The sequence below is a fragment of the Nocardioides marmorisolisilvae genome, assembly GCF_003725775.1.
In the GTDB taxonomy this organism is placed as follows: Bacteria; Actinomycetota; Actinomycetes; order Propionibacteriales; family Nocardioidaceae; genus Marmoricola; species Marmoricola marmorisolisilvae.
The window spans coordinates 221,845-337,187 of sequence record NZ_RJSG01000001.1 but is presented as its reverse complement, the minus strand read 5'-3'; the positions used below and the strand labels follow the sequence as shown (position 1 = coordinate 337,187).

Sequence of the window (115,343 nt, the reverse complement as noted above, 5' to 3'; positions counted from 1 at the left end):
GGTCGCCGCGTGGGCCGCCTTCGCCGAGTCGGTCAGCCCGGGCTTCGGTGACTACCTGCGCAAGAACGCGATCTAGGTTTCGACAGGCTCAACCGGCACATCGTCGCTCAACCAGCACCTGGTCGCTCAGCCAGCGACGATGTGGAACTCGTCGTCGCGTGGTTGGGCGAGCATGACCTTGTGCTGCTCGGGCGCCCACGGGAACAGCTCGGGCTTGCCGTTCTGGCCGAGGTACCAGCTGTCGCAGCCGGTCGCCCAGACCGTGTCCGGCAGCGCGGCGTCGACCTCGCGGTAGTAGCGGTCGGTGGCCTCGGCGGTCGGCTCGGCGGTCGTGAACTCACCGCGGCGCCAGCGCTGCACCCAGTCGAGGACGTAGTTGGCCTGCGTCTCCGCGATCGCGGTCAGCGCGTAGTTGCCGACCGGTGAGTTCGGGCCCATCAGCATGAAGAAGTTCGGGAAGCCCGGGACGGCGACGGTGCGGTAAGCCCGCGGTCCGTCTGCCCAGGCGTGCTCCAGGGTGAGGCCGCCCGGGCCCACCAGGCGCATCGGCCGGACGTAGGCGTGCGCGTCGAACCCGGTCGCCAGCACGAGCACGTCGACGGGATGCTCGACGCCATCGGTGACGACTCCGGTCGGCGTGATCCGCTCGATCCGATCGGTGACCAGCTCCACGGTCGGGTCCTGGATCGCGTCGTAGTAGCCGGGCGAGATGATCAGCCGCCGGCACATCGGCTGGCTGTCCGGGGTCAGCTTCGCGCGCAGCTCGGGGTCGACGATCTTGTTCAGCTGCCGGCGGCACAGCCAGGTCAGGAACCGGCGCGTCTTGCCGGGGTGCAGCAGTGCCGGCGAGAGCGACTCGATCTGCTTGCGGGCTGCGTGGTAGCTGAACCGGTCGTACGCCGGGAAGCGGCGGTGCAGCCGACGGGTGATCGGCCTGAACTCCGGGTTGGCCAGCTGCATCACCCAGTGGGGAGTCCGCTGGAACAGGAGCAGCCGGTCCACGTTGCCGGCCAGCGCGGACAGGATCTGCACGCCGGTGGAACCGGTCCCGATCAGCCCCACGCGCTTGTCGGACAGGTCGACCGAGTGGTCCCAGCGCGCGGAGTGGAAGGCCGGCCCGGCGAACGAGTCCAGCCCCTCGATGTTCGGGTAGCGAGGGTGGTGCAGGATCCCGGTCGCCGAGACCACGAAGTCGTACTCGGCGCTCACGCCGTCGTCGGTGGTCACCGACCAGGCCGCGCCGGTCCAGCGCGTCTCGACGACCGTGGTCCCGAAGCGGACCCGGTCGGCCACGCCGGTGTCGCGGGCGACCTTCTCGAAGTAGGCGTGGATCTCCGCGCCGGGTGAGTAGCGGTGGGTCCAGTCCGGGTTCAGCGCGAACGTGAACTGGTAGAACCGCGACGGCACATCACAGGCGATCCCCGGGTAGCTGTTGTCCCGCCAGGTACCGCCGAGGTCCTGGTTCTTCTCCAGGAGCACCACGTCCCGGATCCCGGCGCGCAGCAGCAGTGCGCCCAGGCAGATCCCGGACATGCCCGCGCCGATGATCGCGATGCGGGGCTCTCTCAACGGATCACTCATCCATGGTCGGCTGGCAGGTGCTCGGCAGCGTGCGGGTGAACGGCAGCGTCTCGGTGAACGTACAGCCGTTCGTGCTGAGCGTCACCGTTCCGGTGCCGGTCGCCGAGAGCGTGTTCCCGGTGCGGGTGAAGGTGTCGAAGCCGGGCCAGTCGGTGAAGGCGAAGGTGAACTGCCACATCCGGCCGTGCTGCATCCCGGTCGTGTAGGTCCAGCTCGCCGGGTTCTCCGGGACCGCGCCGAAGAAGCCCCAGTTCGCGAGTATGTCGGCGAAGTCGCGGGTCCACACCGGGTCGGTGTGCACCCCGCAGGTGCGGCGCTCGTAGACGTCCACACCGGCGTTGCGGGCCCTGTTGGCGAACGCGTTGCTGACCATGCGGATGCCGGTCTCGGTGATCGAGTCCAGGGCGATGGACTGCTGGTTGATCGGGTCGCCGAAGCAGTTCACGCCGTTGCCCGAGGCCAGGTAGACGCGGGTGTCGGCGAGGTTGTCAACGAGGTCGGAGGTGTTGCTGGCCTTGGCGAACGTGCCGGTCGGCGAGCCCCAGATGTCCTGGTAGGTGATCAGCGGCGGAGCGTCCCCGTGGGTGACCGCGCTGCGGTCGTACCCGGCGTACGGGCCTGCCAGGACGGGCAGGCCGAAGAAGCCGATCGGGTTGCGCATGTCCGGCAGCGCCGGGGACAGGCCGGCGGCCGAGCCGAAGTAGCCGGGCAGCATCGCGGCGTACCGGAGCGTGCCCTGGCCGCCCATCGAGATGCCGGCGATCGCGTGCCAGCGGCGCCCCGGGCGCACCCGGAAGTCCTGCTCGATCAGGGTGCGCACGGTGTCGAGGTGGTAGTCGATCCAGTCCGGGCCGGGGAAGGTGCCGTTGCGGTACCAGTTCGAGTACATCCCGTAGATGCCTCCGTCGGGCATCACGATGATCGCCGGCACGTCGACCAGCGCCGTTTCGACGTGGGTCCGGGTGAGGTAGCTGGTGTAGTCGCCGTTGGCCCCGTGCAGCAGGTACAGGACGGGGTAGTCGGCGTCCGGGTGGTCGTCGTACCCGGCCGGCAGCAGCACGTTGACCTTGAGGTCGCGGGGCGAGCCGTGCACGACCCCACCGAGCTGCTGGGTGTCGACCAGCGGGCTCGGCACGTCGAGGGTGACCAGGCGGCGTACCGGTCCGTCGGCGCTCGCCGGCGCGGCGACAGGTGCGGCGACGAGCGCCGCGACGAGCAGGACGAGGGCGGCCAGGACTCTTCTCATGGGCCGACGCTAGGTCCGGCGGTCCGGCCGACGGCATGACCGGGACGAGCGGAGATGGTGACCGCGGCGGTCAACGCAGACGTGCGGCTCGGTCATGGAGCGTGGCCCGGCGGCTTCCTAGCCTGGGGTCATGAGCGGACCACTTGCCGGCGTACGGGTCCTGGAGATCGCCAGTCTCGCGCCGGCCCCCTTCGGGACGATGCTGCTGGCCGACCTCGGTGCGGACGTGCTCCGCGTCGACCGGGCTGGGTCGAGCGCGGCGATCACCCCGCCGCCCGGTCCGCTGGACCGAGGCAAGCGCTCGCTGGCACTTGACCTGAAGTCGCCCGAGGGACTGGCCTCGGTCAAGGAGCTGGCGGCAGATGCGGACGTCTTCGTCGAGGGGTTCCGGCCGGGGGTCGCCGAGCGGATCGGGATCGGCCCGGACGAGCTGTGCGTCCTTAACCCGCGCCTGATCTACGCGCGGATGACCGGCTGGGGCCAGGAGGGACCGCTCGCGCCCACCGCGGGCCACGACATCAACTACATCGCGCTGGCCGGGCTGCTCGAGCCGATCGCGCGCCGTGGCGAGCGGCCGTTGCCCCCGTCGAACCTGCTCGGTGACTTCGCCGGCGGCGGCATGCTGATGGCGCTCGGCATCCTCGCCGCGCTGGTCGAGCGGAACACCTCCGGCCAGGGGCAGGTGATCGACGCCGCGATGGTCGACGGCGCCAGCACCTTCTCCGCGTTCATGCGCGGCATGCACGCGGTCGGCCTGTGGAACGAGGAGCCGGGGACCAACGCTCTCGACGGCGCCGCCGCCTTCTACGACACCTACCCGTGCGCCGACGGCAAGTACGTCGCGGTCGGGTGCGTCGAGCCGCAGTTCTTCGCCGAGCTGGTCGAGAAGCTCGGCCTCGACGAGCCTGACCTTCCGTTCCAGCTCGACCCGACCGGGTGGGACGACTGGCGGGCCGTGATCGGCAAGGCCTTCCTGGCACGGAGCCGCGACGAGTGGACCGCGCACTTCGACGGGTCCGACGCCTGCGTCACCCCGGTGCTGACGCCCTGGGAGGCGCACCTGCACCCGCACGCGGTGGCCCGGGCCTCGTTCGTCGAGGTCGACGGGGTCGTGCAGCCGGCTCCGGCCCCGAGGTTCAGCCGGACCCCGGCCGGTACGCCCCGGGCGCACTCCCCGTCCACCGGCGGAACGCCCGGTGGAACGCACTGGGTTCGCTGAACCCGAGCCGCTCGGCGAGCTGGGCGACGGTCTCGTCGCCCCGGACCAGGCTGGTCACCGCCGCGTCCCGGAGCAGCTCCTCCTTGATCCGGGTGACCGAGGTGCCCTCCTCGCGCAGCAGCCGGCGCATGTTCTGGGTGCTCATCGAGAGCTGGGCCGCGGCCTCGTCGGGGGTCGGCCACGGTCCGCGCAGTCCGCGCTCGAGGATCCTGCGGACCTGGTCGGAGATCGCGGTGCCGTAGTCGCGCAGCATCAGCAGGTCCGAGGGGGAGTTGCGCAGCCACTCCTCGAGCTCGGCCTCGCTGCGGACCAGCGGCAGGGTCAGCATCTCGTTGCTGAACTCGATGGCCGGCACGGGCGAGCCGAAGGTGACGTGGCTGCCGAAGACCAGGTCATAGTCCTCGGCGTCGTCGGGAAGCGCGTGCGGCAGCTCCACCGACTCGATCGGCAGGCGGCGTCCGGCCAGCCAGCTGAACAGCCGCACCGAGAGCGACATCATCATGTCGGTCAGGAAACCGGTCGGGTCGTCCTGGTTGTCGATCACGTACACGACCCGCGTCGTCTCCGGCCCGGACTCGATGCTGAACGTCGGCATGCTCGGCACGATCCGGCAGAAGTCCTGGAACCGGCCCATGGCGGTGCCGAGGTCCGGTGAGCTGATCACGCCCAGGCAGATCATCCGGAACGTTCCGAGCGGGGCGGGTTCGGCGCCGAGGCCGGCGAGCTCGTCGCCGGTCAGCTTCCAGACCGCACGCACCAGCCGGGCAGCCTGCTCGATGGTGATCCGGGACCGGTCGTCGAAGAGCAGCACCGGGTCGATGCCGAGCTCGTCCATCCACTCCTGCAGGTCCACGCCCCGCAGCGTCGCGGTACTGGTGGCCGCGCGCAGGAAGCGGACCGGGATGGTGCGCACTACGGTCACCTTTCTCGCGAGGTGAGGTCATTCGACCACGCCGGGAAAATTCATAGCGTCCTGTCCATGAGCGAACACGAGTTCAACACCGACGTCATCGGCGCCTGGAGCGAGTCGATGACCTTCGACGTCACCCAGGACCGGTTGATCGCGTACGCCGCAGCGACCAACGACGACCTCGCGCCGCACGCGGCCGGCGAGTACGGCGTCCCGGTCTTCGCGGTGGTGCCGCCGTTCCCGATCCTGGCCTCCTCGACGATGGCCGCCGTCCCCGACGAGCTGATGATGCGGGTGCTGCACGGTGAGCAGGACATCCGGATCCACCGGCCGATTCGTCCCGGGGAGACGCTGTCGTGCCGGGCCAAGGTGACCGGCGTGCACGGCCGGTCCTCGGGCGTGGTCGTGACCGCGCTAGTGGAGACGACCAGCGACGGCGAGCCGGTCAACGACCAGTACTTCACCGCGTTCTTCCGCGGAGGACAGCTCGACGGCGGCTTCGGCGAGGAGCCCCCGGCCCACGGCTTCGACGAGGCGCTGCGATCCCGCGAGCCGGATGCGGTCGTCGTGCAGAAGTACGACGAGGACCAGACCTGGCGCTACGCGGAGGCCAGCGGCGACCCGATGCCGATCCACACCGACGAGGAGTTCGCCAAGGCGATGGGCCTGCCCGGGATCATCATCCACGGGCTCTGCACGATGGCCTTCACCTCGCGCGCGGTGATCGAGACCGCCTGCCCCGAGGACCCGAGCCGGCTCAAGCGGATCGCCGTGCGGTTCAGCTCGACGGCGTTCCCGCGCAACACCATCAGCACCTCGATCTGGAACACGGGCGAGGGCACCTATGCCTTCGAGACCACCAGCGACGAGGGCGCTTCGATCATCAAGGACGGTCTCGCCGAGATCGCAGAGAAGGGAATCTGATGAGCAACAAGGTCTACGTCATCGGCGTCGGCATGACGAAGTTCGAGAAGCCGGGTCGCAAGGAGGGCTGGGACTACCCGGCCATGGCCAAGGAGTCCGGCAACAAGGCGCTGGACGACGCCGGCATTCCTTTCGACCAGATCGAGCAGGCCCACGTCGGCTTCATGTACGGCGAGTCGACCTCGGGCCAGCGTGCGATCTACGAGCTCGGCATGACCGGCATCCCGATCACCAACGTCAACAACAACTGCTCGACCGGGTCGACCGCGCTCTACCTCGCCGCCTCGGCGATCCGCGGCGGCCTGGCCGACTGCACCTTGGCGCTGGGCTTCGAGAAGATGCAGCCGGGTTCGCTGACCACCTCCTACGAGGACCGCGAGCAGCCGCTCATGAACCACATCCAGGCCCTGGCCGAGATGCGTGAGTTCGCGTTCCCGCCGGCCCCGTGGATGTTCGGCGCGGCCGGCCTCGAGCACAACGAGCGCTACGGCTCGACGCCGGAGCACTTCGCCAAGATCGCCGAGAAGAACCACCGGCACTCGGCGAACAACCCGTACGCGCAGTTCCAGGACGTCTACTCCCTCGAGGAGGTCAAGGACGCCAAGATGGTCTACGCCGAGGCGGGGCTGACCCGGCTGATGTGCTCGCCGACCTCGGACGGCTCCGGCGCCGCGGTGCTGGCCAGCGAGAAGTTCGTCGAGGACAACAATCTCGGTGACCGCGCCGTCGAGATCGTCGGCCAGGCGATGGTCACCGACATGCGCTCGACGTTCGACACCAACTCGGCGATCAACCTGGTCGGTGCGGACATGAGTCGCAAGGCCGCCGACAAGGTCTACGCCTCGACCGGGCTGACCCCGGACGACGTCGACGTGATCGAGCTGCACGACTGCTTCGCCCCCAACGAGCTGATCACCTACGAGGCGCTCGGTCTGGCCGGTGAGGGCGAGGCGCACAAGCTCGTCGACAACGGCGACACGACGTACGGCGGCCGCTGGGTGGTGAACCCCTCCGGCGGGCTCATCTCCAAGGGCCACCCGCTCGGCGCGACAGGCCTGGCCCAGTGCGCCGAGATGACCTGGCAGCTGCGCGGTGACGCCGACGCCCGCCAGGTCGACGGGGCCAAGGTCGCCCTCCAGCACAACATCGGGCTCGGCGGCGCCGTCGTCGTGACCGCCTACCAGCCCGCCAACCGCTGACCATCCAGAAGGAGAACAACCATGGCTGAAGTACACGTTTCCCAGGAGATCGCTGCGAGCCAGGAGGACACCTGGAAGGTCTTCTCCGACCTCAACCAGTTCGACAAGTGGCTGACCATCCACGACAAGTTCTACGGCGAGCCGCCGACCGAGATCAGCGTCGGCACCACGTTCACCGAGCAGGCCACGATCATGGGCATGTCCAACAAGATCGACTGGACGGTCGAGGGCTACGACGCCCCGAAGTCGCTGACGATCTCCGGCAAGGGCCTCGCGGGTGCGCAGATCACCTTCGTGCTCGGCCTCGAGGCGGCCGGCGACAACGCCTGCGTCGCGAAGATCGACGCCGAGTTCGTCGGCACGATGGTCGTCGGCGCGATCGGCGCCGCCGTCGAGCGCGCCGCCAACAAGGAGGTCGTGGCCTCCCTCGAGAAGCTCGCCGAGGTGCTGGCGTGAGTGCGGCGCTGGACGGTCGCGTCGCGATCATCACCGGTGCCGGTCGCGGCATCGGCCGGGAGCACGCGTTGCTGATGGCCAACGAGGGTGCCGCCGTCGTGGTCAACGACCTCGGTGGCGGCAACGACGGGTCCGGCTCGGACGCCGGTCCGGCCCAGGAGGTCGTCGAGGAGATCCTCGCCTTCGGTGGTCGCGCGGTCGCGAACACGGACTCGTGCGCGACCTGGGAAGGCGCGAAGGCGATGGTGCAGCAGGCCGTCGACGAGTTCGGCCAGCTCGACATCTTGGTCAACAACGCCGGCATCCTCCGCGACACCTTCATCGCGAGCATGACCGAGGACCAGTACGACGCCGTCATCGACGTGCACCTCAAGGGGCACTTCGCGATGCTGCACCACGCGGCGGCGTACTGGAAGGACAAGTCGAAGGCCGGCGAGCAGGTCGCGGCGTCGGTGATCAACACCGCGAGCGCGTCCGGCACGTTCATGCCGAACGCCGGGCAGACCAACTACGGCGCGGCCAAGGCCGGCATCGCCGCGCTCACCCAGGTGGCGGCCGACGAGCTCGGTCGCTACGGCGTCCGGGTCAACGCGATCGCCCCGGTCGCCCGCACCCGCCTCACCCTGGCCACTCCCGGCATGGGCGCGCTGTTCGCGGCCGAGGTGCCCGAGGGCGAGTTCGACATGTTCGGCCCGCAGAACATCGCGCCGATCGTGGCCTACCTGGCCACCGAGAAGTGCCCGCTGACCGGTCAGGTCTTCGGGGTCCAGGGCGGCGCGATCCAGCGGCTGCACGGGTGGTCGATCGGCGAGACGATCGAGAACAGCGGTCCGTGGACGCTGGAGGAGCTTCCCGATCAGCTGGCGGCGTGGGCGTGAGCTCGCTCGCTAACCAGCTCTCGGGCAAGGTCGCCGTCGTCACCGGCGGCGCGCGCGGGATCGGCAGGGCGACCGCCGAAGCCCTTCGCGCCGCCGGGGCGACGGTCGTGGTCGGGGACCTGCCCGACCTCGACGTCACCGACGCGGGCGGCTACCGGAACTTCCTCGACAAGGTCGAGGCCGAGCACGGTCCGCTCGACATCCTGGTGAACAACGCCGGGATCATGCCGGTCGGACACCTCGTCGAGGAGTCCGAGGAGGTCGCCCGGCGGATGTTCGAGATCAACGTCTTCGGCGTGATCACCGGCACCAAGCGCGCACTGGAGTCGATGCTGCCGCGGCGTACCGGGCACATCGTCAACGTGGCCTCGATGGCGGGCGTCCTCTACGCCCCGGGTGCGGCGACCTACGTCGGCACCAAGCACGCGGTGCTCGGCTTCACCGAGACCGCCCGCCTGGAGTACGCGAAGTCAGGCGTCGAGCTCACCGCGGTGCTGCCGGCGTTCGTGAACACCGAGCTCACCGCGGGGACCAAGGGCGTTCCCGGGATGAAGACCGTGGAGCCCGAGGACGTCGCAGCCGGCATCCTCGAGGCTCTGGTGAAGCCGCGTCCGAGGGTCTACGTTCCGAAGATGGCCGGTCGTCTGGCCGGGGTGCAGAAGTTCGCGCCGCGCCGGGTCGCCGAAGCGCTGTCCAGCCGCCTCGGTGGTGACACGGTGTTCCTCGACGACGTCGACCAGGCGAAGCGACGCGAGTACGAGGAGCGTGCCCGGCACTCATGATCAGTGACTTGTTGACCCGCGCGGCGGGTGAAGCACTGTCCTTCAAGACCCTCATCGACAGCGGGATCCTGCGTGCCGACCCGCCGTGGGTGCTCGCCAAGGCCGGAGGCGCGGTGGCGCGCTACGGCGCCGTCGGCGCTGCGCTGAGCATCGCCGCGGCGCGCTACCCCGATCGGGTGGGGATCCGCGACGAGCTCGGGGACCTGACGTACGCCGACCTCGAGCGGCGCTCGAACGCGCTCGCGAACGAGTGGCGTGCGCGTGGCCTGGAGCCGGGGTCCGGCGTCGCGCTGCTGATCCGCAACCACCGCGGGTTCGTCGACGCGTTCTACGCCGCCGCGAAGTGCGGTGCGCGGACGGTGCTGCTCAACACCGACTTCGCCGGTCCGCAGATCCGCGAGGTGTGCGCCCGCGAGGGAGTCGACCTGCTGGTCCACGACGAGGAGTACACCGCGATGGTCGGCGACGTGCCGGCTCCCCTCGGGCGCTTCCTCGCCTGGACCGATGCGCCAGGCCCGGGAACGATCGAGTCGCTGATCCGGTCCGGCGACGACGCGCCACCGCCGCGGGTCTCGGTGCACGCCAAGATCGTGATCCTCACCAGCGGCACCACCGGTACGCCGAAGGGTGCCCAGCGCGAGGAGCCGAAATCGCTGCTCCCGTTCGGCGGACTGTTCGGCAAGGTGCCGTTCCGCAGCCAGGAGGTGATGGAGGGCTGCGCGCCGATGTTCCACGCGCTCGGCCTGACCACCGCGATGCTGGGCGTCACGCTCGGCCACACCCTGGTGCTGCGCCGTCGCTTCGACGCCGTCGCCACCTTGGAGAGCATCGAGCAGAACCGGGTCACCACGGTGGTCGCGGTGCCGGCGATGCTGAGCCGGATGGTCGAGGCCGCTCCCGAGCATCCGCGGGACACCTCGTCCCTGCGGATCGTCTTCATGGCCGGCTCCCAGCTCGGGGCCGACCTCTGCCTGCGGGCGACCGAGACGTTCGGACCGGTGCTCTACAACCTGTACGGGTCGACCGAGGTCGCCTACGCCACCATCGGCACCCCCGAGGAGCTGGCCATCGAGCCCGGGTCGGTCGGCAGCCCGTGCCCGGGCGTGGTCGTCCGCCTCTTCGACGACGAGGGCCGTGAGGTCCCGCGCGGAGTCACGGGCCGGATCTTCGTGCGCAACGTGATGCCGTTCTCCGGCTACACCGGCGGTGGCGGCAAGGAGGTCATCGACGGTCTGATGTCCACCGGCGACGTCGGCCACTTCGACGGCCACGGCTTCCTGCACATCGACGGCCGCGACGACGACATGATCGTCAGCGGCGGCGAGAACCTCTTCCCCGGCGAGGTCGAGGAGCTGATCGCGACCCACCCCGACGTCGTCGAGGCGTCCTGCATCGGTGTCGACGATGAGAAGTTCGGCAAGCGCCTGCACGCCTTCGTGGTCCAGCGCGAGAGCGGCCTGACCGAGGACGCAGTGAAGGACTACGTCAAGGACAACCTGGCCCGGTTCAAGGTGCCGCGTGCGGTCACCTTCCTCGACGAGCTGCCCCGCAACCCCACCGGAAAAGTTCTCAAACGCAAGCTTCAGGAGCTGACATGATCGAGTGGTCCGAGGCCGACCTGGCCGTCCGCGACGCGGTGCGCGACTTCATCGAGAAGGAGATCCGGCCGCACGTCGACCTCCTCGAGACCGGCCAGATGCCGCCGTACGACATCGTGCGCAAGCTGTTCGCCGCTTTCGGTATCGACGCGATGGCCGCCGAGGCGCTGAAGAAGCAGCTCGAGCGGGAGCGCGAGCCGCGGGATCCGGAGCAGAAGTCCTCAGGTGGCGTCGGCGGTCTCGCCGGTGGCGGGATGGAGTCGATGGTCCCGGTCGTGGTCAGCGAGATCGCGGGCGTCAGCCTCGGCGTCGTCGGCGCGGTCGGGGTCTCGCTCGGCCTGGGCGCCGGCACGATCATGGCCAAGGGCACCCTCGCCCAGAAGGAGCGCTGGCTGCCGAAGCTGGTCACCTTCGAGCACGTCGCGGCCTGGGCGATCACCGAGCCCGAGTCCGGGTCGGACGCGTTCGGCGGCATGAAGACCACGGTCAAGCGCGACGGCGACGACTACATCCTCAAGGGCCGCAAGACCTTCATCACCAACGGCCCCGACGCCGACGTGATCGTCGTCTACGCCAAGCTCGACGAGGGCGACCCTTCGACAAGCTCAGGACAAGCGACGGATTTACGAGACAAGAAGGTGCTCACCTTCGTCCTCGAGCGCGGGATGCCCGGGCTGATCCAGTCCAAACCGTTCAAGAAGATGGGCATGATGAGCTCGCCCACCGGCGAGCTGACCTTCGACGGCATCCGGCTGACCAAGGACCACCTGCTCGGCGAGACCGAGGACACCGCCGCCACCGGGGACGGCCGCGAGAGCGCGCGCTCGAACTTCGTCGTCGAGCGCATCGGCGTCGCCGCGATCTCGCTCGGCATCATCAACGAGTGCCTGCGGCTGTGCACCGAGTACGCGAAGAGCCGTGAGCTGTGGGGCAAGCCGATCGGCGACTTCCAGCTCATCCAGCTCAAGCTGGCCAAGATGGAGGTGGCCCGGATCAACGTCCAGAACATGGTGTTCCGCACGCTGGAGATGGCCCGTGCCGGGAAGACCCCGACCCTGGGCGAGGCCAGCGCGATGAAGTGGTACTCCTCCGAGGCCGCCACCGAGGTTGCCATGGAGGCAGTCCAGCTCTTCGGCGGCAACGGCTACATGGCGGAATACCGCGTCGAGCAGCTCGCGCGCGATGCCAAGTCGATGATGATCTACGCCGGCTCGAACGAAATCCAGATCACCCACGTCGCCAAGGAGATGCTCCGCGGGTAGTTCTCCACAGATCTGTTAGGCCCCCTAGATGTTGCGTGTCTAGGGGGCCTAATTTACGCTCATGGTGAGGCCGATGACGTATCGAGCGGTGACGGCGGCGATGCGTGCTCACGGTTGTACGGCGCAGCAGGGCAAAGGGGACCACGAGAAGTGGACCTGTCCGTGCGGGAGCCACATGACGGTGATCACCCAGACCCGTGAACTCTCGCCCGGCTTGATTCGCCAGGCGATCGCCCGGCTTGAGTGCTTACCGAAGGGGTGGTTGTTGTGAAGGTGACTGCCAAGCAGTGGAAGCACGGGTGGGAGCTGCACGTCGACGGGGTCGGCGTCACCCAGGTCCGCACGCTCGTGGACGCTCCCCAGCAGGCAGCCGACCTGATCGAGACGATGACCGGAGACGTCATCGACCCCGACTCGCTCGAGGTCGAGGTGAAGATCAAGGGCAACCTCGCCGAGCGGGTCGCACGCGCTCGTGCTCTGGTCAAGGAAGCCGAGATCGCGAGCGCAGAAGCAGCCAAGGAGTCACGATCTGTCGTCTCCGCGTTGCGGAGCAACGGGGTCAGCGTGACGGATGCTGCCGTGGTGATGGGAGTTTCCCGGGGGCGCATTTCTCAGCTCAGCGCGCCTCGGCCGAAAGAGGACTGAGTCGTTGTCCGCGCGATCCTTTCAGTCCAGTCTTAGTGGCGGGTACCCGATCCCCAGCACTCATCAGGCTTCGGCGGATCGCGCAGCATGCTCGGCGTGATGTCCGTGTGAGCGGTCTTCAACGTTACACATCCGAGCATTCCCTTCATGCTTCCGTCCCCGTCGTCGACCCGGCACTGGGCGCCGAGGTAGAAGTCGTTGGAGGACTCTCCCGGATCGAGCTCGTACGCATCATCTTGGATGCAGTTGCCGGAAAGCCGGATCGTCTGTCCGGTCTTGTTCGTCACCGTCACGTTCGGGCTGGGCTCTGAACAACCGCTCATCCCGATCGCGAGAGCAGCGATCCACATCCACGCGACCCGAGTCACAGGCAGATTCTTTCACCTCCAGGTTTCGAGGCTCGCGCTAGGGCGCTCGCACCTCAACCAACGGGGCTAGCTGGCGTGGGTGTCCAGGAAGTCGTCGATCAGCGCCCACGTCGTACCGCGGGCCGAGCCGCCGGCCAGCACGCCGAGGTGACCGCCGGGGGCGGTGTGCAGGCGCACGTCGGGGGAGTTCGGGAGCAGCTCGCCGACCTGGTGCGCGACCGCGACCGGGACCAGCACGTCGCCCGTGCCGGCGATGTTCATCACCGGCACCTTCACGTCGGCGAGTCGGACCTCCTTGTTCGGGCCCTGGATGATGCCGGACGCGAGCTCGTTCTTCACCGCCATCCGCTGGTAGGCCTGCAAGGTGGCCTTCCCGGGGTAGGCGAGCATGTTGTTCATCAGGCTGTCGACGGCCTCGATGTGGCCGAGGAACTCGCGGTCGTCGCGGTACTTCCACAGCGTCAGCGGCTTCTTCAGGTACGTCGTCACGGAGGTCGCCTTGAACGCCGGGCCGACCACCTTCGCCGGGATGGTGCCGACGGCCTTGAGCACCGAACCGATCAGGTGGCCGTCGGTGTACTTGCCGATCAGCTGCACCGGTGCCAGCACCGGGTTCTTGCTCATGTCGAACGGGCTGGCGACCATCGCGACCGCGTTGACGGGGATGTCGCGGTCCTCGTGGGCGGCGGTGGTCACCAGCGAGATCAGTCCGCCCATGCACCAGCCGACGAGGTCGACCTTGGCGCCGCCGTTGTCCTCGGAACCTTCCGGATCGCCGGTGCGACGACGTCGTTGATGAAGAACTCCAGGCCGAGGTCCCGGTCGTCGCGCCCCATCTCGCCGTAGTCGACCAGGTACGTCGGGCGCCCGGCGTCCACGAAGTGCTCGGTCATCGAGCAGCCGCGGCGCAGGTCGAAGCAGGTCGACTGCGAGCCCAGCGGCGGGACCATCAGGACCGGGTTGCCCTGCTGCTCGGTGGTGGGGTGGTAGCGGTGCAGGGTCGCCTTGTGGCCGTCGTCGATGACGTCCGAGGGCATCCGGCTGGTGTCGGCGATCCCGCCCTTGACCAGCAGGTCGTAGAGGTTGGCGACGGCCTGGCGGCGCTGCTCGAGGGTGCGGCTCGGGCTGAAGAACGACGTGCTCATGCCAGCAACAACCAGCAGATCTCTCCCAGGTCACGCCTGAAACCGGGCCGACTTCGCAGGTAGAGGGTGCGACTGACCGAATTCGCCATCATCTGGGCGGACTGGACCTTGATGCGGGACTCGACTGCGTCCTCGTCGGGTCGCAGCTCGTGGATCAACGAGACCCACTGGCCGATGTAGCCGAGCTGGGCCTTCTGGGCCGTCTCCTGGTACTCGTCGCCGAGGTTGCGCGACTCCGCGATCAGGTTGGTGACCAGGTCGCTGTGGTCGTAGGTCATGTCGACGTACGAGTCGAGCACCCGGTGCAGGACCTCGGCCGTCGGCGCGCTGGTCTCGAGGGCGTCGGCAAGCGATCCCTGGAGCAGGCCGTAGGCGCGGCCGAGCGAGGAGAACAGCAGGTCCTGCTTGGAGGTGAAGTGGCTGTAGATGCTCGGGCCGGCGATGCCGACCGCGGCGCCGATGTCGTCGACCCCGACCGCGTCGTACCCGTGCCGGGCGAACAACGCGGCCGCCGCGTCCGCGATCTCCTCGCGCCGGCTGGCCGGTGCGGGCAGCTCGCGGCGGACGTGGTCCGGAGCTTCCGGCCCGGTGAACCCGTAGGAGAGCACCCGGGTGGCGAGGTCGGTGAGGAGCTCCTCGGTGACCTCGAGCCGGTGGAAGGAGATGCTGCTCATCGCGTTCACGCCGCAGGCGGCGAGGAACTCAGCCTGGTCGCGGTCGAGCTCGGGGCGGATCTCGCGCAAGGTGCCGGCCAGGGTGAGCACCGCGTCGCGCAGGTTGCGGCGCAGCACCGCGAGCTGGGCCTCGGGCAGGTTGCGCGCCTCCCGCTGCCACAGCACGCCCAGCGGCCGGTAGGCGATCGCGGTCCGGGCGGCGGTCCGGGCGATGCCCTCCAGGTTGCGGTCGGGCAGGTCGGCGACCATGTCGGCGAAGGCGCCGATGATCTGGTCGATCGCCTCGAAGAGCAGGTCCGCCTTCCCGCTGAAGTGCCGGTAGAGCGCGGAAGGACCCACGTTGACCGACTCCGCGACGTCGGCGATCGAGACCTGCTCGTACCCGCGCTCGTAGAACAGCGCAGCCGCGGCGGACCGGATCTGGTCGCGGCGGTTACGAGGCCGGGTGCCGCGCGGCGTAACCGGAAGTAGGGCGGCGTCGTTACTAGTCACGATTCACTTAGTGTGGCACAGTGGCGCGAACGTGACCACGGTCACACTCACCCGTTGACTCACCGTGGGGAACCAGATGGCAACTCAGCAGGCCGTGCGCCGTACCTGGGCGCGCCCGTTGCTGCCGGTGGGTGACCTCTTCGCGTTCGCCCTCGACGTCTTCAAGGAGATCCCTCGCCGCCCGTTCCAGTGGCGGGAGTTCTTCGACCAGGCCTGGTTCGTCACCCGGGTCTCGCTGCTGCCGATCTGCGCGATCACCATTCCGTTCGGCGCGGTGCTCTCGCTCCAGATCGGATCGCTGTTCAACCAGCTCGGGGCGCGCTCGTTCACCGGCGCCGTCGCGGTGGTCGGCATCGTCCAGCAGGCCGCGCCGGTCGCCACGGTCGCGATCGTCGCCGGCGCCGCCGGGACCGCCGTGGCCGCCGACCTCGGTGCCCGCAAGATCCGCGAGGAGCTCGACGCCATGGAGGTGCTCGGCATCTCCGTGATCCAACGTCTCGTGGTCCCGCGCGTCCTCGCGATCGCCTTCATCGCGGTGCTGCTGAACGGCATCGCCACGATGGTCGGTGTCGTCGGCGGCTACTCCTTCAACGTGCTGGTCCAGGGCGGTTCGCCGGGTGCCTACGTGCACGCGTTCACGGCGCTCGCCCAGCTGCCCGACCTCTGGGTCGGTGAGATCAAGGCCTTCGTCTTCGGCATCGTGGCCGGCGTCGTCGCCTGCCACCAGGGCGTGAACGCCAAGGGCGGCCCGCAGGGTGTCGGCAACGGCGTGAACCAGTCCGTGGTGATCTCGTTCGTGCTGCTGTTCGTCGTGAACACGGTGCTGACGCTGGTCTACTACCAGATCGTTCCGCCGAAGGGGTTGTGATGACCCTCGTCCGCAGCAACCCGCACTCGGCCCGGCCGAGCATGCTCTCGCGTGCCTGGACCGCCGCGTACGACGGGCTCTCGGACCTCGGCGACCAGGTCCAGTTCTACGGAAAGTCGCTCGCCGGGATCCCGAAGTCGGCGACCCGCTACCGCCGTGAGGTGCTCCGGTTGCTCGCCGAGGTGGCCCTCGGCCGCGGCGCCCTGGTGCTGGTGGCCGGCACGCTCGGCATCATCGTCTTCGAGGTGCTGGCGGTCGGCTCGGTCGTCGGCCTGGTCGGCTACCAGGGTCTGAAGCAGGTCGGCATCCAGCCGTACGTCGGCTTCCTCTCGGCGTACTTCAACACCCGCGAGGTCGCGCCGCTGATCGCGTCCAACGCTCTGGTCGCGACCGTCGGCGCCGGCTTCACCGCCCAGCTCGGTGCGATGCGGATCTCCGAGGAGATCGACGCCGTCGAGGTGATGGCGATCCCGTCCATCCCGTTCCTGGTCAGCACCCGGGTGATCGCGTCGTTCCTGGCGGTCATCCCGCTCTACTTCGTCGGCCTGATCGGCACCTACGCCGCCACCCAGGCCGTGAGCATCCACTACTACGGCCTGACCGGTGGGACCTACGACCACTACTTCCACCTGTTCCTGCCGCCGATCGACGTCCTCTACTCGTTCGCGAAGGTGCTGATCTTCGCGGTCATCCTGACGATGATCTGCTGCTACTACGGGTTCACCGCGAAGGGCGGACCGGCGGGCGTGGGTGTTGCGGTCGGCCGCGCGGTCCGGCTCTCCCTGGTCATCATCGTGATCGCGGACTTCTTCCTCAGCCTGATGCTGTGGGGCTCGACGACGACGGTCCGGATCGCCGGATGAGCACGGGCCTGCGCGCGCACTCCAAGCCGATCTCGGGGGTCGCGTACCTGCTGCTGATCGCGCTGCTGATCTGGTTCAGCATCGCGGTCTACAACAAGGACCTGCCCTGGCAGGCGGCCGACACCGTCACGCTGACGACCACCGCACCCGGCCTGGAGCTGAACCCGCACTCGGACGTGAAGTTCCAGGGACTCCGGGTCGGCGAGGTCCGCACGATCACCTCCGACGGACGCAGCGCCACCATCACGCTGGCTCTCGACAAGGGCTCGCTCAAGCTGCTGCCCGCCAACATCGACGCGGCGATCGTGCCGAAGACGCTGTTCGGTGAGAAGTTCGTCGATCTGCGGCTGCCGTCCCAGCCGGTCTCGGCCCGGCTGACCGCCGGCGGCCGGATCCAGCAGTCCACGACCTCGGTCGAGATCGGCGCGCTGTTCAGCAAGCTGGTCCCGGTGCTCAACGCACTCCAGCCCCAGCAGCTCTCGGTCATCCTGAACTCGCTGGCCCAGGCGCTCGACGGGCGCGGCGAGACGCTGGCCACCGGGTTCAACCAGCTGCGGGCGTTCCTGACCAAGGTCGACCCGCACCTGGACACCTTCACCCACGACATCGGTCAGTTCGCCAAGACCGCCGACATCTACGCCGACGCTGCACCCGACCTGGTCCGGATCCTGTCCGCCACGGCCGACATCAGCCGCGAGCTGCTGGTGCCGAAGGAGCAGGAGTTCTCCTCGTTCCTCAGCCAGGTCACCGGTACGTCGGGCCAGGTCAAGCAGGTGCTGGCGCAGAACGCGGACAACCTGATCCGACTCTCCGGTCGGTCGCGTGCGGTGCTCGCCCTGCTCGACCAGTACTCGGTGGCGCTGCCCTGCTTCCTCAAGGGTCTGCACACCTTCAGCATCCTGTCCGACCAGGCGATCGGTGCCCGAGGACCGTTCACCAACCTGGTCGTCGACGTCGCGTCGAACAACACCCCGTACAAGAACCCGGGTGATCTGCCGAGCAACCCGAACAGCGACGGCAACAACGCGAACCTCCCCGCCGGCATCCCCGGCTGGGCGCCGCACTGCCCGCAGTTCTCCAAGGAGGTGCTGGCCCTCAAGGACGCGGCCCCGAACTCGATGCCGCTGCCCGGCACGTCGATCAACGCCCCCGGCTCCCCGGCCGCGACTGCCGCGGCGCCGTCGCCGGCGGCGGTGACCGAGGCCCGCAACGCGCTGGCCCGGGCGATGGCCGCTCGCTCGATGGGCGTCCCGGTCTCGCAGGTTCCCGGTTACGCCGACCTCCTGGTCGGGCCGATGCTCACCGACGGGCAGGTGACCGTCCGATGAGCCAGATGCGTTCCCGGGTGCCGTCCTCGGTCTACAAGGTGGGCGTCTTCGCCGTCGTCACGGTGCTGATGATCGCCGTCCTCGCGACCCTGATCGGCAACATCAGCCTGACCCCGGCCCGCACCTACTACGGGTTGTTCTCGGACGCGACGGGGGTGTTCAAGGGTGACCGGGTCCGGGTCTCCGGGGTCGAGGTCGGGTCGGTCAAGGGCCTGAAGCTGGTCAGCTCCGGGGGACGCAAGGTGGCCCGGATCGAGTTCAGCGTCGACAAGTCGGTGCCGGTCTACCCGGACGCCAAGCTCGAGCTGCGTTACGAGAACATCGTCGGCCAGCGCTACCTCAACATCGCCGAGAGCGCGCAGGACGGCCGCTCCGCTCCCTCGGGCACGACCTTCGGGACCAAGCAGACGACGCCGGCGCTCAGCCTGACCGAGCTCTTCAACGGCTTCCAGCCGCTCTTCCGCGCGCTCGACCCGGAGCGGCTCAACACCTTCAGCTTCGAGCTGGTCCAGGCGCTCCAGGGGGAGTCGGGTTCGCTGCAGAGCCTGATGCGGAACACCGCGCAGCTGACCAACTCGATCGCCGACCGGGACGTCGTGATCGGCAGCGTGGTCAGCAACCTCAACGCGGTCCTGCAGACCGTCGGTGAGCGCGACCAGAAGCTGACCGGCCTGATCATCCAGTTCCGCAACCTGATGTCCGGCCTGGCCAGCCAGTCCGACGAGATCGGCGCCTCGCTGCCCTCGCTCGACAAGCTGCTCTCCGCAACGTCCGGAACGCTGTCGGAGGTCCGGGCGCCGCTGAAGACCAGCATCGGCGGACTGCGCAGCGTCGTCACCCAGCTCTACGGCGACCGGCAGACCCTGGACTCCTCGCTGCGCAAGCTGCCCTTCACGCTGCGCACGCTCGCGCGCACCGGCTCCTACGGGTCGTGGTTCAACTTCTACGTCTGCGGGCTGCAGATCAACCTCAGCCTGCTCAACGGCACCGTGAACCTCGGCAACGAAGGTCTGTCCGCCAACGAGCGCGACACCGTCTGCGGAGGGGGGATCAGCGAGTGACCACCCCGCGCACCGACAAGGAGCTGATCCGCATCGCCGTGGTCGGCATGGTGGTGCTGGCGACCCTGTTCGCCATCGCGATCAACTTCCAGCGCCTCCCGCTGGTCGGCGCCGGTACCGAGTACCGCGCCGAGTTCACCGACGCCTCCGGTCTGGTCTCCGGCGAGGAGGTCCGGGTCGCCGGCATCAAGGTCGGCAACGTCACCGGCATCAAGCTCGGCCACGGCAAGCCGGCCCGGGTGGTGGTGACCTTCACCGTCAAGGGCGTCGACCTCGGCTCCCGCACCACGGCGTCGATCGAGGTCAAGACGCTGCTCGGCCAGCACTACCTCGGCGTGACGCCGCTGGGCAGCGGCACGCTGCACGGCGGGGCGATGATCCCGCTGGCCCGGACCACGACCCCGGTCAACATCGTGCCCGCCTTCCAGCGGCTGACCACCACCAGCGAGGACATCGACACCGCCGAGGTGGCCAAGGCGTTCGACGTGCTGGCCACGACCCTGGACAAGACCGCGCCCGAGATGACGCAGACCCTGCGCGGCCTGTCCCGGCTCTCGAAGTCGGTGACCGTGCGCGACGCCCAGATCCGCGAGCTGTTCGCCCGCACCAGCCAGGTCTCCGGCGTGGTCGCCGACCGTGACCAGGACATCGCCACGCTCGTCACCAGCACCAGCACGGTGCTCGCCGAGCTCGACCGCCGCCGCGAGACGATCACCAGCATCATCGACGGCACCGTCGCCCTGGCCAAGCAGCTCAGCGGTCTGGTGCAGGACAACAAGGACCAGCTCGCACCGGCTCTGGCCAAGCTCAACGGCGTGCTCGCCGTGCTGCGCAGCAACCGGACGAACCTCGACCAGGCGATCCGGGTCGCGGCGGTCTACGGCCGCGAGTTCGTCAACGTCGGCGGCAGCGGCCACTTCTTCGACACCACCATCAAGGCTCCGCACGGTGCGGCCGTCTGCACCAACGGCGACGTGCCCGCCGGGCTGATGAGCGTCCTCGGCCCGATCCTGTCGCAGCTGAACTCGCAGGTGAACAACAGCAGCAAGCCCTGCCTCCCGCTCGGCCCGGCTCCGGAGAGTGCACCGTGAACATCTTCGGGAGGACCATCGGGATCCGCCGGTCGCTGACCGGGCTGGTCGTCGTGCTGCTCGTCGCGGCCGGACTGGTGCTGCTGCACTCCGGCGGCAGCGGCGACCGCACCCTGACCGCGACCTTCCCGCGCACGACCAGCCTGTATGCCGGCGCGAAGGTGAAGGTGCTCGGCGTCGCGGTCGGCAAGGTCGACTCGATCAAGGTCAAGGGCACCGCGGTCCAGGTGACGATGAGCTACAGCTCGGACGTGAAGCTCCCGGACGACGTCCAGGCACTGATCGTTCCGCCCTCGATCGTCGGTGACCGGTTCATCCAGCTCTCCCCGGCGTACGAGGACGGCGCGGTGCTGCCCGACCACGCCCGCCTCGGTCTCGACCGGACCGGCGTACCGGTCGAGCTCGACGAGACCTACGCGGCCCTCGACAAGTTCGCCAAGGGCCTCGGTCCGAACGGCGCCAACAAGGACGGCGCCCTCTCCCGCCTGGTCACCGCGACCGCGGCGAACCTGTCCGGCCACGGCGAGGCCTTCAACGAGACCATCCGCCAGCTCACCGGGGCGATCAGCACGCTGGCCGGCAGCAGCGGGGACATCAACGACACGGTCACCAGCCTGTCGAAGCTCACCGGGACCCTGAAGGGCAAGGACGCCGAGCTGCGCGCACTCGTCACCAACCTGGCGCGCGTCGGCGCCGAGCTGAACGGGCAGCGCACCGACATCAGCACCTCGGTCGTCGAGCTCAAGGAGGCGCTCGCCCTGGTCGACGCCTTCGTCAAGGACAACCGGTCCGCGATCACCACCAGCGTCAACGGCGTCAAGGACGTCAGCGCGGTGCTCTCCCGCCGTACTCAGCAGCTCGAGCAGCTCGTCGACCTCGCCCCCGTCGGTCTGACCAGCCTGGCGAACATCTACGTGCCGACCAACTGGGACCCGGCCAAGCCGTGGCTGAGCACCATCGCCGGTCGTACCGGCTCGGCGAACCTGCGCGGCGCGCTGACCGACGACCTCGACACCCAGCTCGGCTTCACCCTCGGCGCTGTCTGCGCGGCCCTGCCGCCGGCGCAGCGCGCGCAGATCGCCGCCTTCTGCTCGACGCTGAACTCGGTCGGCAACAACCTCGGCGCGCTGCTGAGCCAGGCGATCGAGTCGGGCGGGGTCTCCCGCACCGCCGGCGCGACCTCCCTGATCAACCTGATGGGAGGTGCCGGATGAACACAGCTCGCTGGTTGAGCCTGTCGAAACCCCTGGTGCCGCTCGCCCTGCTCGCGCTCCTCGCCGGCTGCGGGTACGACGGCGCCAGCAGCCTGCCGCTGCCCGGGGCGATCGGGGGCAAGAACACCTACCGGGTCACCGTGGTGCTGCCGGACGCGACCAACCTGGTGGCGAAGGAGACCTGCCGCAGCAACGACACCGTCATCGGCAGCGTCGAGTCGGTGGAGCTCGACAAGAACCTCAAGGCCCGCGTGGTCTGCCGGATCAAGGACTCGGTGAAGCTGCCCGAGAACGTCGTGGCGAGCCTGAGCGAGACCAGCCTGCTCGGCGAGCGCTTCGTCGCCCTCGACCCGCCGCCGGGGGAGAAGGCGACGGGAGTACTCGCGCGCAACACCGTGCTGCCGGCGTCCTCGACCCGGACCGACCCGGATGTGGAGATGGTCTTCGGCGCCCTGAGCCAGGTGCTCAACGGCGGCAGCCTGGGCAGCATCGAGACGATCACCCGCGAGCTCAACACCGCGTTCAAGGGCACCGACGTCGGGGCGGACATCGACAGCCTGAACGCGGTGGTGGCCAAGTTCAACGACCACCGCGACGAGATCAGCGCCTCGCTGGTCTCGCTCGACCGGCTCTCCACCCGGCTGGCGCGGCAACGCGCCGCGATCGGGGCCGCCCTGGACTCGATCCCGGGCGGGCTCGCGGCGCTGGACCGTCAGCGCACCAAGCTGGTGGCCACCCTGCAGAAGCTCTCCGACCTGTCGCGCACCGCGGTCCCGCTGATCGACGCGACCCGCAAGAACACCGTCGCCGACCTGAAGCACCTGGCGCCGGTGCTCACCCAACTGAGCAAGGCCGGCGACGAGCTCGCGACGGCAGTGACCCGGATCTCGACCTTCCCGTTCCCCGACAACGGCCTGTCGACGATCAAGGGTGACTTCGCCGGCTTCTACGGCACCTTCGAGCTCGACGTCGACTTCCTCAACCACCTGCTCGGCACGAACACCGGCTCCAGCGCGCCTCTGCCGACCACCCCGCGGACGACGGGCAACCCGAAGCCGTCCACGCCGACCAACCCGCTGGCGACGATCCTCCAACCGGTGACCGGCGGTCTGGGCGACCTGCTCAACGGCCTGCTGGGAGGCAAGCCGTGACCACTCTGACCACCCGGATCCAGCTGATCGCCTTCGCGCTCGTGACGGTGCTCGCCGTGAGCTACGGCGCGGTCAGCTTCTTCCACGTCGGCAGCGTCGTCTCGCCGCCGTTCGAGGTGCGGGCCGAGTTCGCCAGCTCCGGCGGCATCTACGCCCGCGCCGACGTCGACCTGCTCGGCACCCGGGTCGGCTCGGTGCGCAAGATCATCCCCGGCCCGGGCACCGGCACCACCGTGGTCATGGCCCTGGACCACGGGGTGAAGATCCCGAAGGACGTCACTGCCACGATCGGCAACAAGTCCGCGATCGGTGAGCAGTACGTCGAGCTCGAGCCGCGCAGCGCCGGCGGACCGGTGCTCGCCGCCGGTGACGTGATCCGGCTCGGCGACACCACCTCGCCGATCGACGTCTCCTCGCTGCTCGGCGACCTGGACGCGCTGGCCGGATCGATCCCGGCGAAGGACCTCGCGACGGTGATGACCGAGCTCTCCACCGCGCTCGACGGGGTCGGCGGCAGCCTCGGTCAGCTCATCGTCGACGGCAACCGGCTGGCCAAGACCTCGCTCGCCGGGGTCGACAACCTGAACCAGCTGATCGACGACGCGAGCACCGTGCTCGACACCCAGGTGGCCAAGGGCCCGGAGACTGCGTCGTACCTGAAGAGCCTGGCCGGGCTGACCACCGAGCTGCGCAGCATCGACTCCTCGTTCGACGACCTGTTCGCGAACGGCATCCGGGCCGGCGTCCAGGTCAGCAACCTGCTCGCCGACAACCAGGCCGCGCTTCCGGTGCTGCTCAACCAGCTGGTCTCGGTCACGACCGTCGCCGCCGACCGGATCCCCGCGATCCGCAAGACACTCGTGGTCTTCCCCTACGCCCTCGAGGTCGGCGCGACCGGCGTCCGCCGCTGCGGCAGCTTCAACGCCAAGACCGGCAAGCCGGTCGAGGCCACCTGCCGGTACGACGACCAGGGCCGCCCGATCTACTCGGCCTACCTCTCGCTCCAGCTGCCGCTGCCGCCGAACGCTCCGTACTACCCGTGCACCCAGGGTTACGAGGGCACCACCAAGTACTACCCGGACGGCACCCCGGTGAAGGGCGGCGCGAAGCAGAAGCTCGACAGCCCCGTGAACATGAACGCGCAGTGCACGGCCAAGCCGACCGACCCGCGCACCCCGTTGGTGCGCGGCGCGCAGAACGTGATCGGGCCCTCGGGCGCCTCCCCGCGGGCAGCGACCGGCTACGGGTTGGCGCTCTACGACCCGACGTCGGGCATCGTGACCTCCGAGGACGGCAGCTACCAGGTCTCCGGCGCGGCGACGTCGAATCCGCCCTCCGGGCGCTCCGGGCTGGCATGGTTGCTCAACAGCCCGATGCAGTGAGGGAGCCAGTGTCCGAGCCAGTGACCGAGCAATTGAGCGAGCCTGTCGTGCCTGCGTCCCGCCGATCCTGGGTCGTCCCGGGGGTCCTCGTCGTCCTGCTGGTCGCACTCCTCGCGACGTTCGTGGTGCTCCGGTCGCACCGCGGTCGTGACACGGACCCGGGCATGCTGGTGGCCGCGAAGCTCGAGGCCGACAACTTCTTCAGCCTCGACTACCGGCACGCCGACAAGGACGTCGACCGGGTGCTGACGTTGGCGACCGGTAAGTTCAAGAAGGACTACTCCGCCCGTCGCCAGGAGGTCGTCGACGGCGTGGTGAAGAAGAAGCTCGTGGTCTCCGCCGCGATCCCGCAGGACGGCACCGCGGTCGAGCTGATCGACGGTGACCGCGGCCAGGTCCTCATCGCCGTCGACGTCACCACGACCACGACCGACGGGGCCAGCACCGTGAACCGCTACCGGGCCCGCATCGCCCTGTCCAAGGTGGGCGGCCACTGGCTCGTCTCCGACCTGAGCCAGGTCGGGTGATCGCGGTGGTGCGCAAGATCCTCATCGGAGTGCTCGCCGTGCTGGTGCTCGCCTCAGGCGGTCTCACGATCCGCGAGCTCAAGCACGACGAGCCCGCAGTGGTGCAGCCCAAGGTCCTCGACGACGGCCGGTACCGCGTCGGCACCGTCGGCGGGACGGACGAGATCGCCGCGGTGAAGGCCGCGAGCAAGGCGCTCCCGGTGGCGCTCTCCTACGACTACCGCTCGCTCGACAAGTCGCTGGCCGCCGCGACCAAGCTGATGACCCCGTCCTTCGCGAAGGAGTTCGGCTCGACCTTCGACAAGACCACCAAGGCGATGGCGACCGAGAAGCAGGCGATCACCAGCGCGCTGGTGCGCGGGGCCGGCATCGTCGGGTCGGTGCATGGCGACAAGGCCACGGTGCTCGTCTACCTCGACCAGGTGCTCGTCTCCAGCAAGGCGAAGAAGGCCACCGACCCGCTGAAGGTCAGCCAGAACCGGGTGCACGTCTCGTTGCGCAAGGTCGACGGGACCTGGCTCGTCTCCGACATCGAGCCGTTCTAGCCACGAACCCAGGAGGAGCCGGATGATCACCCAGAGCCGCCCGTACGTCGGACGCTGGCGTACCCGAGCCCTGGAGATCGCCGGAGACGGTCCGGTGCTGCTGCTCCTGCACGGCTTCGGCGACCACGCCGGAACCTGGCTGCCGGTGCTGACCGAGCTCCAGCAGAGGGGTCAGCGGGCGGTGGCGCTGGACCTGCCGAACTTCGGCGAGGCCGACCCGGTCGGCGACGGCCCGATGCTGGAGTCGCTGCACGAGTTCGTCGCTGCGGCGGTGGAGCAGTGGACCGAGGACGGGGTCCCGCCGGTGGTGGTCGGCAACTCGCTCGGTGGCGTGATGGCGCTGCGGATGGGCGCGGATCCCGACGTCCCGGTCTCCGGGGTCGTGCCGGTCTCGCCTGCCGGGTTCGGGCACGTCTGGTTCATCAACGCGCTGGAGAAGTACAGCTGGGTGAACCCGTTGCTGTTCACCCCGGTCGTGCCGATGCGGCTGTTCCGCTACCTGACCGCGAACGGTTTCGCCTGGGCGGCCGCCGGCTCCTCCGGGGTGGTCCGGGGCGTCTCGCGGGCGATGGCGGCCCACTTCCGCTCGGGCGCTGACGTGAAGCGGATCTTCGGCGTGGCACCGACCCTGCTCGCCGAGATCCGGGCGTGGTCCTCGTACCTGCCGCCGGTGCCGGGACCCTGCCTCATCATCTGGGGCCGGGGTGACCGGCTGACCCTGGTGGCGGGTGCTGCGGTGCTCTCCGCGCAGGTGCCGCACGCCGAGGTCGTCATCCTCGACGACTGCGGTCACTGCTCCCAGGTCGGTCGCCCGGATCGGGTCGCCGAGCACCTGGCGCGGTTCGCGGCCGCCACGGCGGTCGACGTCCGCACCAGCTGACGCCCGGTCACGCTGAACGCCAGTCCTCCGGAGGCCCGTCGGGGTACTGCTCCATGCCGGCCCGCAACCGGGCCGCGAACGCGTCGAAGGCGGGCCGCGGCCAACCCTCGGGTGGTGCCGAGGACCCGATCGCGGTCACCCGGACCCCCGGCAGCTGCTGCGGCGGCGGAGGAGCTTGTTCCCCGAACCGGGTCGCGACGTCGACGAGACGGCGCTCCGCGGCCTCGACGTTCCCGGTCAGCCAGAGCGCAGCCGTCAGCAGGGGCGTCAGCCGGACCGGCCCGTTCCCGTCCTCCAGCTCGTAGATCACCGCGTCGAGGCTGGTCCGCGCCTCCATCCAGGGGAGCCCCACCTCCCGTGCGGCGCGAGCCACCTCGGCGAACACCTGCGCGTTGCGGTCGTGGGACTCCGCGGCGACCAACCACCGGTCCCGCTCCTGCGCGCCGGCACCGTCGAGCAGCGTGACGAGCCTCGTGCGGATGGTGTCCTGCGGGTAGGGGTTGCGGGTCGTGGCGCCGGTCAGCGTCCGGGCCAGCGCGTTCACCCGCTCGTGGACCACCCCGACGTACGGCTGCAGCCTCCACTGGTGCGGCAGTCCGCGGTTCGCCGCGAGCGCCAGCAGCCCGTCGACGCGCGGAGCGAGACGGCGGGTGTAGAAGTCACCAGATCTCTTGCGCCAGCCGTCGTCGACAAGCGTCGACTTCGCGTTCGGGACGGGGCTGGACACGCGGACAGCGTACGAACCCCGGGCCATGTCTAGTCCATTTCGGGTGCTCTGGGCGATTTACGACACTGTGCAGGTTCCGCTCCTACGATCGGCGGGATCGGCCCCGAACCTTGCGGGGCTCAAGGGGAGTCGTCCATGCAGCCGGGCAACGGGACAACGCAGCCACCGGCGTCGGCGAGAGGTCGCCGGGCCAGGTACGTGGCGCGCCATCGCACCTCCCGGACCCGCCGACTGATCACCGTCGCGCAGGTCGCGGCGCTGGTCCTCGGACTCGCGATCGTGCTCGTCCCGGCCGAGGCGGGTGCGGCCGGAACGCCGTACACGTTCATGGAGGAGAAGTTCGACGGCGCGACCTTCCCGCCGACCGATTGGGAGCTCACCAGCGGTGACTGGACCCGCAGCTGCAGCCCGGTCCCGCCGGGTGGCGGCTGCGCCGCCGTCGCGACCGTGACGTCGCCGGACTTCGCGACCACGGAGATGCGGTTCAACCCGAGCACCCAGATCCCCGCCAACCTGGAGAACGCGACGCTGACGTTCACCTCGAACTTCGACCCGGGCGCGACCAGCTCGGGCGACTTCGTCAACGTCTACCAGCCGCTCGTCGGCAGCGACCTCGGCGATCGTCGGCTGCTGTTCGACTTCACGAACTCCGGCGACGCACCGGGTCAGTCGGTGACCCACACGATCCCGCTGGACCACTTCAACCTGCCCCTGGACTTCCGCTGGTCCTCGGCCGGTGACACCGGTGCGTCCCCGAGCAAGACCTGGGCGATCTCGGACGTGAAGATCTCCGGGACGCTGCCGGCCACGGCGTACACCCTGACGGCCGACCCGATCCCGAACACGACCTACCCCCACGTGGTCGCCGGTACGCCGGTGACGATCACGCTCTCCGGCTCCTCCGACCCGGTCGGGGACACCCTCAACTTCGCCATCACCGAGCAGCCGCACATCGGCACGCTCGGAGCGATCACCCCGGTCGACGCCACCCACGCGAAGGTCACCTACACGACGGGCGCCACCGACTGCCCCGATCCCGACGGAGTCGCCGGGTTCCTCTGCATCGACACCTTCAAGTACAAGGCGACCGACGCCGCCGGCAACGAGAGCACGCCGGTCAGCGCGACGCTCGACGTCCATCCCGGCGGGGCCGGCGGGCAGCAGGTCTCGATCAGCGCGCCGACGTCGACCAGCTACGTCACCATCGGCCAGGGCGGGCAGCCGACGCAGGCCGGCGACCTCACCGGCCAGGTCTCGCTGGTGCCGGCCGGGTTCCCGGACGCCGTCGAGATCCACCTGCACGTGGACACCGGCACGATCGACCTGCTCAACGCCGACGCCTCCGGCGTGACCTACATGAACGGCACCGGCAACAACAGCGCGGACGTCCAGTTCAAGGGCAGCATCGCCAAGGTCAATACCGCACTGGCGATGTTCCTCTACCACCCGCCGGCCGGAACCACCCCGACCGCGACGATCGACCTGTACGCCGCCGACCTCGGCCCGACCGGGCAGTCCGGGTTCATCGTCCAGGACCACAAGACCATCACCGTCAACGGCGTCGTCAACGTCCCGCGTCCGGTGCTGACCATGCCGACCGGACCGCTCTCGATCGCCAGCAACGCAGGTCCGCTCGCGTTCCCCGCCGGCGCCGCCACTGGCATCAGCTTCGTCGACGGAGGCGCGACCTCTTCGACCAACGACACCGTCTCGCTCAGCGTCACCGGCGGCAAGCTCTCGCTCCCGGACAGCGACACCACCGGACCGACACCGCTGGTGACCGTCCTGTCGAACCCGAGCGGGATCCAGATCACCGGCAAGGTCGACGACCTCAACACCGCCCTGACCCATCTGACCTTCGATCCCACGAACGTCGTCTCGTCCCCCGTGACGTTGAGCGGTTTCGTCTCAGACCCCGACACCGGGCTCGTCTCGCAGTCGGCGAACGCCTCGATCACCGTGGTGCAGGCGCCGTGGCTCTACGGGACGACCTCGACCGGGACGCTGCAGAACGTCCCGACCACGATCTTCCTCTGCGGTCGCGGTCCGTCCGGGGCGCAGCTCTCGTACACGATCACCGGCGGCCCGTCCCACGGCACTTTCGTCGCCGACCCGTCGGCATCGGCGGCGACCTCGGGCTGCAGCATCAACCCCGACACGCTGATCTCCGGCTACACCTACACCCCGACGACCGGGTACATCGGGGCGGATCGCGTCGACTATCAGATCACCGATGCGAGCACCGGGCTGAGCACGACGGCCTCGGTCGACATCACGGTCCGCGCGCACACCAAGCCGACGGCGTACGCGGTCTCCGCCTCGACCCGCCAGGACGACCCGGTCGACGTGACGCTGTGCGGCACCAACCCGGACCCGTCGCCGGTGCTGAGTTTCGAGATCGTCAGCTCGCCGGGCTCCGGCACCCTGATGCCGAAGGGCACGCCGGCTCTGAACACCTGCAGCAACGGCGACACCGCCTACACCTACACCTACTTCCCGAACGCCGGCGCCTTCACCAGTGACGGCACCGACGCCTTCAGCTACCGGGTCAGCAACGGCGCGGTCAGCGATCCGGTCAACGCGACCATCACCGTGGCGACCCGGACCCCGCAGATCGCGGTCGTTCCCCTAACGGTGAACGAGAACAGCTCGATCGGCTTCATGATCTGCGCGACCCAGCCGAACGGTCCGCTCACCTTCGACACCGTCGGGCCCTCGCACGGCACGCTGGACAGCCAGGCCGCCGCCACCAGCGCACCGTCGTGCCCGTCGGGCTACAACTCCGCGAAGTACCAGCGCTACGTGCCGACGCAGTACTACTCGGGGTCGGACCTGATCGGCATCACCGCCACCGACGGCAGCTACACCTCGCACCAGGCGCTCTACCCGATCACGGTCAACTTCGTGGAGATCCCGCCGACCGCGGACCCGAAGACGTTGACCGTCCTCGCCGGGCAGAGCAGTTCGGTCATCCTGACCGGCAGCTCGGTGCACAGTCTCCCGCTGACCTTCCGGGTCGTCTCCGGGCCGACGCACGGCACGCTCACCGGCACCCTGCCGAACCTGACCTACACGCCGTCGATCGCCAACGGCACCGACTCGTTCACCTACGTCGCCAACGACGGCACCGCCGACGGAGCGCCGGCCACCGTCCAGATCACCGTCACCTCGCCGTCGCTCTCGACCGCCGTCTGCCTGCCCGGGACGACCGAGATCGGTCCGGACCAGTACCCGTGCGTCTCGGACCTGCAGCAGGTCCCGGACGGCAGCGGCGGCACCACCGGCCTGGCGCACACCTCGGGCGCCCGCGGTGCTCGCCAGTACGTGCAGTACAAGGTCACCAACAACTCGGCCCTGGCCGACACCGTCACCCTGACCGCCCCGGCCGGCAGCAACGGCTGGACGACGAACTACGCGATCGCCGGAGCCGACCGCACCGCCGACATCACCGGCGGTGGGGTGGCGGTCCCGCTCGCAGCCGGCGCCTCGGCGTACGTCCGGGTCACGGTGTTCGCGCCGCAGAGCTTCCCGGCGCCGCCCTCGTTCCCGATCACGGTCCACGCCGTCTCCGGGAACGCCGCCCTGGTCACCTCCGACCAGCGCTTCCTGGTGATGGACGGGACGTCCTCGCCCTCGCCGTCGCTGACCCAGGGCGACGGCACCGGGCGCGTGACCTGGCCGGCGTTCTTCACCGTGGCGCCGGCGATGGTCGCGGGCGGGCCGGACGGTCGTGCGGTGCTCGAGCCCGGCATCACCGGAACCGGGGACAACACGTTCACGATCAAGGCGGACGTGCAGTCCAAGCCCAGCGACCTCGGGTTCAAGGTCATCCTCGGATCCGCGAACGACGTGACCAGCCAGGTGCTGGCCGGCACCCTGACGCTGCAGTGCTACGCCGACATCGGCTGCCCTCCGCTCAAGGTGGTGCTGACCCCGGGCAGCACCGGCGGTCCGGTCTCGGTGCTGTTCACCCAGACCTCGACGATCGACGGCCAGCAGTCCTACGCGCTCCTCGGCGCGACCGTCGCCGGCTCGGTCGGGCCGGACTTCTACACGACGCCGCCACGGCTGGGCATGAGCGTCTTCGAGCCCACGCCGAGCACCCAGGTGATCAGCGCCCCGGTCCAGGAGAACCACTCCGCGACCCAGCGGGTGTTCCTGCGGACCGTCGGCGACGTCACCGACACCTTCACCGTGAACGCTGCGGTCACCGGAAGCGGCGCCGTCACGATCAAGGCCACCGCCCCGGCGCTGTTCGGGCAGGAGGGCAACCCGGTCGACGTCACCACCGCGATCCGCAACGGCACCTTCAAGCCGACGCTGGCCAACGGTCAGGAGGTCGTCCTGTTCGTGACGACCGCGGCCGGGGCGACAGCGGGTACGGACGCTGCGGACGTGGTGCTCACCGCGACCTCGCAGCTGGCGCCGACCAAGGTGGACTCCTTCGCGGTGCAGTTCCCGACCTACAGCTACCGGCCGGACGAGATGCTCACCACGTCCGACGGCACGGTGGTCGGGGCCAACGTCTACGAGACCGGCACCGGCAGCGGCCAGTCCGCCTTCTTCACCACGACGCTGTCCCCGCGCGACATCAAGGTGACCTTCGCCGACCGGGGCGCCGGACCGCAGCCGAGCGCCGACTCGGTCGTGGTGAAGGCTCCGGGATCGACGGCCGACTTCGACCTCTCCTACCGGCTGGTCAGCGGCTCCAGCTCGACCGACGTGACCGACAAGGTCACCGGAGGCGGGCTGACCGTCTCGCTGCGACCCGGTACGCCGACCCTGGTGATGTCGGCCGCGTCGTCGCAGACCTCACGCACCGGTCGTCCCGGCTACTTCACGATCTCCGCGACCTCGGTCGCCTCCGGGCTCGCGGACGCGGTGCAGGTGCAGCTGCTCACCACCGGGGCGAGCCAGCTGCGCTTCGGGGGACTGCCCCAGGCCGAGCCCGACGACATCACCCAGATGGTCGCTGCCGACGGGTTCTCCGACCGCACCGCGCCGATCAAGCCGGCCGGGTACGCCCCGGGCGTCCTGTACGGCGCCTACCCGGACCCGTCGGGCCAGAAGTTCGTCTACGACTCGGCCTACGACGACTTCGACGTGCAGATCGCCTCGCAGTACCTGACGAAGGTCAGGCACCGCCTCGTGGTCTCGGCTCCGAGCCTGACCCAGCGCACGACCCCGGCGTGGCAGCGCGACGTGTTCAGCAGCACCTACCGGAACAGCGGCGACATCCAGCGCCCTGCCAACCCGCTGGCCGACGACGGCGTCCACCCGCGCTTCACGGTCAACGGGGTCGACGTGACCAAGGCCGTGCTGGCCGGCACCTGGACGACCGACCCGATGCTGTCCGGGGACACGGTCAACCTGCACGTCTCGTTCTCGCCGGCTGCCGGTGACTCGCGTCGGTACGCACCGCTGGCGATCACGCTGCTCAACGACGACACCGGTGACGTCGAGGACGTGCTCAGCTTCGGTCTGAGCTCGATCGTCACGTGCGACGACGACTCCTTCGGTCAGAAGCGGATCAAGGTCGGGACCAAGCACCTGAACTTCCGCTCCTACGACCGCACCAACGGCGGCGCCGAGTGCTTGCAGCACCTCACGCACAGCTGGATCACCAAGCTGCCGATGGTGTTCAGCTCGGACGAGGCGAGCCCCGACGACGCCCCGAAGGGCCTGTGGCTGCTCCCGCAGGCCGGGTCGATGATCCGCGTCGACACCGACACGCTCGACGTCACCAGTCCGCTGGCCAAGGGGTACGTCGACACCGCGCTGCTCGGCGAGGACGGGCTGCCCGACCCGACGACGTACCGGGTCTACAACTACCTCGGCACCTACACCGGTCTGACCTGGCACACGGCCGACGGCAAGAACGGGCTCGAGGTCGGGGACAGCACGATCCTCGCGCCATCGCCGTTCCCGCTGATCAAGCCGGCGCAGTCCGGGTGGCCGGGCAACACCATGGACGCCAAGCGCTACTTCCAGGTCCAGACGACGACCGGTACGCCGGTGATGGTCGGGACGATGCGGGTCAACCAGCCCTGGTTCCACGGCGACGTCAACCTGGTCATGCCGGTCGACAACGACACCGGGCTGGTCCTCGACTACGCGGCCCCGCCGGACCTGACCGCCACGCTGCCCGGCGACGACTCGACCGAGTCCTACGGCATGTTCTGGACGGTGCGCAAGGACGGCGTGGTCACCCAGGGCGGTTGCCTCGGGTTGCCGCCGGCGTTCTTCAACCTGCTCGGGCTGGACAAGTCGAAGTGCATCATCTCGGTGACCACGGTCTTCCGGCCGATCCCGAGCGACCCGAGCGTCGAGGCGAAGATCGCGCAGATCACCTTCGCCCTCAAGGTGGTCAAGTTCGAGGTCGGCACCCCGACGTTCAACCTCAAGGACCTCAGCGGCGAGATCGACCTCGACCCGACGTCCGGCGACGTCACCAAGGTCGTCGCGAACGCGAACTTCGGGGTCGGACCGGTGACGCCCTGCTACGCGGCCCAGAAGGCGCGCCCGGCCGGCACGGTGGTCAGCTACACCCAGAAGGCCCAGGACCAGCTCTGTCCGAAGAACTACTTCGGTTTCTCCACCGAGATCACCTTCCAGCAGGGCGGTTTCACCTCGGCGAACTCGACGACCGGCTACGGGATCAAGTTCGTCGGCACGCTCACGTTCCTCAACCTGGTCCAGCTCGCGAGCGTCGAGGCCGACATCTCGACCTCGCCGTTCAACTTCCACTTCGCGAACAGCCCGATCGACCTGTCCGTCGATGCGGGCATCCCGATCAAGGCCAACATCACCCTGGAGGGTGACGTCGGCGAGCTCGGCTTCGACATCGGGATGAAGGGCAGCATCTCGGTGATGGACCAGGAGATCGCCAGCGCGTCTGGCATCGTCTCCACCAAGGGCATCGGGATCTGTGGTGGGCTGGCGGGCGTGAGCGTCGGATTCGGTCAGCCCTGGGACAGCGACCCCACCTTCTACCCGAGCGGCTGCACCACCGACCAGTTCAAGGTGACCTCGTGATCCGGCGTCTCCTCGTCGGCGCGGTGCTGCTGCCGCTGGGCGCGCTCCTCGTCGGCTGCCAGGCCGGCTCCGACATCGTCGTGCAGCCCGACGGCTCCGGCACCTACTCGACCATCGTCACGGTCGACGGCCCCGCCGGCGACGCGCTCTACACGTCGGCGGTCAAGGCCGCGGAGAAGAGCGGGGTGCCGCTGAAGGTCGCGCACTACACGAGCGGCACCGAGTCCGGCGCGAAGATCACCTGCGCGTTCCGGTCGCTGGACGACCTCGCCGCGATGGCGACGAAGCTCAGCGGTGCCGACACCGGACTCGGAGGCGTTAAGGTCAGCCGCGGTGAGGACGGCTGGACCTTCGTCGCCACTCCGGACGGCGGCCTGAACCGGCCGGCGGGAAGCACCGAGACGGGCTCGACCGGCGGCGACATCGACGCCGGCAAGCTGGGCGGGCTGATCCACATGTCCGTCCAGGTCGAGCTGCCCGGCTCACCGGGGGTGACCAACGCGACGGCGGTGACCAACACCGCGACGACCTCGACGTTCCGGTGGAACCTCGAGGTGGGCCGCGAGGCCTCCGACCTCCAGGCCGCGACGCACTTCGTCGGCGACCAGGGCTCGGTCGAGCTCGCGACCGACCTCACCCCGCTCGGGTCGCACGCGGGTGACGACGGCGGGTGGCCGACCTGGGCCTGGGTCGCGCTGGCGGTCGGCCTGCTGGTCCTGCTGGCCCTGGCACTGCTCGTCCTGAAGCGGCGGCGGACCGCGCCCGACCCCGAGGTCCCCGTCGCCGAGGATCCGGACCTCAGTACCTGACCGACAACCGGCAGGCGGCCACCCCGTCCTCGTCGACGTGCGGTGGGTCCGTGGTCGCGATGGTGAAGTCGACGGGCAGGTGCATCGTGCCGTGCACCGGAACGGATCCGCCGGTCGATCCCACCGGCACCGAGGTGTTTTCGTCGGCGTACGCGGTGACGGTGACCGCCACCCGCTTCCGCGTGCCGGCGTCGCCGGTGATCACCAGCTTCGCCGTGACCGCGCGGCGCTGGGCGTCGTAGACGCAGGCCGGGTGACCCTCGCTCTCCCGCCAGGTCACGTGCAGCGGGGCAGGCGGTTCGGACTTCCCGCAGGCGCCGACCAGTCCGGTCGCGCTCAGGGCGAGCGCGACGAGAAGGACCCGCCTCACCTAGCGGACCCGCGCGAACTTCCGCTTGCCGCGGGCCGAGATCAGCCGGACCATCCGGTGCAGTGCCTTGCTGCGGCGCTTCGTGTACGGGTACCAGTTGAGCTCGTTCTTCGGCGTCATCTTCGCGGTGGTGATCGCCTTGGCCCGGCAGTACTTGCGGATCGCGGCCTCGCCCCCGAAGCGGCTGCCGATGCCGGACTCCTTCCAGCCGCCGTGCGGCAGCGCGGTCGCGGACAGGTTCGCGAGCACGTTGTTGACGTTGACCGCGCCGGCGTCGAGACGTCCGGCGATCTCCAGCCCACGCTCCTCGTCGGTGGTCCACACCGACGCGGACAGGCCGTACTCGGTGTCGTTGGCCAGGCGGATCGCCTCGTCCGCGTTCGCCACCTTCATCACCGGGATGGTCGGCCCGAAGGTCTCCTCGCGCATGCAGGACATCGAGTGGTCCACGTCGACCAGCACCGTCGGCTCGAAGGAGTAGCCCTCGCTCCCGCGGTGACCGCCGTTGAGGACCCGGGCGCCGTTGGCCACGGCATCGTCGACGTGGCGCTGCACGATGTCGACCTGAGCCGGGGTGGCCATCGAGCCGACGTCGGTGCTGCCCAGCGGGCCGGGGCCCTGGCGCAGCTCGGCGACCTTCGCGGAGAGCTTGGTGACGAACTCGTCGTAGACCGGCGCCTCGACGTACACACGCTCGACCGAGACGCAGACCTGCCCGGAGTTGAACAGCCCGCCCCAGGCGGCGCCGTTGACCGCGCGGTCGATGTCCGCGTCCGCGAGCACGATCATCGGGTCCTTGCCGCCGAGCTCGAGGCTGTAGCCGATCAGCCGGCCGGCGGCCTGCTGGGCGATCTTGCGGCCGGTCGCGGTGGATCCGGTGAACTGCACGAAGTCAACGACGTCGACCAGGGCCGCGCCGGTCTCGCCGGTCCCGGTCACCGCCCCGAAGACGTCGGGAGCCCCGATCTCCTTCCAGCCGTCCAGCGCCCGCACGATCGAGAGCGGAGTGACCTCGCTGGGCTTGATCAGCACGGCCGCGCCCGCGCACAGCGCCGGGGTCACGTCCATGAACGGGCCGGCGATCGGGAAGTTCCACGGCGTGATCACGCCGACCAGCTGGTGCGGGGTGTACTGCACCGACAAGTTGCTCGAGGCGCTGGTCAGGTTGTGCGGCTTGCGCTTCTCGGTCGCCAGCGCGGAGCCCGCGATCTTGGAGAAGTAGTTGATCAGGTCGGTGGCCATCCCGATCTCGATCAGCGCCTCGTGCCGGACCTTGCCGGTCTCCAGCTGGAGCAGGTCGGTGATCTCCTCGCCGTTGTCGAGCAGCCAGTCCCGGTAGGCCGCGAAGAACGGCGCGCGGCCGTCGGCGCCGAGGTCCTGCCAGGCCGCCTGGTTCGCCCGGAGCTCGGCTGCCCGGGCAGCCACGGCCGCTGCGTCGAGGGCCGGGACGGTGCCGGCGATTCCTCCGTCCGCGGGAGCGTTCACCTGGACGACGGGGGTGTCAGCGGTCTGCGTCATGGGGTCAGTCTGGCCGCGCTCCCGGGTGCGGTCCATGGCCGGAACGCACAAAATCGCTGACCGCCGAATTCGCGGCTGCCATGATGACGCGCGTGAGCAAGCAGCAGGCAGCGCCGTTCGGGTCGGTCCTGCTCGGCCCGGCGACGCAGACCCCGCAGCGGTTGCGGGTGCGGCTGCAGCTGCTGCTCACCACGATGCTGGTGGTCACCCACCTGATCGGCGCCGGGGTGGTGCTGGTCCTGTCGCTGTTCGTGCTGCCGACCCAGTCGCTGAACCACCGCAGCCTGGTGGCGCTGGCGATCAGCGTCCCGACCTACGTGGGCGTCGCGACGGTGGTCGGCGGGTTCTGGGGGACGATCAGCAGCCTGCGCGGGCTGCGCTGGATCCTGGAGGGGCGCTCGCCGACGTCGAAGGAGCGGCGTACGGCGCTGCGCATCCCGATCCGGCTGACCCTGATCCAGGGCCTGCTCTGGACCGGTGGCGTCGTCGTGTTCACCCTCGAGGCACTCGTGCTGCAGCCCGACCGCGCCCTGGGCACTGCGTTCTCCATCTTCATCAGCGGCCTGGTGGTCTCCACGATCGCGTTCCTGGAGACCGAGTTCGCGCTGCGCCCGATCGCGGCGCTCTCGCTCAAGGGCCAGGCCCGCCGCCGCCGGGTCGGCATGACCGGTGTGCAGGCCCGGGTGCTGCTCTTCTGGGGGATCGGTACGGCGGCACCGGTGGTCGGCCTCGGCGTCGCGGCCATCGTCGCGCTCACCAGTGACGAGATGTCCAAGGACCGGCTCGCGATCATCGCGCTCGCGCTGTGCGGGATCGTGCTCATCTTCGGGCTGCTGGTCACGGTCCTGAACGCGCGCGCCGTGGTCGCACCGATCACCACGGTGCGCTCGGCGCTCGAGCGCGTCGGGAAGGGCGACTTCGAGGCCGAGGTGACGGTCTTCGACGGCACCGAGCTGGGTCTGTTGCAGGCCGGCTTCAACGACATGGTCTCCGGTCTGCGCGAGCGCGAGGCGCTGCGCGACGTCTTCGGCCGGCACGTGGGGCGCGACGTCGCCGAGGCTGCTGCGGCCGGAAAGTCCAGCTCGGCGGGGAGACCCGGGTCGTCTCGGTGCTGTTCATCGACCTGATCGGCTCGACGGCGTACGCGACCGAGCGTTCACCGCAGGAGGTCGTCGACACCCTGAACCGGTTCCTGGCGGTCGTCGTCGAGGAGGTCAACCGGCAGGGCGGCTTCATCAACAAGTTCATGGGAGACGCGGCACTGGCGATCTTCGGAGCGCCGGTGGCGACCGAGGACCACCCGCTCGCCGCGCTGATGGCGGCCCGGGCGATCGCGGTGCGACTCCACGAGGAGGTCTCCGAGATCCAGGCCGGGATCGGCGTCGGCACCGGCGAGGCGGTGGCCGGCAACATCGGTGAGGAGTCGCGGTTCGAGTACACCGTGATCGGCGACTCGGTGAACGCGGCTTCGCGACTCTGCGACCTGGCCAAGACGGTGCCCGGCCACGTGCTGGTCGCCTGGGACGCGGTCGCGCAGGCACCGGCCGAGGAGCAGGCCTACTGGGAGCCGGCCGGGGACCAGGTGCTCCGTGGTCGCTCGCAGCCGACGGCTACCGGTCGGCTGCGGGCTGTTGCTGGTTGAGCTCGCCCGCTAGTGCTGGTTGAGCTCGACCGCTATCGCTGGTTGAGCGCGACCGTTATTGCTGGTTGAGCTTGTCGAAACCCTTCCCCGGCAGCACCAGCAGAACGGCCAGCACCAGCGTGGCCCCCAGGCTGGTCAGCTCGGCGACCTTGTCGAAGCTCGTCAGCCCGGACAGGTGCCGGGCGTGGAACAAGAAGTGCGGCGCGCTGAAGACGGCCCAGGCGGCTCCGGCCAGCCGGCAGCTGCGGAGATCGCCCCAGGCGAGAGCGAGGAGCGCGACCGCGGCCAGCGCGAGGTACGCGGCGCCGACGTCGGTGACGAAGTGCTCGTTGTACGGACCGGTGACCGCGGTCCAGTGGTGCCCGGCGCCGGGAAAGCTGTCGTAGAAGGACCGCGGTCCGATCAGCGCCCAACCGCCGACGAAGAGGCCCTGGAGGAGCAGGACCAGGACTCCGACCTTGCGTGCGTTGCTCACGCCTGCGCCTCCAGCCACTCGTCGAAGGTCTGCCTCCCGAGGGTCGCGCCGTCGCCCGGGACCAGACCGCCGTTGCGCATGCCCTTGCCGGCCTTGCCCGGCAGGAACGCCGTCATCACCGGTCGACGTGATCCGCGCTTGCGCAGCACCCGACGGGTCATCGACGGGACGCTCTCCTCGCGGGGTCCGCGCAGGTCGGGGACGCGACCCTGGGGGACACCGCCGGCGATGCGCGCCAGCTCGGCCGCTACCTCGGACGCCGCCACGGGGGCCGAGGTCATCTGCGGCACCAGCAGCACCGGTCCGATCGAGGGTGCGCGGTCGATCATCTGGGCGCCGAACTCGTGGAACTGGGTCGCGCGCAGGATCGTGAAGGGGACCTTGCCGTCCTCGACCGCGTGCTCCTGCGCGACCTTGCCGACGTAGTAGCCGAACGGGATCTCGTCGATGCCGACGATCGAGAGCAGCACGTGGTGGCGCACGCCCGCGGCGTACTCGGCCTCGAGCAGGGTGCGGGTCGTGGTGGTGAAGAACTCGGTCGCCCTGCCGGCGGCCGAGGTCGCAACGCTCAGCACGTCGACGACGGCCTCGACCCCGTCGAGGCTGTGCTCGAGCCCGCTACCCGTCATCAGGTCAACGCCGGCGGCGCGGGCGAGGACCACAACCTCGTGGCCTGACGACCTCAGCTGCTCGACCAGGACTGATCCGACGACACCGGTGCCACCGGCGACTGCGATCCTCACGGGTCGAAGCCTGCCACGCTGCTCGGACCGGGTCACCGGGGGTTCCGGCACGGTGAAGTTTCAAAGCGACAAAGGGTATGCAAGAGGAGTATTTCAGGCGTACCGTCCATTTTGGACGGAGATCGTCCGCACGGGGACTCGGGGGTGCGGAGTATCAGCCGGCAGGGGACGGGCGAGTGGGCGCTACGAAAAACCGGACACGAACACGACTGGGACGGCTGGCCGCTCCCGGGATGGCCCTGTTCATCGGAGGGCTTTCGATCGCTTTCGCGTTCATCGCCGCCGACGTCAACAAGACCCAGGAGCAGCAGCTTCTGACCGAGCGGGCGGGCGAGCTGTCCTCCCTGCTGAGCGTGAGCACCTCGGAGACCCGTTCGGTGCTGCTGGTCGCGGGCTCCTCGGGCTCGACCCCGGACGCCGCGAAGAGCTTCGCCGCGGTGACCGCCGCGATGACGAGCACGGGAACCTCGACGATCAGCCTCGCGCGCCGGCAGGGCTCCGGGTACGCCGTCGTGCGCAGCGCCGGACGCACGGCGCCGGCTCCGGGCACGGCGGTCTCGCCCGAGGTCACGCAGATGCTGGCGCGGGCGACGAAGGCCAAGGACATGGTCTCCGGCGTGGTCGACCTCGGCGGGAGCAAGCACATCGTGCTCGCCCTGGCGGTGGCGACCGATCCCGGAAACGTCGCCTTCCTCGACTCGGCGCTCGGTCCGGCCAGGCCGACGCCGAGCGCTGCCGGATCGCCGTTCCGCGAGCTCGACGTCGCGGTGTACGCCGGCGCGACGGTCGATCCTCGCCAGCTGCTGCTGGTCTCCGGCGACCTCCCGCACGGAACCGTCGTGACCAAGCAGTTCCAGGTCGGGACCTCCACCTGGTCGATCGCCGCCTCGGCCCGCGAGCCGCTGATCGGCACCGTGGCCTCGGCGTTCCCGTGGCTGCTGGTGGGCGGAGGCCTGCTCACCGCCGCGGTCCTGGGCCTGCTGATCGAGACGCTGGTACGTCGCCGCGAGTACGCGCTCCGGCTCGTCGACGAACGCACCCGGCTGCTCGTCGACGCTCAGGCCGAAGCCGAGCGGGCGAACGTGGCGAGGGAGGAGTTCTTCGCCTCGGTGTCCCACGACATCCGGGCGCCGCTGACCGCGATCATGGGCTTCACCGAGATGATGTCGATCGCCGAGCCGGACGAGCAGGACGTGTTCGTCCAGCGGGTGCGCAGCAACGTCGCGACCCTCGGCGTGATGGTCGACAACATGCTCGACCACGCGCGCCTGCAGGCGGGCGCGCTCGAGGTCCAGCTCGAGCCGCTGTGCCTCAAGGAGCTGGTCGAGGACTGCCTGCGCGACCTCGAGCCGGTACTGACCTCGCACAAGATCGCCGTCACCGGAGCACCGGTCATGGTGATGGCCGACCGGTCGCGTTCGGGCGGGTGCTGGCGAACATCCTGGTCAACGCGGTCCGCTACTCGCCGGCGGGCTCGCCGATCGACGTCGAGCTCAGCGAGGACCACCGGCTGGGCCGCGTCACCGTCGCCGACCGGGGCCGGGGCATCGAGGAGGCGGACCTCGCGACGATCTTCGACGAGTTCGCCCGCGGCTCCAGCGTGAAGGGCGACGGCGGCTCCGGGCTGGGTCTGTTCAGCGTGCACCAGCTGGTCACCGAGCAGCACGGCACGGTCGGGATCAGCAGCACCCCGGGCGAGGGGACCACGGTCACCATCGAGCTCCCGCGGGTGGCCTGACGCCTGCTGAAACAGGCGATTGCGTGATTCGAACATATGTTCGATCATGGGTGGATGTCCACCGTCCAGCAGCTCCAGGAGCGCATCCGCAGCATGCAGGACGGGGTCCCGCGCCAGCCGTTGCCGACGCACCCGGCTCTCGAGGGGCTGCTCCAGCTGCGGACCGGGGGAGCCTATGAGGTCGACAGTGCCGGGCTGGCCATCGCCCTGCTCTCCGCCCCCTCACGTGAGGGCTCCTGGTCCGCCGTGGTGGGAGCGGCCGACTTCGGGGTCGAGGCCGCTGCCGAGCTCGGGGTGGACCTGACCCGGACCGTCCTGGTCCCCGACCCTGGCGAGCACTGGCTCGAGGCGACCGCCGCCCTCCTCGACGTGGTCTCCGTCGTGCTGCTCCGCCCGCCGCCCGGGGTCGGGGAGAGGACCGCGGGCCGGATCGGTGCACGGCTCCGGAAGCGGTCGGCGACGCTGATCGCGTGGGGTCGCTGGCCCGGCTCGGAGGCACGACTGTCGGTCGAGTCCTCACACTGGATCGGCGCCGACCGTGGGCACGGCCGGCTCACCGACCGCCGGCTGGTCGTCTCCGTCGCGCGCGGATCGGCGCCGCCCCGACGCGTCGAGCTCGAGCTCGCGCCCGGAGTCGGTCTGAGGCGGTACGGGTTTCGACAAGCTCAACCCACAGATGAGCCACTTCGGGGGGTGGGCTGATGCGCGTCCTGGTGGTCTGGTGCCCGGACTGGCCGGTGGTCGCCGCCGGTGCTGGCCTGGGTCCGTGCGCGGTGCTGACCCGGAGCGCGGTGGTGGCCTGCAACGAGGCCGCGCGCGAGCAGGGCATCCGGCGCGGCATGCGCCGTCGCGACGCCCAGGCGCGCTGCCCCGAGCTGGTGCTGCTCGACGCCAATCCCGATCGCGACGTACGAGCCTTCGAACCGGTCCTGGCCGCTGTCGAGGCGCTGCGACCCGGGGTGGCGCCGCTGCGGCCGGGGTTGCTGGCGATCAAGGCTCCCGGACGTTTCTACGGCGGTGAGGAGTTCGCCGCGGCCACCATCGCCGAGAAGCTCGTCGGGACCGGGATCCACGACGTCCGGATCGGGATCGCGGACGACCTCTTCTCCGCCGAGCAGGCAGCGCGCCTGGCCGATGTCCAGGGATGGCGGGTGATCGAGCGCGGGGGATCGGCCGCCTTCCTCTGCGCGCTGCCCGTCGACGTCCTCGACGACGCTGACCTCGTCGGACTGCTCCAGCGCCTCGGGCTGAGCTCGCTCGGTGACCTCGCCGCTCTTCCGGCCCGGGACGTGCTGACCCGGTTCGGCGCGTACGGCGCCAAGGTGCACCGACTCGCCCGCGGGGTCGACCTGGTCCAGCCGGCATCGCGCACGCCCCCTCCCGACCTGGTCACCGAGGTGGTCTTCGAGCCGGCGATGACCTCGGTCGAGGCGATCAGCTTCAGCGTCCGCCGCAAGGCCGAGGAGTTCATCGCCGGGCTGGCCCAGCACGGTCTCGTCTGCACCGCGCTGCGGGTCGAGGCCGAGGGCGACGACGCCAAGCGCTCGCTGCTCTCGAGCAGGTCCTGGGTGCACTCGCGCTGGTTCAGTGCCGTCGACGTGGTGGACCGGGTGCACTGGCAGCTCCAGGCGAGCCCGAGCGGTGCGCTGGTCGGAGCGCCGGTGGGGCTGGTGCGGTTCGTGCCCGAGGTGGTCGAGCCTGCCGCGGCCCACGCCGACGGTCTCTGGGGAGGCGGGACCGACGAGCTCATCGACCGAGGTGTCGCCCGGGTCCAAGCCATGCTCGGCTACGACGCCGTGGTGGTCCCGGTCCGGCAAGGCGGTCGGTCGCCGGCGGACCGTCAGCTGCTGGTGCCCTGGGGTGAGCGACCGAGCGCGGTCCGGTCTCCCGACCTGCCCTGGCCGGGGTCGATCCCCTCTCCTGCGCCGACCCGGGTCTTCGTCGAGCCGTGGGCGACGGCGGTCATCGGCGAAGGCGGCCGCCCGGTCACCGTCACCGATCGCGGCGTGCTCACCGGCGTGCCGGAGCGTTTCCACACCGGAAGCGGGTCGGGCTGGCAGCAGGTGCAGGACTGGGCAGGCCCGTGGTCGGTCAGCGAGCAGTGGTGGGAGTCGTCCGAGAGGCCGGGTGCCCTGGTGGCCCGCTTCCAGATCGTCGGGGTCGATGGCAGCGCCTGGCTGATGCGCTGCGACGGCGACCGCTGGTGGACGGAAGCCGCGTATGAGTGAGGAAGCCGTCGCGTAGTGGGCTGGAACAACCCTCCGATCCCGTGGTCCGAGCTCGAGAAGCGTCTGTCGCCGAAACCGCGACCCCTGAATGCTGCCCCGGATGACGGCCCCGGCTCGCGCAAGCGCAAGGCGTACCAGCCCGCCGAGGAGGTGCGACTCCCCGACGGACCGGTGGTCCCGTACGCCGAGCTGCACTGCCACAGCAACTTCAGCTTCCTCGACGGCGCCAGTGGCCCGGACAAGCTGGTCGAGCAGGCGGTCCGGCTGGGGCTGCACGCGCTGGCGATCACCGACCACGACGGCTTCGCCGGGGCGCCGCTGTTCGCCGAGATCGCCCAGAAGTACGCCGGTGCCGGTGGCCCGAAGACGGTCTTCGGCGCCGAGCTGTCGCTGGGGTTGAGCAAGCCGCAGAACGGCGTACCGGACCCCGAGGGCTCGCACCTGCTGGTGCTCGCGGACGGCGTCGAGGGCTACCACCGGCTCGCGTCCGCGATCACCGACGCGCAGCTGCGCGGGGACGAGAAGGGCCGACCGGTCTACGACCTCGAGGAGCTCTCCGGCCACGGGCGCGGTCACTGGCAGGTGCTGACCGGGTGCCGCAAGGGAGCGGTCCGCGCTGCCCTCGCGCGCGACGGGGTCGAGGCTGCCGCGCGCGAGCTGGACCGGCTGACCGCGCTGTTCGGTCACGACCGCGTCGTGGTCGAGCTGGTCGACCACGGCCACCCCGGGGACCACGGGACCAACGACGCGCTCGCCCACCTCGCCCGGGTGCACGGGCTTCCGGTGGTGGCGACCAACAACGTCCACCACGCCACCCCCGACGGGCACCGGCTCGCCTCGGCGATGGCAGCGATCCGGGCGCGACGCAGCCTGGCCGAGATCGACGGCTGGCTCCCGCCCTGGGGCGCGGCGTCGCTGCGATCGGGTGCTGAGATGGCGCAGCTCTTCGCCCGGTACCCCGGTGCGGTCGCCCGGTCGGTGGAGCTGGCCGACCAGCTCGCCTTCGACCTGCAGAAGGCGACCCCGCGGCTGCCCAAGCTCGGCATCCCCGAGGGGCACACGCCCTCGACCTGGCTGCGGGTGCTGACCGAGCGCGGCTTCGAGCTGCGCTACCGCGGTACGCCGCACGAGCAGCGCGCCCGCGAGCGGGTCGACCACGAGCTCGAGGTCATCGAGCGCAAGGACTTCGCCGGCTACTTCGCCATCGTGCACGACATCGTCGCGTTCGCCCGCGAGCAGGGGATCCTCTGCCAGGGCCGGGGGTCGGCGGCGAGCTCGGCGGTCTGCTTCGCGCTGGGCATCACCGCGATCGACTCGGTGCTCTACAACCTGCCCTTCGAGCGGTTCATCTCAGCGCACCGCGACGAGGAGCCGGACATCGACGTCGACTTCGACTCCGACCGTCGCGAGGAGGTGATCCAGTGGGTCTACGAGCGCTACGGCCGGCACAACGCGGCTCAGGTCGCGAACGTGATCAGCTACCGGCCGAAGATGGCGGTGCGCGACGCGGCCAAGGCGCTCGGGCACTCGCCAGGGCAGCAGGACGCCTGGTCGAAGTCGATCGACTCCTGGGGCGGTGCGGTCGCCTCCGAGGACATCCCCGAGCCGGTGGTCGACCTGGCCAACGAGCTGCTGAAGGCGCCGCGCCACCTCGGCATCCACTCCGGCGGGATGATCCTGACCGAGCGCCCGATCGGCGAGGTCTGCCCGATCGAGCGAGCCCGGATGGACAAGCGGACGATCCTGCAGTGGGACAAGGACGCCTGCGAGTGGATGGGCCTGGTCAAGTTCGACCTGCTCGGGCTGGGCATGCTCGGCGCCCTCAACCACATGATGGTGATGATCGCCGAGCAGCTCGGCGAGGAGTGGACGCTGGCCTCGATCCCCAAGGAGGAGCCGGGCGTCTACGACATGTTGTGCCGCGCCGACTCGATCGGCGTCTTCCAGGTGGAGAGCCGGGCGCAGATCGGCACGCTGCCCCGGCTGAGGCCACGGTGCTTCTACGACCTGGCGATCGAGATCGCCCTGATCCGACCCGGCCCGATCCAGGGCGGTGCCGTGCACCCCTACATCCGGCGGGCGACCGGGCGCGAGGAGGTCAGCTACGCGCACCCCGACCTGATCCCGGTGCTCCAGCGGACCCTGGGGGTGCCGTTGTTCCAGGAGCAGCTCATGGAGATGGCGGTGGCGATCGGGGACTGCAGCCGTGACGACGCCGACCTGCTGCGCCGGGCGATGGGCTCCAAGCGCGGCATCGAGCGGATCGAGTCGATCAAGGCCACGTTGTTCGCCGGGATGGCCAGGCGCGGGCTGTTCGGGGAGGAGGCGAAGCAGATCTACGTGCAGATCCTGTCGTTCGCGAACTTCGGCTTCGCGGAGAGCCACGCGCTCAGCTTCGCGCTGCTGGTCTACGCGAGCTCGTGGTTCAAGCTGCACTACCCGGCGGCGTTCCTGGCCGGCCTGCTCCGGGCGCAGCCGATGGGCTTCTACTCGCCGCAGTCGCTGGTCCAGGACGCGAAGCGGCACGGCGTCGAGGTGCGCCGACCGTGCATCGTCTCCTCGGCTGCCCAAGCCGGACTCGAACCACTCACGGTGGTTGAGGCGCGAGGAGCGCAAGCGACGGGCCTCGAAACCCCCGCGACCGGCCTGGCTTCCTGCATCGAGCCGTACCACCGGCCCACCCCGTACGACGCGAGCGCACCGGACCCGACGCTGACCCACCGCCGTGACGGGGCGTTCGCGGTCCGCCTCGGGCTGGACGAGGTGCGGGGGATCGGCGCGGACGTCGCAGCACGGATCGTCGCTGCTCGTGATGAACGACCCTTCCGCGACATGGTCGACCTCTCCCGACGAGCCGGACTGGACTCGGGTCAGCTGGAAGCGCTGGCCACGGCAGGTGCCTTCGAGGTCTGGGGGATGTCGCGCCGCGACGCGCTGTGGCACGCCGGCTTCACCGAGCGCGCTGACCAGCTCGAGGGTGCCGCTGCGGTGGTGTCAGCGCCGATGCTCCCGGGGCTCGACCCGGTCGGCGTCACCCTCTCGGATCTCTGGGCGACCCGGATCTCCCCGGACGGCCACCCGATCACCCACCTGCGCGCGGCGCTGACCGACGTCGGCATCAAGTCGGTGGCGGACATGTTCCAGGCCGAGTCCGGACGCCGGGTCCACGTGGCGGGCCTGGTCACCCACCGCCAGCGGCCGAGCACCGCCGGAGGGGTCACCTTCCTCAACCTCGAGGACGAGACCGGGATGCTCAACGTGATCTGCACCGAGGGGGTCTGGAACCGCTACCGCAAGGTCGCCCGGAACGCGTCCGGCATGGTGATCCGGGGAGTCATCGAACGAACTGACGGAGTGGCGAACCTGCTCGCCGACAAGCTCTCGACTCTCGAGTCGGTCAGCCCGCACGCCGAGGAAGCCCTGCGGGGACGGCACCACTCCCGCGACTTCCAGTGACCCGTGCTGGTTGAGCTTGTCGGAACCTGGTGACGAGCTCGCCTACCCGAAAGCCGCGGCGATCTCGTCGAGCGCCTCACCGACCAGTGGTGCGGCGTCCTCGACGAAGGACGGCCCGCGCATCGGGATCGCCTCGCCCGGCCTGACCTGCTCACCGCAGTGGTCGCAGACCTGCACCGGCTTGCTGATCTGGCCGCAGCTCAGGTGCTTCCAGGCGATCGGCGCCTGGCCGCCGAAGAACCACCGATCCCCGAACTGCTGGATCGCCAGCAGCACCATCGCGAGGTCGTTGCCCTTCTCGGTGAGCCGGTAGTCGTAGCGCGGCGGGTTGTCCTGGTACTCGACCCGGACGACGACCTCGTGCTCGACCAGGTTCGCCAGGCGTTGGGCGAGCACCTTCCGGGAGAGACCGAGGTCGGCCTGGATCGCGTCGAAGCGGGAGATGCCGATCGCGATGTCCCGCAGCACCAGTGGCGTCCAGCGGTCCCCGATGATGTCGAGCGTCCGGGCGACCGAGCAGGGTTGGTCCGAGAGCGTGCTGCGTTGCATGCCTCACACCGTACGCGAGTGCGTTCCCAAAAGGAACCCACGCTGCTAGCGTTCGACCATGCTCGATCGCATCGCGAACCTGACCTGGAACCACCCGCGCAAGATCCTGGCCGCGGCGCTGCTGTTCGCGGCGGTCGCCGGCTTCTTCGGCCACGACGTCGAGCACCACCTCAAGGCGGCCGGGTTCACCGACCCGTCCTCGGAGAGCGAGCAGGCCGGCGACGTCCTGGCCGGCGCACTCGGACACTCCGCGCAGCCCGGCCTCACCGTCCTGGTGCGGCCGAAGGGCGGCGGACAGCTCGACGTCCAGGACCCGGCCGTCGCCGGCGAGATCGACCGCCTGGTCACGCAGCTCGGCAAGGCCGACTACGTGGGACACGTGGACAAGATCCCGGCCCCGGACGGCAAGTCCCTGGCGCTCGCGGCCCAGCTCTCGACCAACGACTTCGAGGACAAGGGCGGTCTGGCCGACGAGTCCGTGCGCAAGCTCGTCGCCTCGAAGTCCCTCGACCTCGGGTACGGCGGCTACGCGCCGAGCTTCAACGAGGTCAACGACCAGACGCGCAAGGACCTGACCAACGCCGAGCTGATCGCCTTCCCGATCCTGGCCCTCCTGCTGCTGCTCGTCTTCCGCAGCGCGGTCGCGGCGGCGCTGCCCCTGCTCATCGGCGCGCTCTCGATCGTCGGCACCCTGTTCATGCTGCGCGTGATGTCGTCCTTCGTCGGGACCTCGGTCTTCGCGCTGAACATCGGCACCGCCCTCAGTCTCGGCCTGGCGGTCGACTATGCGTTGCTGCTCGTCTCACGCCATCGCGAGGAGACGGCGAAGGTCGGCTTCACCCGCGAGGCGCACACCGCGATGATGGCGACCGCCGGACGGACCGCACTGTTCTCCGGCCTCACCGTCGCCGGCGCGATGGCGGCGCTGATGGTGATGCCGCAGCGCTTCCTCTACTCGGTCGGCGCCGCCGGCGCGATGGTCGGCGTGCTGTCGGCGGTGATGGCGATCTTCGTCGCGCCGGCGCTGCTGGCGGTGCTCGGCCCGAGGATCAACGCGTTCTCGATCCGCTCGGGGCCGGCCGTCTCGGACACCTCGACCCGCTGGCTGGCGGTGGCGCGCGGCGTGATGCGGCGTCCGCTGCTGGTGGCACTGGTGACGGCATCCGCCGTGCTGGCGCTGGCCTCGCCGCTGTTCGCCACGCACCTGACCGGTCCCAGTGCGCAGGCGGTCCCGCCGGGTCAGCAGTCCTACGACGTGAACAAGTACCTCTTCGACCACTACCCCCGCGAGGTCACCGAGGGGGTCTCGCTGACGGTGCGGGGGACGACCTCGGACGCGGCGCTCGCGGAACTTCGCACCAAGATCGCCGACGTACCGGGGATGGCCCAGGTCTCGCCCTTCCAGCACGCGAGCTCCGACGTCGCGTTCGCGACGGCGTCGTTGGACAAGTACGCGCTCTCCGACGAGTCCCAGCAGGCGGTGCGCGACGTCCGGGCGCTGCCGGATCCCGAGGGCGGGCACCTGCTCGTCGCCGGCAACACCGCGAGCTTCCTCGACGAGAAGAGCAGCCTGGTCTCCAACGCTCCGTTGGCGATCGGCCTGATCGTCCTGCTCACCGTGGTGCTGCTGTTCCTGCTCACCGGCTCGGTGCTGCTGCCGCTCAAGACGCTGCTCATGAACACGATGACGCTCGCGGCAGCGCTCGGCATCCTGGTCATCGTCTTCGAGAAGAAGTTCCTGGTCGGGCTCCTCGACTACCCGGGTCCGTACTCGGTCGAGGTGACCAGCCTGGTGTTCCTGTTCGCGGTGACCTTCGCGCTCGCCACCGACTACGCGGTGCTCGTGATGGCGCGGATCAAGGAGCTCCGTGACAGCGGCATGACCAACGAGGACGCGGTCGCCCACGGCGTCGCGCGCACCGGTCGCATCATCAGCGCCGCGGCGATCATGATCGCGGTGGTGTTCGCGGCGTTCGCCGTCAGCCCGGTCTTCTTCATGAAGCAGATCGCGGTCGGCATGTCGCTCGGCGTGATCATCGACGCCACGGTCGTCCGAGCCTTCCTGGTGCCGTCGCTGATGCGGCTGCTCGGCGAGGCGAACTGGTGGGCACCCGGTCCGCTGCGTCGGCTGCACGCACGGTTCGGGGTCAGCCACTGACCCCGGCAGCTCAGAAGACCAGCGGCGCCAGGTAACGACGCGCGTACTCCTCGGCCGCCTTCGGGTCGGTCATGTCGACCGAGCCGTGCGGCTGCAGCATGTAGGTGTACGCGATCCGCAGCATCGTCTCGGCGACGATGTGCAGCTCGTCGTCCGGCATCGTCGCCCCACTGCGCCGCAAGGTCTCGGCGACGCGGTGGGCCGAGCCCAGGATCGTGGTGGTCTCCACGTCGCCACCGATGCCGGTGAGGATCTCGGGCTCGGTCTCGAGCAGCCGGCCGAGAAGCGGGATCTCCCGCGTCAGGCCGATGCCGGCCGAGTAGGCGAGCACGATCGCCTCGCGCGGTCCCAGGCCCGCGGTCAGCGCGTCGAGCTGGTCGAAGAACTCGTCGATCTCCCGGTCCAGCACTGCCCGGAGCAGTGCCTCCTTGGTCGGGTAGGCGCGGTAGAGCGTGCTCCGGCTGACCCCGGCGGCCTTGGCGACGTCCTCGACGTTCGCGCGGCGGGCGCCGTACTGGGTGAAGACCCGCTCCGCCGCGTCCAGGATCTCGGTGCTCACGGGTCAGATCCTCTCAAGCGTCACCGGGAGCCGGTCGCGCGGGAACGGCAGCGCAACCAGGTCCAGGGGCCAGGTGTAGTCCGACGGGACCGACCAGCGGTAGGTGCGCAGCAGCTCGTGGAAGATCGAGCGGACCTGGACGCCGGCGAAGTACATGCCGATGCACTTGTGCACCCCGCCGCCGAACGCCTGGAAGGCCATCCGGTGGCTGTGGTCCTCGCGCCGCGGTTCGGCGAACCGGTCCGGGTCGAAGTGGAACGGGTCCGGCCAGTACTGCGGGTCGTGGTGGTTGTAGTACGGCGAGACCGTGACGAACGCACCCTCGGGGATCCGGTAGCCGTTGATCGACGTCTCCCGGGTCGCGACCCGGGGGAGCGAGGGCACCGGGCTGCACAGCCGCATCGACTCCTTCATGATCCGCTCGAGCAGCTCGTTGCCGACGACCGAGTCGTAGTCGTCGCCGCTCGCCAGCGCCGCCTCGCGCGCCTTCTCCTGCCACTCGGGGTACTTCGCGAGGTGGTAGGCCATCGAGCTCATCGTGATCGTGCTGGTGTCGTGCGCGGCCATCAGCAGGAAGATCATGTGGTTGACGATGTCCTCGTCGGTGAACCGCTCGCCCTCCTCGCTCTCGGCCAGGCAGAGCTGGGCGAACAGGTCGTCGCCGCCGTCGCGGCGCTTGGCGGGCAGGTGGGTGTAGAAGAACTCCTCGAGCACCTTGCGCGCCGCGAGCCCCTTCGCCCACGGCGTACCGGGGACGTTGGCGCGGATGATCGAGGTGCCGCCGCGGACCGCGGCGATGAAGGCCTTGTTGATCCGGTCCTGCTCGTGCTGGGGAAGGTCGACGCCGACGAAGGTCTCCAGCGCGAGATCGAGGGTGTGCTTCTTGAAGAGCTCGTTCATCCGCGGGTTCTTGACGTCCGCCCACTGCTCCAGCCCGCTGCGGATGTGCGGCACCATCACCTGGTGGTAGCGGCGCATCGCGTCGTTGGTGAACGCCATCTGCATGACGCGCTTGTGCTGGAGGTGCTCGTCGAAGTCGAGCAGCATCAGGCCGCGGTTGAAGAACGGGCCGATGAAGTGCCCCCACGCGGGGCCGCTGGCGAAGACCCGCTCGCGGTTGATCATGATCTTCTCGGCCGCGTCCATCCCGTAGCAGGCGTAGAGCGTCGTGCCGAAGACGTTGAGCTTGAGGACCTCGCCCCACTTCGCCCGGGCGTAGTCGTTGTGACCGATCGGGTCCCGGCGCATCCGCAGCAGGTGGGGCAGGCCGATCAGCGGGCCGCTGACCTCGCGAAGCGTCCCGGTCCCGGTGTTCTCGATCGTCGCGGTCACGCTGACTCCAGGTGAGGTGAGGTGTCGGAAGCGAAGCGTTGAAACAAAGTTGATTCAATGTATCATCGCGCCATGACGCTTGCCCAGAGCCAGGACCGCTCGACCGGTCTCCCGCTCGGCCCGGACTCCCTGGTCTGGACGTACTTCGCGGACAACCGGATGGCGCTGCTCGGCCCCCGTGCCGCGGTCCTGCAGAACATGCTTCCCTCGCTCGGGCAGGGCGTCGAGGACCACTCGGTCTGGTTCGCCGAGACCCTCGCCCGGCTGCAGCGCAGCATCCCGCCGATCTTCAACACGGTCTACGGCAGCGACGAGGCGAACGCCGGCGTCCAGGTGCGCGACTTCCACCAGAACATCAAGGGCACGCTGCCGAGCGGTGAGCGCTACAGCGCGCTGAACCCGGACACGTACTACTGGGCGCACGCCACCTTCATCGAGCACCTGATCACCGCGACCGACCTGTTCATCCGCCGACTCTCCGATGCGGAGAAGGAGCAGCTGTTCGCGGAGTCGATCACCTGGTTCGCGCGGTACGGCGTCAGTGCGACCGGTACGCCGACCACGTACGCCGAGTTCTGTGCGTACTGGGACCACGCCCTGGCCGAGCGGCTGGTCCCGCACCGCACCGCCGCGTACGGAGTGGGCTACGTGACCAAGGGCTGGCCGCGGCCGAAGCAGGTGCCGGCGCCGGTGTGGTTCCTGCTCCGCCGACCGCTGAACTCCTTCAGCGCGTTCATCACCACCGGCGGCATGCCCGAACGCGCACGCGTGCTCCTCGACCTTCCGTGGGACGAGCGCCGCGAACGCCGGTACCAGCGCTTCGCCGCCGTGTGCCGATCGCTCGACCCGGCCTACCGACGGCTGCCCGGCAAGCTGCGGCTGCACCCGATCGCGCTGCGCGCCTACTCCCGGGAGGGACGTCGCGCGTGAGGACGAAGACGAAGCCGACAATGGTTGCCTCCACGGCGCTGCTGCCGCCGCACCTGAGTGCCACCGACGTGATGCGGTTCCAGGACCAGGTCACCGCCACCGGCGAGGAGACCGCTCAGGCGGTCGAGCCGTTCACCGGTGCGCTGCTGCCGCCGGTCCCGCAGTCCTCGGCCGCCGACGTCGCGCTGGCGGCGACGCGTGGCCGGATCGCCCAGGCGGACTGGGCGGCGCGACCCCTCTCCGAACGCACCCGGTGGGCACTGCGGTTCGGCGAGCTGCTCGTCTCCGAGCGCGACAAGCTCGTCGACCTCGTGCAGTGGGAGACCGGCAAGTCGCGCATCCACGCGGGTATCGAGGCGCTCGGCGTCGCCACGGTCGCGGCCCACTACGGTGCCGAGTCGGCCGGCTACCTGCGCGAGCGAACCGTGCGCTCCGGGGTTCCCGGTGTCGTGAAGGCCCGCGTCAGCCGCCACCCCAAGGGACTGGTCGGGGTGATCGCGCCGTGGAACTACCCGCTCTTCCTCGCCGTCGGGGACGTCATCCCGGCGCTCGTCGCCGGCAACGCCGTCCTCTCCAAGGCCGACTCGCAGGCACCGCTGACCCTGCTCGCCGCCCGTGAGCTCGCTGTGAAGGCCGGACTCCCTGCCGACGTGTGGCAGGTCGTCGCGGGACCGGGCAGCCGATTGGGTCAGCCGATCATCGACGCCGTCGACCACCTCGCCTTCACCGGTTCGACCGCGACCGGCCGCCGGCTCGCCGCGGCCGCGGGGGAGCGGCTGATCTCGACGTCGCTGGAGCTCGGCGGGAAGAACCCGATGATCGTTCGCGCCGACGCGGATCTCGACGCCGCCGTGACCGGAGCCGTGCAGGCGTGCTTCGCCAGCGCCGGCCAGATGTGCATCGGCATCGAGCGCATCTACGTGCACGAGTCGCTCTACCTGGAGTTCGTGGAGAAGCTGGCCACCGCCACGTCGAGGATCACGATGGGCGCGTCCTACGACCACGACGTCGAGCTCGGTTCGCTGACCTCGGCCGAGCAGCTCGCGGTGACCACCGACCACGTCGCCGACGCGCTGGCCCAGGGTGCGAGTGCCGTCGCCGGCGGCCGTGCACGCCCCGACCTCGGCCCGTTCTTCTTCGAGCCCACCGTGCTCACCGGCGTACGGCCGTCCATGAAGGTGTTCGCCGAGGAGACCTTCGGACCGGTCGTCGCCCTCTACCCGGTGGTCGACGACGAGGACGCGATCACGCGGGCCAACGACACCGAGTACGGACTCTCGGCGAGTGTCTGGGGCAGGGACCTCGTCGCGGCCCAGCAGGTGGCAGCGCGGATCCAGGCCGGCGCGGTGAACATCAACGACGGTTACCTCTCCGCGATCTCCTCCCTCTCGGCGCCGATGGGCGGGATGAAGTCCAGCGGCGTCGGCCGCCGGCACGCCGCCGACGGCATCCTGCGGTTCACCGAGTCGCAGACCACCACGACGCAGCGGGTCTCGACGCCGTACCCGTCACGCACCAAGATCTACCTGGCGGCCACCCGCGTGGTCGTCCTCGCACAGCTCAAGGCAGCCCGCCGCAAGGCCCGGAAGGACATCTCATGAGCACACTCACCGGCAAGGTCATCGCCATCTCCGGCGGCGCACGGGGGATCGGCGAGGCGACGGCCAAGGAGCTGACCGCCGCCGGCGCGAAGGTCGCGGTCGGCGACCTCGACGCAGTCCTGGCCGAGCAGTCCGCCGCCGGGTACGGCGGGATCGGACTCCCGCTCGACGTCACCAGCGAGGAGTCGTACGCCGGCTTCCTGGACAAGGTCGAGGCCGAGTACGGCCGCATCGACGCGCTGGTCAACAACGCCGGGATCATGGTGATCGGCAAGCACCTCGACGTGCCGATCGAGAACCAGCTCAAGCAGCTGGACATCAACGTCAAGGGCGTCATCAACGGCTGCCACGCCGTCGCGCCCCGGCTGATCGCCAACGGCGGCGGGCAGATCGTCAACATCGCCTCGCTGGCCGGCCGGTTCGCCGCCCCGGGTGCGGCCGTCTACTCGGGCACCAAGGCCGCAGTGCTCGCCTTCAGCGATGCCCTCGACGCCGAGCTCGCTCCCCGCAACGTCCGGGTCTCCGCGGTGCTGCCGTCCTTCACCAACACCGGTCTGATCAGCGGCACCGAGGCTCCGGCGATGACGCCGGCGATCGAGCCCGCCGACGTCGCGGCCGCGGTGCGGGGACTGCTGGAGAACTACCGCGCCCAGGCGACGGTCCCGAAGTACCTGGCGTTCAGCGCCGCCCAGTGGTCGATGTACCCGCAGCGGATGCGTCGCTGGATGGGGGCGAAGACGGGGATGTCGACGATGTTCCTGGAGTACGACCACGAGGCCCGCCAGGCCTACGAGGACCGCACCACCGGCGAGTGATGGACTTCGAGTTCGACGGTCCCGTCGTCGAGTGGCGCGGCCCCGCGCCGTACTACTTCGTGCGCATCCCCGAGGAGGAGAGCGCCGACATCAAGTACGCCGCCAAGGGGCTTGAGTACTGGGGTCAGGTGCCGGTAGTCGTGCAGATCGACGATGTCGAGTTCTCCACCGCGTTGTTCCCCAAGGACGGCGTCTACCTGATCCCGCTGAAGCTCGCGGTGCGCAAGGAGATCGAGGTCGAGGTGGATGAGGTCGTGCCGGTGTCGTTGACGGTTGGCCGCGGCTGACCTTCGGCACCTAAGGTCGCGGACATGTGGGTCCTGGCCATCGTCGCGGTGCTGCTGGTCCCTGCGTTCATCGCGCTCAGGCCGCGCGCAAGGCCACCGACGAAGCGCCTCAGGTCTGACCCAAGATCACCGTCGTCCCGTCCGGATCGATCCGCGCGCTGACCGCCAGCCCTGCAGCGGCGAACGCGGTTTCAGCAGCTGCGTACTGAATCTCGCTGATCTCGATCAGCACCACCCCGCCCGGCTTCAGCCAGTCGCGCGCCTCGGTGGCGGTGCGGCGCAGCAGCGCCAGACCGTCCGGGCCGCCGTCCAGGGTGTGCAGCGGCTCGTGGTCGCGGGCCTCGGGCGGCATCAGTGCGACCTGGTCGCTGGGCACGTACGGCGTGTTCGCGACGACCACGTCGACCGTGCCGCGCAGCTCCGGCGGCAGCGGCTCGAACAGGTCGCCGACGAAGACCCGGGCCGCAGGCAGGTTCTCCCGCGCGCACGCCACCGCCGCCGGATCGAGGTCGGCGGCGTACACGGAGACCGATGGCTCGGCGTGCAGCAGGTAGGCGCCGATCGCGCCGCTCCCGCAGCACAGGTCGACGACCGTGCCGCCGGGCGGCAGCACGTCGAGCGCGGCCAGCGCGAGCTCGATGGTGCGACCGCGCGGGACGAAGACACCGGGGTGCACGACGACCCGCAGCCCGTCCCCGTCCTCGGTGCCGAACCAGGCCCATCCCAGGATCCACTCGAGCGGTGCGCCGGCGACCCGACGAGCGAGGAGGTCCTCGAGCGGACCTCCCGCCTCCATCAGCAGGCGCGCCTCGTCCTCGGCGTACACGCAGCCGGCCGAGCGCAGGGTGGCCACACAGCGTTCGTAGAGGCTGGCGTCGTACGAAGGAACCCGGTCAGACACCCCGTGAGAGTCGCAGGTCACAGCCCGCGCGGCCACTTCGATTCTTCGAACGGAGGGTGTCTCCGGTACTCTTCAACCACAAGGATCGTCCAGTCTTACCTCGATCCTGATGGCACGTCGCAGCACCGCGAGGGGCTCCGTGCCGGCGAACGACCAACGCGACTCTCCGGAGCTCATCCGGGTCGCGGCCGTGGTGAGACACCACATGAGATAGCGAAAACCCTTGTCCACCAATGCTTTTGCAGTCCTCGGCGTGCCCGCAGACCTGGCCAGCACCCTGGCCGGGATCGGCATCACCGAGCCCACCCCCATCCAGGCAGCGACGCTGCCCGACTCCCTCTCCGGCCGGGACGTCCTCGGCCGCGGCCGGACCGGTTCCGGCAAGACCTACGCCTTCCTCCTCCCGCTGGTCGCCCGGCTGATGGAGTCGGGCTCCCGCCGTACGCCGAAGCGGCCGCGGGCGCTCATCCTGGCCCCGACCCGGGAGCTGGTCTCCCAGATCGACGCCTCGCTCGCGCCGCTGGCAGAGGTGGCCGGCCTCAAGACCCGCACCGTGTTCGGTGGTGTCGGTCAGCACCCGCAGGCCCAGGCGCTGAAGGCTGGTGTCGACATCGTCGTCGCCTGCCCCGGACGCCTGGAGGACCTGATCCAGCAGGGTCTCTGCGATCTCTCCGCCGTCGAGGTCACCATCCTCGACGAGGCCGACCACATGGCTGACCTGGGCTTCCTTCCCGCCGTCCGCCGGCTGCTGGAGAAGACCCCGGCCGGTGGTCAGCGGATGCTGTTCTCGGCCACCCTCGACGCCGGCGTCAACGTGCTGGTCAAGCGGTTCCTGGTGGAACCGAAGACCCACGAGGCCGACTCGGCGCAGTCGCCGGTCGCCGCGATGGAGCACCACGTGCTGCACCTCGAGCACCACCACAAGATCCCGGTCCTGGTGGACCTGGCCAGCGCTCCGGGCCGCACCGTCGTGTTCACCCGGACCAAGCACGGCGCCAAGGCGCTCGCCCGCCAGCTCAACAGCAAGGGCGTGCCGACCGTCGAGCTGCACGGCAACCTCGGCCAGAACGCCCGGACCCGGAACATGGACGCGTTCCACTCCGGCAAGGCGACCACCCTGGTGGCGACCGACATCGCCGCCCGCGGCATCCACGTCGACGACGTCTCTCTGGTCATCCACGCCGACCCGCCGGCCGAGCACAAGGCCTACCTGCACCGGTCCGGCCGGACTGCGCGCGCCGGTGCTGCCGGCACGGTGATCACCCTGATGACCGACCAGCAGGTGCGCGACGTGCGCGACCTGACGCGCGCCGCCGGGATCAAGCCGACCACCACCAAGGTGACCGGTCCGAACCACGAGATCCTGCGTGAGCTGGCTCCCGGGGAGCGGGTGCTGGTTGCCGGCGGTCTCGGCGTTCCGGTGGACGAGTCCGGCTCGGGCGGCTCGCAGCCGCGTCGCTCCGGCGGCGGACGCTCGAACCGTGGCGGCCAGGGTGGCGGCCAGGGCGGCAACCGGTCGCGCAACGGCAACGGTGCGCGGGGTGGCAGTCGCCAGAGCCAGCCCAAGGCGGCATCCGGGGAGTCCGCGGGCCGCTCGCGGCGCCGGCGGCAGGGTGGATCCGGCAACGGATCCGGGGGCGGCTCGCACAGCGCGGCGTCCTTCAGCGGCGGCGGCCGCCGCGGTCGCTGACCGCGGCTGACCGTAGCCGCGCTGACCTGGACCGGTACTCCCGGGAACCGTTTTTCATTGCGCTGTCATGTTGGCGTGGCAGTCTGGCCCCGTGGAGATCCTGACCCCGCGAGACGTTCCCCTCGGCGGGCTGCGTGCGATGAACGTTCGCCGCACCCTGCCGCAGCGGCGTCGTACCTTCGTGGGGGCGTGGTGCTTCATCGACCACTACGGGCCTGACCACGTCGACCCGAACACCGGCGGCATGGTGGTCTCGCCGCACCCGCACACCGGGCTGCAGACCGTGAGCTGGCTGTTCACCGGCGAGATCGAGCACCACGACTCGGCGGGCCACCACGCGCTGGTCCGCCCCGGTGAGGTCAACCTGATGACCGCCGGGCGCGGGATCAGCCATTCCGAGTACTCCACCGGGAGCACCACCCTGCTGCACGGCGCGCAGCTGTGGCTCGCGCTGCCCGAGCACGCGCGGCACACCGACCCGGACTTCGAGCACTACGCGCCCAAGCCGATCCTGGCCGGCAACTGGGAGGCCCGGGTCTTCCTGGGCTCACTGCTCGACTCGACCTCACCGGTGCGCACCCACACCCCGCTCCTCGGTGCCGAGCTCCGCCTCCGCGCCGGCGCCACCCTGCTCGTCCCGGTCGAGGAGGACTTCGAGCACGGCCTGCTGCTGGACTCCGGCGCGATCACCGTCAACGGCGAACCGCTCGCGGCCCACGAGCTCGGGTACGTCGAACCGGGACGCGACCACCTGCTGCTCAAGGCCCAGGAGGACGCGCTGCTGCTCCTGCTCGGCGGCCCGCCGTTCGGCGAGCAGATCGTGATGTGGTGGAACTTCATCGGCCGCGACCACGACGAGATCGTCCGCTACCGCGACCAGTGGCAGGGACTGATCAACGACGGCGTCGCCGACCAGTTCACGCTGCCGCCCGGCGACCTGCTGCCGCCGATCCCCGCACCGCCGCTGCCGAACGCCCGGATGGTCCGCCGAGGATGACCCGAGGATGACCGGACCCGTGATCGGGGACGACGGCATCGCCCGCTGTCCCTGGGGGAGCAACGGCGTCCTGCGCGCGTACCACGACGACGAGTGGGGCCGTCCCGTCGTCGGGGAGTCCGCGCTGTTCGAGCGGCTCTGCCTCGAGGGGGCGCAGAGCGGGTTGTCCTGGCTGACGATCCTCAACAAGCGCGAGGGCTACCGCCGGGTGTTCCGGGACTTCGACGTCGACAAGGTCGCGCGGCTGAGCGATGCCGCCCTGGAGAAGGCGTTGCTCGACCCCGGCATCGTCCGCAACCGGGGCAAGGTCGAGTCGGTGCGTCGGAACGCCCGCGCCACCATCGACCTGCGTGCCGACGGCGGGCTCGAGGCGTTCGTCGAGTCGTTCGCTCCGAGCCGCACGCCGAAGCCGGCCCGTACCTCGGCCCTCCCGACCACCTCGCCGGAGTCGCTGGCGCTGTCCAAGGCGCTGAAGAAGCGCGGGTTCTCGTTCGTCGGCCCGACCACGATGTTCGCGCTCTTCGAGGCCACGGGGATCGTCGACACCCACCTGACCGGCTGTTTCAGGCGCGGCATCTCGGGTCGGTGGCCGGCCTGAGTCCTGCCACACTGCTCCCGTGGCGAACCCTCCCGTGCTCAAGGGCCTGCTGGCCCTGCTGGGCTGCCAGCTCGTCGGTGAGCTCGCCGTCCGACTGACCGGGATCGAGTTCCCCGGGCCCGTCGTCGGAATGCTGCTGTTCTTCGGAGTCCTCCAGCTGCGCCGGCCGGCGGAGTCCTCCGGCCTGGTGGCGGCGCCGACGCTGCTGCTCCGGCACCTGCACCTGCTCTTCGTCCCGGCCGGCGTCGGGGTCGTGGTCTACCTGCACCGGATCGCCGAGGACGCGCTCCCGCTCGCGGCCGGGCTCTGGGTCTCCTGGCTGCTGGGCTTCGTGGCCACCGCGCTGGTCGCCGACCGGCTGCTGCGGATCTTCCGGGAGCGGCCATGACGCCGCTCGCGCTCCACGGCCAGGAGACCTGGGACTGGCTGACGACGTCGCCGCTGTTCGGGATCACCCTGACGCTGGCCGGCTACGCGCTCGGCCGCTGGCTGCACCACCGGACCGGCAGTCCGGTCTTCCAGCCCGTGCTGGTCGCGATCGTGGTGATCGTCGCGGTGCTCAAGCTCGGCGACGTCTCCTACGCCGACTACCTGACCGGTGGCAGCTACGTCGGGTTCTGGCTAGGCCCGGCGACCGTCGCGCTGGCCCTGCCGCTGCACCACGAGTGGCACCTGGTGCGACGGGCCGCGGTGCCGATCCTCACCGGCGTCGTGGTCGGCACGGTCGTCTCCATCTGCTCCGCGATCCTGGTCACCGACCTGGCCGGCGGCAACCGCGAGCTCCAGCTGACGATGGCCCCGAAGGCGGCGACCACCCCGGTCTCGCTCGCGCTGTCCAGCCAGATCGGCGGCATCCCGGCCCTGACGGCGGTGCTCACGATCCTCGCCGGCATCACCGGCGCGATCCTCGGTCCGTGGGTGCTCGACAGGATCGGCGTGCGGGACCCCCGCGCCCGCGGCATCGCGATGGGCAGCGTCACCCACGGCATCGGCACCGCGCGGGCCCTGGCCGAGAGTCGCACCGAGGGTGCGTTCAGCGCGCTGTGCATGGGGCTGGCCGCGGTCGCGACCAGCGTGCTCGTGCCGATCGTGGTGCTCTGGATCTAGTTCTCCAGGAGGATCCCGGAAGCCGTCGATGGCGGCTAGTTTTCCGTCCATGACGCTGCCCCCTCCCCGCGCCAAGGTCCACGCCTTCTCCGACGACGCCCTCGGCGAGCACGACGCGGTCGGCCTGGCCGAGGAGATCCGTGCCGGCAGGATCTCGGCCCTGGAGGCGGTCGACGCCGCGATCGCGCGGGTCGAGAAGGTGAACCCCGAGCTCAACGGCCTGGTCGTTGCCGACTACGACCGCGCCCGGGCGAGGGCAGCCCGGCCCGGGAAGGGCTTCTTCGCCGGCGTACCGACGTTCGTCAAGGACAACTCCGACGTCCAGGGACTGCCCACCCAGCAGGGCTGCTCGGCGTACACGGGCGAACCGGCGAAGGTGGACGGCGACTTCGCCTCGATGTTCTTCGGCACCGGCCTGGTCGGGATCGGCAAGAGCCAGCTCTCCGAATTCGGCTTCAGCGCGAGCGCGGAGTTCTTCAACGCGGATCCGGTCCGCAACCCGTGGAACACCGACTACTCCTCGGGTGCCTCCTCGGCCGGGTCGGCGGCGTTCGTGGCCAGCGGAGCGGTCCCGATCGCGCACGCCAACGACGGCGGCGGCTCGATCCGGATCCCGGCCGGCTGCAACGGCCTGGTCGGCCTCAAGCCGACCCGGGGCCGGGTGCCGCAGGACAAGATGATCCGCGAGATGCCGCTGCGCATCGTGGCCGACGGCGTGGTCAGCCGCAGCGTCCGCGACACCGCGGCCTTCCTGCGCGAGTCCGAGAAGCACTACCGCAACCTCAAGCTGCCGCCGATCGGGGACATCCGCGGCCCCGGCCAGAAGCGGCTGCGGATCGCGATGCTGATCGACTCGATCGGCGACCTGAAGACCGACCCCGAGGTGGCCGAGGCGGTCCGCGGCGCCGCCCAGCAGCTCGAGGCGCTCGGCCACCACGTCGAGGAGATCGCCATGCCGGTCCCGGAGTACTTCCTCGACGACTTCCTGGCGTACTGGAGCGTGCTGTCCACCTTCATGCTGGCCACCGGCAAGCGGACCCTGGGAGCCGACTTCGACCGGGCGAAGACCGACAATCTCAGCCGCGGGCTGGCCAAGCACGGTCTGCGCCAGTCCTGGAAGCTGCCGTTGGTCCTGTCCCGGCTCGGTGCCTCGCAGCAGATCTCCAAGCGTTTCTTCCGGACCTACGACGCGGTGCTGACCCCGGTGCTCGCGCTGCCCACCCCCGAGCTCGGCTGGCTGAACCCGGCCCAGCCCTACGAGGTGGTCATCGACCGGCTGATCCAGCTGGTGAACTTCACCCCGCTGCAGAACGCCACCGGCGACCCGGCCATCTCGCTGCCGCTCGGAACCAGCCGCAACGGGATGCCGATCGGGGTCCAGCTCGGTGCCGGTCGCGGCCGGGAGGCACGGCTGCTCGAGGTGGCCTACGAGCTCGAGCAGGCCGTCGGATTCGCCCGGATCCAGGACGCCTGAGACGGCGCCCACACCGATTTCACGAACGCCGGGCCGCCTGTGTATCCTTCTCGTCGGCCTTGAAGCAGGACCACAAGGCAGGCCCCTTTAGCTCAGTCGGCAGAGCGTCTCCATGGTAAGGAGAAGGTCTACGGTTCGATTCCGTAAAGGGGCTCTGGGAATGGCCGCGGAAGCGCGACTGTTCACCGAGGCGGGGTAGCTCAGCTGGTTAGAGCGCACGACTCATAATCGTGAGGTCGCGGGATCGAGCCCCGCCCCCGCTACCAGCAACACACCCGCAGCACCGAAGTTTTCGCAAGCAGGAAGAAGGCACACCGTGGCCAGCAAGAGCTCCGACGTCCGCCCCAAGATCACATTGGCGTGCGTTGACTGCAAGGAACGCAACTACATCACCAAGAAGAACCGCCGGAACGACCCCGACCGGCTGGAGCTGAAGAAGTTCTGCCCGCGCTGCCGGACGCACACCGAGCACCGCGAGACCCGCTGACCGCTCAGCACCCACGTCATCGCCGAACGGCATCCCCTCGGGGGTGCCGTTCTGCTTTGTCCGGTAGTTTCGCCGCGTGGCAGTAGACCAGTCCCTGGTGGGGCGAACGTTCCCGCCGACCGCGCCGTACGACGTCACCGAGGACTCGCTGGCCGCCTTCGCCGCCGCGACCGGAACCCCGTACGCCGCCGGCGGACCTGCGCCCGCCACCTACCCGATCGTGGTCGCGTTCGCCGCCATGCAGGAGCTCATGGTCGACCCGTCGGTGGGGATCGAGCTGCACCACGTGGTGCACGGGGACCAGCGGTTCACCCACGAGCGCTCGGTGCTCGCGGGGGACCGGCTGAGCGCCGAGCTCACCGTCGACGGGCTGCGCCAGATCGGCGGCGCCGACATCATCTCCACGACCAGCGCGATCACCGACGCCGACGGTGCCCTGGTGTGCACCGCCCGCGCGACGCTGGTGCACAAGGCAGGTGCCTGATGGATGCCCGCACCTACCGCGTGACCCGGGCCGACCTGGTCGCCTACGCCGCCGCCAGCGGCGACCACAACCCGATCCACCAGGACGAGGCGGTGGCGCTGTCCGTGGGCCTGCCCGGTGTGATCGCGCACGGCATGTACACCCTCGCCCTGGTGGCCCGGTACGTCGACGAGTCGGTTGGCCACTCCGGACAGATCGCCGAGCTCACCGCGAAGTTCACCAAGCCCGTGGTCGTCCCGGCCGAGGGTGTCGAGGTGGTGGTCGAGGGCGAGCTCACCGAGTCCGAGGGCCAGCGGGTGGTCGCCCTCACCGTGACCTGCAACGGCGAGAAGGTGCTGGGCAATCCACGGGCGGTGCTGCGTGCCTGACCTGTCCAGCCTCACGACGCTGCGCGTCGGTGGTCCCGCGGCCGAGTACGTCGAGGCCACCACCGAGGCCGAGCTGGTCGCCGCGGTCTCCGAGGCGGACGCGGCCGGCACCCCGGTGCTGGTGGTGGGCGGGGGCAGCAACCTGCTCGTCGCCGATGCCGGCTTCGACGGACGCGTCGTCGCGGTGCGCACCTCCGGGGTCGTCTTCGACGCCGACGCCTGCGGCGGTGCCGTGGTCCGGGTCGCGGCCGGGGAGCCGTGGGACGACCTGGTGCAGCGCGCGGTGACCGAGGGGTGGCTCGGGATCGAGGCGCTCTCCGGCATCCCGGGCCAGGCCGGCTCCACCCCGATCCAGAACGTCGGCGCCTACGGGCAGGAGGTCGCCGGCACCGTCGCCTCGGTCCGCTGCTGGGACCGGCAGACCGGCGCCGTGCACACGCTGTTCGCCCGCGACTGCCGCTTCGGCTACCGGACCAGCCGGCTCAAGCAGGAGCCCGGCCGGTTCGTGGTGCTCGAGGTCGTCTTCCAGTTCCGGCTCGGCGACCTCGGCGCAGCGGTCGGGTACGCCGAGCTCGCCGACCGCCTCGGCGTATCGGTGGGCGAGCGCGCGCCGGCGGCCGAGGTGCGCGAGGCCGTGCTGGAGCTGCGCCGCGGCAAGGGCATGGTGCTGGACCCGGCCGACCACGACACCTGGAGCGCCGGCTCGTTCTTCACCAATCCGGTCGTCCCGGCCGCGCAGGTGCCCGAGGGCGCCCCTGCCTGGCCGCAGGAGGACGGCGCGGTGAAGACCAGTGCCGCGTGGCTCATCGAGCACGCCGGCTTCGGTCGCGGCTACGGCGGCGCCACCGCGGCGTTGTCCGGGAAGCACACCCTGGCGCTCACGAACCGGGGCGGCGCGACGGCGTCCGAGCTGGTCGCGCTCGCCCGCGAGGTGCGCGACGGTGTCCGCAGCAGCTTCCGGATCGAGCTGGTCAACGAGCCGGTGCTCGTCGGGCTCGAGCTCTAGACGGTGCCGTAGTCGGCGACCCGCTGGGCGTCGACCGCGAACAGGACGATCAGCAGGATCACCCCGATCAGGGCGAGGGTCAGCAGCACCGTGCCGACGATGCCGAGGATCATCCCGGCCTGCGCCGAGCCGTCGCCGCCGAGCTGGCCGTTCGACTCGCGGATCTCGCGACGGGCGCGCATCCCGGTGACCCAGGCGAACGGCGCCGCGATCAGCGGGAGGCCGCACATCAGGCCACCGACGACGCTGACCAGGCCGAGCACCAGAGCGGTGGTGGCCTTGGGGTGGTCCGGTGCGACGTACGAGGTGAAGGGCTGGTGGTAGGGCTGCCCGTAGCCCGGCTGCTGCTGCACGTACTGCTGTTGCCCGTACTGCGGCTGCCCGTACTGCTGCTGCCCGTAGGGCTGGCCGTACTGGGCCTGCCCGTACGTCGGCGGCGGGGCCTGACCCGGCGGCTCCTGGCCGATCGGGTAGGCCGACTGCGGGTTGAACTGCGGCCCGTCCGGCGTCGGGCCGCCGCTGCTGTCGCTCATCCCGGCATTCTCCCCAACCAGGCGTCGATCTCGGTCAGCAGCCCCGCCTTGGTGGCGTCGTCGGCACGGGAGGCGTGGATCGAGGAGCGCGCCAGCGACGCCAGCTGCTCGTCGGTGAGCTCGTGGGCCGCGCGCATCGTCGCGTACTGGGCGCCGAGCCGGGAGCCGAACAGCAGCGGGTCGTCCGCGCCGAGGGCGATCTGGGCGCCCGCGGCCATCAGCTCCGGCAGCGGCACCGAGGTCAGGTCGGAGTACACGCCGAGCGCCACGTTGGAGACCGGGCAGAGCTCCAGGGCGATGCCCTTCTCGACGACCCGGTCCAGAAGCGCGGGATCCTCGGCGACCCGCACCCCGTGGCCCAGGCGGTCGGCGTGCAGCTCCTCGACGCAGGTCCGCACCGAGTCCGGGCCGAGCAGCTCGCCGCCGTGCGGTGCGAGCAGCAGACCCGCGCGCTCGGCGATCCGGAAGGCCGGCGCGAAGTCGGCGGTCCGTCCGCGGCGCTCGTCGTTGGAGAGCCCGAAGCCGACCACCCCGCGGTCGGCGTACTGGGCCGCCAGCCGGGCGAGCGTGCGGGCGTCGAGCGGGTGCCGGGTCCGGTTGGCGGCGATCACCACCGCCATCCCGATGCCGACGTCGCGCGAGGCCTCGGCAACGGCGTCGAGCACCAGGTCGGTGAAGGCGGTGATCCCGCCGAACTTCGCGGCGTACCCGCTGGGGTCGACCTGGATCTCCAGCCAGCGCCCGCCGTCGCGCTGGTCGTCCTCGGCCGCCTCGTGCACCAGCCGCCGTACGTCGGCCTCGGTGCGCAGCACCGACCGCGCCACGTCGTAGAGGCGCTGGAAGCGGAACCAGCCCTTCTCGTCCGCTGCCGAGAGCGTCGGCGGCCACTCGGTGACCAGTGCGTCCGGCAGTGAGATGCCGTCCCGCTCGGCGAGCTCGAGCAGCGTCCCGTGCCTCATCGAGCCGGTGAAGTGCAGGTGCAGGTGGGCCTTGGGCAGGGCAGTCAGGTCGCGGTGCCCGGAACTCGGTTCCTGAGGAGGTTGCGCAGCAACCGTCTCGAAGGGCACTGCCGGGTCAGCCCGCGAGCTTCTCGGCGGCGGCCAGCAGGACGCAGGTGGCGACGCCGTCCATCGCGGCGGAGACCTCGCCCATCTCCGGGAAGGTCGGCGCCAGGCGGATGTTCCGGTCGTGCGGGTCGTCGCCCTTCGGGAACGAGGCACCCGCCGGCGTCAGCGCGATGCCCGCCTCCTTGGCCAGCTGCACGACCCGCGAGGCGGTGCCGTCGAGCACGTCCAGGCTGACGAAGTAGCCGCCCGTCGGCTTGGTCCAGGAGGCGACGCCGAGACCACCGAGGCGCTCGGTCAGCACCCGGTCCACCTCGTCGAACTTCGGCGCGATGATCAGCCGGTGCTGGGTCATGTGGTCGCGCACACCCTGGGCGCTGCCGAAGAACTGCGCGTGCCGGAGCTGGTTGAGCTTGTCCGGTCCGATGGCGCCCTTGCCGAGGTGCGTGGTGTACCAGGAGACCGTCTCGGTGGACCCGGCCAGGAACGCGACGCCGGCACCGGCGTAGGTGATCTTGGAGGTCGAGGCGAACATGATCGGCCGGTGCGGGTTCCCCGCGGCTGAGGCCAGCGACAGGATGTCGGCGCTCTTCGCCTCGTCCTCGGTCAGGTGGTGGAACGCGTAGGCGTTGTCCCAGAAGATCTTGAAGTCCGGTGCGGCGGTCGGCATCGAGGCCAGGCGCTCGGCGACCTCGAGCGAGGCGATCGATCCGGTCGGGTTGGCGTAGGTCGGCACGATCCAGATGCCCTTGATGCTCGGGTCGTTCGCGGCGAGTGCAGCGACCGCCTCGGCGTCCGGACCGTCGGAGTTCATCGGCACCGTGACGGTGTCGATGCCGAACCAGTCGAGCAGCGTGAAGTGCCGGTCGTACCCGGGCACCGGGCAGATGAAGGTGACCTTCTCCTCCTGGCTCCACGGACGCTCGGAGTCGACCCCGCCCTTGAGCCAGAGGTCGGTGAGCACCTCGCGCATCATCACCAGGCTGGAGTTGCCGCCGGCGACGACCTGCTCGGGCTCGACCCAGAGCAGCTCGGCGAACATCGCCCGCAGCTCCGCGATGCCCTCGAGGCCGCCGTAGTTGCGGGTGTCCACCCCGGCGGAGTCCTTCGGTCCCGTCGGGAGGCCGAGGAGCGCGTCGGAGAGGTCCAGCTGCGCCGCCGCGGGCTTGCCGCGCGTCAGGTCGAGCTTCAGGCCCTTGCCCTGCAGGTCGGTGTACGCCTGCTGCTGGGCTGCCAGGAAGGCGGCCAGTTCGGCGGGGGACTGGTCGGCGAGGGGCTGGTTCTCTGCGCTCACGGTGCCATCGTCCCAGAGGCCCCTGGCGCCTCGCGAGCCGGTTACCCGGGCAGAGCGTGAAGCCGGTTCGACTTTGGCTGGCGACGCCCCGTAGACTCCTCTTTTGGTGTCCTCGGGCAATGCTTCTGCATGCCCGGAGGACGTCGAAGGGCACTAGCTCAACTGGCAGAGCACCGGTCTCCAAAACCGGGGGTTGGGGGTTCAAGTCCCTCGTGCCCTGCGCTGGACATCAGACACAGTCATCGATCAAGGGAAGAAGGAAGCCGTGACGGACACCCCGGCGCGCTCGGCCAAGTCCGACCGCACGAGCCCGGTCACGTTCTACCGACAGGTCGTCGCCGAGCTGCGGAAGGTCGTGTGGCCGAGCCAGCAGCAGTTGGTGACCTACTTCCTGGTCGTGATGGTGTTCGTGCTCTTCATGATCGCGATCGTGTCGGTCCTCGACCTGGCCTTCGGCAAGGCCGTGTTCCAGGTCTTCGGCGGATCGAAGACCACGAACAAGTAGCAGCCCTCCAGGGCAGCACCCCTTTCAGCTTTATCAATTCAGTACGGAGTGAACGTGTCGGAGCAGTACGACGAGGCAAACCAGCCGGTCCTCGACGACCAGGACGACCTCGCGGTCGAGGTCGCTGACGAGCCGCAGGCCGAGGTCTCCGCGGAGGCCGAGGTCGCTGACGCCTCCTCCGACGAGCCCGAGCTGACCGAGGACAGCACCGAGGACGTTGCCGAGGACGCTGCCGACGAGGCCCCCGAGGTCGTCGAGGCCGAGGTCGAGGTCGAGGCCGCTGACGAGCCCGCTGACGACGACGCCAACGACGAGGCCACCGAGGACGCTGCCGACGAGGCCGCCGAGGACGAGGCTGCCGAGGACGAGGCTGCTGTCGACGCCCCGGGCGGCGACGCGCTCGAGGAGTTCCGGGCCGCGCTGCGCGAGAAGGTCGGCGACTGGTTCGTGGTGCACACCTACTCCGGCATGGAGAACCGGGTGAAGGCCAACCTCGAGAACCGGATCACCTCGCTGAACATGGAGGACTTCATCCACGAGGTGATCGTCCCCACCGAAGAGGTCGCCGAGATCAAGAACGGGCAGCGCAAGCTGGTCAAGCGCACCGTCCTCCCCGGCTACGTCCTGGTCCGGATGGACCTGACCGACGAGTCCTGGGCCGCAGTGCGGCACACCCCGTCGGTGACCGGCTTCGTCGGGCACAGCCACCAGCCGGTGCCGCTGAGCCTCGAAGAGGTCGAGAACATGCTGGCCCCCGCCGTCCAGGCCGAGGCCGAGGCCGCCGCGGTCGCCGAGGCCGCGAGCACCGGTGCCCCGGTCCGCCCGGCCAGCCGCCCGTCGATCACCGTCGCCGACTTCGACGTCTCCGACTCGGTGATGGTGGTGGACGGCCCGTTCGCCACGCTGCACGCGACGATCACCGAGATCAACGCCGAGGCACAGAGGGTCAAGGCCCTCGTCGAGATCTTCGGCCGGGAAACCCCGGTCGAGCTGAGCTTCAGCCAGATCGAGAAGGTCTGACCGAGCTCACCGCACCACGCAACACCAGGTGGCAGAGGCGCAGAGCGCGTCTCGTCATGACCACGAGAAGAAAGTAGAGAACTAGAGCAATGCCTCCGAAGAAGAAGATCGCCGCACTGGTCAAGGTGCAGCTGCAGGCGGGCGCCGCCACTCCGGCTCCGCCGGTCGGTACCGCGCTCGGCCCGCACGGCGTCAACATCATGGACTTCTGCAAGGCGTACAACGCCCAGACCGAGGCCATGCGCGGGAACGTCATTCCCGTCGAGATCACCATCTACGAGGACCGGACCTTCGACTTCATCACGAAGACGCCGCCGGCCGCAGAGCTGATCAAGAAGGCCGCCGGTATCGCCAAGGGCTCCGGTGTCCCGCAGAAGGACAAGGTCGGCAAGCTGACCAAGGACCAGATCCGCGAGATCGCCGAGACCAAGATGCCCGACCTCAACGCCAACGACGTCGAGGCCGCGATGAAGATCGTCGAGGGCACCGCCCGCTCGATGGGCGTCACCACCGACTGAAACCCGTGGAAGAGCCGCGCTGGCTCGCTCACCACATCCTTCCTGGCGCCACCCCCGCGTGACGCCGCCACAGAAAGAGAAGACCCATGCAGCGCAGCAAGACCTACCGCGCGGCGGCTGAGCAGTTCGACAAGGACGAGCTCTACGCCCCGCTGGCCGCGATCAAGATCGCCAAGGCCACCTCGAAGAAGAAGTTCGACGAGACCGTGGACGTCGTCATGCGTCTCGGCGTCGACCCCCGCAAGGCCGACCAGCTGGTCCGCGGCACCGTGAGCCTGCCGAACGGCACCGGCAAGACCGTCCGCGTCCTGGTGTTCGCGAACGCCGACAAGGCCGACGCCGCCCGTGAGGCCGGCGCCGACTTCGTCGGTGGCGACGAGCTGATCGAGAAGGTCGCCGGCGGTTGGACCGACTTCGACGCCGCCGTCGCGACGCCGGACCTGATGGGCAAGGTGGGCCGCATCGCCCGCGTGCTCGGTCCGCGCGGCCTGATGCCGAACCCGAAGACCGGCACCGTGACCGCGGACGTGGCCAAGGCCGTGACCGACATCAAGGGCGGCAAGATCGAGTTCCGGGTCGACCGGCACGCGAACCTGCACTTCATCATCGGCAAGGCCTCGTTCTCCGAGGTCCAGCTCGCGGAGAACTACGCCGCGGCGCTCGAGGAGGTGCTCCGTCTGAAGCCGGCCAGCTCCAAGGGCCGCTACCTGAAGAAGGTCACCGTCTCCACGACCATGGGCCCCGGTGTCCAGGTCGACCCGAACCGCACCCGCAACGTCGCGGTCGAGGACGAGGCCTGAGCCCCATCTAGCTGACCCGGCAGAAACTCACGGCCCCCGAGCACCGACTGGTGCTCGGGGGCCGTGAGTTTCTGCCGGGTCAGCGTTTCAGCAGGCCCAGGGCGGCGTACCGACCGGGCTGCCGTCGGCCATCGCCGCGGTGAAGCCCGCGGTGACCGCCACGTGCACCCGGGCGGGGACCCCGCCGGGGTTGGACAGCTGGATCGGCTCCCCGGCCGGGACCACGACCACGTCGCCGGCTGCGGCGACCTCGCCGTCCGGGGCGAGCCGGACGGTCCCGTCGATGACCAGGAAGACCTCGTCGTGGTCCAGCGTGTGGGCCTCGGGGGACTCCAGGCCGGGCTCGACCGTGAGCAGCCAGGCGCAGAGCTCGGCAGATCCCCGGCTCGGTGCGGCCAGGGCGGTGAAGGTGATGCCGGGCAGGTCGAAGACCTGCGCCTCGGCACCGCGGATGACGTACATGGGTGCTCCTCAACTAGACAAGCGCACTTGAACAAGTTCGCTTGGCTATTCTGGGGGCATGATCCCTCCTGCGCAACCGGGTTCCGAGCCCCCGGGACCACGTTCCGACCTGGGCATCCTGCTGCTCGTCGCGTACCAGGCGTTCGTGCGCGGGCTGCACGAGGAGATGGCCTCCCACGGGTACGACGACCTGGGCAGCTCCGACGGCGTGGTCTTCCGGTTGCTGCACGCCGAGCCGCGGACGGTGAGCGACCTGGCCGGACGGCTCGGGATCAGCAAGCAGGGGGCTGCGCAGATCGTCGAGGACATGGAGCGCCGGGGGTACCTGGTCCGCCGGCCCGACCCGAACGACGGCCGGGCCCGTCTGGTCGGGCTGAGCGAGCGCGGAGCGGGCGCCCTGGGCGTGGCCCGGGAGTTCCACTCCGGCTACGAGCAGCGCCTGGTGGCCGGCCAGGGCCAGGACGCGGTGGACACGGTGCGGTCCGTGCTGCGGAGCATGACCGAGGACGCTCCGGAGGGTCTCTACCGCGAGCTGCGCAGCCTGTACCTCTGAGCGCGGCGCCCGGTTCGGGGGACGATCCGGGGCCGATTTGGCGCTCACGGCGTACTCCCGTACAGTTTCCCGCTGGAACCGAAGACCGCCGGTCCACTCCCCGGAGTGCGAAGGTCCGTGAAAACGGGCGGCCTGCGCAGGTGACAGAGAGTAGAACGGCTACGCCGTGCCACGCCCTGTGCCTGCGCCAGGGCGTTTCGTCTTTTCTCGGCCGGGTTCGGTTCGCACAACCCGTGCACAGTTGGAAGGAGCCCCATGGCCCGGCCTGACAAGGCAGCAGCCGTTGCGGAGATCGTTGAGCAGTTCAACGAGTCCGCCGGCGCCGTGCTGACCGAGTACCGCGGCCTGACCGTCAAGCAGCTGCAGGATCTGCGGCGCGCTCTCGGCCAGAACGCCAACTACGCCGTGGTCAAGAACACGCTGACCCAGCTCGCGGCCAAGGAAGCCGGCGTCGAGGGATTCGACGACCTGCTCACCGGGCCGACGGCGATCGCCTTCATCAACGGCGACGTCGTGGAGGCTGCCAAGGGTCTGCGTGACTTCGCCAAGGCGAACCCCGCCCTCGTCATCAAGGGCGGCTACGTCGACGGTGCCTCGATGGACGCGAAGGAGATCGCCAAGCTGGCCGATCTCGAGTCGCGCGAGGTTCTCCTGGGCAAGCTGGCGGGCGCGATGCTCGCCTCGCTCAGCCAGGCCGTCTACCTGCTCAACGCCCCGCTCGCCCAGGCTGCCCGCATCGTCGGTGCCCTGGAGGCGAAGGCGCAGCAGGACCCCTCGATCCTCGCGGGTGGTGCCGGTGCTCCGGCCGCTGCCGCGGAGGAGGCCCCTGCCGAGGAGGCTCCCGCAGAGGAGCCGGCCGAGGCCGAGGCTGCCGCTGACGACGCTGCCGAGACCGAGGCCCCCGCGGCCGAGGCCGAGGTCGCCGAGGACGCACCCGCCGAGTAGTTCGGCAACCACCACCCACGAAAAGAAACTTGGCGGGCGTCGCCTGACGCCGCCACGAACGGAAGGAACGCCACCATGGCGAAGCTCAGCACCGACGAGCTGCTCGACGCTTTCAAGGAGATGACCCTCCTGGAGCTCAGCGAGTTCGTGAAGCAGTTCGAGGAGACCTTCGGCGTGACCGCCGCTGCTCCGGTCGCCGTTGCCGCGGCCGCCCCGGCCGGCGGCGGCGCCGCTGCCGGTAGCGACGACGCTGGTGACCAGGACGAGTTCGACGTCATCCTGGACGCCGCTGGTGACAAGAAGATCAACGTCATCAAGGAGGTGCGCGCCCTGACCTCCCTCGGTCTGAAGGAGGCCAAGGAGCTCGTCGAGGCCGCCCCGAAGGCGATCCTCGAGAAGGTCAACAAGGAGACCGCTGACAAGGCCAAGGAGGCCCTCGAGGGCGCCGGCGCCACCGTCACGCTCAAGTGACCTCGTAGCACTCCAGATTCACCGCAGGAGCGGTCGGTCCCCCCGGGGACCGGCCGCTCTTCGCATACTCCGGCACGTCTTGTCGCGTTTCGTTCCCTGAATCTGAGACGGATGTGGCGGAGGGTGACGTGAGCGCAATGTCCGCGTAACTTAGCCTCCGGTTACTCGTTGGTTTGACCAGGCGGGAGTGTCGTGGGAGTCACACCTGCCATCCGGATCTAGAGGGAGTTTCTCCATGGGCGTCGAGATCAAGATCGAGCACCTCACCAAGTCGTTCGGAAAGTCGCTGATCTGGAAGGACGTCAGCCTGACGGTTCCCGCGGGTGAGATCTGCGTGATGCTCGGTCCGTCCGGTACCGGTAAGTCGGTGCTGCTGAAGACGATCATCGGTCTGCTCAAGCCCGACGAGGGCAAGGTCATCATCGAGGGCGTCGACATCGCCTCCTGCCCGGAGAAGGAGCTCTACGAGATCCGCAAGCTCTTCGGCGTGCTGTTCCAGGACGGCGCGATGTTCGGCTCGATGAACCTCTACGACAACGTCGCCTTCCCGCTGCGCGAGCACACCAAGAAGTCCGAGTCCGAGATCCGCAACATCGTCATGGAGAAGATGGACCTCGTCGGTCTCCTCGGTGCCGAGGACAAGCTCCCCGGTGAGATCTCCGGCGGTATGCGCAAGCGTGCCGGCCTGGCGCGTGCGCTGGTCCTGGACCCGGAGATCGTGCTCTTCGACGAGCCGGACTCCGGTCTGGACCCGGTCCGCACCAGCTTCCTGAACCAGCTGATCATCGACCTGAACGCGCAGATCGACGCGACGTTCCTGATCGTGACCCACGACATCAACACCGCCCGGACGGTGCCGGACAACATCGGCCTGCTGTACCACAAGCACCTGGCGATGTTCGGTCCGCGCGAGATGCTGCTGAGCTCCGAGGAGCCGGTGGTGCGCCAGTTCCTCAACGCCCAGCGCGTCGGCCCGATCGGCATGTCGGAGGAGAAGGACGCCGACGAGCTCGAGGCCGAGAAGGACCAGGAGCTGCCGCCGCTGCCCCCGATCCCGCTGCAGCAGGAGCCGTCCTCGGGCATCCCGCGCAAGAGCCAGCGTCCTCCGGGCCAGTGGTGCGCGGAGAACGGCGTCACGCCGCCTCCCGGATCGTTCGCCCCGAACATGTCGATGGCACCGGGGGCCTGACGGCAGATGTCCTCCGCCACCGCGGACCGGATCCTGGCTCCGATCGGGACAGCCGGCAAGCTTTTCGCCTTCGGGCTCGACGTCGGGAGGTCGCTGTTCAAGCGACCCTTCCAGACACGCGAGTTCCTCCAGCAGGCGTGGTTCATCGCCTCCGTGACGATCGTGCCGACCGCTCTGGTCGCCATCCCCTTCGGCGCGGTCATCGCGCTCCAGGTGGGCGGCCTGATCAAGCAGTTCGGCGCGCAGTCGTTCACGGGTTCGGCCTCGGTCCTCGCAGTCGTCCGTGAGGCAGGGCCGATCGCGACCTCGCTGCTGATCGCCGGCGCCGGCGGCTCTGCGATCGCGGCGGACCTCGGTGCCCGCAAGATCCGCGAAGAGCTCGACGCGATGATGGTGCTCGGCATCGACCCGATCCAACGGCTCGTGGTGCCTCGCGTGCTCGCCTGCATGCTGGTCGCGGTCTTCCTCAACGGCCTGGTCAGCGTCGTCGGTGTCTGCGGCGGTTACTTCTTCAACGTGGTGCTGCAGGACGGCACCCCCGGTGCCTACCTGGCCAGCTTCACGGCGTTGGCCCAGCTCCCCGACCTGTACCAAGGCATGGCCAAAGCCCTGGTGTTCGGCCTGATCGCGGCCATCGTCGCGGCGTACAAGGGCATGAACGCGGGCGGTGGCCCGAAGGGAGTCGGCGACGCGGTGAACGAGTCGGTGGTCATCACCTTCATGCTGCTGTTCGTCGTGAACTTCGTGATGAGCGCCATCTACTTCCAACTCGTCCCCCCGAAGACGGGTTAGCGCCATGTCAGACCTGATGAACAAGGCACAGGCGCCGCTCCGGATGCTCGACCGCATGGGCGAGGAGCTGGCGTTCTACATCCGCGCCCTGATCGCCACGCCGCGCTCGGTGACCCGCTACCCCAAGGAGATCCTGCGGCTGCTCGCCGAGGTGACCCTGGGCAGCGGCGCGCTCGCGGTCATCGGCGGCACCGTCGGCGTCATCACCGCGATGGCGTTCTTCACCGGGACCGAGGTCGGCCTCCAGGGCTACGCCTCGCTGAACCAGATCGGCACAGCGGCCTTCTCCGGATTCGTCTCGGCCTACTTCAACACCCGCGAGATCTCCCCGCTGATCGCCGGCATCGCGCTCGCCGCGACCGTCGGCTGCGGCTTCACCGCCCAGCTCGGCGCCATGCGCATCTCCGAGGAGGTCGACGCCCTCGAGGTGATGGCCATCCCGTCGATGCCGTTCCTGGTCACGACCCGGATCATCGCCGGCCTCATCGCGATCACGCCGCTCTACGTCGTCGGCCTGCTGTCGTCATATTTCTCGACCCGGCTCGTCGTCACCCGGTTCTTCGGTCAGAGCGCCGGTACGTACGACCACTACTTCAATCAGTTCCTGCCACCCGGTGACGTGCTCTGGTCCTTCGGAAAGGTGCTGGTGTTCGCCGTCGTGGTGATCCTGATCCACTGCTACCACGGTTACACCGCGAGCGGCGGTCCCGCCGGCGTGGGTGTGGCGGTGGGTCGCGCCGTGCGCACCTCGATCGTGGCGATCAACGTCATCGACCTGTTCCTGAGCATGGCCATCTGGGGTTCGACGACCACGGTCAGGTTGGCGGGCTGATGGGCAGGATCTTCAGCAACCGCGTGCTCGGCGTGCTCTTCCTCGCCCTGCTCCTCCTGATGGTGTGGACCGTGAACGCGGTCTTCACCCAGAAGTTCCTGTCCTTCGACAAGGTCCAGCTGAACACCGACACGATCGGTCTCCAGCTGCCGGCGCGGGCGGACGTGAAGGTCCGCGGCGTCATCGTCGGCCAGGTCATGGAGGCGAAGTCCGGCGCCGACGGCGCGGTGCTGACCCTCGGGATCAAGCCGAACAAGATCGACCAGATCCCGGACAACGTCACCGCTTCGATCCTCCCGAAGACGCTGTTCGGTGAGAAGTACGTCGAGCTGGTGATCCCGAAGGACGCCTCGACCACGCCGCTGAAGAAGGGTGACCGGATCACCCAGACGGCGCTGCCGATCGAGGTCGAGAAGGTCCTCAACGACATCTACCCGCTGCTCCGCGCGGTGCAGCCGGCCGAGCTCAACTACACCCTGAACGCGCTCGCCAGCGCGCTCGAGGGCCGTGGTGAGGCCATCGGCGAGAACATCGAGACGCTGAACTCCTACCTGAAGCGGTTCAACCCGCAGGTTCCGGCTCTGGTCGAGGACCTGCGCCTGCTCTCCAAGGTCAGCGGCACCTACGCCGACGTGGCCCCGCAGATCGCCGCCACCCTGCGCAACACCGTGAAGACCGGCGACACGCTGCTCTCGCGCCAGGCCAAGCTGAACGCGTTCTTCAAGGACGTCAGCTCGTTCTCCGCGACCGCGAAGACCTTCCTCGACGCCAACGGTGACAACATCGTCGAGCTCGGCCAGCTCAGCGCACCGCAGACCAAGCTGCTCAATCGCTACTCCGCGGAGTTCCCGTGCCTGCTGCGCGGCCTGGTCGACCAGGCGCCGCTGCTGGCCAACACCTTCCGCGGGTTCGTGTTCCACATCGACCTGATCACCCTGCCCCGCCAGCCGCGCGGGTACGGGCCGCAGGACCGCCAGGTCTACGGCGCGGACAACGGCCCGGCGTGCCTCGGCCTGCCGAACCCGAAGGTCCCGTTCACCGGGGTGCCGAACCTCAACGACGGCGTGAACGGGCTGCAGCGCGGTGACGCCCAGCGCACCGCACCGAACGTGGACGCGTACTCGACCAACCCCGCTGGGTCCGACAGCCAGAAGGCCTTCTTCAATGCACTCACCGCTCCGGTGATGGGGGTCCCCGCCTCCGACGTCCCCGACCTGACCACGCTGCTCTTCGGGCCGCTCGCTGCCGGGACGCAGGTGAGTGTCCGATGAGCGGCGTGCGGATGCTGGACAAGAAGACCCGGGGAGACCTGACCAAGCTGGTCATCTTCATGGTGGTCACCGGCCTGGCGACGATGATGCTCGTCGTCGTCATCGGCAACCTGAGCTTCGAGCGGTCGCGCACCTACAAGGCGATCTTCACCGACGCCACCGGCGTGGTGAAGGGTGACGACATCCGGATCGCCGGTGTGAAGGTCGGGAGCGTGAAGAACGTCCAGATCTTCGACCGCACCAAGGCGAAGGTCACCTTCACGGTGCGCAAGTCCTCCGAGGTCACCCGCAGCTCGACCGCGACGATCCGGTACCGGAACCTCGTCGGTCAGCGCTACATCTCGGTGACCCAGGGCGTCGGCGACACCAGCCGGTTGCCCGCCGGCGACACCCTGCCGCTGAGCCAGACCCAGCCGGCGCTCGATCTGACCGTGCTGTTCAACGGCTTCAAGCCACTGTTCGCCGCGCTCACGCCGGCCGACGTGAACCGCCTGTCCTACGAGATCATCCAGGTCTTCCAGGGCGAGGGCGGCAACCTCCAGGGCCTGCTGCAGAGCACCGGCGAGATCACCAACACCCTCGCCGACCGCGACCAGCTGATCGGCGACGTGATCGACAATCTCAATGCCGTGCTCCAGACGGTGGGGGACCGCGACCAGCAGCTGAACAGCCTGATCGTGAACCTGAAGACGTTCGTCACCGGCCTGACCCAGGACCGGAACGCGATCCTCGACTCGCTGGACTCGGTCTCCGCGCTGGCCCAGCAGACCGCCGACATCACCACCGGCATCCGCCCCGGCCTGGTGCAGGACATCAAGGGCCTGCGCACGGTCGCCACCAACCTCAACAAGGGAAGTGACGAGATCGACCGGGCGCTGCAGATCCTGCCGATCAAGCTGACCAAGATCGGTCGGACCGCGATCTACGGGTCGTTCTTCAACTTCTACCTGTGCGAGTTCAAGGCGAAGGTGGTGCTGCCGACCGGCAACATCAACGTTCCCTACGAGACGTACCCGGGCGGGAACGGGAGGTGCAACCTCTCATGAGCGTTCCCTTCCGTGAGCGGAACCCCGTCAAGATCGGTGCCGCCAGCATCGCCGCGATCATCGTGATGATCCTGGTCGCCTTCAAGGCGGACTCGCTGCCGCTGATCGGCGGCGGTGACACCTACTACGCCTCGTTCTCCGACTCCAGCGGCCTCAAGCCGAACGACGAGGTCCGGATCGCCGGCGTGCGCGTCGGCAAGGTCACCAGCGTCGGCCTGAGCGGCGACCACGTGCGGGTCGCCTTCAAGATCAAGACCGGCTCGAAGTTCGGCACGACGACCGGGGCCCAGATCAAGGTCAAGACGCTGCTCGGCGCGATGTTCCTGGCGCTCGAGCCGGCCGGCAAGGGCCAGCTGAAGAAGGGTGCCACGATCCCCGAGTCGCGGACCCGCTCGGCGTACGACGTCGTCGAGGCGTTCTCGGGCCTGGCCCAGCGCGCCGAGGACATCGACCTGCCGCAGCTGACCAAGTCGCTGAACACCCTGGCCGACGCCACCAAGGACACCCCGGCCGCGCTGAAGAGCACCCTCAAGGGCCTCTCCGCGCTGTCCGCGAACGTGGCCGACCGCGACGCCCAGGTCAACGAGCTGCTCGGCAACCTGAAGACGGTCTCAGGCGTGCTGGCCGACCGCAACCAGGACATCGTCACGCTGATGAAGAACAGCGACACGCTGCTGCGCGCCGTCGTCGCCCGTCGCGAGGCGGTGCACACCCTGCTCGTCTCCACGAGCAAGTTCTCCACCGAGCTCACCCTGCTGGTGCAGCAGTCCCGCGCCGATCTGAAGCCCGCGCTGTCCAACCTCACCGGTGTGGTCAACGTGCTGAAGAAGAACCAGTCGAACCTCGACAACTCGCTGCGCCTGCTGGCGCCGTTCTACCGGGTCTTCACCAACACCCTCGGCACGGGTCCGTGGTTCGACACCTGGATCTCCAACCTGCCTCCGGCCCCGGGACTGGGAGGGGGTAACTGATGGCCTCGCGAAAGCTCGTGCGTGAGTTCAACCCCGCGATCCTGGTGGTCGTCGTGGTCGTGCTCCTGGTCGCCGCGCTGCTGCTGATCCTTCCGGGCGGCGGCAAGCGGACCATCACCGCGGACTTCCCGCGGACCGTGTCGCTCTACAAGGGCTCGGACGTCAAGATCCTCGGGGTCTCGGTCGGCAAGGTCGACGACGTGACCCCGATGGGCACCAAGGTCCGGGTGAAGTTCACCTACGACGACAAGTACAAGGTGCCGGCCGATGCGAAGGCCGTGGTCATCTCGCCCTCGATCGTCGGCGACCGCTTCATCCAGCTCACCCCGGTCTACCGCGGTGGTGCGGTGCTGAAGAACGACGCCCACCTCGGCACCGACCGGACGGCGACCCCGCTGGAGCTCGACGAGATCTTCGGCTCGATCAACGACCTCACCAAGGCGCTCGGCCCGGAGGGTGCGAACAAGCCCGACGCGACCGGCACCGGTGCGCTGACCCGGCTGCTCGACTCGACCGCCAAGAACTTCGGCGGCCAGGGCGTCCAGTTCAACTCGACCCTGAAGAACCTGTCGCGGCTGACCAAGACGCTGGCCGACAACAAGGACGAGCTGTTCGGCACGGTCTCCGAGATCGAGAAGTTCACCTCGGCCCTGTCGGCGAACGACGAGACGGTGCGCAAGTTCAACGACTCGCTGGCCTCCGGCGCCCAGCTGCTCTCCGACGAGCGCGGCGATCTGGCCCAGGTGCTGCAGAACCTGTCGGTGGCTCTCACCCAGGTGCGCAGCTTCGTGGCGGACAACAAGCAGGCGCTGACCACGAACATCAAGGGCCTGAACCAGATCAGCAAGATCTTCGCGAAGAACCGCGCTGCCCTCGAGGAGTCCCTCAAGGACGCTCCGCAGGCGCTGAACAACCTGGCGCTGGCCTACGACGAGAACGCCGGCACCCTGGACACCCGGGCCAACATCGGTGAATCCGTCACCCAGCTGACCGCCAAGCCGAGCGTGGTGCTCTGCGCCCTGCTGCCGGACGCCTGCGGCCCGCTGAAGACGGTGCTCGGGGTGCTCGGTCTCGGCCGGACCGCTCCGCTGCAGAGCTCGCGGGTCACGGTGGTGGAGCCGATCGACAGGTCGCTCGGCGGACTGGTGGAGGTGAACCGATGAGGCTCCCGCGCAAGCTCGCCGCCGTCGCGACCGCCCTGGTCGGTGCCGTCGCCCTGAGCAGCTGCTCGATCTACGACGTCCCGCTGCCCGGTGGCGCCGACGTCGGCAGCCACCCGATCAAGGTCCACATCATGTTCCGCGACGTGCTGGACCTGGTGCCGCAGTCGACGGTCAAGGTCGACGACGTCACGGTCGGCAAGGTCACCAAGATCAGCCTCAAGGGCTACGTCGCCGACGTGACCGTGGAGCTGCCGAACACGGTCGACCTCCCGGACAACGCCCGGGCCGAGATCCGCCAGACCAGCCTCCTCGGCGAGAAGTTCGTGTCGCTGAGCAAGCCGGCCGACCCCGAGGGTCAGCTCGGCAACGGCGACGTCATCGGCCTGGAGGACACCGGCCGCAACCCCGAGCTCGAAGAGGTCTTCGGCGCGCTGGCGCTGCTGCTCAACGGCGGTGGCGTGGCCCAGCTGAAGACCATCTCCGAGGAGCTCAACACGGCCTTCTCCGGTCGTGAGGACGCGGTCCGCTCGATCATCACCCAGGTGCGCGGCTTCATGACGCAGCTGGCGAACAACAAGACCTCGATCGTGACCGCGCTGGAGAACGTCAACCGGCTCTCGCTGGAGCTGCGCCGCCAGGACGGCACCCTCAAGTCCGCGCTGAAAGACCTGCCGCCGGCGATCGCCTCGGTGAACAGCCAGCGCGCCGACCTGGTCAAGATGCTCCAGTCGCTCTCGAAGCTCAGCTCGGTGGGCGTCCGGGTCATCCAGGCCTCCAAGGCATCCACGATCGACGCGCTGAAGAACCTGGCCCCGGTCCTCGCGGCCCTCGGCAAGGCCGACGACGCGCTGCCGAAGTCGCTCCAGGTGCTGCTCACCTACCCGTTCATCGACGAGGCCGTCGGTCGCGACCCCGTGGTCGCCCGCAACCTGCACATGGGTGACTTCACCAACCTGTCGATCAACCTGACGCTGGACCTGTTCAACCTGCCGAACATCCCGGGCCTGGCGCCCGGGGTCAGCCTGGCCGACCTGCTCAGCAAGTGCGAGAAGTCGCCCGCGGGCGCGCTCTGCACCCAGCTGAAGGGTCTGCTCTCCGGCAGCCAGCTCAAGCAGCTGTGCGGCCTGGTGCCGGCGCTGTGCAAGAACTCGAACAACAACGGCGGCGGCGGTCTGCCGATCCCCGGCATCGGCGGGGTCCTCGGCGGCACCAGCAACAAGGCGGACACCTCCTCGAACCCGCAGGCCGGCGGCAACGTGCTCGGCCAGCTGCTCGGTGGCCTGCTGGGCCACGGGCGCGCGGCTCCGGGGTCGGCGTACGACGCGTCCGGCGCCCAGGACCCGTTCCTGCTCAGCGGCAGCGGCTACGACCCCGGCATGGGCACCCTCCTGCTGCAGGGGGTGGCGTACCAGTGATCACCGCCCGCACCAAGAAGCAGCTGATGATCTTCGTGCTCATCACGCTGCTCGGAGTCTCCTACGTCGGCGCCCGGTACGCCCGCCTGGACAAGCTGGTCTACGACTCCTCGTACCAGGTGCACGCGCACTTCGTGCAGTCCGGCGGCATCTTCACCGGTGCCGAGGTCACCTACCGGGGTGTGAAGGTCGGCGACGTCACCGACATGGAGCTGATCAACGGCGGCGTGGACGTCGTGCTCTCCATCGACAAGAGCCACAAGAACATCCCGTCCGACACGATCGCCCTGGTGGGCAACAAGTCGGCCGTGGGTGAGCAGTACGTCGAGCTCGACCCGCGCACCGACAAGGGGCCGTTCCTCAAGGACGGGTCGGTCATCAAGCCGGCCGACACGAAGATCCCGGTCTCCACCACCGAGATCCTGACCAACGTCGACCAGCTGGTGAACTCGGTCCCGGAGGGCGACCTGCGCACCGTCGTCGACGAGTTCGGGGCGGGCTTCCAGGGGACCGGCCCGGCGCTGGCTCAGCTGATCGACACCTCGAACGCCTTCATCAAGAGTGCCAACGACAACTTCGACGTGACCACCGCGCTCATCAAGGACTCCAACACGGTGCTGCGCACCCAGTCCGACAAGGGCTCGGCGATCCGCAGCTTCGCGCAGAACCTGGCCCTGTTCAGCGGCACCCTCGCCAACAACGACGACGCGCTCCGAGCGCTGATCGACAACGGGTCGGCGACCGCGAACGAGCTGCGCACCTTCCTGGAGACCAACGCCGTCGACCTCGGCGGCCTGATCAACAACCTGGTGACCACCGGCCGGGTGATCTCGAAGCACCTGCCAGGCATCCGCCAGATCCTGGTGCTCTATCCGTACATGGTCGCCGGCGGGTTCACGGTCGCTGCCAAGAACAGCGAGGGCTACAACGCCCGTTTCGGTCTGATCTTCAACCCGATCCCGGCTGTCTGCGACAAGGGTTACGACCCGGCAGAGCGGCGCACCCCGTCGGACACCAAGGACAAGCCGATGGACGAGGACGCCAAGTGCACCGAGCCGGCGTCCAAGACCAACGCCCGCGGCGCCCAGAACGCACCGCGGGTCGGCACCGATCTCGACTCACCTGTGGCCACGTACGATCTCAGCACGGGCAAGGTGCTCTGGACCGACCAGACGCCGAGCTCCAACGTCGTCTACGACGGTGGCGCGGCCCAGCTGTACGGAGGCGACTCGTGGAAATCCTTGCTGCTCCAGCCGGTCGCGTGATCGTTTGATGGAAGAAGCACCCACCGGCACCAGCCGGCGTTCCTCCACGCTCACCGCCGGCGTCGTGGCCGCGCTGCTGCTCGCGCTCGGCGTCGCGCTCAGCATCATGTGGGGCGTCCGTGACGCCGGCGACGACCTGACCAGCAAGGCGCTGACCACCAACAACGGCGACCCGCTGATCTCCGACACCCAGCGGCACGAGGCCGTCGCCGTTGCGGAGCAGTTCTGCCTGCGGATGGACGGCGTGGACGGCAGCGACCCCGACGGTTACGTCAAGAAGGTCTCCGAGCTGCTGACCACCAAGCAGAAGACGAAGTTCACCCAGGAGTTCGCGGACTTCCAGAAGCTCGGGGTGGACAAGAAACTGAAGGGGACCGGCACGATCCTGGCCAGCGGCGTCTCCGACATCGACCCGGACAGCGCCACGGTGCTGGTCGCCCACGACAGCTCCGTCGTGGCCGAGACCGGGACGACCCAGCGGCACTACCGGTGGTCCGTCAGCCTGCGCAAGGTGGACGGCCACTGGTTGGTCGACGACTTCACCCAGGTGAGCTGATGACGCAGAACAACTCCGGGCCCACCTGGTACGACATCCTCGGCATCGCGCCCGACGCGTCGCCGGACCAGATCAAGGCCGCGTGGCGCGACGCCACCGACAAGTTCGAGCCCGGCAGCGGTGCCGGCCAGTTCCGGCTGTTCAACGAGGCCGCGGACGTGCTCCTCGACCCGGCCAAGCGCGCCGAGTACGACGCCGGCCTCGGCCTGGCCGATGACGCGGCACCCGAGACGGACGGATCCGAGACCGAGCCGGTCGCCGAGCCGACAACCGAGTCGACTGCCGACGCGTCCGAGGACGCCCCGGCTGCTCCTGCGGTGCCGCCGGACCCGATCGTCCCCGCCGCCGAGGGCGAGGGCTTCTCCCTCGACGCCAAGGTCGTCGCTGTCCTCTCGGTGCTCGCGGTCGCCTCGCTGGTGCTGGCCGGCATCTTCGGGATCGTGCTCCAGCACCGAGTGAACACCCGCCAGCACGACGCCGACTCCGCCGCCGAGGCCTCCGCCGTCGCGGCCCGGGCGCTGACCGCGGTGCTGTCCTACGACTACCGGCACATGGACGCCGACCGGGACCGGTCGGTGAAGTTCCTGACGCCGAAGTACCGCAAGGACTACGTGAAGACCTTCGACCTGCTCACCCAGGGCCCGAACGGGACGCCCGGCGGGGCGGTCAAGACCAAGGCCGTGGTCACCGCGACCGTCCAGAACACCGCTGTCCAGGACGCCGGGGAGAACAAGGTCCGGGTGCTGGTGTTCGTGAACCAGACCTCGGTCAAGGGTTCCGGAACCCCGGCGATCTTCCAGAACCGGGTCGTCGCCACGATGGTCAAGAGCGGCGACGACTGGCTCATCGACGACGTCAAGAGCTACTGAACCCTCCCGCTCAGCGGGGTGATTCCGGTCCCGATTCCGGGCGTTGTGCTTGACCTGGGCGGGAAGGGCGTTCATGCTGGGCGCGTTCGACAGCCACTCGTTCTTCCAGACGAGAATTTGGCTGTTGTGTTTTGACGCGCCCGTCGGGTATTCTGCCTCTTTGCGTCCCCTCTCAAATGCATTCCCGCCTGTCCGGTGGCCGGTTTGTGGTGGGCGGACGTCGTCACCCGTGTGCCTCGGAAGGACCACTCTTGGCCGCCTCGCGCAGCAAGAACAGCAATAACCAGAGTCCCCGCCGCATCTCGTTCGCCAAGATCTCCGAACCTCTCGAGGTTCCGCAGCTTCTTGCACTTCAGACCGACAGCTTCGACTGGCTGATCGGCGACCCGAAGTGGGAGGCCCGCGTCCAGGAGATGAACGCTGCCGGCGAAGAGCTGTCGCTCAAGTCGGGACTCCACGAGATCTTCGAGGAGATCTCCCCGATCGAAGACTTCTCCGAGACGATGTCGCTCTCGTTCGAGAACCCGGTCTTCCTCGACCCGAAGTACACCGAGGAGGAGTGCAAGGACAAGGACTTCACCTACTCCCGTCCGCTGTACGTCTCCGCCGAGTTCACCAACGGTGAGACCGGTGAGATCAAGGGCCAGACGGTCTTCATGGGCGACTTCCCGATGATGACCAAGAAGGGCACCTTCATCATCAACGGCACCGAGCGTGTCGTCGTCTCCCAGCTGGTCCGCTCGCCGGGCGTCTACTTCGAGCGCACCGCCGACAAGACCTCGGACAAGGACATCTTCACCGCCAAGGTGATCCCGTCCCGTGGTGCCTGGCTCGAGTTCGAGATCGACAAGCGCGACATGGTCGGCGTCCGTCTGGACCGCAAGCGCAAGCAGAACGTGACCGTCCTGCTCAAGGCGTTCCAGGCGATCGCCAGCGAAGAGGGCTACACCGGCGCGCCGTACGACTACGAGGCCGTGATGGCCGAGTTCAGCCAGTACGAGTCGATCCAGCTGACCCTGGAGAAGGACCACATCGCGACTCCGGACGAGGCGCTGCTCGACATCTACCGCAAGCTGCGCCCGGGCGAGCCGCCGACGCGCGAGGCCGCGCTGACGCTGCTGAAGAACTACTACTTCAACCCGAAGCGCTACGACCTGGCGAAGGTCGGTCGCTACAAGATCAACAAGAAGCTCGGCACCCACGAGGCCTTCGACCAGCAGACGCTGACCATCGACGACATCGTGGCGACCATCCGGTTCATCGTGCAGCTGCACGAGGGCAAGGAGACCCTGGTCAACGCCGCCGGCAAGGACATCAAGGACGCGCACAACGAGTCGATCGTGGTCCGTCCCGACGACATCGACCACTTCGGCAACCGCCGGATGCGCACCGTCGGCGAGCTCATCCAGAACCAGCTCCGCACCGGTCTGGCCCGGATGGAGCGCGTGGTCCGCGAGCGGATGACGACCCAGGACGTCGAGGCGATCACGCCGCAGTCCCTGATCAACATCCGCCCCGTGGTCGCGGCGCTGAAGGAGTTCTTCGGAACCTCGCAGCTCTCGCAGTTCATGGACCAGACCAACCCGATCGCCGGTCTGACCCACAAGCGCCGCCTGTCCGCGCTCGGCCCGGGTGGTATCTCCCGCGACCGCGCCCAGATGGACGTCCGCGACGTGCACTCCTCGCACTACGGCCGGATGTGCCCGATCGAGACGCCGGAAGGCCCGAACATCGGTCTGATCGGCTCGCTCGCGTCGTACGGTCGGATCAACCCGTTCGGCTTCGTCGAGACGCCGTACCGCGTGGTCAAGAAGGGCCGCGTCACCGGTGAGATCCAGTACCTGACGGCCGACGAGGAGGACTCGAAGGTCATCGCGCAGGCCAACGCGCAGCTCGACGACAAGGGCAACTTCGTCACCGAGAACGTGCTGGTCCGCACCCGCGGTGGTGAGACCGTCGACATCGCCCGCGACCAGGTCGACTTCATGGACGTCTCGCCGCGGCAGATGGTCTCCATCGCCACCGCGCTGATCCCGTTCCTCGAGCACGACGACGCCAACCGTGCGCTCATGGGCGCCAACATGCAGCGTCAGGCGGTGCCGCTGATCAAGAGCGACGCCCCGCTGGTCGGTACCGGTATGGAGTTCCGGGCCGCCGTCGACGCCGGCGACGTGGTCACCTCCGAGGTGGCCGGTGTGGTCAAGGAGGTCTCGGCCGACGAGATCGTGATCATGACCGACGAGGGCGGCAACAAGTCCGTCCGCCTGCAGAAGTTCACCCGCTCCAACCAGGGCACCTGCATCAACCAGCGTCCGCTGGTTGCCGAGGGTGACCGGGTCGAGATCGGGTCGCCGCTGGCCGACGGTCCGTGCACCGACGAGGGCGAGATGGCGCTGGGCACCAACCTGCTCGTCGCCTTCATGCCGTGGAACGGCTCCAACTACGAGGACGCGATCATCCTGTCGCAGCGCCTCGTCCAGGAGGACGTCCTCACCTCGATCCACATCGAGGAGCACGAGGTCGACGCCCGCGACACCAAGCTGGGTCCGGAGGAGATCACCCGCGACATCCCGAACGTCGGGGACGAGCTGCTCGCCGACCTCGACGAGCGCGGCATCATCCGGGTCGGCGCGGAGGTCACCACCGGTGACATCCTCGTCGGCAAGGTGACCCCGAAGGGTGAGACCGAGCTGACGCCCGAGGAGCGGCTGCTCCGCGCGATCTTCGGTGAGAAGGCGCGCGAGGTCCGCGACACCTCGATGAAGGTCCCGCACGGTGAGTCCGGCACGGTCATCGGCGTCCGGGAGTTCTCCCGCGAGGACGGCGACGAGCTGCCGCCGGGCGTCAACCAGCTGGTCCGGGTCTACGTGGCCCAGAAGCGCAAGATCTCCGTGGGTGACAAGCTCGCCGGCCGTCACGGCAACAAGGGCGTCATCTCCAAGATCCTGCCGGTCGAGGACATGCCGTTCCTCGAGGACGGGACCCCGGTCGACGTCGTGCTCAACCCGCTCGGTGTGCCGGGCCGGATGAACATCGGTCAGATCCTGGAGATCCACCTCGGCTGGCTCGCCGCCAACGGGTGGAAGGTCGAGGACTCCGTCAAGGAGGAGTGGGCCGAGCGTCTGCGCGGCATCGGCGCTGCCGAGGCCGAGCCGGGCACCAACGTGGCCACCCCGGTCTTCGACGGTGCCCGCGAGGACGAGATCGTCGGTCTGCTGGGCTCGACCCTGCCGACCCGCGACGGCGTCCGCCTGATCGGCGGCAACGGCAAGGCCCGGCTCTTCGACGGTCGCTCCGGCGAGCCGTTCCCGGACCCGGTCTCCGTGGGCTACATGTACATCCTCAAGCTCCACCACCTGGTCGACGACAAGATCCACGCGCGCTCGACCGGCCCGTACTCGATGATCACCCAGCAGCCGCTCGGCGGTAAGGCCCAGTTCGGTGGCCAGCGCTTCGGTGAGATGGAGGTCTGGGCGATGGAGGCGTACGGCGCTGCCTACGCGCTCCAGGAGCTGCTGACGATCAAGTCCGACGACGTGCCCGGTCGCGTCAAGGTCTACGAGGCGATCGTCAAGGGTGAGAACATCCCCGACTCCGGCATCCCGGAGTCGTTCAAGGTGCTCATCAAGGAGATGCAGTCGCTCTGCCTCAACGTCGAGGTGCTGTCCCAGGACGGCTCCGCGATCGAGATGCGCGACGCGGAGGAGGACGTCTTCCGCGCCGCCGAGGAGCTCGGCATCGACCTGTCCCGCCGCGAGCCCAGCTCCGTCGAAGAAGTCTGAGGCGCTGCGGCGCGCTCCCCACGGGGCGCGCCGCACCCCCAGTCGCGATCACCAGATTTCAGAAACTAACGAAGGACGACAGCCACCGTGCTCGACGTGAATTTCTTCGACCAGCTCCAGATCGGCCTGGCCACCGCGGACGACATCCGCACGTGGAGCCACGGCGAGGTCAAGAAGCCGGAAACCATCAACTACCGCACGCTCAAGCCCGAGCGTGACGGTCTCTTCTGCGAGAAGATCTTCGGTCCCACCCGGGACTGGGAGTGCTACTGCGGCAAGTACAAGCGCGTGCGCTTCAAGGGCATCATCTGCGAGCGCTGCGGCGTCGAGGTGACCCGGTCCAAGGTCCGCCGCGAGCGGATGGGCCACATCGAGCTGGCCGCCCCGGTCACCCACATCTGGTACTTCAAGGGTGTCCCGAGCCGGCTCGGCTACCTGCTGGACCTCGCCCCGAAGGACCTGGAGAAGGTCATCTACTTCGCGGCGTACATGATCACCTCGGTCGACGAGGACGCCCGTCACAAGGACCTCTCCGAGCTCGAGGGCAAGATCGGTCTGCAGCGCAAGAGCATCGAGAACCGCCGCGACGTGGCGATCGAGGAGCGCACCAAGAAGCTCGAGGCCGACCTGGCCGAGCTCGAGGCCGAGGGTGCCAAGGCCGACGCGCGCCGCAAGGTCAAGGACGGCGCCGAGCGCGAGATGAAGCAGGTCCGCGACCGGGCCCAGCGCGAGCTGGACCGGCTCGAGGAGGTCTGGAGCACGTTCAAGAGCCTCAAGGTCCAGGACCTGATGGGCGACGAGCTGCTCTACCGCGAGATGAAGACCTGGTTCGGCAAGTACTTCGAGGGCTACATGGGCGCCACGGCGATCCAGAAGCGCCTGGAGTCCTTCGACATCGCCGAGGAGGTCGAGTCGCTGCGCGAGACGATCGAGACCGGCAAGGGCCAGCGCAAGGTCCGCGCGCTCAAGCGCCTCAAGGTCGTCGACGCGTTCCGCAAGACCGGCAACAGCCCGATGGGCATGGTCCTGGACGCCGTCCCGGTCATCCCGCCGGACCTGCGCCCGATGGTGCAGCTGGACGGTGGCCGCTTCGCGACCTCCGACCTGAACGACCTGTACCGCCGCGTGATCAACCGGAACAACCGGCTCAAGCGCCTGCTCGACCTGGGTGCTCCGGAGATCATCGTCAACAACGAGAAGCGGATGCTCCAGGAGGCCGTCGACTCGCTGTTCGACAACGGCCGTCGTGGCCGTCCGGTCACCGGCCCGGGCAACCGGCCGCTGAAGTCCCTCTCGGACATGCTCAAGGGCAAGCAGGGTCGTTTCCGCCAGAACCTGCTCGGCAAGCGCGTCGACTACTCGGGCCGTTCGGTCATCGTCGTCGGCCCGCAGCTCAAGCTGCACCAGTGCGGTCTGCCGAAGTACATGGCGATCGAGCTGTTCAAGCCGTTCGTGATGAAGCGCCTCGTCGACCTGTCGCACGCGCAGAACATCAAGTCCGCCAAGCGGATGGTCGAGCGCGCCGTGCGCCCCGAGGTCTGGGACGTGCTGGAAGAGGTCATCGCCGAGCACCCGGTCCTGCTGAACCGGGCGCCCACGCTGCACCGCCTCGGCATCCAGGCCTTCGAGCCGCAGCTCATCGAGGGCAAGGCCATCCAGATCCACCCGCTCGTCTGCTCGGCCTTCAACGCCGACTTCGACGGTGACCAGATGGCGGTGCACCTGCCGCTGTCCGCCGAGGCCCAGGCCGAGGCGCGGATCCTGATGCTGTCGACGAACAACATCCTGAAGCCGTCGGACGGTCGCCCCGTGACCATGCCGACGCAGGACATGATCATCGGCATCTACTTCCTCACCCTGGGCCGCGACGGCCAGCCGGGCGAGGGCCGCGCGTTCAGCTCGACCGGCGAGGCGATCATGGCCTTCGACCGTCACGAGATCACGCTGCAGTCGAAGATCAAGCTGCGCCTGAGCGGTGTGCACGTGCCGCCGGTCGACGCGGTCGTTCCCGAGGGCTGGAGCGAGGGTGACCCGATCATCCTCGAGACCACCCTGGGCCGGGCGCTGTTCAACGAGGCGCTGCCGGGCAACTACGAGTACGTCGAGTACCAGGTCGGCAAGAACGAGCTGGGACGCATCGTGAACGACCTGGCCGAGCGGTACACCAAGGTCGAGGTCGCGAACTCGCTCGACGCCCTCAAGGACACCGGCTTCACCTGGGCGACCCGCTCCGGTGTGACGGTCTCCATCGAGGACGTCGTCTCGCCGAAGGACAAGGGCGAGATCCTCGAGAGGTACGAGGTGAGCGCGGCCAAGGTCCAGAACCAGTTCGAGCGTGGTCTGATCACCGACGACGAGCGCCGCCAGGAGCTCATCGAGATCTGGACCGACGCGTCCAACGTGGTCGCCAAGGCGATGCAGAAGAACTTCGACCAGGACAACCCGATCTTCATGATGGTGAACTCGGGTGCCCGCGGTAACTGGATGCAGGTCCGTCAGATCGCCGCCATGCGTGGCCTGGTGGCGAACCCGAAGGGCGACATCATCCCGCGACCGATCAAGTCGAACTTCCGTGAGGGCCTCTCGGTCCTGGAGTACTTCATCTCCACCCACGGTGCTCGCAAGGGTCTGGCCGACACCGCGCTGCGTACCGCCGACTCGGGTTACCTGACCCGTCGTCTGGTGGACGTCTCGCAGGACGTCATCATCCGCGAGGACGACTGCGGCACCGAGCGCGGCATGCCCAAGGTGATCGGTGTCCGCGGCGACGACGGCGTCGTCACCAAGGACCCGAACGTGGAGACGTCGGCGTACGCGCGCAACGCGGCCACCGACATCACCCACCCGGAGACCGGCGCCGTGCTGGTGCCGGCCGGCGAGGACCTGGGCGACGTCCAGATCGACGAGCTGATCGAGGCCGGCATCGAGCAGGTCAAGGTCCGCTCGGTGCTCACCTGCGACGCCAAGACCGGTACCTGCGCGAAGTGCTACGGCCGTTCGCTGGCCACCGGCAAGCTGGTCGACATCGGTGAGGCGGTCGGCATCATCGCCGCGCAGTCCATCGGTGAGCCCGGCACGCAGCTGACCATGCGTACCTTCCACACCGGTGGTGTGGCCTCGGCCGACGACATCACCCAGGGTCTGCCCCGCGTGGTGGAGCTGTTCGAGGCGCGCCAGCCCAAGGGTCGTGCCCCGATCTCCGAGGCCTCCGGCCGACTGGCGATCGAGGACACCGACAAGGCCCGCAAGCTGGTCGTCACCCCGGACGACGGCTCGGACCCGGTCGAGTACCAGGTCAGCAAGCGGTCCCGCCTCCAGATCGCCGACGGCGACCACGTGGAGGTCGGCCAGCAGCTGATCCAGGGCACGCCGGACCCGAAGGAGGTGCTGCGCATCCTCGGTGTCCGCAAGGCCCAGGAGCACCTGGTGGCCGAGGTCCAGCAGGTGTACCGCAGCCAGGGTGTGTCGATCCACGACAAGCACATCGAGATCATCGTCCGGCAGATGCTCCGCCGGGTGACCGTGATCGAGTCCGGTGACACCAAGCTGCTCCCGTCCGACCTGGTCGACCGGGTGCGCTACGAGGAGGAGAACCGTCGCGTGGTGACCGAGGGCGGCAAGCCGGCCTCCGGTCGTGCCGAGCTGATGGGTATCACCAAGGCGTCGCTGGCGACCGAGTCGTGGCTCTCGGCGGCCTCCTTCCAGGAGACCACCCGGGTGCTCACCGACGCGGCGATCAACGGCAAGTCCGACTCGCTGCGCGGTCTGAAGGAGAACGTGATCATCGGAAAGCTGATCCCGGCGGGTACCGGCCTCGAGCGGTACCGCAACATCCGGGTGGAGCCGACCGAGGAGGCCCGCGCTGCGGCGTACTCCGTCACCGGTTACGACTCCTACGGCAGCTACGACTTCGGTGCCCCGGGCAACCAGACCGTGGCCCTGGACGACTTCGACTTTGGTTCCTACCAAAACTGAGCCTGCGAAGGTTTGGTTCAAGGAACCAGGTTGAGGAGACGGAAGGCCCCGCCAGCTTGCTGGCGGGGCCTTCCGGCGTCTCGAAACCGGGTGGGACGGCCGCAGACTGACCCGATTAGGGACTCCCAATCAGCCGTTCGGTTGAGCATCATCGAAGGGTGAGCGTCGACGACTGGGGGCGTGACCTCCGTGACCTGATCACCCGGGGCCGGGATGCCTACGGGGCGGGTGAGGTGCTGGGCGTGCTGCAGCGCGAGGTCGCCTCGCTGACGCTCGGCCTGGACGGGTTGCCGCCGGTGCTGCAGGCCGACCGGCCGGTGCTCGGGGTGGACGCCTGCGTGGCCGGCTGGGTGGGCGTGCTGCTCGGCCACGACGCACGGCTGACCGTGCACGTGGCCAGCACGATCTCGGCGTTGGTCGCCCAGGTCCGCGAGGGGGCGGACGTCGCGGTGGTGGCCATCGACATCCCGATCGGCCTGCCCGACGACGGAGTGCTGCGCCAGGCCGACCTGCTCGCGCGCCAGGCCCTGCCCGGCAAGGAGTCGGCGGTCCGCGGGGCCACGACCCGCGTCGCCTACCGCAACGACGAGTTCGACGTGCTCGGTCCGAAGGTGCTCGAGGTCGACGCCTGGGTCCGCGACGACCCGGGGACGAGGGTCATCGAGGTCGAGCCGGAGCTGTGCTTCGCGCGGCTGGCCGGGGATCCGGTGCTGGCGGCGAAGCGGACCGACGAAGGCGTGCAGGCCCGGCGCGAGGCCCTGGGCCGGGCCGGGATCGTGCCGCCGCCCTGGTACAGCGGCTCCGGGTTCGCCGAGCACGACCTGCTGGACGCCTGCGCCGCGCTGTGGACCGCGGTGCGGCACCTCAACGGGCAGTCGGAGAGCCTGCCGCCCGAGCCCGAGGTGTTCAGCGACGGCTTGCCGGCAGCCATCCGGGTCTGAGCGGCTCGGTGCCGGGGGTGGGCCCTTGGCCACCGGGTCCGACCTGGGAGACTGGGCGGGTGAGTCCCTCCGTCCCCGCACGCACCGACGTGCTCGTCGTCGGCGCCGGTCCTGCCGGGTCGGCCGCGGCAGCGTGGGCTGCGCGGGCCGGACGCGAGGTGGTCATCGCCGACGCGGCGGTCTTCCCGCGCGACAAGACCTGCGGCGACGGGCTGACGCCGCGCGCCATCGGCGAGCTGTCGCGGCTGGGGTTGGACGACTGGATCCGCGCGCACACCGTCAATCACGGCCTGCGCGCGCACGGCTTCGGCCAGACCCTGCTGCTGCCCTGGCCCGGGGGCTCGTTGCCGGCGTACGGGTCGGCCGTGGCGCGCACCGAGCTCGACGACCACCTGCGCACGACCGCCATCAAGAGCGGCGCGACCGGCATCGACGGCGCCCGCGCGGTGGACGCCCGCCTGGAGGGCGGCCGGGTCGTCGCCGTCGTCTTCTCCTCCGGCGAGGAGACCTTCGAGATCGGGTGCGAGCGCCTGGTCGTCGCCGACGGGGTCCGGTCCGGGCTCGGCAAGGTGCTCGGCCGCGAGTGGCACCGCGACACCGTCTACGGCGTCGCCGGTCGCTCGTACATCGACAGCGCGATGTCCGAGGACCCGTGGATCAGCTCGCACCTGGAGCTGCGCGACGAGCAGGGCGGTCTGCTCCCGGGCTACGGCTGGATCTTCCCGCTCGGCGACGGCTCGGTGAACCTCGGCGTCGGGACGCTCGCGACCTCGAAGCGCCCGGCGGACCTGGCACTGCGTCCGCTGATGAAGCACTACGCCGAGCTGCGGCGCGACGAGTTCGGCCTCAGCGGGGACATCCGGATGCCCACCTCGGCGCTGCTGCCGATGGGCGGCGCGGTGAGCAACGTGGCCGGCCCGAACTGGGCGCTGATCGGCGACGCCGCGGCGTGCGTGAACCCGCTGAACGGCGAGGGCATCGACTACGGCCTGGAGACCGGTCGGTTGCTGGTGGACGTCCTGGACGAGGACCTGAGCACCGTCTGGCCGGCGCTGCTGCGCGAGCACTACGGCGAGGCGTTCTCGATCGCCCGCCGCCTCGCCGGTGTCGCCACCCGGCCGAAGGTCGTGGCCGCGCTCGGACCGGCCGGGATGCGCTCGGACTGGATGATGACGCTGGCGCTGCGCTGGATGGGCAACCTGGTCACCGACGAGGACCGCGACCGCGCGGCCCGGATCTGGCGCTGGGCCGGTCGACGCAGCGTGAAGCTCGACAATCGCCCGCCGTTCTCGTAACGAAGCACCACCATGGGTGACGGGGTCTACCGCGCGGTGAACGCGCTCGGCCGGCTCGGCCTGGGTGTCCTGCGGATCCGGGTGGTGCCCACCGGGCTGGAGCACCTGCCGCGCACCGGACCGGTGATCCTGGCCGCGAACCACGTGGCGTACCCCGACTTCGTCTTCGTCGAGAAGGCGGCGGTCGGCCGCGGCCGCTACGTGCGCTTCCTGACCCGGTACGACGTGTGGCGCCCGGGCGTCGTCGCCCGTGCGATGGACGCGATGCAGCACGTGCCCGTGGACCGCGCGGTCCCGGTGGACGCCTACCTGCGCGCCCGTCGGCTGCTGCGGGCCGGGGAGGCGGTCGGCATCTTCCCGGAGGCCGGGATCAGCTACTCCTACACGGTGCGCTCGCTGATGCGCGGTGCTGCGGCTCTGGCCCGGGAGACCGGTGCCCCGGTGGTACCGGTGGCGATCTGGGGCTCGCAGCGGATCTTCAGCGTCGGTGACCCCGAGCCGCCGCCGGACTGGACCCGGGGACGTCGGATCGACCTCACGTTCGGGGAGCCGTTCACGGTCGCGGGGACCGACGACCTCACCGCCGTCACGACCCGGCTCGGCCACACGCTGACCGCGATGCTCGAGGAGCTCCAGCGGCAGCCGCACCACCGGCCGCGCCCGGGAGAGCACGCGACCTGGTACCCGGCGCACCTCGGCGGGCACGCACCGACCCGGGAGCGGGCGCTCGAGCTCGACGTCGTGCCGGCGGGCGCGGTCAGCCCGACCTGGGGTCCGCGCTGACCGCCTCGACGACCTGCTGACGCCGGCGGTCGAGCCAGCCGATCGGGTCGACGGCGACGTTGAGAACCCGGGCGACCGGGGGCGAGGCGAGGGTCAGGGCCAGGGTGAGCGCACCGACGGTGGCGAGCCCGAAGGCGACGGCGGCGTGGGTCGCGGCCCAGCCCGGGAACCCGACGTACTCCGCGGTGAGCACGACGAAGCCGTGCCACAGGTACACGATCAGCGTCGCCGACCCCAGCCGGGCGAACCAGGAGGCCGTCTTCGGCACCAGCACGAAGAACGAGAACGCGCCGACCAGGCCGAGGGCCAGCACGAACGCCCGGGTGGCCAGCGCCTGACCGGTGCTGACGCCGAGCTGGTCGTAGGTGGAGTTGTAGTACAGCCAGTCGGTCTTGCCCCAGACCTCGGTGTACCGGGTGACCAGGGCGATGCCCAGGAAGCCGAGGACGGCGTACGGGACCAGGGTGCTCGAGCGCAGTCGGTTCCAGTCGACGTCGTGCAGCACCAGGCCGAGGACGAAGAACGGCAGCAACCCGAAGATCCGCGCCGAGTCCATCACCTGGCCGGCGAACAGGCCGGCGGCGAGGCTGGTGGCGACGGCCAGGGGCACGACCAGGCGACGGGGGAGCGCCAGCACTGCCGGCGTCACGAGCCGCCAGAAGAACAGGGCGGCGAGGTACCACATCGGCCAGTGCGGGTCCTTGAACAGGTCGTTCAGGGCGACCCCGCCGACGTGGTAGCGGAACCACGCCAGCGCGGCCTCGAAGATCACGTACGGGACCGCGACCGTGCGCACCAGCGACCACAGCTTCTCCGGCGTCCACCGGAAGCCGCGGGAGAGGTAGCCGGTGACCAGCACGAAGGCGGGGACGTGCCAGGCGTAGAGGAAGTCGTAGGCCCAGGTCACCCCGGCGTTGGCGGGCAGCAGGCCCTTCCAGGAGTGGCCGACCACGACCAGGGCGACCAGCGCCATCTTGATGGTGTCGAACCACGGGTCGCGCTCCTTCGCGCGCGGCGGCTTCCCGTCGAGCCGCGCGCGCTCGGTTGCGTCGTCGACGCGCTCGAGCACGGGGCTGCGTAGAGTCGTCATGTGTCCGACGTACCCGGCGAGGCTGTGGATCACTCGTCAGAGGCCCGTGACCTGCCTCGCAGGCAGCGTGTCGCCGCGTACGCGGTGGTCCTCCGGGACGAGAAGATCCTGCTCGCGCGACTCGCTCCGTACCTCGTGGACGGGGAGGTCTGGACGCTCCCGGGCGGGGGCATCGACTTCGGCGAGGATCCCCGTGACGCGGTGGTGCGCGAGGTGCACGAGGAGACCGGGCTGGACGTGCAGATCGGCGACCGCGCCTGGATCGACTCGGTCCGGCGCGTCACCGACACGACCCGGCAGGACATGCACTCGGTGCGGATGGTCTTCGAGGGCTGGGCGCCGCACGACAGCCCCGAGCCCCGCGTGGTGGAGGAGAACGGCTCGACGGTCGATGCCCGCTGGGTCCCGTTGGCCGCGGTCACCGACGGCAGCTGGCCGGTGGTCGGCTGGGTGCGCGCCGCGGTCGAGGAGCACGTCGCCCACCGCGTGCAGCGGCTGGCGGTCAAGGCGGTGGTCCGTCGCGGCGACACCGTCCTGCTCGCACGGCTGAGCCGGTACGCCGTCGAGGCCGGCCACTGGACGCTGCCCGGCGGCGGGGTCGACCACGGCGAGCGCCCGGCGGCGGCCCTGGTCCGCGAGATGGCCGAGGAGACCGGCCTGGTCGCCGAGGTCGGTGACCTGCTCGGTGTGCACGACCTGCACCTGACCGGGACCGCGCCGAACGGACGGCACGAGGACTTCCACGCGGTGAACCTGATCTTCGCCGTCACCGTGCCCACCGACGCCGAGCCGCGGGTCGTCGAGACCGACGGCACCACCGACGACGTGGCCTGGGTCGACGTGGCCGACATCGCCTCAGGAATGGTCGCCGTCACCGAGGTGGTCCGGCACGCGCTAGGTTCTGCGCCATGACTGGCGAGTCCGTCTTCACCTACGGCGCGCCCGGGCTGAAGTTCGGCACGGGTGCCTCGGACGAGATCGGCTACGACCTGTCCACCTACGACGTCCGCCGGGTGCTGGTGCTCACCGACCCGGGGGTCGCCGCCACCGGCCACCCGCAGCGGATCGCCGAGCAGATGCACGCCTTCGGCATCGAGACCCAGGTCTTCGACGCGGTCCACGTCGAGCCGACCGACGCCAGCTTCGAGGCCGCGATCGCGTTCGCCCGCGACTCCGGCCCCTGGGACGCCTACGTCGCTGTCGGCGGTGGCTCCACCATCGACACCGCCAAGGCGGTCAACCTCCTCACCACCAACGACGGTGAGCTGATGGACTACGTGAACGCCCCGGTCGGCAGGGCCCGCGCGCCGCGGAACCCGCTCAAGCCGCTGGTCGCGGTGCCGACCACGACCGGCACCGGCGCGGAGTCCACCACGATCTGCGTGCTTGACGTGCTCGCCCAGCAGGTGAAGACCGGGATCAGCCACGCCCGGCTGCGGCCGACGCTGGCGGTCGTCGACCCGGCGCTGACGATGACCCAGCCCGCCGGGGTCACCGCGGCCGCCGGGATGGACATCCTCTGCCACGCGCTGGAGTCCTACACCGCGCGGCCGTTCACCTCCTACGACAAGAAGACGCCCGAGCAGCGGGTGCCGTACTGCGGCTCGAACCCGATCTCCGACCTGTGGTCCGAGCAGGCGATGTCGCTGCTCTCGACGTCGTTCCGGCGCGCGGTCAACCACGGCGACGACGCGGGCGCCCGCGAGCAGATGGCGCTGGCCGCGACGATGGCCGGGCTCGGCTTCGGCAACGCCGGCGTGCACATCCCGCACGCGAACGCGTACCCGATCGCCGGCCGGGTGCACGAGCGGTGCCCGGACTTCCGGCCCGCCGGCTACGAGGCCGACGAGGCGATGGTGCCGCACGGGATGGCGGTCTCGCTGACCGCGCCCGAGGCGTTCCGCTGGACGTTCTCCTCGAGCCCGGAGCGACACCTGCGCGCCGCGTCGCTGCTGGCCCCCGACCACGGCTACGACGCCGGTCCGGACGCGCTGCCGGCGGTGCTGGCCGACCTGATGCGCGACATCGCGATCCCGAACGGGCTCGGCGAGGTCGGCTACGGCGAGAGCGACGTCGACGACCTGGTCGAGGGCGCGATGAAGCAGCAGCGACTGCTGGCCACCGCTCCGCGCGAGGTCACCGACGAGGATGCCGCCGGGATCCTCGGACGCTCCCTGGAGCTCTGGTGACAGCAGACGCGCGGCCGGCCACGACCGGGGCCGCCGCAGCACTGCGCCAGGCCGGCCTCGAGGTCGACGACTCGCGGCTCGCGCGCTCGCTCTACGCCTCCGACGCCTCGCTCTACCGGATCCCGCCGCAGGTGGTGGTCTTCCCGCGCGACAGCGACGACGTGCTCGCCGTGCTCGCGGTGGCGCGCGAGTTCGAGTCCAGCCTGACGATGCGCGGTGCCGGTACCTCGATCGCGGGCAACGCGATCGGTCCGGGCATCGTGGTCGACTGCACCCGGCACCTGAACAAGCTGATCCGGATCGACCCGGACGCGCGCACCGCGACGGTCCAGCCGGGCATCGTGCACGCCGCCCTGCAGAAGCACGCCGCCCCGCACGGGCTGCGCTTCGGGCCGGACCCGTCCACGCACACCCGCTGCACCATCGGCGGCATGATCGGCAACAACGCCTGCGGGTCGCGGGCGCTCGGGTACGGCCGCACCGCGGACAACGTGGTCGGGCTCAAGGTCGCGCTGGCCGACGGCGAGATCGTCGGGCCGCGCGGGGCCAAGCACGGACTGGGCTTCTCGGTCGAGGAGGAGCGCCGACTGCGCGGCTTCCCGGTCGAGCAGGGCCTGGCCTCGCCGCTGCTGGCGGACCTGAACAAGCTCGTCGACGAGAACCTCGGCCTGATCCGCACCGAGTTCGGCACCTTCGGCCGCCAGGTCTCCGGGTACTCCCTGGAACACCTGCTGCCGGAGAACGACCGCAACTTCGAGCGCTTCCTGGTCGGCAGCGAGGGCACCCTGGCCGTGGTGCTGGAGGCGACGGTCCGGCTCGTCGCGGACGCGCCGCACCGGGCGCTGGCGCTGCTCGGGTTCGCCTCGATGGCCGATGCCGCCGACGCCGTCCCGATCGTGCTCGGCACCCGGCTCGACGGGGACGTGGAGCTGACCGCGTGCGAGGGGCTCGACCAGCGGATCACCGACCTGGTGCCCGGCGCCCCGCCGCTGCCGGAGGGCCGCGGCTGGCTGTTCGTCGAGGTCGCCGGTGCGGTGGCTGCGGAGGTCGAGGCCGCGGCGTCCCGGATCGCTCTGACCGTCGGCGCCCCGTCCCGGATCGCGACCGACCTGCGCGAGCAGGCCGCGCTGTGGCGGATCCGGGAGGACGGCGCAGGCCTGGCCGCGCGCTCGCTCTCGCGCCCCGCGCACTCCGGCTGGGAGGACGCCGCCGTGCCGCCCGCCCGGCTCGGCGACTACCTGCGCGAGTTCGAGGCGCTGCTGACCGAGCACGGCCTGGACACCGTTCCCTACGGCCACTTCGGCGACGGCTGCGTGCACGCCCGGATCGACTTCGAGCTGACCGAGGCCGACGGCCGCGCGGTCTTCCGCCGCTTCACCGAGGACGCTGCCGACCTCGTCGCCCGCCACGGCGGGTCGATGAGCGGCGAGCACGGCGACGGCCGGGCCCGCTCGGAGCTGCTGGGCCGGATGTACAGCCCTGCGGCGATGTCGCTGATGGCTGCGGTCAAGCACGTCCTCGACCCGCGCAACGTGCTCAACCCGGGCAACCTGGTCGACCCCGAGCCGTTCGACGCCTCGCTGCGACTCGCAGCCCCACCCGCCGGCCCCCTGGCGGAGCTCTTCGGCGAGGCGCACCGCTGCACCGGCGTCGGGAAGTGCGTCGCCGACAACACCTCCAACGGCGGGGTGATGTGCCCCTCCTACCTGGCGACCCGCAACGAGAAGGACAGCACCCGCGGCAGGTCCCGGGTGCTCCAGGACGTCGTCACCGGGAAGCTGCCGCTGCACGACCCGGCTGTCGGTGAGGCCCTGGACCTGTGCCTGTCCTGCAAGGGCTGCGCCCACGACTGCCCGACCGGCGTCGACATGGCCACCTACAAGTCCGAGGTGCTGCACCACCAGTACGCCGGCAAGCGCCGCCCGCGCTCGCACTACACGCTGGGTCGGCTGCCGAAGTGGGCCTCGATGGCCCCGGCCGGCCTCGCCAACCGGATGCTCAAGGTCCCGGCGCTGGCGCGGCTCGCCAAGCAGACCGCGGGCATCGACCAGCGGCGGAGCCTGCCGACCTTCAGCCCGCGCCGACTGCGCTCCTTCGCCCAGCCCGCCCGGGTGCGCCCGGCTGCGACGCCGGACGTCTGGATCTGGGCGGACAGCTTCACCGACCACTTCTACTCCGAGACGGGTCAGGCCGCGCTCGCGCTGTTCGAGGCCGCCGGCATCGAGGCGAAGGTCATCCCCGAGCGGGCCTGCTGCGCGCTCACCTGGGTCACTACGGGCCAGCTCGACCACGCCCGCAAGATCATCAGCGCGAGCGTGCACACGCTCTACCCGTACGTCGCCAGCGGGACCCCGATCATCGGCCTGGAGCCCAGCTGCCTGGCCGCGCTGCGCACCGATGCCCCGGCGCTGGTCAAGGAACCGCGGGTGGCCGAGGTCGCGGCCGGCGTGCAGACCCTGGGGGAGTACCTGACCACCCTGGTCGCTGACGGCCGCTGGTCGCTGCCGGACCTGACCGGGACCGAGATCGTGGTGCAGCCGCACTGCCACCACGCCAGCGTGCTCGGGTTCGGCCCGGACCTGGCGCTGCTCGAGGGTGCTGGCGCGAGCGTCAAGCGCCTGGGCGGCTGCTGCGGGCTGGCCGGCAACTTCGGCGTCGAGCTCGGGCACTACGAGACCAGCGTCGCGGTCGCCGAGCAGAGCCTGCTGCCCGCCGTGCGCGCGGCCGGTCCGGACACCGTGATCCTCGCCGACGGGATGTCCTGCCGGGTCCAGCTCGCCGACCTGGCCGGCGTACGGGCGCTGCACCTGGCCGAGCTGCTCGCCGGCCGCCGCTAGACCCGGACCCGGGCCTGCTTCTTCATCCCCTCGGCCGGACGGATCGGCTGCGGCCACTTCGCCGTCAGCCCGTACCCCTCCGGCTGCTGGCGCCAGCGCCGGCCGAGCGCCGGGCGGACCCAGCCGTTCCACCAGTCCCACTCGTCGGTGAGCCACTCCCGGGGCGTCCGCCCCGGCGGCAGGTCCCCGAGGTCGCGCAGGGTGATGGTGTGGTCGACCTCGAGGGTGCGCAGCACGGCGGCGGCCAGGTAGCGGTGCCCGTGGCGGGACATGTGCAGCCGGTCCGGCTCCCACATCCGCGGGTGCGCGTACGGGCGCATCGCCCAGTGGTCGACCAGCAGCGCGTCGTGCTCCAGCGCCACCTGCCGGATCCCGCGGTTGAACTGGTTGTTGCGGATCCGCAGCGGCTCCAGGAGCGGGGAGAGGCGCACGTCGTAGCTGGTGAACAGCAGCACCCGGGCCCCGGTGGTGGCCAGCTTCGCGACGGCTGCCTCGTAGCGGGCCAGCACGTCGGCCATGTCGATCCGGATCTGCAGGATGTCGTTGCCACCGGCGAAGAACGACACCAGCGTGGGGTTCAGCGCGACCGCGGCCTCGACCTGGTGCTCGACCACGTCGTCCAGCACCCGGCTGCGCAGCGCCAGGTTCGCGTACTCGGTCGCCGGGTCAGCCTTCGCGAGCTGTCGGGCCACCCGGTCGGCCCACCCACGGACCCCGTTCGGGAAGCGCTCGTCCCAGTCGCCCACGCCCTCGGTGAAGGAGTCCCCGACGGCCACGAACCGGTGCGCCATGCCTCCCAGGGTCCCCGCGCGGACCGACCGGACGGCGAACCGGCGGTGAACGGCCAGTCCCGCACGGAGGATGCTGCGGTGAACGCTGTGAACTCGTTTTGACCCCCGCGGCAGCCCCCGGTAATCTCGTTCCTTGTGTCTGGGCATTCCCAGGCCCTTGAGCGTGCCCGCGGGGCCTGCTCACCGCACCAAGCACAACCTGCAACACCACCGTGCCCGGCAGAGCGCCGGTACAGAGAGAGAAACAGAAAGGGAACCACTCAAGGTGCCCACTATTAATCAGCTGGTCCGCAAGGGCCGCCAGGACAAGGTGTCGAAGAACAAGACGCCTGCCCTGAAGGGTTCGCCCCAGCGACGCGGCGTCTGCACGCGCGTCTACACCACCACCCCGAAGAAGCCGAACTCCGCTCTGCGCAAGGTCGCCCGTGTGCGTCTTTCCAGCGGCGTCGAGGTCACCGCTTACATCCCGGGTGTCGGTCACAACCTCCAGGAGCACTCGATCGTGCTCGTCCGCGGCGGCCGGGTGAAGGACCTTCCCGGTGTCCGCTACAAGATCATCCGCGGCACGCTCGACACCCAGGGTGTCAAGAACCGCAAGCAGGCCCGCAGCCGCTACGGCGCGAAGAAGGAGAAGAGCTAATGCCTCGCAAGGGTCCCGCTCCCAAGCGCCCGATCGTCGTCGACCCGGTCTACGGATCGCAGGTCGTCACCCAGCTCGTCTCCAAGGTCCTCCAGGACGGCAAGAAGCAGACCGCCCAGCGGATCGTCTACAAGGCGCTCGAGGGTGCTCGCGAGAAGACCGGCACCGACCCGGTGGTCACGCTGAAGCGTGCCCTGGACAACGTCAAGCCGGCCATCGAGGTCAAGAGCCGCCGCGTCGGTGGCGCGACCTACCAGGTCCCGATCGAGGTCAAGGGCACCCGCGGCACCACGCTCGCGCTGCGCTGGCTCGTCGGCTACGCCGCGGAGCGTCGTGAGAAGACCATGGCCGAGCGCCTGATGAACGAGATCCTCGACGCGAGCAACGGCCTCGGTGCCGCTGTGAAGAAGCGCGAGGACACCCACAAGATGGCCGAGTCCAACAAGGCCTTCGCCCACTACCGCTGGTGACGCGCGGTGGGGGCACCGCGCCGGACCGGCGCTAGCCCCCACCCCCACCAACAACCCACTTTCTAAGGAACACAGCCGCAGTGGCAGTCGACATCACCACGGACCTCAACAAGGTCCGCAACATCGGCATCATGGCGCACATCGACGCCGGCAAGACCACCACCACCGAGCGCATCCTCTTCTACACCGGCATCACCTACAAGATCGGTGAGGTCCACGAGGGCGCGGCCACGATGGACTGGATGGAGCAGGAGCAGGAGCGGGGTATCACCATCACCTCCGCTGCCACCACCTGCTGGTGGAAGGACCACCAGATCAACATCATCGACACCCCGGGTCACGTGGACTTCACCGCCGAGGTCGAGCGCTCGCTGCGCGTCCTCGACGGCGCCGTCGCGGTGTTCGACGGTGTCGCCGGTGTCGAGCCGCAGACGATGACCGTGTGGCGCCAGGCCAACAAGTACTCCGTCCCGCGGATGTGCTTCGTCAACAAGCTGGACCGCACCGGTGCCGACTTCTGGCGCTGCGTCGACATGATGGTCGAGCGGCTGAACTCCACCCCGCTGGTCCTCCAGATCCCGATCGGCGCCGAGGGCGACTTCCTCGGTGTGGTCGACCTGGTCGGCATGCGCGCGCTGACCTGGCGCGGCGAGACCAAGATGGGCGAGGACTACGAGGTCGAGGAGATCCCGGCCGAGCTCGCCGAGCAGGCCGCCGAGTGGCGCGAGAAGCTGCTCGAGACGCTGTCCGAGGCCGACGACGACATCATGGAGAAGTTCCTCGAGGAGGGTGAGTTCACCGTCGAGGAGCTCGAGGCCGCGATCCGTCGCGCCACCCTCGCCGACAAGCTCAACCCGGTCCTGTGCGGCACCGCGTTCAAGAACAAGGGCGTGCAGCCCCTGCTCGACGCCGTCGTGAAGTACCTGCCGTCGCCGCTGGACATCGACGGCATCGTCGGCCACGCCCCGGGCAACGAGGACGAGGAGATCGTCCGCCAGCCGTCCGACGACGAGCCGTTCTCGGGTCTGGCCTACAAGATCGCCACCGACCCGCACCTCGGCAAGCTGATCTACGTCCGGGTCTACTCGGGCAAGCTCGAGGCCGGCTCGACCGTGGTCAACTCGGTCAACGGCCGCAAGGAGCGGATCGGCAAGGTCTACCAGATGCACGCGAACAAGCGTGAGGAGATCGCGTCGGTCGGCGCCGGCCAGATCGTGGCCGTGATGGGTCTGAAGGACACCAAGACCGGTCACACCCTCTCCGACCCGGCCAAGCAGGTCGTGCTGGAGTCGATGACCTTCCCGGCCCCGGTGATCGAGGTCGCCATCGAGCCGAAGACCAAGGGCGACCAGGAGAAGCTCGGAACCGCGATCCAGCGGCTCTCGGACGAGGACCCGACCTTCACCGTCAAGGCGGACGAGGAGACCGGTCAGACGATCATCGCCGGCATGGGCGAGCTCCACCTGGAGATCCTCGTCGACCGGATGAAGCGCGAGTTCAAGGTCGAGGCCACCGTCGGCAAGCCGCAGGTCGCCTACCGCGAGACCCTGCGCAAGAAGGTCGAGAAGCACTCCTACACCCACAAGAAGCAGACCGGTGGTTCGGGTCAGTTCGCGAAGGTGATGATCACCGTCGAGCCGAACATCGACCCGGAGACCGGTACCGGCGCGGGCTACGAGTTCGTGAACGCCGTGTCGGGTGGTCGGGTGCCGCGGGAGTACATCCCGTCGGTCGACCAGGGTGCCCAGGAGGCCATGGAGTTCGGCGTGCTCGCCGGCTACCCGATGGTCGACGTGAAGGTCACCCTCGAGGACGGCGCGTACCACGACGTCGACTCCTCCGAGCTCGCCTTCAAGATCGCCGGCATCGCGGCGTTCAAGGAAGCGGCCAAGATGGCCAAGCCCGTGCTGCTGGAGCCGATGTTCGCGGTCGAGGTCGTGACCCCGGAGAGCTTCCTCGGCACGGTCATCGGCGACATCAACTCCCGCCGTGGCCAGATCACGGCCCAGGAGGAGCGTCACGGCGACATGGTCGTCGACGCGCTGGTGCCGCTGTCAGAGATGTTCGGGTACGTTGGGGACCTGCGGTCGAAGACCTCGGGTCAGGCTTCGTACTCGATGGAGTTTGACTCGTACGCCGAGGTTCCCACGAACGTCGCCGACGAGATCATCAAGAAGGTCCGCGGCGAGTAGTTCGCACCGCAGTCCTCGGCTGTAAAAAACGTTTCATCTACGAGTCAAGAAAACACAAACCAGGAGGAGCCAGAAATGGCTAAGGCTAAGTTCGAGCGGACCAAGCCGCACGTCAACATCGGGACCATCGGTCACATCGACCACGGCAAGACGACGCTGACCGCGGCGATCACCAAGGTTCTGCACGACAAGTACCCGGACCTCAACGAGGCGTCTGCGTTCGACCAGATCGACAAGGCCCCCGAAGAGCGCCAGCGCGGCATCACCATCTCGATCGCGCACGTCGAGTACCAGACCGAGGCGCGCCACTACGCGCACGTCGACTGCCCGGGTCACGCGGACTACATCAAGAACATGATCACCGGTGCCGCTCAGATGGACGGTGCGATCCTCGTGGTCGCCGCCACCGACGGCCCGATGCCGCAGACCCGCGAGCACGTGCTGCTCGCCCGCCAGGTCGGCGTGCCGGCCCTGGTCGTGGCGCTGAACAAGTGCGACATGGTCGACGACGAGGAGCTCATCGAGCTCGTCGAGATGGAGGTGCGCGAGCTCCTCTCCGAGTACGACTTCCCGGGTGACGACGTTCCGGTCGTGCGCGTTGCCGCCTTCCCGGCGCTGCAGGGCGACGCCAAGTGGGGCGAGTCGATCCTCGAGCTGATGAACGCGGTCGACGAGTCGATCCCGCAGCCCGAGCGTGACGTCGAGAAGCCGTTCCTGATGCCCGTCGAGGACGTCTTCACGATCACCGGTCGTGGCACCGTCATCACCGGTCGCATCGAGCGCGGCATCGTCAAGGTCAACGAGGAGGTCGAGATCATCGGCATCCGCGAGGCCTCGCAGAAGTCGACGGTCACCGGTGTCGAGATGTTCCGCAAGCTCCTCGACGAGGGCCAGGCGGGCGAGAACGTCGGTCTGCTCCTCCGCGGCACCAAGCGCGAGGACGTGGAGCGCGGCATGGTCGTGATCAAGCCGGGCACCACCACCCCGCACACCGAGTTCGACGCGTCGGTCTACATCCTCTCCAAGGAGGAGGGTGGCCGTCACACGCCGTTCTTCAACAACTACCGTCCGCAGTTCTACTTCCGGACCACCGACGTGACCGGCGTCGTCACCCTCCCCGAGGGTCGCGACATGGTCATGCCGGGCGACAACACCGACATGTCGGTCGTGCTGATCCAGCCGATCGCCATGGAGGACGGTCTGAAGTTCGCCATCCGCGAGGGTGGCCGGACCGTGGGCGCGGGTCGCGTCACCAAGATCAACAAGTGAGCTTGCTGATCAACTAGCGTCAAGCGAAAGGCCCCGGGCTTCGGCTCGGGGCCTTTCTGCGTCCGCGGCGAGATAGTCCCGCTAGGGACTGTCCAGGGCGTCGGCGACCACGGTGCCGAAGCGCTCGTGCCCGAGCGGGGTCAGGTGCAGCCGGTCGGGCAGGTAGGTGAACCGGTCGTCGATCATGCTCAGGTACGGCGTACCGGAGCGCGCCGCCTCGCTGCGCAGGATCGCGTCGACGCGCGCGGCTCGTGCCCCGCGCAGCGGCGCCGGCGGAGGACCGACGACGAGCAGGCGGTCGCCGCCGATCTCGGCGACCAGGCGCCGGAAGCCCGCGCGGATCTGCCCGCTCGGCTGGTCGAAGTCGTTGAGACCGCCCTCGACGACGACCAGCGAGGGGTGCAGCGCCAGGGCCGTTCGCGCACGCTGGTCGTAGGCGACGTCCTTGCACGGACTGGCGCCGCGGCTGAACCCGGAGCCGGAGAACCCGAAGACGTGCACCCGTCCGGGGAGCTCCCGGGCCCAGTTCCGGTCGGGGTGCTGCAGGCCCAGACCGGCGGAGTAGGAGTCGCCGATCACCACGGTCGTCGCTCCGCGACCGGTCACCACGTGCTGGCGGACCAGCGACTGGTGGGTGAACCGGGCGCACCTCTCGGCGGTGCTCGCCTGTGCGGTTCCCCCGATGAGCGGGGTCAGCGCGAGGGCGGCCAGCAGCACGCCGAGGCCTGCGCTGAGCCACCCGAGGTGGCGCCGTGCTCCGAGACTCACGGCGACATCCTCCGTCGCGGAACGCGGCTGCGAAGGCGTTTTCGCCAAGCCCGTGGAGGTTGTCCGTATCGGGGGCACGTACCGTTCTCCCGTGCCCGACGCCGTTCCTCCCGCCCGACCCCACCTGAAGTTCACCGACGACGGGCGGCGGATGCGTGAGGTGCTCAGCTACTCGCGTCGGGGCAACCGGTTCACGCCCGCACAGCAGGAGGCCTGGGACGCGCACCACGAGAAGTGGGTGATCCCGGACGAGGCGGTCGACCACCCCGATTTCTCGCTCGCCGCCTGGTTCGGCCGCGAGGCCCCGCTGGTCGTCGAGATCGGCTCCGGCATCGGTGAGGCGACGGCGGTGCTGGCAGCGCAGCGGCCCGAGGTCGACGTGCTCGCCTTCGAGGTCTGGCGTCCCGGGGTGGCGCACACCCTCGGTCTGCTCGCCGAGGCCGGTGCGGAGAACGTCCGGTTGATCAGCGTGGACGCGGTCTGGTCGATGGAGCACCTGATCGCACCGGGTTCGCTCGACGAGCTGTGGACGTTCTTCCCCGATCCCTGGCCGAAGAGCAAGCACCACAAGCGCCGACTGGTCACGCCGTCCTTCGCAGCACTGGCGTCGTCACGGCTGCGTCCGGGCGGCAGCTGGCGGCTGGCCACGGACTGGGCGCACTACGCCGAGCAGATGCAGGAGGTGCTCGACGCGGAGCCGACCCTGTCCGGCGGGGTCGTCGAGCGCTGGGCGGATCGTCCGGTCACCAAGTTCGAGCGCAAGGGTCTCGCGGTGGACCGGGTGATCACCGACCTGCGCTACACCCGCTGACGGGCGGCGGCGGTCAGCCGGTCGACCAGGGCGGCCTCACGCTGCATCCGTGCCAGGTCGCGGTCGCGGTGCTCTGAGATCACGGCCGCCAGGTAGGCATCAGCCGGGGTGCCGACCGGCGGTGGCGGAGCGACGTAGGCGGAGATCTCCAGGGCCAGGCGGTCCAGCAGGGCCTGCCGGGTCTGCGGCGCCAAGGTGTCGGCCCGCCCGAGCACCTGCCGCACGGAGAGCATGAGCCGCTCCGGCAGCGGCGCGATGTCCGCCGCACGGGCCCAGCCGGCCAGGGGCGGCGGCATGAGGGCAGGCGGCGGGAGCGTGAGCTTCACCCGGGCGCGGACGACGTAGGTGCCGGCGACGTAGTCGCCGATCCGCTTGCCCTTGCGGCTCACCAGGCCGCAGATGAAGGCCGGGACGCCGTAGAGGAGCCAGATCTCCGCCAGCCCGAGCAGAGCTCGCACGAAGGCGTGCATGAACGAGATCGGCCCGGCGTCGTCGCGCACCGTGCGCAGGCCGGTGATCAGCTTGCCGAGCGATCGGCCCCGGGACAGGGTCTCCACGGCGGTCGGCACCACCAGGAACGCGAGCACGGCGGTCACCGTGACCCCGACCGAGAACAGCGCCGCGTCGCTGGCGAGAAGTGCGGTGAACCAGATCCCGGCGACGAGCACGATGATCGAGACGATCACGTCGACGAACGCCGAGACCGCGTGCAGCCCGAGCGGGCCGGGCGGCAGGTCGAGGGAGACCGCCTCCCCGGTGACGAGCTCGTCGATGCTCGCGTCGTACAGCTCGGCCATCCCCCCAGCGTAGAGGGGTGGGGTGGCCTACGCTGGCGGTATGGATCTCGACGCCTTCGTGCTGGCTCACCAGCCGGCGTGGGTCCGGCTCGAGCAGCTGTCCAAGCGGGTCCGCCTCTCGGGCACCGAGAGCGACGAGCTCAGCGAGCTCTACCAGCGGGTGGCGACGCACCTCTCGGTGATCCGCTCCGGCGCCCCGGATGCGGCGGTGATCGGCTACCTGTCCAACCTGCTGGCCCGTGCCCGGACCCGCTCGGGCGGAGCGCGGGTGCTCACCCGGGCCGTGCTGGCCGAGGTGGTGGCGCGCCAGGTGCCGGCGGCGCTGTACCGGACGCGGCGCTGGTGGATGACGTTGATGCTCGGCAGCTACGCCCTGGTCGCGGTGATGATCGCCTGGCTGCTCGCCCACCCGCAGGTGGAGTCGACGATGATGTCGCCCGCCCAGGTGAACCAGCTGGTCAACAACGACTTCGAGGGCTACTACTCCGAGTCGGCGTCGTCGCACTTCGCGGCCGAGGTCTGGACCCACAACGCGCTGGTGACCGCCGGCTGCGTGGCGCTCGGCGTCTTCGGGCTTCCGGTGCTCTACCTGGTGTGGCAGAACCTGCTCAACCTCGCGGTGATCGGCTCGATCATGATCCGGCACGGCCGGACCGCGGTCTTCTTCGGGATGATCACCCCGCACGGCCTGCTCGAGCTGACCGCCGTCTTCGTCGCTGCCGGCACCGGGCTGCGGCTGATGTGGTCCTGGGTGGCCCCCGGGCAGCAGTCCCGGGCGCGAGCGCTGGCCGCCGAGGGTCGTGCTGCGGGTGGCATCGTGCTCGCGCTCGCCGTGGTCCTGCTGGTGACCGGCATCATCGAGGGCTTCGTGACGCCCTCGGGACTGCCGACCTGGTCACGGATCTCGATCGGCGTGGTCGCCGAGGCGGCGTTCCTCACCTACGTCTTCGTGCTCGGCAAGCGTGCCGTCCGCGCCGGGCACACCGGCGACATCGCCGCGCACCTGCGCGAGGACCGGCTGCTGACCGCCGGCTAGGTCAGAGCACCCCGCGGGCCTTCAGCGACAGGTAGTGGTCGGCCAGCACGACCGGGAGCTGGTCGGCGCTCTCGTCGAGCACGTCGACGTGCAGCGCCTCGAGCAGGGCCGCGGTGCGCTGCCGTCGAGCGATCGTCTGCTCGGCCGCCGCGGCCTGGTAGGTCGAGGTCAGGTCCTCCCGGTCGGCCGCCAGGCGCGTCAGCTCGGGGTCGCGGACCGAGGCGAGCACCACCCGGTGCCGCGCCGACAGGTGGCCGACGAGCGGCAGCAGCCCGTGCTCGATCGCGGACGGTTCGAGCGGGGTCAGCAGCACCACCAGCGCCCGCGAACGGCCGAGGTCGTCGACAGCGCCGACGAGGCGCCGCCAGTCCGCCTCGACCAGCTCCGAACCGAGGCCGACCATCGCGTCCTGCACGCCGGAGAGCGCATCGCCCCGGTGGCCCGAGCGCACCCGGGCGCGGACCATCCGGTCCCCGGCCAGGAAGTCGACCCGGTCGCCCGCACGGGCGGCGAGAGCGGCCAGCAGCAGCGCGGCGTCCATCGCCGAGTCCAGCCGCGGCACGTCCCCGATCCGGCCGGCCGAGGTGCGCGAGGTGTCCAGCACTATGACCACCCGGCGGTCGCGCTCGGGCTGCCAGGTCCGGACCACGACGTTGCGGCTGCGCGCGCTGGCCCGCCAGTCGATGCTGCGCACGTCGTCGCCGCGCACGTACTCGCGCAGCGAGTCGAACTCGGTGCCCTGCCCGCGGACCCGGACCGCGGCGCGCCCGTCCAGCTCCCGCAGCCGCGCCAACCGGGACGGCAGGTGGCGACGCGACGGGAAGGCGGGGGTCACCCGTACGTCACCCGGGACCAGCGCTGAGGCCTGCCGGGCGGCCAGGCCAAGTGGGCCGGTCATCCGGACGGTCACCCGGTCGGTGGCCAGCTCGCCACGGCGTACCGGGTCCAGCGGGGTGACCAGCCGGGTCCGCTCCCGGGCCGGGAGACGCAGCGGGTGCCGGTTCGGGTGCGCGCCGGCGCTGGGTTGCCAGGCGTCGCGGAGCACGCCGACCACGCGGCGATTGCCGGTGTTCTCGACGACGAGGGCGGTCTCGGTGACCTCGCCGAGCCGGGTCGCCGGGGTCCGGTACCGCGACAGCTGGAGGGTGGACACCTTCGGGGCCCACCACCAGTCGAGGAGCACCAGCAGGATCACCAGCCCGAGGATCGTCCAGACGGTGCCCTTCTCGGGGCGCACCAGGACCGCCGCCACCGAGATCAGCAGCAGCAGCGGGGTGCGCCAGGTCAGAGCCACGTCAGGGTCCTCGGCTCAGCGCGGGACCGGGACGGAGGCGAGCGCGGAGGCGAGCACTTGCGCCACGTCGACGCCCTCGAGCTGGGCCTCGGGCCGCAGGCCGAGGCGGTGCACCAGGGTCGCGTGCGCGAGCGCCTTCACGTCGTCCGGGGAGACGTAGTCGCGCCCGGACAGCCAGGCCCACGCGCGGCTGGTCCGCAGCAGCGCGGTCGCACCGCGCGGGCTGACGCCCAGGCTCAGCGACGGCGCGGACCGGGTGGCCCGCGCGATGTCGACCACGTACGCCGCCACCTCGTCGCTCACCCGGACCTCGCGCACCGCCGCGGAGGCGCTCGCCAGGTCGGCGATGCTCGCCACCGACCGGATGCCGGTGGCCGCCAGGTCGTGCGGGTCGAAGCCGTCCGCGTGCCGGCGGACGATCGCGAACTCCTCCTCGCGGGGCGGAAGCGGCAGCTGGACCTTGAGCAGGAAGCGATCCAGCTGGGCCTCCGGCAACGGGTAGGTGCCCTCGTACTCGACCGGGTTCTGGGTCGCGGCCACCAGGAACGGGTCGGGCAGCGGGCGGCTGACGCCGTCGACCGAGACCTGGCCCTCCTCCATCGCCTCGAGCAGCGCCGACTGGGTCTTCGGTGGCGTCCGGTTGATCTCGTCGGCCAGCAGCAGGTTCGTGAACACCGGACCGGGCCGGAAGTCGAACCGGCCGCTCTCCACGACCATCGAGCCGGTGATGTCGCCCGGCATCAGGTCGGGGGTGAACTGGACGCGTCGGGTCTCCACGCCGAGCGCCGAGGCCAGCGAGCGCACCAGCAGCGTCTTGGCGACGCCCGGCACCCCCTCCATCAGGACGTGGCCCCGGGCCAGCAGGGCGACCAGCAGCGCGGAGACCGCGGCGTCCTGGCCGACGACGACCTTGGCGACCTCGGCCCGCACGGCGTGCAGGGCCTCGCGGGCCTGGTCGGCGGGAACGGTGCTCGAAGGCTCTGTGCTCATACGGTCCTTACCTCTTCTTCCAGGTGGGTCAGCTCGTTGGCCAGGGTGACCAGGTCTGCGTCGGTGCGCACGACCCGGTCGAGGATCCCGGTGATCGCCTCGACCGGGCGCCCGGTGCGGGTCGCGACCGCGCGCACGACCTCCTCGCGGGTGGCGGTCGGGGAGAGGCCGAGGACCTGGCGCAGGCGCCGCACCGTGCCCTCGATCAGCAGCTCCGCGGCGTGCCAGCGGTCCCGGGCCCGCTCGTAGAGACGGCCGAGCGCGGTCGTCGACTCCAGGGCCTTGATGGTCACGGGCATCGGCTCGGTCACCAGCGGGCCGAGGCGGCGGCCGCGGTACAGCAGCAGGGCGACCGCGGCGATGGCGATCAGCCACACCGACGGCACCAGCCAGCGCGGCAGCAGCCGGCCGACACCGGTGCCGTCGCCGGCCTGGACCTCGTCGGGATCGGCGACGTACCAGACCACCCGGTCGCGCTGGCCGAGCAGCCGCAGCGCGACGGCGGCGTTGTCACCGACGTCGATGCGGTCGTTGCTCAGCGGGCTCGGGTCGACCAGCACCCAGCGGTGCCCGTTCGCCCCGACCAGCAGCAGCCGGCCGGCCTGGTCGCCGAAGCAGCCGTCGCCCGGTACGCCGAGGCCGCTGCCCGGGACGTCCAGGGTGAGGCCGTCGAGCAGCGGTTGCGCAGGGCTGCAGTCGGCCGGGGTGCGGTCGCGGTCGGTCGCGGTGGAGAAGTCCTTGTCCTTCAGGCCGAGCGCGTCGGCCACGGCGGGCGCGATCCCGGCGACCACGAGCTCGGAGCCCGTCGCCGTGCTCAGCCGCTCCTCGAGGTCGCGGTAGGTGGTCCTGCCCAGGTCCCACGGGTTGCTCACCACGACGGTGGTGTTCCCGTCGACCTGGGCGTCCTCGAACGCGCGCCGCCCGCGGACGACGTCGACCGGCACGCCGTGGTCTCCCAGGACCTGGGCGAGGGCTCGCGCACCGTGCGGCGCGGCGTTCTCCGGGTCGAGGATGCCGTTGCGGCCGGTGTCGCGCCCCTGCCAGGTGACCAGCAGCAGCGTGCACAGCACGGCGAGGCCGAGCGCGACCGCGACCCGGTTGCGGCGCAGGAACCCGGCGGCACCGGCGGTCGTGGGCCCGACCTCGTCGACTTCGACGGCGCTCATCGCGGCACCGCCAGGACCGGCCCGCTCGCCGTGGTCGACTCCGGGCGCAGGTGGCGCAGCGCGCGCTCCAGGTCCAGCACGTCGGTCGCGCCGGCACGGGTGGCGTGCCGGTCGCCGTACCGGACGTCGTCGAACAGCCGGGCCGCGGCGTCGAGCCGAGCTCGCTCGGCGGGGAAGACCTGTGCCGCGGCGTCCGCGACCTCGTGCGCGGTCGCGGAGGGAAGGTCGTCGGCCAGCGCCCGCTCCACGAGCCCGGCTGCGATCGCACGGACGCCGTCGAGCACCGCGTCGTCCCAGCGCTCCTCGGACAGTGCCTTGCCGGCGCGCGCCCGGTACTGCGCTGCCGTCGTACGCGCGTCCTCCAGGACGGAGCGCTCGGTGCCCGCCCGGCGCGGATCGCGGCGCAGCCGGGTCAGGGCCAGCGCCACCCCGACCAGCAGCAGAACCAGCAGCGGGATCCCGAGGACGGGGTCGATGCGGCCGATGTTGCCGGTCGCGTCCAGGAGCTTGCCGAGGAGGTGGCCGAACCAGCGGACCACCCGTTCCAGCAGGCTGGGCTGGTACTCGGGCTTGGCCAGCTCGTTGCGCACCCAGTCCTGCGCCGGACCGGGGTCCGGGCGCAGCTCGAGGGGGAGCAGGGGGATCACGTCAGGGCCGTCCCGACCTCACCGCTGCGGCACCGCGGCCGGCACCGAGATCTGGGCGATGAGCTGGATGTCGTAGCCCTCCTTGCGGATCCGCTGGTCGAGGTACTGGAGCGCCGCGACCCCGGCCGAGAACGGCGTGGTGAGTGCTCCGGAGATGACCACCGCGACGTTGTTGGCCAGGATGCCGACCAGGACGCCGAGCAGCGTGTCCGGCCAGATCGCCGGTCCGATCCCGGCGACGATCTGGAACGGGAAGGTGACGAACGAGCCGGCGACGCCGGCGACGATGCTGGTGAGCAGCGTGATCCCGAACAGTCGCCAGAACTGGCCGGACGAGAGCCGCCAGGAACGGGCCATCGACGCGAAGACGTTGAGCCGCTCCAGCACGATGGTCGGAGCGGCGAGCTGGAACAGCCGGATGTAGAAGTAGGGGATCAGGCACACGCCGGCGATGCCGGTGACGATGCCGACGAGGACTCCGGCCGCCGTGGACACCAAGGCTGCCAGGACGATCAGCACCACCACGAGCGCGATGGTCACGACCAGCCCGATCGCGGACATCACCGAGAGTCCGAGCAGTCGCCAGACGCGGCCCTTGGTCAGCTTCCAGGCGTCGCCCGCGGAGAGCTTCTGCCCGCGGGCGGCGTGCTCGACGACGTGCGCGATCATCCCGGTCATCACCACGGTGGCGAACCAGCTGAGCACGGTGCCGCCGAGCGTCGCGATCAGCAGGCCCACGTCCTCCGGGCGCAGATCGCCGCTCGAGCTGGAGTCGGTGATGTGGCTGCTGAAGCCCTGGATGGCGCCCCAGGCCAGGGTCGCCAGGATCGGGATCAGCATGAAGCCGGTCAGCACGACCGACGCGATCCCGATCGTCGCCTTCGGATTGCGCCGGATGGTCTCGACCGCGCCGCTGAACATGTCGCCGAGGCCGAGCGGGCGCAGCGGCACGGTGCCCGGCTTGTAGACCGGCCGGGCCTGGTACAGCGGCTGGTACGGCTGCTGCCCGTACGGCGCCTGCCCGTAGGGCGCCTGCGCCTGTTGGTACGGCGCCTGCGGGTACGGCTGCTGTCCGTACGGCGGGGGAGGAGGCGGCACCTGCGGGGAGCCCTGGGGAGCCGGCGGGGCGTACCCCGGCGGGGGCGGCGCGTAGCCCGGGGGAGTCCAGGTCCGGGTCGGCTCGCTCGGGGGCTGCCAGCCCGGGGGCCGCTGCTCCGGCGTACCCGAGTCCGGTGCGTTGCTGCCGTCGGTCACTGCTCGATTCCCTCCCTGGGACGTCCTGCCCAGCATCTTGTCAGGAAAGCACAGCAACGTCCGGTGAAGGCCAGGTGAACCCGTTCGCCGAACCGAGGGACAACCTTCACGTGCCATCCAGATCGAGGCCACCGATCCAGGTACCCGCGGTCGGGACATTTCTCGGTGTGGTCACGCTGACGCGACGTCGGATGATTCAGGCAGGGACCGTCTCGGTGGGTTCCCTGGCGGTCTGGCCCACCGCCGTGCTGCTGACCGACCCGCACCTCGCGGTCGTCGGCGCCGGACCCGGGACGACGCTGGAGTCCACCTTCGCCCGCGGCAGCGGGCGGTACAGCCGCATGCACGAGGCGGCGCCGTGGGCCACCGTGGTGCGCAGCGACCTCGCGCAGGGCAAGCGCGGCCGTGAGGACCGGCGC

General features: G+C 69.8%; 106 protein-coding genes, 3 tRNA genes and 1 pseudogene (2 of these 110 only partly in view). 81 read left to right on the top strand and 29 right to left on the bottom strand.

The annotated features are described in order from the left end of the window. Positions 1-76, top strand: partial view of an SDR family NAD(P)-dependent oxidoreductase gene (locus EFL95_RS01735; RefSeq protein WP_123232328.1) — the final stretch only. It extends 806 nt beyond the left edge of the window; the window shows 76 of its 882 coding nt (coding positions 807-882); its start codon lies off the left edge, out of view; its stop codon occupies positions 74-76. Positions 77-126: 50 nt separating this feature from the next. Here the strand turns inward: EFL95_RS01735 and EFL95_RS01730 are convergent, their stop codons facing one another. Beyond that, the gene (locus EFL95_RS01730) at positions 127-1,569 is read right to left on the bottom strand and encodes a flavin-containing monooxygenase (RefSeq protein WP_221176285.1); all 1,443 of its coding nucleotides are present in this window, start codon (positions 1,567-1,569) and stop codon (positions 127-129) included. Positions 1,570-1,573: 4 nt separating this feature from the next. After that, positions 1,574-2,827, bottom strand: coding sequence for an alpha/beta hydrolase (locus EFL95_RS01725; protein WP_123232326.1), 1,254 nt, complete (start codon positions 2,825-2,827; stop codon positions 1,574-1,576). A gap of 130 nt (positions 2,828-2,957) precedes the next feature. Here EFL95_RS01725 and EFL95_RS01720 point away from each other — a divergent pair, with 130 nt between their 5' ends. Beyond that, positions 2,958-4,046 (top strand): CaiB/BaiF CoA transferase family protein, encoded by a 1,089-nt coding sequence (locus EFL95_RS01720; RefSeq protein WP_123232325.1) that lies wholly within the window; start codon positions 2,958-2,960, stop codon positions 4,044-4,046. On the opposite strand, the gene EFL95_RS01715 is transcribed toward EFL95_RS01720, so the two are convergent. Beyond that, positions 3,964-4,959, bottom strand: a complete 996-nt coding sequence (locus tag EFL95_RS01715) for an AraC family transcriptional regulator (protein WP_123232324.1) — start codon at positions 4,957-4,959, stop codon at positions 3,964-3,966. The two genes, EFL95_RS01720 and EFL95_RS01715, sit on opposite strands and share 83 nt — an antisense overlap. Before the next feature lie 66 nt (positions 4,960-5,025). Here EFL95_RS01715 and EFL95_RS01710 point away from each other — a divergent pair, with 66 nt between their 5' ends. The 8 genes from EFL95_RS01710 to EFL95_RS01670 all read left to right on the top strand — a co-directional run bounded on the left by EFL95_RS01710 (position 5,026) and on the right by EFL95_RS01670 (position 12,700). Further along, the gene (locus EFL95_RS01710; protein ID WP_123232323.1) at positions 5,026-5,880 is read left to right on the top strand and encodes a MaoC/PaaZ C-terminal domain-containing protein; all 855 of its coding nucleotides are present in this window, start codon (positions 5,026-5,028) and stop codon (positions 5,878-5,880) included. Beyond that, positions 5,880-7,079, top strand: coding sequence for a lipid-transfer protein (locus EFL95_RS01705; protein ID WP_123232322.1), 1,200 nt, complete (start codon positions 5,880-5,882; stop codon positions 7,077-7,079). The genes EFL95_RS01710 and EFL95_RS01705 overlap by 1 nt, the downstream gene beginning before the upstream one ends. Positions 7,080-7,100: 21 nt before the next feature. Next, positions 7,101-7,535: a type II toxin-antitoxin system Rv0910 family toxin gene (locus EFL95_RS01700; RefSeq protein ID WP_123232321.1), complete on the top strand. Its 435-nt coding sequence runs from the start codon at positions 7,101-7,103 to the stop codon at positions 7,533-7,535. Continuing rightward, positions 7,532-8,413 (top strand): SDR family oxidoreductase, encoded by an 882-nt coding sequence (locus EFL95_RS01695; protein WP_123232320.1) that lies wholly within the window; start codon positions 7,532-7,534, stop codon positions 8,411-8,413. Before EFL95_RS01700 ends, EFL95_RS01695 begins: the two co-directional genes overlap by 4 nt. After that, positions 8,410-9,195, top strand: a complete 786-nt coding sequence (locus EFL95_RS01690; protein WP_221176284.1) for an SDR family oxidoreductase — start codon at positions 8,410-8,412, stop codon at positions 9,193-9,195. Before EFL95_RS01695 ends, EFL95_RS01690 begins: the two co-directional genes overlap by 4 nt. Continuing rightward, entirely contained in the window at positions 9,192-10,793 is a 1,602-nt protein-coding gene (locus EFL95_RS01685; protein ID WP_123232318.1) for an acyl-CoA synthetase, read from the top strand. Before EFL95_RS01690 ends, EFL95_RS01685 begins: the two co-directional genes overlap by 4 nt. Further along, positions 10,790-12,055 carry an acyl-CoA dehydrogenase family protein gene (locus EFL95_RS01680; RefSeq protein ID WP_123232317.1) on the top strand — a complete coding sequence of 422 codons (1,266 nt, stop codon included), beginning with the start codon at positions 10,790-10,792 and terminating at the stop codon, positions 12,053-12,055. Before EFL95_RS01685 ends, EFL95_RS01680 begins: the two co-directional genes overlap by 4 nt. A 273-nt stretch (positions 12,056-12,328) precedes the next feature. Further along, positions 12,329-12,700, top strand: coding sequence for an antitoxin HicB (locus tag EFL95_RS01670; RefSeq protein ID WP_148044937.1), 372 nt, complete (start codon positions 12,329-12,331; stop codon positions 12,698-12,700). A 32-nt stretch (positions 12,701-12,732) separates the two neighbouring features. Here EFL95_RS01670 and EFL95_RS01665 read toward each other — a convergent pair whose 3' ends face one another. From EFL95_RS01665 to EFL95_RS01655, 4 genes are all read right to left on the bottom strand, one after another. After that, positions 12,733-13,068 (bottom strand): hypothetical protein, encoded by a 336-nt coding sequence (locus tag EFL95_RS01665; protein WP_123232315.1) that lies wholly within the window; start codon positions 13,066-13,068, stop codon positions 12,733-12,735. A 66-nt stretch (positions 13,069-13,134) separates the two neighbouring features. Then, positions 13,135-13,785 carry an alpha/beta fold hydrolase gene (locus EFL95_RS19680; RefSeq protein ID WP_221176283.1) on the bottom strand — a complete coding sequence of 217 codons (651 nt, stop codon included), beginning with the start codon at positions 13,783-13,785 and terminating at the stop codon, positions 13,135-13,137. Continuing rightward, positions 13,773-14,213, bottom strand: a complete 441-nt coding sequence (locus tag EFL95_RS19675) for a hypothetical protein (RefSeq protein ID WP_221176282.1) — start codon at positions 14,211-14,213, stop codon at positions 13,773-13,775. The genes EFL95_RS19680 and EFL95_RS19675 overlap by 13 nt, the downstream gene beginning before the upstream one ends. Further along, positions 14,210-15,379 (bottom strand): TetR/AcrR family transcriptional regulator, encoded by a 1,170-nt coding sequence (locus EFL95_RS01655; protein ID WP_123232314.1) that lies wholly within the window; start codon positions 15,377-15,379, stop codon positions 14,210-14,212. The genes EFL95_RS19675 and EFL95_RS01655 overlap by 4 nt, the downstream gene beginning before the upstream one ends. 76 nt (positions 15,380-15,455) lie before the next feature. Here EFL95_RS01655 and EFL95_RS01650 point away from each other — a divergent pair, with 76 nt between their 5' ends. From EFL95_RS01650 to EFL95_RS01600, 11 genes are read left to right on the top strand one after another with little or no spacing between them, the layout of a single operon-like run. Next, entirely contained in the window at positions 15,456-16,247 is a 792-nt protein-coding gene (locus EFL95_RS01650) for an MlaE family ABC transporter permease (RefSeq protein WP_123232671.1), read from the top strand. Beyond that, on the top strand, positions 16,247-17,110 hold the full coding sequence (locus tag EFL95_RS01645) for an MlaE family ABC transporter permease (protein ID WP_246004745.1): 864 nt from the start codon (positions 16,247-16,249) through the stop codon (positions 17,108-17,110). The genes EFL95_RS01650 and EFL95_RS01645 overlap by 1 nt, the downstream gene beginning before the upstream one ends. Next, complete coding sequence (locus EFL95_RS01640; protein WP_123232313.1) at positions 17,074-18,438, top strand: MCE family protein; 1,365 nt, start codon at positions 17,074-17,076, stop codon at positions 18,436-18,438. Before EFL95_RS01645 ends, EFL95_RS01640 begins: the two co-directional genes overlap by 37 nt. Further along, positions 18,435-19,499, top strand: a complete 1,065-nt coding sequence (locus tag EFL95_RS01635; protein ID WP_123232312.1) for an MCE family protein — start codon at positions 18,435-18,437, stop codon at positions 19,497-19,499. Before EFL95_RS01640 ends, EFL95_RS01635 begins: the two co-directional genes overlap by 4 nt. Beyond that, complete coding sequence (locus EFL95_RS01630) at positions 19,496-20,590, top strand: MCE family protein (protein ID WP_123232311.1); 1,095 nt, start codon at positions 19,496-19,498, stop codon at positions 20,588-20,590. Before EFL95_RS01635 ends, EFL95_RS01630 begins: the two co-directional genes overlap by 4 nt. Further along, on the top strand, positions 20,587-21,804 hold the full coding sequence (locus EFL95_RS01625) for an MCE family protein (RefSeq protein ID WP_183406974.1): 1,218 nt from the start codon (positions 20,587-20,589) through the stop codon (positions 21,802-21,804). Before EFL95_RS01630 ends, EFL95_RS01625 begins: the two co-directional genes overlap by 4 nt. Continuing rightward, the gene (locus tag EFL95_RS01620) at positions 21,801-22,955 is read left to right on the top strand and encodes an MCE family protein (RefSeq protein ID WP_123232309.1); all 1,155 of its coding nucleotides are present in this window, start codon (positions 21,801-21,803) and stop codon (positions 22,953-22,955) included. The genes EFL95_RS01625 and EFL95_RS01620 overlap by 4 nt, the downstream gene beginning before the upstream one ends. After that, on the top strand, positions 22,952-24,337 hold the full coding sequence (locus tag EFL95_RS01615; RefSeq protein ID WP_123232308.1) for an MCE family protein: 1,386 nt from the start codon (positions 22,952-22,954) through the stop codon (positions 24,335-24,337). The genes EFL95_RS01620 and EFL95_RS01615 overlap by 4 nt, the downstream gene beginning before the upstream one ends. A 47-nt stretch (positions 24,338-24,384) precedes the next feature. Beyond that, positions 24,385-24,864 carry a hypothetical protein gene (locus EFL95_RS01610; protein WP_123232307.1) on the top strand — a complete coding sequence of 160 codons (480 nt, stop codon included), beginning with the start codon at positions 24,385-24,387 and terminating at the stop codon, positions 24,862-24,864. Further along, positions 24,861-25,409, top strand: a complete 549-nt coding sequence (locus tag EFL95_RS01605) for a hypothetical protein (RefSeq protein WP_123232306.1) — start codon at positions 24,861-24,863, stop codon at positions 25,407-25,409. Before EFL95_RS01610 ends, EFL95_RS01605 begins: the two co-directional genes overlap by 4 nt. A 22-nt stretch (positions 25,410-25,431) precedes the next feature. Then, positions 25,432-26,289: an alpha/beta fold hydrolase gene (locus EFL95_RS01600; RefSeq protein ID WP_123232305.1), complete on the top strand. Its 858-nt coding sequence runs from the start codon at positions 25,432-25,434 to the stop codon at positions 26,287-26,289. 7 nt (positions 26,290-26,296) lie between these two features. On the opposite strand, the gene EFL95_RS01595 is transcribed toward EFL95_RS01600, so the two are convergent. After that, entirely contained in the window at positions 26,297-27,016 is a 720-nt protein-coding gene (locus tag EFL95_RS01595; RefSeq protein WP_148044936.1) for a hypothetical protein, read from the bottom strand. A gap of 198 nt (positions 27,017-27,214) precedes the next feature. Here EFL95_RS01595 and EFL95_RS01590 point away from each other — a divergent pair, with 198 nt between their 5' ends. Further along, positions 27,215-34,051, top strand: a complete 6,837-nt coding sequence (locus EFL95_RS01590; RefSeq protein ID WP_123232303.1) for an Ig-like domain-containing protein — start codon at positions 27,215-27,217, stop codon at positions 34,049-34,051. Beyond that, on the top strand, positions 34,048-34,860 hold the full coding sequence (locus tag EFL95_RS01585) for a hypothetical protein (RefSeq protein WP_123232302.1): 813 nt from the start codon (positions 34,048-34,050) through the stop codon (positions 34,858-34,860). The genes EFL95_RS01590 and EFL95_RS01585 overlap by 4 nt, the downstream gene beginning before the upstream one ends. Here the strand turns inward: EFL95_RS01585 and EFL95_RS01580 are convergent. Beyond that, positions 34,850-35,230 carry a hypothetical protein gene (locus EFL95_RS01580; protein ID WP_123232301.1) on the bottom strand — a complete coding sequence of 127 codons (381 nt, stop codon included), beginning with the start codon at positions 35,228-35,230 and terminating at the stop codon, positions 34,850-34,852. The two genes, EFL95_RS01585 and EFL95_RS01580, sit on opposite strands and share 11 nt — an antisense overlap. Then, positions 35,231-36,748 (bottom strand): aldehyde dehydrogenase family protein, encoded by a 1,518-nt coding sequence (locus EFL95_RS01575; protein WP_123232300.1) that lies wholly within the window; start codon positions 36,746-36,748, stop codon positions 35,231-35,233. It lies immediately after the preceding gene. A gap of 92 nt (positions 36,749-36,840) precedes the next feature. Here EFL95_RS01575 and EFL95_RS19670 point away from each other — a divergent pair, with 92 nt between their 5' ends. Both EFL95_RS19670 and EFL95_RS19665 read left to right on the top strand, forming a co-directional pair. Then, positions 36,841-37,875: a HAMP domain-containing protein gene (locus EFL95_RS19670; protein ID WP_221176281.1), complete on the top strand. Its 1,035-nt coding sequence runs from the start codon at positions 36,841-36,843 to the stop codon at positions 37,873-37,875. After that, a complete protein-coding gene (locus EFL95_RS19665; RefSeq protein WP_221176280.1) occupies positions 37,857-38,390 on the top strand; it encodes an adenylate/guanylate cyclase domain-containing protein in 534 nt (177 codons plus the stop codon). The genes EFL95_RS19670 and EFL95_RS19665 overlap by 19 nt, the downstream gene beginning before the upstream one ends. A 55-nt stretch (positions 38,391-38,445) precedes the next feature. On the opposite strand, the gene EFL95_RS01565 is transcribed toward EFL95_RS19665, so the two are convergent. Together EFL95_RS01565 and EFL95_RS01560 are read right to left on the bottom strand one after the other, a co-directional pair. Next, complete coding sequence (locus EFL95_RS01565) at positions 38,446-38,865, bottom strand: hypothetical protein (RefSeq protein ID WP_123232299.1); 420 nt, start codon at positions 38,863-38,865, stop codon at positions 38,446-38,448. After that, the gene (locus tag EFL95_RS01560; RefSeq protein ID WP_123232298.1) at positions 38,862-39,608 is read right to left on the bottom strand and encodes an SDR family oxidoreductase; all 747 of its coding nucleotides are present in this window, start codon (positions 39,606-39,608) and stop codon (positions 38,862-38,864) included. Before EFL95_RS01560 ends, EFL95_RS01565 begins: the two co-directional genes overlap by 4 nt. Positions 39,609-39,685: 77 nt before the next feature. On the opposite strand from EFL95_RS01560, the pseudogene EFL95_RS20105 reads away from it, so the two are divergent. From EFL95_RS20105 to EFL95_RS01535, 5 genes and pseudogenes are all read left to right on the top strand, one after another. After that, positions 39,686-40,876 (top strand): annotated as a pseudogene (locus tag EFL95_RS20105) (sensor histidine kinase); the annotation flags it as partial. 38 nt (positions 40,877-40,914) lie between these two features. Next, on the top strand, positions 40,915-41,346 hold the full coding sequence (locus tag EFL95_RS19800) for a sensor histidine kinase (protein WP_123232296.1): 432 nt from the start codon (positions 40,915-40,917) through the stop codon (positions 41,344-41,346). Positions 41,347-41,400: 54 nt separating this feature from the next. Continuing rightward, positions 41,401-42,048, top strand: a complete 648-nt coding sequence (locus tag EFL95_RS01545) for a hypothetical protein (RefSeq protein ID WP_148044935.1) — start codon at positions 41,401-41,403, stop codon at positions 42,046-42,048. Beyond that, positions 42,048-43,574 (top strand): DNA polymerase Y family protein, encoded by a 1,527-nt coding sequence (locus tag EFL95_RS01540; protein ID WP_123232294.1) that lies wholly within the window; start codon positions 42,048-42,050, stop codon positions 43,572-43,574. The genes EFL95_RS01545 and EFL95_RS01540 overlap by 1 nt, the downstream gene beginning before the upstream one ends. A 15-nt stretch (positions 43,575-43,589) precedes the next feature. Continuing rightward, a complete protein-coding gene (locus EFL95_RS01535; protein WP_123232293.1) occupies positions 43,590-47,030 on the top strand; it encodes an error-prone DNA polymerase in 3,441 nt (1,146 codons plus the stop codon). Between the two features lie 42 nt (positions 47,031-47,072). On the opposite strand, the gene EFL95_RS01530 is transcribed toward EFL95_RS01535, so the two are convergent. Beyond that, positions 47,073-47,579, bottom strand: a complete 507-nt coding sequence (locus EFL95_RS01530; protein WP_123232292.1) for a winged helix-turn-helix transcriptional regulator — start codon at positions 47,577-47,579, stop codon at positions 47,073-47,075. A 58-nt stretch (positions 47,580-47,637) separates the two neighbouring features. On the opposite strand from EFL95_RS01530, the gene EFL95_RS01525 reads away from it, so the two are divergent. After that, positions 47,638-49,737 (top strand): MMPL family transporter, encoded by a 2,100-nt coding sequence (locus EFL95_RS01525; protein WP_123232291.1) that lies wholly within the window; start codon positions 47,638-47,640, stop codon positions 49,735-49,737. A gap of 10 nt (positions 49,738-49,747) precedes the next feature. Here EFL95_RS01525 and EFL95_RS01520 read toward each other — a convergent pair whose 3' ends face one another. Both EFL95_RS01520 and EFL95_RS01515 read right to left on the bottom strand, forming a co-directional pair. Next, positions 49,748-50,296, bottom strand: coding sequence for a TetR/AcrR family transcriptional regulator (locus tag EFL95_RS01520; protein ID WP_123232290.1), 549 nt, complete (start codon positions 50,294-50,296; stop codon positions 49,748-49,750). 3 nt (positions 50,297-50,299) lie between these two features. Continuing rightward, positions 50,300-51,628: a cytochrome P450 gene (locus tag EFL95_RS01515; RefSeq protein WP_221176279.1), complete on the bottom strand. Its 1,329-nt coding sequence runs from the start codon at positions 51,626-51,628 to the stop codon at positions 50,300-50,302. Between the two features lie 72 nt (positions 51,629-51,700). Here EFL95_RS01515 and EFL95_RS01510 point away from each other — a divergent pair, with 72 nt between their 5' ends. From EFL95_RS01510 to EFL95_RS01495, 4 genes are read left to right on the top strand one after another with little or no spacing between them, the layout of a single operon-like run. Continuing rightward, complete coding sequence (locus EFL95_RS01510) at positions 51,701-52,558, top strand: oxygenase MpaB family protein (protein WP_123232289.1); 858 nt, start codon at positions 51,701-51,703, stop codon at positions 52,556-52,558. A gap of 20 nt (positions 52,559-52,578) precedes the next feature. Then, positions 52,579-54,159, top strand: coding sequence for a succinic semialdehyde dehydrogenase (locus EFL95_RS01505; protein WP_123232288.1), 1,581 nt, complete (start codon positions 52,579-52,581; stop codon positions 54,157-54,159). Beyond that, positions 54,156-54,974, top strand: coding sequence for an SDR family oxidoreductase (locus tag EFL95_RS01500; protein WP_123232287.1), 819 nt, complete (start codon positions 54,156-54,158; stop codon positions 54,972-54,974). Before EFL95_RS01505 ends, EFL95_RS01500 begins: the two co-directional genes overlap by 4 nt. After that, positions 54,974-55,261, top strand: a complete 288-nt coding sequence (locus tag EFL95_RS01495; RefSeq protein ID WP_123232286.1) for a DUF1905 domain-containing protein — start codon at positions 54,974-54,976, stop codon at positions 55,259-55,261. Before EFL95_RS01500 ends, EFL95_RS01495 begins: the two co-directional genes overlap by 1 nt. A 109-nt stretch (positions 55,262-55,370) precedes the next feature. Here EFL95_RS01495 and EFL95_RS01490 read toward each other — a convergent pair whose 3' ends face one another. Next, positions 55,371-56,114 carry a putative protein N(5)-glutamine methyltransferase gene (locus EFL95_RS01490; RefSeq protein ID WP_123232285.1) on the bottom strand — a complete coding sequence of 248 codons (744 nt, stop codon included), beginning with the start codon at positions 56,112-56,114 and terminating at the stop codon, positions 55,371-55,373. Positions 56,115-56,385: 271 nt separating this feature from the next. On the opposite strand from EFL95_RS01490, the gene EFL95_RS01485 reads away from it, so the two are divergent. From EFL95_RS01485 to EFL95_RS01430, 12 genes are all read left to right on the top strand, one after another. Then, positions 56,386-57,852, top strand: a complete 1,467-nt coding sequence (locus tag EFL95_RS01485) for a DEAD/DEAH box helicase (protein WP_123232284.1) — start codon at positions 56,386-56,388, stop codon at positions 57,850-57,852. A gap of 91 nt (positions 57,853-57,943) precedes the next feature. Then, positions 57,944-58,849, top strand: coding sequence for a pirin family protein (locus tag EFL95_RS01480; RefSeq protein WP_246004744.1), 906 nt, complete (start codon positions 57,944-57,946; stop codon positions 58,847-58,849). A gap of 7 nt (positions 58,850-58,856) precedes the next feature. Beyond that, a complete protein-coding gene (locus EFL95_RS01475) occupies positions 58,857-59,447 on the top strand; it encodes a DNA-3-methyladenine glycosylase I (RefSeq protein ID WP_123232282.1) in 591 nt (196 codons plus the stop codon). A 19-nt stretch (positions 59,448-59,466) separates the two neighbouring features. Continuing rightward, entirely contained in the window at positions 59,467-59,835 is a 369-nt protein-coding gene (locus EFL95_RS01470) for a CidA/LrgA family protein (RefSeq protein WP_246004743.1), read from the top strand. Next, positions 59,832-60,554 carry an LrgB family protein gene (locus EFL95_RS01465; RefSeq protein WP_123232280.1) on the top strand — a complete coding sequence of 241 codons (723 nt, stop codon included), beginning with the start codon at positions 59,832-59,834 and terminating at the stop codon, positions 60,552-60,554. The genes EFL95_RS01470 and EFL95_RS01465 overlap by 4 nt, the downstream gene beginning before the upstream one ends. Before the next feature lie 49 nt (positions 60,555-60,603). Further along, a complete protein-coding gene (locus EFL95_RS01460) occupies positions 60,604-62,028 on the top strand; it encodes an amidase (protein ID WP_123232279.1) in 1,425 nt (474 codons plus the stop codon). An 81-nt stretch (positions 62,029-62,109) separates the two neighbouring features. Continuing rightward, positions 62,110-62,182: transfer RNA gene (locus EFL95_RS01455), tRNA-Thr, on the top strand. 35 nt (positions 62,183-62,217) lie between these two features. Then, positions 62,218-62,294 (top strand) — tRNA-Met (locus tag EFL95_RS01450). Between the two features lie 50 nt (positions 62,295-62,344). Next, on the top strand, positions 62,345-62,515 hold the full coding sequence (gene rpmG / locus EFL95_RS01445) for a 50S ribosomal protein L33 (RefSeq protein ID WP_123232278.1): 171 nt from the start codon (positions 62,345-62,347) through the stop codon (positions 62,513-62,515). Between the two features lie 76 nt (positions 62,516-62,591). Continuing rightward, positions 62,592-62,999, top strand: a complete 408-nt coding sequence (locus tag EFL95_RS01440; RefSeq protein WP_123232277.1) for a MaoC family dehydratase — start codon at positions 62,592-62,594, stop codon at positions 62,997-62,999. Continuing rightward, positions 62,999-63,367: a MaoC/PaaZ C-terminal domain-containing protein gene (locus tag EFL95_RS01435; protein ID WP_123232276.1), complete on the top strand. Its 369-nt coding sequence runs from the start codon at positions 62,999-63,001 to the stop codon at positions 63,365-63,367. The genes EFL95_RS01440 and EFL95_RS01435 overlap by 1 nt, the downstream gene beginning before the upstream one ends. After that, positions 63,360-64,373 (top strand): UDP-N-acetylmuramate dehydrogenase, encoded by a 1,014-nt coding sequence (locus tag EFL95_RS01430; protein ID WP_123232275.1) that lies wholly within the window; start codon positions 63,360-63,362, stop codon positions 64,371-64,373. The genes EFL95_RS01435 and EFL95_RS01430 overlap by 8 nt, the downstream gene beginning before the upstream one ends. Here the strand turns inward: EFL95_RS01430 and EFL95_RS01425 are convergent. From EFL95_RS01425 to EFL95_RS01415, 3 genes are read right to left on the bottom strand one after another with little or no spacing between them, the layout of a single operon-like run. Beyond that, the gene (locus EFL95_RS01425; RefSeq protein ID WP_123232274.1) at positions 64,370-64,906 is read right to left on the bottom strand and encodes a DUF4190 domain-containing protein; all 537 of its coding nucleotides are present in this window, start codon (positions 64,904-64,906) and stop codon (positions 64,370-64,372) included. The genes EFL95_RS01430 and EFL95_RS01425 overlap by 4 nt on opposite strands. After that, the gene (locus EFL95_RS01420; RefSeq protein ID WP_123232273.1) at positions 64,903-65,973 is read right to left on the bottom strand and encodes an adenosine deaminase; all 1,071 of its coding nucleotides are present in this window, start codon (positions 65,971-65,973) and stop codon (positions 64,903-64,905) included. The genes EFL95_RS01425 and EFL95_RS01420 overlap by 4 nt, the downstream gene beginning before the upstream one ends. A gap of 7 nt (positions 65,974-65,980) precedes the next feature. Beyond that, entirely contained in the window at positions 65,981-67,264 is a 1,284-nt protein-coding gene (locus tag EFL95_RS01415; RefSeq protein ID WP_123232272.1) for an aspartate aminotransferase type Ic, read from the bottom strand. A 147-nt stretch (positions 67,265-67,411) separates the two neighbouring features. Here EFL95_RS01415 and EFL95_RS01410 point away from each other — a divergent pair. The 5 genes from EFL95_RS01410 (at position 67,412) to rplA (ending at position 70,107) form a co-directional block, all read left to right on the top strand. After that, positions 67,412-67,484 (top strand) — tRNA-Trp (locus tag EFL95_RS01410). A gap of 45 nt (positions 67,485-67,529) precedes the next feature. Continuing rightward, positions 67,530-67,769: a preprotein translocase subunit SecE gene (secE, locus tag EFL95_RS01405; RefSeq protein WP_246004742.1), complete on the top strand. Its 240-nt coding sequence runs from the start codon at positions 67,530-67,532 to the stop codon at positions 67,767-67,769. A 54-nt stretch (positions 67,770-67,823) separates the two neighbouring features. Beyond that, positions 67,824-68,789, top strand: a complete 966-nt coding sequence (nusG, locus tag EFL95_RS01400; RefSeq protein ID WP_123232271.1) for a transcription termination/antitermination protein NusG — start codon at positions 67,824-67,826, stop codon at positions 68,787-68,789. Positions 68,790-68,878: 89 nt separating this feature from the next. Continuing rightward, complete coding sequence (gene rplK / locus EFL95_RS01395) at positions 68,879-69,307, top strand: 50S ribosomal protein L11 (protein WP_123232270.1); 429 nt, start codon at positions 68,879-68,881, stop codon at positions 69,305-69,307. Between the two features lie 86 nt (positions 69,308-69,393). Next, positions 69,394-70,107 (top strand): 50S ribosomal protein L1, encoded by a 714-nt coding sequence (gene rplA, locus EFL95_RS01390; RefSeq protein WP_123232269.1) that lies wholly within the window; start codon positions 69,394-69,396, stop codon positions 70,105-70,107. An 87-nt stretch (positions 70,108-70,194) separates the two neighbouring features. Here rplA and EFL95_RS01385 read toward each other — a convergent pair whose 3' ends face one another. After that, entirely contained in the window at positions 70,195-70,569 is a 375-nt protein-coding gene (locus EFL95_RS01385) for a cupin domain-containing protein (protein WP_123232268.1), read from the bottom strand. Positions 70,570-70,627: 58 nt separating this feature from the next. Between EFL95_RS01385 and EFL95_RS01380 the strand changes: the two genes are divergently transcribed. From EFL95_RS01380 to EFL95_RS01290, 19 genes are all read left to right on the top strand, one after another. Further along, complete coding sequence (locus EFL95_RS01380) at positions 70,628-71,122, top strand: MarR family winged helix-turn-helix transcriptional regulator (protein ID WP_123232267.1); 495 nt, start codon at positions 70,628-70,630, stop codon at positions 71,120-71,122. A gap of 255 nt (positions 71,123-71,377) precedes the next feature. Continuing rightward, a complete protein-coding gene (gene rplJ, locus EFL95_RS01375; protein ID WP_123232266.1) occupies positions 71,378-72,067 on the top strand; it encodes a 50S ribosomal protein L10 in 690 nt (229 codons plus the stop codon). A 75-nt stretch (positions 72,068-72,142) separates the two neighbouring features. Continuing rightward, positions 72,143-72,538 (top strand): 50S ribosomal protein L7/L12, encoded by a 396-nt coding sequence (gene rplL / locus EFL95_RS01370; RefSeq protein WP_123232265.1) that lies wholly within the window; start codon positions 72,143-72,145, stop codon positions 72,536-72,538. A 235-nt stretch (positions 72,539-72,773) separates the two neighbouring features. Further along, on the top strand, positions 72,774-73,727 hold the full coding sequence (locus EFL95_RS01365; protein ID WP_123232264.1) for an ABC transporter ATP-binding protein: 954 nt from the start codon (positions 72,774-72,776) through the stop codon (positions 73,725-73,727). A gap of 6 nt (positions 73,728-73,733) precedes the next feature. After that, complete coding sequence (locus tag EFL95_RS01360) at positions 73,734-74,519, top strand: MlaE family ABC transporter permease (protein ID WP_123232263.1); 786 nt, start codon at positions 73,734-73,736, stop codon at positions 74,517-74,519. Positions 74,520-74,523: 4 nt separating this feature from the next. Beyond that, the gene (locus EFL95_RS01355; protein ID WP_123232262.1) at positions 74,524-75,351 is read left to right on the top strand and encodes an MlaE family ABC transporter permease; all 828 of its coding nucleotides are present in this window, start codon (positions 74,524-74,526) and stop codon (positions 75,349-75,351) included. Next, complete coding sequence (locus EFL95_RS01350) at positions 75,351-76,622, top strand: MCE family protein (RefSeq protein WP_123232261.1); 1,272 nt, start codon at positions 75,351-75,353, stop codon at positions 76,620-76,622. Before EFL95_RS01355 ends, EFL95_RS01350 begins: the two co-directional genes overlap by 1 nt. Continuing rightward, on the top strand, positions 76,619-77,668 hold the full coding sequence (locus EFL95_RS01345; protein WP_123232260.1) for an MCE family protein: 1,050 nt from the start codon (positions 76,619-76,621) through the stop codon (positions 77,666-77,668). The genes EFL95_RS01350 and EFL95_RS01345 overlap by 4 nt, the downstream gene beginning before the upstream one ends. Further along, the gene (locus EFL95_RS01340; RefSeq protein ID WP_123232259.1) at positions 77,665-78,639 is read left to right on the top strand and encodes an MCE family protein; all 975 of its coding nucleotides are present in this window, start codon (positions 77,665-77,667) and stop codon (positions 78,637-78,639) included. The genes EFL95_RS01345 and EFL95_RS01340 overlap by 4 nt, the downstream gene beginning before the upstream one ends. Then, on the top strand, positions 78,639-79,802 hold the full coding sequence (locus EFL95_RS01335; protein WP_123232258.1) for an MCE family protein: 1,164 nt from the start codon (positions 78,639-78,641) through the stop codon (positions 79,800-79,802). The genes EFL95_RS01340 and EFL95_RS01335 overlap by 1 nt, the downstream gene beginning before the upstream one ends. Beyond that, positions 79,799-81,217 (top strand): MCE family protein, encoded by a 1,419-nt coding sequence (locus EFL95_RS01330; RefSeq protein ID WP_123232257.1) that lies wholly within the window; start codon positions 79,799-79,801, stop codon positions 81,215-81,217. Before EFL95_RS01335 ends, EFL95_RS01330 begins: the two co-directional genes overlap by 4 nt. Beyond that, a complete protein-coding gene (locus EFL95_RS01325) occupies positions 81,214-82,482 on the top strand; it encodes an MCE family protein (protein ID WP_123232256.1) in 1,269 nt (422 codons plus the stop codon). Before EFL95_RS01330 ends, EFL95_RS01325 begins: the two co-directional genes overlap by 4 nt. Before the next feature lie 7 nt (positions 82,483-82,489). Then, complete coding sequence (locus tag EFL95_RS01320) at positions 82,490-83,038, top strand: hypothetical protein (protein ID WP_123232255.1); 549 nt, start codon at positions 82,490-82,492, stop codon at positions 83,036-83,038. Next, positions 83,038-83,907, top strand: a complete 870-nt coding sequence (locus tag EFL95_RS01315) for a J domain-containing protein (RefSeq protein ID WP_123232254.1) — start codon at positions 83,038-83,040, stop codon at positions 83,905-83,907. Before EFL95_RS01320 ends, EFL95_RS01315 begins: the two co-directional genes overlap by 1 nt. 251 nt (positions 83,908-84,158) lie before the next feature. Beyond that, a complete protein-coding gene (gene rpoB / locus EFL95_RS01310) occupies positions 84,159-87,689 on the top strand; it encodes a DNA-directed RNA polymerase subunit beta (RefSeq protein WP_221176275.1) in 3,531 nt (1,176 codons plus the stop codon). A gap of 87 nt (positions 87,690-87,776) precedes the next feature. Next, the gene (locus EFL95_RS01305; RefSeq protein WP_123232252.1) at positions 87,777-91,664 is read left to right on the top strand and encodes a DNA-directed RNA polymerase subunit beta'; all 3,888 of its coding nucleotides are present in this window, start codon (positions 87,777-87,779) and stop codon (positions 91,662-91,664) included. 158 nt (positions 91,665-91,822) lie between these two features. Beyond that, positions 91,823-92,605, top strand: coding sequence for a DUF429 domain-containing protein (locus EFL95_RS01300; RefSeq protein ID WP_183406972.1), 783 nt, complete (start codon positions 91,823-91,825; stop codon positions 92,603-92,605). A gap of 59 nt (positions 92,606-92,664) precedes the next feature. Then, positions 92,665-93,900 (top strand): geranylgeranyl reductase family protein, encoded by a 1,236-nt coding sequence (locus EFL95_RS01295; protein WP_123232250.1) that lies wholly within the window; start codon positions 92,665-92,667, stop codon positions 93,898-93,900. A gap of 12 nt (positions 93,901-93,912) precedes the next feature. Further along, the gene (locus EFL95_RS01290) at positions 93,913-94,683 is read left to right on the top strand and encodes a lysophospholipid acyltransferase family protein (RefSeq protein WP_123232249.1); all 771 of its coding nucleotides are present in this window, start codon (positions 93,913-93,915) and stop codon (positions 94,681-94,683) included. On the opposite strand, the gene EFL95_RS01285 is transcribed toward EFL95_RS01290, so the two are convergent. After that, on the bottom strand, positions 94,658-95,773 hold the full coding sequence (locus EFL95_RS01285; protein WP_148044934.1) for an acyltransferase family protein: 1,116 nt from the start codon (positions 95,771-95,773) through the stop codon (positions 94,658-94,660). The genes EFL95_RS01290 and EFL95_RS01285 overlap by 26 nt on opposite strands. Between EFL95_RS01285 and EFL95_RS01280 the strand changes: the two genes are divergently transcribed. The 3 genes from EFL95_RS01280 to EFL95_RS01270 are packed head-to-tail and all read left to right on the top strand — an operon-like array spanning position 95,774 to position 100,799. Next, a complete protein-coding gene (locus EFL95_RS01280) occupies positions 95,774-96,685 on the top strand; it encodes an NUDIX domain-containing protein (RefSeq protein ID WP_246004741.1) in 912 nt (303 codons plus the stop codon). Continuing rightward, complete coding sequence (locus EFL95_RS01275) at positions 96,682-97,962, top strand: hydroxyacid-oxoacid transhydrogenase (protein WP_123232246.1); 1,281 nt, start codon at positions 96,682-96,684, stop codon at positions 97,960-97,962. Before EFL95_RS01280 ends, EFL95_RS01275 begins: the two co-directional genes overlap by 4 nt. Next, positions 97,959-100,799 carry an FAD-binding and (Fe-S)-binding domain-containing protein gene (locus EFL95_RS01270; RefSeq protein WP_246004740.1) on the top strand — a complete coding sequence of 947 codons (2,841 nt, stop codon included), beginning with the start codon at positions 97,959-97,961 and terminating at the stop codon, positions 100,797-100,799. The genes EFL95_RS01275 and EFL95_RS01270 overlap by 4 nt, the downstream gene beginning before the upstream one ends. Here the strand turns inward: EFL95_RS01270 and EFL95_RS01265 are convergent. Beyond that, positions 100,796-101,590, bottom strand: a complete 795-nt coding sequence (locus EFL95_RS01265) for an SGNH/GDSL hydrolase family protein (RefSeq protein ID WP_123232245.1) — start codon at positions 101,588-101,590, stop codon at positions 100,796-100,798. The genes EFL95_RS01270 and EFL95_RS01265 overlap by 4 nt on opposite strands. Positions 101,591-101,855: 265 nt before the next feature. Here EFL95_RS01265 and rpsL point away from each other — a divergent pair, with 265 nt between their 5' ends. The 4 genes from rpsL to tuf all read left to right on the top strand — a co-directional run bounded on the left by rpsL (position 101,856) and on the right by tuf (position 106,161). After that, positions 101,856-102,230, top strand: a complete 375-nt coding sequence (gene rpsL / locus EFL95_RS01260; protein WP_028636428.1) for a 30S ribosomal protein S12 — start codon at positions 101,856-101,858, stop codon at positions 102,228-102,230. Further along, positions 102,230-102,700 carry a 30S ribosomal protein S7 gene (gene rpsG, locus EFL95_RS01255; protein WP_123232244.1) on the top strand — a complete coding sequence of 157 codons (471 nt, stop codon included), beginning with the start codon at positions 102,230-102,232 and terminating at the stop codon, positions 102,698-102,700. Before rpsL ends, rpsG begins: the two co-directional genes overlap by 1 nt. A gap of 131 nt (positions 102,701-102,831) precedes the next feature. Beyond that, positions 102,832-104,892, top strand: a complete 2,061-nt coding sequence (gene fusA / locus EFL95_RS01250) for an elongation factor G (protein WP_246004788.1) — start codon at positions 102,832-102,834, stop codon at positions 104,890-104,892. A gap of 75 nt (positions 104,893-104,967) precedes the next feature. Beyond that, positions 104,968-106,161, top strand: a complete 1,194-nt coding sequence (gene tuf, locus EFL95_RS01245; RefSeq protein ID WP_123232242.1) for an elongation factor Tu — start codon at positions 104,968-104,970, stop codon at positions 106,159-106,161. An 81-nt stretch (positions 106,162-106,242) separates the two neighbouring features. On the opposite strand, the gene EFL95_RS01240 is transcribed toward tuf, so the two are convergent. Then, complete coding sequence (locus EFL95_RS01240) at positions 106,243-106,929, bottom strand: SGNH/GDSL hydrolase family protein (RefSeq protein WP_221176274.1); 687 nt, start codon at positions 106,927-106,929, stop codon at positions 106,243-106,245. 91 nt (positions 106,930-107,020) lie between these two features. Here EFL95_RS01240 and trmB point away from each other — a divergent pair, with 91 nt between their 5' ends. Beyond that, positions 107,021-107,740, top strand: coding sequence for a tRNA (guanosine(46)-N7)-methyltransferase TrmB (gene trmB, locus EFL95_RS01235; protein ID WP_246004739.1), 720 nt, complete (start codon positions 107,021-107,023; stop codon positions 107,738-107,740). Here trmB and EFL95_RS01230 read toward each other — a convergent pair. Next, on the bottom strand, positions 107,728-108,537 hold the full coding sequence (locus EFL95_RS01230; protein WP_123232241.1) for an RDD family protein: 810 nt from the start codon (positions 108,535-108,537) through the stop codon (positions 107,728-107,730). The genes trmB and EFL95_RS01230 overlap by 13 nt on opposite strands. Before the next feature lie 40 nt (positions 108,538-108,577). Here EFL95_RS01230 and EFL95_RS01225 point away from each other — a divergent pair, with 40 nt between their 5' ends. Beyond that, on the top strand, positions 108,578-109,573 hold the full coding sequence (locus EFL95_RS01225) for a stage II sporulation protein M (RefSeq protein WP_123232240.1): 996 nt from the start codon (positions 108,578-108,580) through the stop codon (positions 109,571-109,573). A gap of 1 nt (position 109,574) precedes the next feature. Here the strand turns inward: EFL95_RS01225 and EFL95_RS01220 are convergent, their stop codons facing one another. The 5 genes from EFL95_RS01220 to EFL95_RS01200 are packed head-to-tail and all read right to left on the bottom strand — an operon-like array spanning position 109,575 to position 114,924. Further along, complete coding sequence (locus EFL95_RS01220) at positions 109,575-110,867, bottom strand: DUF58 domain-containing protein (RefSeq protein ID WP_123232239.1); 1,293 nt, start codon at positions 110,865-110,867, stop codon at positions 109,575-109,577. Positions 110,868-110,882: 15 nt separating this feature from the next. Continuing rightward, on the bottom strand, positions 110,883-111,857 hold the full coding sequence (locus tag EFL95_RS01215; protein WP_123232238.1) for an AAA family ATPase: 975 nt from the start codon (positions 111,855-111,857) through the stop codon (positions 110,883-110,885). Beyond that, on the bottom strand, positions 111,854-113,023 hold the full coding sequence (locus EFL95_RS01210; protein WP_123232237.1) for a DUF4350 domain-containing protein: 1,170 nt from the start codon (positions 113,021-113,023) through the stop codon (positions 111,854-111,856). The genes EFL95_RS01215 and EFL95_RS01210 overlap by 4 nt, the downstream gene beginning before the upstream one ends. Beyond that, positions 113,020-113,670 carry a DUF4129 domain-containing protein gene (locus EFL95_RS01205; RefSeq protein WP_123232236.1) on the bottom strand — a complete coding sequence of 217 codons (651 nt, stop codon included), beginning with the start codon at positions 113,668-113,670 and terminating at the stop codon, positions 113,020-113,022. Before EFL95_RS01205 ends, EFL95_RS01210 begins: the two co-directional genes overlap by 4 nt. A gap of 18 nt (positions 113,671-113,688) precedes the next feature. Beyond that, positions 113,689-114,924 (bottom strand): DUF7847 domain-containing protein, encoded by a 1,236-nt coding sequence (locus tag EFL95_RS01200; protein ID WP_123232235.1) that lies wholly within the window; start codon positions 114,922-114,924, stop codon positions 113,689-113,691. A gap of 191 nt (positions 114,925-115,115) precedes the next feature. On the opposite strand from EFL95_RS01200, the gene EFL95_RS01195 reads away from it, so the two are divergent. Continuing rightward, positions 115,116-115,343, top strand: partial view of a TIGR03767 family metallophosphoesterase gene (locus tag EFL95_RS01195; protein ID WP_148044933.1) — the start only. The gene runs 1,428 nt beyond the window's last position; only the first 228 of its 1,656 coding nucleotides appear in the window; its start codon is at positions 115,116-115,118; its stop codon lies beyond the right edge, outside the window.

Coding starts and splice junctions, on each gene's coding strand:
- EFL95_RS01540 (WP_123232294.1), top strand. CDS start 42,048: ATGCGCGTCCTGGTGGTCTGGTGCCCGGACTGGCCGGTGGTCGCCGCC.
- EFL95_RS01710 (WP_123232323.1), top strand. CDS start 5,026: ATGAGCGAACACGAGTTCAACACCGACGTCATCGGCGCCTGGAGCGAG.
- EFL95_RS01275 (WP_123232246.1), top strand. CDS start 96,682: ATGACTGGCGAGTCCGTCTTCACCTACGGCGCGCCCGGGCTGAAGTTC.
- EFL95_RS01460 (WP_123232279.1), top strand. CDS start 60,604: ATGACGCTGCCCCCTCCCCGCGCCAAGGTCCACGCCTTCTCCGACGAC.
- EFL95_RS01215 (WP_123232238.1), bottom strand. CDS start 111,857: ATGAGCACAGAGCCTTCGAGCACCGTTCCCGCCGACCAGGCCCGCGAG.
- EFL95_RS01355 (WP_123232262.1), top strand. CDS start 74,524: ATGTCAGACCTGATGAACAAGGCACAGGCGCCGCTCCGGATGCTCGAC.
- EFL95_RS01545 (WP_148044935.1), top strand. CDS start 41,401: ATGTCCACCGTCCAGCAGCTCCAGGAGCGCATCCGCAGCATGCAGGAC.
- EFL95_RS01500 (WP_123232287.1), top strand. CDS start 54,156: ATGAGCACACTCACCGGCAAGGTCATCGCCATCTCCGGCGGCGCACGG.
- EFL95_RS01230 (WP_123232241.1), bottom strand. CDS start 108,537: ATGGCCGAGCTGTACGACGCGAGCATCGACGAGCTCGTCACCGGGGAG.
- EFL95_RS01635 (WP_123232312.1), top strand. CDS start 18,435: ATGAGCCAGATGCGTTCCCGGGTGCCGTCCTCGGTCTACAAGGTGGGC.
- fusA (WP_246004788.1), top strand. CDS start 102,832: ATGGCGCACATCGACGCCGGCAAGACCACCACCACCGAGCGCATCCTC.
- EFL95_RS01285 (WP_148044934.1), bottom strand. CDS start 95,773: ATGACGACTCTACGCAGCCCCGTGCTCGAGCGCGTCGACGACGCAACC.
- EFL95_RS01330 (WP_123232257.1), top strand. CDS start 79,799: ATGAGGCTCCCGCGCAAGCTCGCCGCCGTCGCGACCGCCCTGGTCGGT.
- EFL95_RS01600 (WP_123232305.1), top strand. CDS start 25,432: ATGATCACCCAGAGCCGCCCGTACGTCGGACGCTGGCGTACCCGAGCC.
- EFL95_RS01350 (WP_123232261.1), top strand. CDS start 75,351: ATGGGCAGGATCTTCAGCAACCGCGTGCTCGGCGTGCTCTTCCTCGCC.
- EFL95_RS01465 (WP_123232280.1), top strand. CDS start 59,832: ATGACGCCGCTCGCGCTCCACGGCCAGGAGACCTGGGACTGGCTGACG.
- EFL95_RS01495 (WP_123232286.1), top strand. CDS start 54,974: ATGGACTTCGAGTTCGACGGTCCCGTCGTCGAGTGGCGCGGCCCCGCG.
- EFL95_RS01210 (WP_123232237.1), bottom strand. CDS start 113,023: ATGAGCGCCGTCGAAGTCGACGAGGTCGGGCCCACGACCGCCGGTGCC.
- EFL95_RS01720 (WP_123232325.1), top strand. CDS start 2,958: ATGAGCGGACCACTTGCCGGCGTACGGGTCCTGGAGATCGCCAGTCTC.
- EFL95_RS01705 (WP_123232322.1), top strand. CDS start 5,880: ATGAGCAACAAGGTCTACGTCATCGGCGTCGGCATGACGAAGTTCGAG.
- EFL95_RS01645 (WP_246004745.1), top strand. CDS start 16,247: ATGACCCTCGTCCGCAGCAACCCGCACTCGGCCCGGCCGAGCATGCTC.
- rplK (WP_123232270.1), top strand. CDS start 68,879: ATGCCTCCGAAGAAGAAGATCGCCGCACTGGTCAAGGTGCAGCTGCAG.
- EFL95_RS01380 (WP_123232267.1), top strand. CDS start 70,628: ATGATCCCTCCTGCGCAACCGGGTTCCGAGCCCCCGGGACCACGTTCC.
- EFL95_RS19680 (WP_221176283.1), bottom strand. CDS start 13,785: ATGGGCGGACTGATCTCGCTGGTGACCACCGCCGCCCACGAGGACCGC.
- EFL95_RS01335 (WP_123232258.1), top strand. CDS start 78,639: ATGGCCTCGCGAAAGCTCGTGCGTGAGTTCAACCCCGCGATCCTGGTG.
- tuf (WP_123232242.1), top strand. CDS start 104,968: ATGGCTAAGGCTAAGTTCGAGCGGACCAAGCCGCACGTCAACATCGGG.
- EFL95_RS01435 (WP_123232276.1), top strand. CDS start 62,999: ATGGATGCCCGCACCTACCGCGTGACCCGGGCCGACCTGGTCGCCTAC.
- EFL95_RS01340 (WP_123232259.1), top strand. CDS start 77,665: ATGAGCGTTCCCTTCCGTGAGCGGAACCCCGTCAAGATCGGTGCCGCC.
- EFL95_RS19675 (WP_221176282.1), bottom strand. CDS start 14,213: ATGAGCACGTCGTTCTTCAGCCCGAGCCGCACCCTCGAGCAGCGCCGC.
- EFL95_RS01525 (WP_123232291.1), top strand. CDS start 47,638: ATGCTCGATCGCATCGCGAACCTGACCTGGAACCACCCGCGCAAGATC.
- EFL95_RS01575 (WP_123232300.1), bottom strand. CDS start 36,748: ATGACGCAGACCGCTGACACCCCCGTCGTCCAGGTGAACGCTCCCGCG.
- rpsG (WP_123232244.1), top strand. CDS start 102,230: ATGCCTCGCAAGGGTCCCGCTCCCAAGCGCCCGATCGTCGTCGACCCG.
- EFL95_RS01685 (WP_123232318.1), top strand. CDS start 9,192: ATGATCAGTGACTTGTTGACCCGCGCGGCGGGTGAAGCACTGTCCTTC.
- EFL95_RS01225 (WP_123232240.1), top strand. CDS start 108,578: ATGGATCTCGACGCCTTCGTGCTGGCTCACCAGCCGGCGTGGGTCCGG.
- EFL95_RS01365 (WP_123232264.1), top strand. CDS start 72,774: ATGGGCGTCGAGATCAAGATCGAGCACCTCACCAAGTCGTTCGGAAAG.
- EFL95_RS01475 (WP_123232282.1), top strand. CDS start 58,857: ATGACCGGACCCGTGATCGGGGACGACGGCATCGCCCGCTGTCCCTGG.
- rplL (WP_123232265.1), top strand. CDS start 72,143: ATGGCGAAGCTCAGCACCGACGAGCTGCTCGACGCTTTCAAGGAGATG.
- EFL95_RS01680 (WP_123232317.1), top strand. CDS start 10,790: ATGATCGAGTGGTCCGAGGCCGACCTGGCCGTCCGCGACGCGGTGCGC.
- EFL95_RS01510 (WP_123232289.1), top strand. CDS start 51,701: ATGACGCTTGCCCAGAGCCAGGACCGCTCGACCGGTCTCCCGCTCGGC.
- rplJ (WP_123232266.1), top strand. CDS start 71,378: ATGGCCCGGCCTGACAAGGCAGCAGCCGTTGCGGAGATCGTTGAGCAG.
- EFL95_RS01345 (WP_123232260.1), top strand. CDS start 76,619: ATGAGCGGCGTGCGGATGCTGGACAAGAAGACCCGGGGAGACCTGACC.
- rplA (WP_123232269.1), top strand. CDS start 69,394: ATGCAGCGCAGCAAGACCTACCGCGCGGCGGCTGAGCAGTTCGACAAG.
- EFL95_RS01530 (WP_123232292.1), bottom strand. CDS start 47,579: ATGCAACGCAGCACGCTCTCGGACCAACCCTGCTCGGTCGCCCGGACG.
- EFL95_RS01650 (WP_123232671.1), top strand. CDS start 15,456: ATGGCAACTCAGCAGGCCGTGCGCCGTACCTGGGCGCGCCCGTTGCTG.
- EFL95_RS01320 (WP_123232255.1), top strand. CDS start 82,490: ATGGAAGAAGCACCCACCGGCACCAGCCGGCGTTCCTCCACGCTCACC.
- EFL95_RS01385 (WP_123232268.1), bottom strand. CDS start 70,569: ATGTACGTCATCCGCGGTGCCGAGGCGCAGGTCTTCGACCTGCCCGGC.
- EFL95_RS01425 (WP_123232274.1), bottom strand. CDS start 64,906: ATGAGCGACAGCAGCGGCGGCCCGACGCCGGACGGGCCGCAGTTCAAC.
- EFL95_RS01290 (WP_123232249.1), top strand. CDS start 93,913: ATGGGTGACGGGGTCTACCGCGCGGTGAACGCGCTCGGCCGGCTCGGC.
- EFL95_RS01700 (WP_123232321.1), top strand. CDS start 7,101: ATGGCTGAAGTACACGTTTCCCAGGAGATCGCTGCGAGCCAGGAGGAC.
- EFL95_RS01265 (WP_123232245.1), bottom strand. CDS start 101,590: ATGGCGCACCGGTTCGTGGCCGTCGGGGACTCCTTCACCGAGGGCGTG.
- EFL95_RS01315 (WP_123232254.1), top strand. CDS start 83,038: ATGACGCAGAACAACTCCGGGCCCACCTGGTACGACATCCTCGGCATC.
- EFL95_RS01620 (WP_123232309.1), top strand. CDS start 21,801: ATGAACACAGCTCGCTGGTTGAGCCTGTCGAAACCCCTGGTGCCGCTC.
- EFL95_RS01360 (WP_123232263.1), top strand. CDS start 73,734: ATGTCCTCCGCCACCGCGGACCGGATCCTGGCTCCGATCGGGACAGCC.
- EFL95_RS01725 (WP_123232326.1), bottom strand. CDS start 2,827: ATGAGAAGAGTCCTGGCCGCCCTCGTCCTGCTCGTCGCGGCGCTCGTC.
- EFL95_RS01505 (WP_123232288.1), top strand. CDS start 52,579: ATGGTTGCCTCCACGGCGCTGCTGCCGCCGCACCTGAGTGCCACCGAC.